This window comes from Bacillus sp. 03113 (assembly GCF_006546985.1).
Lineage (GTDB): Bacteria > Bacillota > Bacilli > Bacillales > Cytobacillaceae > VATK01.
The window spans coordinates 1-115,343 of the sequence record NZ_VATK01000007.1 but is presented as its reverse complement, the minus strand read 5'-3'; the positions used below and the strand labels follow the sequence as shown (position 1 = coordinate 115,343).

The 115,343-nt window shown below is 35.7% G+C and carries 116 protein-coding genes, 2 pseudogenes and 3 riboswitches (1 of these 121 running past the window's edge); of the genes and pseudogenes, 39 read left to right on the top strand and 79 right to left on the bottom strand.

The window, feature by feature from the left end; translation table 11 throughout:
- The 4 genes in view from FDO66_RS08200 to FDO66_RS08185 are tightly spaced (at most 35 nt apart) and all read right to left on the bottom strand, a layout consistent with a single transcriptional unit that may run on beyond the window.
- Positions 1 to 615: the 5' portion of a metal ABC transporter permease gene (locus FDO66_RS08200; RefSeq protein ID WP_141432159.1), read on the bottom strand. It extends 264 nt beyond the left edge of the window; the window shows 615 of its 879 coding nt (coding positions 1-615); its start codon is at positions 613 to 615; its stop codon lies beyond the left edge, outside the window.
- A complete protein-coding gene (locus FDO66_RS08195; protein ID WP_141432158.1) occupies positions 612 to 1,541 on the bottom strand; it encodes a metal ABC transporter permease in 930 nt (309 codons plus the stop codon). Before FDO66_RS08195 ends, FDO66_RS08200 begins: the two co-directional genes overlap by 4 nt.
- Positions 1,542 to 1,576: 35 nt before the next feature.
- Positions 1,577 to 2,305 (bottom strand): metal ABC transporter ATP-binding protein, encoded by a 729-nt coding sequence (locus tag FDO66_RS08190; protein WP_141432157.1) that lies wholly within the window; start codon positions 2,303 to 2,305, stop codon positions 1,577 to 1,579.
- A gap of 33 nt (positions 2,306 to 2,338) precedes the next feature.
- Entirely contained in the window at positions 2,339 to 3,220 is an 882-nt protein-coding gene (locus FDO66_RS08185) for a metal ABC transporter solute-binding protein, Zn/Mn family (protein ID WP_309475266.1), read from the bottom strand.
- 998 nt (positions 3,221 to 4,218) lie between these two features.
- Between FDO66_RS08185 and FDO66_RS08180 the strand changes: the two genes are divergently transcribed.
- Positions 4,219 to 5,520 (top strand): serine hydrolase domain-containing protein, encoded by a 1,302-nt coding sequence (locus tag FDO66_RS08180; protein WP_141432155.1) that lies wholly within the window; start codon positions 4,219 to 4,221, stop codon positions 5,518 to 5,520.
- A 237-nt stretch (positions 5,521 to 5,757) separates the two neighbouring features.
- A complete protein-coding gene (locus tag FDO66_RS08175) occupies positions 5,758 to 6,408 on the top strand; it encodes an SDR family oxidoreductase (protein WP_220095161.1) in 651 nt (216 codons plus the stop codon).
- A gap of 179 nt (positions 6,409 to 6,587) precedes the next feature.
- On the opposite strand, the gene hxlB is transcribed toward FDO66_RS08175, so the two are convergent.
- Positions 6,588 to 7,145: a 6-phospho-3-hexuloisomerase gene (hxlB, locus tag FDO66_RS08170; RefSeq protein ID WP_141432153.1), complete on the bottom strand. Its 558-nt coding sequence runs from the start codon at positions 7,143 to 7,145 to the stop codon at positions 6,588 to 6,590.
- Between the two features lie 14 nt (positions 7,146 to 7,159).
- Positions 7,160 to 7,801: a 3-hexulose-6-phosphate synthase gene (gene hxlA, locus FDO66_RS08165; protein ID WP_141432152.1), complete on the bottom strand. Its 642-nt coding sequence runs from the start codon at positions 7,799 to 7,801 to the stop codon at positions 7,160 to 7,162.
- A 250-nt stretch (positions 7,802 to 8,051) separates the two neighbouring features.
- Between hxlA and FDO66_RS20795 the strand changes: the two genes are divergently transcribed.
- Positions 8,052 to 8,240: a hypothetical protein gene (locus tag FDO66_RS20795; protein WP_181444492.1), complete on the top strand. Its 189-nt coding sequence runs from the start codon at positions 8,052 to 8,054 to the stop codon at positions 8,238 to 8,240.
- A gap of 19 nt (positions 8,241 to 8,259) precedes the next feature.
- Here the strand turns inward: FDO66_RS20795 and hxlR are convergent, their stop codons facing one another.
- From hxlR to solA, 9 genes are all read right to left on the bottom strand, one after another.
- Complete coding sequence (gene hxlR, locus FDO66_RS08160; protein ID WP_141432151.1) at positions 8,260 to 8,625, bottom strand: transcriptional activator HxlR; 366 nt, start codon at positions 8,623 to 8,625, stop codon at positions 8,260 to 8,262.
- 472 nt (positions 8,626 to 9,097) lie between these two features.
- Positions 9,098 to 9,985 (bottom strand): L-serine ammonia-lyase, iron-sulfur-dependent, subunit alpha, encoded by an 888-nt coding sequence (gene sdaAA, locus FDO66_RS08155; protein WP_141432150.1) that lies wholly within the window; start codon positions 9,983 to 9,985, stop codon positions 9,098 to 9,100.
- Complete coding sequence (locus tag FDO66_RS08150) at positions 9,985 to 10,503, bottom strand: serine dehydratase beta chain (RefSeq protein ID WP_141432149.1); 519 nt, start codon at positions 10,501 to 10,503, stop codon at positions 9,985 to 9,987. Before FDO66_RS08150 ends, sdaAA begins: the two co-directional genes overlap by 1 nt.
- Positions 10,504 to 10,581: 78 nt before the next feature.
- A riboswitch (glycine riboswitch) is annotated at positions 10,582 to 10,662 on the bottom strand.
- Positions 10,663 to 10,665: 3 nt separating this feature from the next.
- Positions 10,666 to 10,769, bottom strand: a riboswitch (glycine riboswitch).
- A gap of 310 nt (positions 10,770 to 11,079) precedes the next feature.
- Positions 11,080 to 11,970, bottom strand: a complete 891-nt coding sequence (locus FDO66_RS08145; RefSeq protein WP_141432148.1) for a glycine betaine ABC transporter substrate-binding protein — start codon at positions 11,968 to 11,970, stop codon at positions 11,080 to 11,082.
- 24 nt (positions 11,971 to 11,994) lie between these two features.
- Positions 11,995 to 12,858, bottom strand: a complete 864-nt coding sequence (locus tag FDO66_RS08140) for an ABC transporter permease (protein ID WP_141432147.1) — start codon at positions 12,856 to 12,858, stop codon at positions 11,995 to 11,997.
- Positions 12,855 to 14,108, bottom strand: a complete 1,254-nt coding sequence (locus FDO66_RS08135; RefSeq protein ID WP_141432146.1) for a quaternary amine ABC transporter ATP-binding protein — start codon at positions 14,106 to 14,108, stop codon at positions 12,855 to 12,857. Before FDO66_RS08135 ends, FDO66_RS08140 begins: the two co-directional genes overlap by 4 nt.
- Before the next feature lie 112 nt (positions 14,109 to 14,220).
- Positions 14,221 to 15,363, bottom strand: coding sequence for an aromatic ring-hydroxylating oxygenase subunit alpha (locus FDO66_RS08130; RefSeq protein ID WP_141432145.1), 1,143 nt, complete (start codon positions 15,361 to 15,363; stop codon positions 14,221 to 14,223).
- Between the two features lie 58 nt (positions 15,364 to 15,421).
- Positions 15,422 to 17,848, bottom strand: coding sequence for a GcvT family protein (locus FDO66_RS08125; RefSeq protein ID WP_141432144.1), 2,427 nt, complete (start codon positions 17,846 to 17,848; stop codon positions 15,422 to 15,424).
- 71 nt (positions 17,849 to 17,919) lie between these two features.
- Positions 17,920 to 19,077 carry an N-methyl-L-tryptophan oxidase gene (gene solA / locus FDO66_RS08120; protein ID WP_141432266.1) on the bottom strand — a complete coding sequence of 386 codons (1,158 nt, stop codon included), beginning with the start codon at positions 19,075 to 19,077 and terminating at the stop codon, positions 17,920 to 17,922.
- Positions 19,078 to 19,422: 345 nt separating this feature from the next.
- Between solA and FDO66_RS08115 the strand changes: the two genes are divergently transcribed.
- Positions 19,423 to 20,337 (top strand): LysR family transcriptional regulator, encoded by a 915-nt coding sequence (locus FDO66_RS08115; RefSeq protein ID WP_141432143.1) that lies wholly within the window; start codon positions 19,423 to 19,425, stop codon positions 20,335 to 20,337.
- Between the two features lie 15 nt (positions 20,338 to 20,352).
- On the opposite strand, the gene FDO66_RS08110 is transcribed toward FDO66_RS08115, so the two are convergent.
- On the bottom strand, positions 20,353 to 21,699 hold the full coding sequence (locus FDO66_RS08110) for an aminotransferase-like domain-containing protein (protein WP_141432142.1): 1,347 nt from the start codon (positions 21,697 to 21,699) through the stop codon (positions 20,353 to 20,355).
- 478 nt (positions 21,700 to 22,177) lie between these two features.
- Here FDO66_RS08110 and FDO66_RS08105 point away from each other — a divergent pair, with 478 nt between their 5' ends.
- From FDO66_RS08105 to FDO66_RS08095, 3 genes are all read left to right on the top strand, one after another.
- Positions 22,178 to 23,035: a DMT family transporter gene (locus tag FDO66_RS08105; protein ID WP_220095159.1), complete on the top strand. Its 858-nt coding sequence runs from the start codon at positions 22,178 to 22,180 to the stop codon at positions 23,033 to 23,035.
- A 233-nt stretch (positions 23,036 to 23,268) separates the two neighbouring features.
- Positions 23,269 to 23,844, top strand: a complete 576-nt coding sequence (locus FDO66_RS08100; RefSeq protein ID WP_141432140.1) for a TetR/AcrR family transcriptional regulator — start codon at positions 23,269 to 23,271, stop codon at positions 23,842 to 23,844.
- 99 nt (positions 23,845 to 23,943) lie between these two features.
- Complete coding sequence (locus FDO66_RS08095) at positions 23,944 to 24,591, top strand: peroxiredoxin-like family protein (protein ID WP_141432139.1); 648 nt, start codon at positions 23,944 to 23,946, stop codon at positions 24,589 to 24,591.
- Between the two features lie 80 nt (positions 24,592 to 24,671).
- Here FDO66_RS08095 and FDO66_RS08090 read toward each other — a convergent pair whose 3' ends face one another.
- From FDO66_RS08090 to FDO66_RS08080, 3 genes are all read right to left on the bottom strand, one after another.
- On the bottom strand, positions 24,672 to 24,878 hold the full coding sequence (locus FDO66_RS08090) for a TOBE domain-containing protein (RefSeq protein WP_141432138.1): 207 nt from the start codon (positions 24,876 to 24,878) through the stop codon (positions 24,672 to 24,674).
- Positions 24,879 to 25,686: 808 nt separating this feature from the next.
- Positions 25,687 to 25,893 carry a TOBE domain-containing protein gene (locus tag FDO66_RS08085; RefSeq protein WP_141432137.1) on the bottom strand — a complete coding sequence of 69 codons (207 nt, stop codon included), beginning with the start codon at positions 25,891 to 25,893 and terminating at the stop codon, positions 25,687 to 25,689.
- Between the two features lie 323 nt (positions 25,894 to 26,216).
- Positions 26,217 to 27,554 (bottom strand): MFS transporter, encoded by a 1,338-nt coding sequence (locus FDO66_RS08080; protein WP_141432265.1) that lies wholly within the window; start codon positions 27,552 to 27,554, stop codon positions 26,217 to 26,219.
- A gap of 368 nt (positions 27,555 to 27,922) precedes the next feature.
- Between FDO66_RS08080 and ric the strand changes: the two genes are divergently transcribed.
- Positions 27,923 to 28,633 (top strand): iron-sulfur cluster repair di-iron protein, encoded by a 711-nt coding sequence (ric, locus tag FDO66_RS08075; RefSeq protein ID WP_141432136.1) that lies wholly within the window; start codon positions 27,923 to 27,925, stop codon positions 28,631 to 28,633.
- Between the two features lie 320 nt (positions 28,634 to 28,953).
- Positions 28,954 to 29,886, top strand: coding sequence for a cation diffusion facilitator family transporter (locus tag FDO66_RS08070; protein ID WP_141432135.1), 933 nt, complete (start codon positions 28,954 to 28,956; stop codon positions 29,884 to 29,886).
- On the opposite strand, the gene FDO66_RS08065 is transcribed toward FDO66_RS08070, so the two are convergent.
- The 6 genes from FDO66_RS08065 to nikA all read right to left on the bottom strand — a co-directional run bounded on the left by FDO66_RS08065 (position 29,883) and on the right by nikA (position 35,387).
- Positions 29,883 to 30,203 carry an ArsR/SmtB family transcription factor gene (locus FDO66_RS08065; protein WP_395939758.1) on the bottom strand — a complete coding sequence of 107 codons (321 nt, stop codon included), beginning with the start codon at positions 30,201 to 30,203 and terminating at the stop codon, positions 29,883 to 29,885. The genes FDO66_RS08070 and FDO66_RS08065 overlap by 4 nt on opposite strands.
- Before the next feature lie 139 nt (positions 30,204 to 30,342).
- Positions 30,343 to 31,113, bottom strand: coding sequence for an ABC transporter ATP-binding protein (locus FDO66_RS08060; protein WP_141432133.1), 771 nt, complete (start codon positions 31,111 to 31,113; stop codon positions 30,343 to 30,345).
- 2 nt (positions 31,114 to 31,115) lie between these two features.
- Complete coding sequence (locus FDO66_RS08055; RefSeq protein ID WP_141432132.1) at positions 31,116 to 31,925, bottom strand: ABC transporter ATP-binding protein; 810 nt, start codon at positions 31,923 to 31,925, stop codon at positions 31,116 to 31,118.
- Complete coding sequence (gene opp1C, locus FDO66_RS08050; RefSeq protein WP_141432131.1) at positions 31,888 to 32,769, bottom strand: nickel/cobalt ABC transporter permease; 882 nt, start codon at positions 32,767 to 32,769, stop codon at positions 31,888 to 31,890. The genes FDO66_RS08055 and opp1C overlap by 38 nt, the downstream gene beginning before the upstream one ends.
- A 1-nt stretch (position 32,770) precedes the next feature.
- A complete protein-coding gene (gene opp1B / locus FDO66_RS08045; RefSeq protein WP_141432130.1) occupies positions 32,771 to 33,700 on the bottom strand; it encodes a nickel/cobalt ABC transporter permease in 930 nt (309 codons plus the stop codon).
- A 91-nt stretch (positions 33,701 to 33,791) separates the two neighbouring features.
- Positions 33,792 to 35,387, bottom strand: a complete 1,596-nt coding sequence (gene nikA / locus FDO66_RS08040) for a nickel ABC transporter substrate-binding protein (protein ID WP_141432129.1) — start codon at positions 35,385 to 35,387, stop codon at positions 33,792 to 33,794.
- Between the two features lie 212 nt (positions 35,388 to 35,599).
- On the opposite strand from nikA, the gene FDO66_RS08035 reads away from it, so the two are divergent.
- Positions 35,600 to 36,982, top strand: a complete 1,383-nt coding sequence (locus FDO66_RS08035; protein ID WP_141432128.1) for a PepSY-associated TM helix domain-containing protein — start codon at positions 35,600 to 35,602, stop codon at positions 36,980 to 36,982.
- 17 nt (positions 36,983 to 36,999) lie between these two features.
- Positions 37,000 to 37,467, top strand: a complete 468-nt coding sequence (locus FDO66_RS08030; protein ID WP_141432127.1) for a FixH family protein — start codon at positions 37,000 to 37,002, stop codon at positions 37,465 to 37,467.
- A gap of 49 nt (positions 37,468 to 37,516) precedes the next feature.
- Here the strand turns inward: FDO66_RS08030 and nrdG are convergent, their stop codons facing one another.
- Both nrdG and nrdD read right to left on the bottom strand, forming a co-directional pair.
- On the bottom strand, positions 37,517 to 38,020 hold the full coding sequence (gene nrdG, locus FDO66_RS08025) for an anaerobic ribonucleoside-triphosphate reductase activating protein (RefSeq protein ID WP_141432126.1): 504 nt from the start codon (positions 38,018 to 38,020) through the stop codon (positions 37,517 to 37,519).
- A 10-nt stretch (positions 38,021 to 38,030) separates the two neighbouring features.
- A pseudogene (gene nrdD / locus FDO66_RS08020) lies at positions 38,031 to 39,863 on the bottom strand (anaerobic ribonucleoside-triphosphate reductase); the annotation flags it as partial.
- Positions 39,864 to 40,168: 305 nt separating this feature from the next.
- Between nrdD and FDO66_RS08015 the strand changes: the two are divergent.
- The 8 genes from FDO66_RS08015 to map all read left to right on the top strand — a co-directional run bounded on the left by FDO66_RS08015 (position 40,169) and on the right by map (position 47,298).
- Positions 40,169 to 40,915, top strand: a complete 747-nt coding sequence (locus FDO66_RS08015) for a polysaccharide deacetylase family protein (protein WP_258535654.1) — start codon at positions 40,169 to 40,171, stop codon at positions 40,913 to 40,915.
- 32 nt (positions 40,916 to 40,947) lie between these two features.
- Positions 40,948 to 41,559, top strand: coding sequence for a DedA family protein (locus FDO66_RS08010; RefSeq protein ID WP_141432125.1), 612 nt, complete (start codon positions 40,948 to 40,950; stop codon positions 41,557 to 41,559).
- Positions 41,560 to 41,700: 141 nt separating this feature from the next.
- Positions 41,701 to 42,879, top strand: coding sequence for an MGDG synthase family glycosyltransferase (locus tag FDO66_RS08005; RefSeq protein WP_141432124.1), 1,179 nt, complete (start codon positions 41,701 to 41,703; stop codon positions 42,877 to 42,879).
- A gap of 457 nt (positions 42,880 to 43,336) precedes the next feature.
- Positions 43,337 to 43,885, top strand: coding sequence for an RNA polymerase sigma factor (locus FDO66_RS08000; RefSeq protein ID WP_141432123.1), 549 nt, complete (start codon positions 43,337 to 43,339; stop codon positions 43,883 to 43,885).
- The gene (locus FDO66_RS07995; RefSeq protein ID WP_181444491.1) at positions 43,878 to 44,390 is read left to right on the top strand and encodes an anti-sigma factor family protein; all 513 of its coding nucleotides are present in this window, start codon (positions 43,878 to 43,880) and stop codon (positions 44,388 to 44,390) included. The genes FDO66_RS08000 and FDO66_RS07995 overlap by 8 nt, the downstream gene beginning before the upstream one ends.
- A complete protein-coding gene (locus FDO66_RS07990; RefSeq protein WP_141432121.1) occupies positions 44,387 to 45,214 on the top strand; it encodes a hypothetical protein in 828 nt (275 codons plus the stop codon). Before FDO66_RS07995 ends, FDO66_RS07990 begins: the two co-directional genes overlap by 4 nt.
- A 157-nt stretch (positions 45,215 to 45,371) precedes the next feature.
- On the top strand, positions 45,372 to 46,286 hold the full coding sequence (locus FDO66_RS07985) for a DMT family transporter (protein WP_141432120.1): 915 nt from the start codon (positions 45,372 to 45,374) through the stop codon (positions 46,284 to 46,286).
- A gap of 268 nt (positions 46,287 to 46,554) precedes the next feature.
- Entirely contained in the window at positions 46,555 to 47,298 is a 744-nt protein-coding gene (gene map, locus FDO66_RS07980) for a type I methionyl aminopeptidase (RefSeq protein ID WP_141432119.1), read from the top strand.
- Between the two features lie 119 nt (positions 47,299 to 47,417).
- Here map and FDO66_RS07975 read toward each other — a convergent pair whose 3' ends face one another.
- From FDO66_RS07975 to FDO66_RS07950, 6 genes are all read right to left on the bottom strand, one after another.
- Complete coding sequence (locus tag FDO66_RS07975; protein ID WP_141432118.1) at positions 47,418 to 48,017, bottom strand: DUF3298 and DUF4163 domain-containing protein; 600 nt, start codon at positions 48,015 to 48,017, stop codon at positions 47,418 to 47,420.
- Between the two features lie 135 nt (positions 48,018 to 48,152).
- Complete coding sequence (locus FDO66_RS07970; RefSeq protein WP_141432117.1) at positions 48,153 to 48,956, bottom strand: DUF4097 family beta strand repeat-containing protein; 804 nt, start codon at positions 48,954 to 48,956, stop codon at positions 48,153 to 48,155.
- Positions 48,949 to 49,509: an HAAS signaling domain-containing protein gene (locus tag FDO66_RS07965; protein ID WP_141432116.1), complete on the bottom strand. Its 561-nt coding sequence runs from the start codon at positions 49,507 to 49,509 to the stop codon at positions 48,949 to 48,951. Before FDO66_RS07965 ends, FDO66_RS07970 begins: the two co-directional genes overlap by 8 nt.
- On the bottom strand, positions 49,502 to 49,825 hold the full coding sequence (locus FDO66_RS07960) for a PadR family transcriptional regulator (RefSeq protein ID WP_141432115.1): 324 nt from the start codon (positions 49,823 to 49,825) through the stop codon (positions 49,502 to 49,504). Before FDO66_RS07960 ends, FDO66_RS07965 begins: the two co-directional genes overlap by 8 nt.
- 217 nt (positions 49,826 to 50,042) lie before the next feature.
- The gene (locus FDO66_RS07955; RefSeq protein WP_141432114.1) at positions 50,043 to 50,663 is read right to left on the bottom strand and encodes a thioredoxin fold domain-containing protein; all 621 of its coding nucleotides are present in this window, start codon (positions 50,661 to 50,663) and stop codon (positions 50,043 to 50,045) included.
- 150 nt (positions 50,664 to 50,813) lie between these two features.
- Positions 50,814 to 51,800, bottom strand: coding sequence for an acyltransferase family protein (locus FDO66_RS07950; RefSeq protein WP_258535653.1), 987 nt, complete (start codon positions 51,798 to 51,800; stop codon positions 50,814 to 50,816).
- Positions 51,801 to 52,049: 249 nt separating this feature from the next.
- Between FDO66_RS07950 and FDO66_RS07945 the strand changes: the two genes are divergently transcribed.
- The gene (locus tag FDO66_RS07945; RefSeq protein ID WP_141432112.1) at positions 52,050 to 53,366 is read left to right on the top strand and encodes a hemolysin family protein; all 1,317 of its coding nucleotides are present in this window, start codon (positions 52,050 to 52,052) and stop codon (positions 53,364 to 53,366) included.
- 93 nt (positions 53,367 to 53,459) lie between these two features.
- Here the strand turns inward: FDO66_RS07945 and FDO66_RS07940 are convergent, their stop codons facing one another.
- The 4 genes from FDO66_RS07940 to psiE form a co-directional block, all read right to left on the bottom strand.
- Positions 53,460 to 53,690 carry a hypothetical protein gene (locus tag FDO66_RS07940; RefSeq protein WP_141432111.1) on the bottom strand — a complete coding sequence of 77 codons (231 nt, stop codon included), beginning with the start codon at positions 53,688 to 53,690 and terminating at the stop codon, positions 53,460 to 53,462.
- A 156-nt stretch (positions 53,691 to 53,846) separates the two neighbouring features.
- Entirely contained in the window at positions 53,847 to 55,790 is a 1,944-nt protein-coding gene (locus FDO66_RS07935; protein ID WP_141432110.1) for an ABC transporter ATP-binding protein/permease, read from the bottom strand.
- 230 nt (positions 55,791 to 56,020) lie between these two features.
- Positions 56,021 to 57,040, bottom strand: coding sequence for a LacI family DNA-binding transcriptional regulator (locus FDO66_RS07930; RefSeq protein ID WP_141432109.1), 1,020 nt, complete (start codon positions 57,038 to 57,040; stop codon positions 56,021 to 56,023).
- A gap of 386 nt (positions 57,041 to 57,426) precedes the next feature.
- Positions 57,427 to 57,852 carry a phosphate-starvation-inducible protein PsiE gene (gene psiE / locus FDO66_RS07925; protein WP_141432108.1) on the bottom strand — a complete coding sequence of 142 codons (426 nt, stop codon included), beginning with the start codon at positions 57,850 to 57,852 and terminating at the stop codon, positions 57,427 to 57,429.
- A 242-nt stretch (positions 57,853 to 58,094) separates the two neighbouring features.
- Here psiE and FDO66_RS07920 point away from each other — a divergent pair, with 242 nt between their 5' ends.
- Together FDO66_RS07920 and FDO66_RS07915 are read left to right on the top strand one after the other, a co-directional pair.
- Entirely contained in the window at positions 58,095 to 58,280 is a 186-nt protein-coding gene (locus FDO66_RS07920) for a small acid-soluble spore protein H (RefSeq protein ID WP_141432107.1), read from the top strand.
- An 81-nt stretch (positions 58,281 to 58,361) separates the two neighbouring features.
- Positions 58,362 to 58,464, top strand: a riboswitch (SAM riboswitch).
- Positions 58,465 to 58,532: 68 nt separating this feature from the next.
- A complete protein-coding gene (locus tag FDO66_RS07915; RefSeq protein WP_141432106.1) occupies positions 58,533 to 58,862 on the top strand; it encodes a hypothetical protein in 330 nt (109 codons plus the stop codon).
- Positions 58,863 to 58,925: 63 nt separating this feature from the next.
- Here the strand turns inward: FDO66_RS07915 and FDO66_RS07910 are convergent, their stop codons facing one another.
- Positions 58,926 to 59,672, bottom strand: a complete 747-nt coding sequence (locus FDO66_RS07910) for a MerR family transcriptional regulator (RefSeq protein ID WP_141432105.1) — start codon at positions 59,670 to 59,672, stop codon at positions 58,926 to 58,928.
- 327 nt (positions 59,673 to 59,999) lie between these two features.
- On the opposite strand from FDO66_RS07910, the gene FDO66_RS07905 reads away from it, so the two are divergent.
- From FDO66_RS07905 to FDO66_RS07885, 5 genes are all read left to right on the top strand, one after another.
- Positions 60,000 to 60,575 carry a TetR/AcrR family transcriptional regulator gene (locus tag FDO66_RS07905; protein WP_141432104.1) on the top strand — a complete coding sequence of 192 codons (576 nt, stop codon included), beginning with the start codon at positions 60,000 to 60,002 and terminating at the stop codon, positions 60,573 to 60,575.
- A gap of 73 nt (positions 60,576 to 60,648) precedes the next feature.
- Positions 60,649 to 61,038, top strand: coding sequence for an alpha/beta hydrolase (locus tag FDO66_RS21210; protein WP_258535652.1), 390 nt, complete (start codon positions 60,649 to 60,651; stop codon positions 61,036 to 61,038).
- A gap of 23 nt (positions 61,039 to 61,061) precedes the next feature.
- Positions 61,062 to 61,433 (top strand): hypothetical protein, encoded by a 372-nt coding sequence (locus tag FDO66_RS21205; protein ID WP_258535651.1) that lies wholly within the window; start codon positions 61,062 to 61,064, stop codon positions 61,431 to 61,433.
- Between the two features lie 610 nt (positions 61,434 to 62,043).
- On the top strand, positions 62,044 to 62,526 hold the full coding sequence (locus FDO66_RS07890; RefSeq protein WP_141432102.1) for a GNAT family N-acetyltransferase: 483 nt from the start codon (positions 62,044 to 62,046) through the stop codon (positions 62,524 to 62,526).
- Positions 62,527 to 62,658: 132 nt separating this feature from the next.
- Entirely contained in the window at positions 62,659 to 62,847 is a 189-nt protein-coding gene (locus FDO66_RS07885) for a DUF3995 domain-containing protein (protein ID WP_141432101.1), read from the top strand.
- A gap of 166 nt (positions 62,848 to 63,013) precedes the next feature.
- On the opposite strand, the gene FDO66_RS07880 is transcribed toward FDO66_RS07885, so the two are convergent.
- Positions 63,014 to 63,874: a LysR family transcriptional regulator gene (locus FDO66_RS07880; RefSeq protein WP_141432100.1), complete on the bottom strand. Its 861-nt coding sequence runs from the start codon at positions 63,872 to 63,874 to the stop codon at positions 63,014 to 63,016.
- A gap of 222 nt (positions 63,875 to 64,096) precedes the next feature.
- On the opposite strand from FDO66_RS07880, the gene FDO66_RS07875 reads away from it, so the two are divergent.
- Together FDO66_RS07875 and FDO66_RS07870 are read left to right on the top strand one after the other, a co-directional pair.
- Positions 64,097 to 65,212 carry a Gfo/Idh/MocA family protein gene (locus tag FDO66_RS07875; protein ID WP_141432099.1) on the top strand — a complete coding sequence of 372 codons (1,116 nt, stop codon included), beginning with the start codon at positions 64,097 to 64,099 and terminating at the stop codon, positions 65,210 to 65,212.
- A 47-nt stretch (positions 65,213 to 65,259) separates the two neighbouring features.
- Positions 65,260 to 66,390 carry a Gfo/Idh/MocA family protein gene (locus FDO66_RS07870; RefSeq protein WP_141432098.1) on the top strand — a complete coding sequence of 377 codons (1,131 nt, stop codon included), beginning with the start codon at positions 65,260 to 65,262 and terminating at the stop codon, positions 66,388 to 66,390.
- 222 nt (positions 66,391 to 66,612) lie between these two features.
- Here FDO66_RS07870 and FDO66_RS07865 read toward each other — a convergent pair whose 3' ends face one another.
- The 6 genes from FDO66_RS07865 to FDO66_RS07840 form a co-directional block, all read right to left on the bottom strand.
- Positions 66,613 to 67,008: a VOC family protein gene (locus tag FDO66_RS07865; protein WP_141432262.1), complete on the bottom strand. Its 396-nt coding sequence runs from the start codon at positions 67,006 to 67,008 to the stop codon at positions 66,613 to 66,615.
- Positions 67,009 to 67,148: 140 nt separating this feature from the next.
- Positions 67,149 to 68,603, bottom strand: a complete 1,455-nt coding sequence (locus tag FDO66_RS07860) for an MDR family MFS transporter (RefSeq protein ID WP_141432097.1) — start codon at positions 68,601 to 68,603, stop codon at positions 67,149 to 67,151.
- Between the two features lie 397 nt (positions 68,604 to 69,000).
- On the bottom strand, positions 69,001 to 69,324 hold the full coding sequence (locus FDO66_RS07855) for a DMT family transporter (protein ID WP_141432096.1): 324 nt from the start codon (positions 69,322 to 69,324) through the stop codon (positions 69,001 to 69,003).
- Between the two features lie 5 nt (positions 69,325 to 69,329).
- The gene (locus tag FDO66_RS07850; protein ID WP_141432095.1) at positions 69,330 to 69,725 is read right to left on the bottom strand and encodes a DUF5360 family protein; all 396 of its coding nucleotides are present in this window, start codon (positions 69,723 to 69,725) and stop codon (positions 69,330 to 69,332) included.
- A gap of 2 nt (positions 69,726 to 69,727) precedes the next feature.
- Positions 69,728 to 70,177, bottom strand: a complete 450-nt coding sequence (locus FDO66_RS07845; RefSeq protein WP_141432094.1) for a MarR family winged helix-turn-helix transcriptional regulator — start codon at positions 70,175 to 70,177, stop codon at positions 69,728 to 69,730.
- Between the two features lie 272 nt (positions 70,178 to 70,449).
- Positions 70,450 to 71,052 (bottom strand): DUF1349 domain-containing protein, encoded by a 603-nt coding sequence (locus FDO66_RS07840; RefSeq protein WP_141432093.1) that lies wholly within the window; start codon positions 71,050 to 71,052, stop codon positions 70,450 to 70,452.
- Positions 71,053 to 71,248: 196 nt separating this feature from the next.
- Between FDO66_RS07840 and FDO66_RS07835 the strand changes: the two genes are divergently transcribed.
- Positions 71,249 to 71,695, top strand: coding sequence for an aminoacyl-tRNA deacylase (locus tag FDO66_RS07835; RefSeq protein ID WP_141432092.1), 447 nt, complete (start codon positions 71,249 to 71,251; stop codon positions 71,693 to 71,695).
- Positions 71,696 to 71,801: 106 nt separating this feature from the next.
- Here the strand turns inward: FDO66_RS07835 and FDO66_RS07830 are convergent, their stop codons facing one another.
- Positions 71,802 to 73,328, bottom strand: coding sequence for a glycoside hydrolase family 32 protein (locus FDO66_RS07830; RefSeq protein WP_141432261.1), 1,527 nt, complete (start codon positions 73,326 to 73,328; stop codon positions 71,802 to 71,804).
- 319 nt (positions 73,329 to 73,647) lie between these two features.
- Positions 73,648 to 75,120, bottom strand: coding sequence for a glycoside hydrolase family 68 protein (locus FDO66_RS07825; protein WP_141432091.1), 1,473 nt, complete (start codon positions 75,118 to 75,120; stop codon positions 73,648 to 73,650).
- Positions 75,121 to 76,136: 1,016 nt separating this feature from the next.
- On the opposite strand from FDO66_RS07825, the gene FDO66_RS07820 reads away from it, so the two are divergent.
- Complete coding sequence (locus FDO66_RS07820) at positions 76,137 to 77,540, top strand: sigma-54 interaction domain-containing protein (protein WP_141432090.1); 1,404 nt, start codon at positions 76,137 to 76,139, stop codon at positions 77,538 to 77,540.
- 167 nt (positions 77,541 to 77,707) lie between these two features.
- Here the strand turns inward: FDO66_RS07820 and FDO66_RS07815 are convergent, their stop codons facing one another.
- From FDO66_RS07815 to FDO66_RS07790, 6 genes are all read right to left on the bottom strand, one after another.
- Positions 77,708 to 78,691, bottom strand: coding sequence for an aromatic ring-hydroxylating dioxygenase subunit alpha (locus FDO66_RS07815; protein ID WP_181444490.1), 984 nt, complete (start codon positions 78,689 to 78,691; stop codon positions 77,708 to 77,710).
- Positions 78,692 to 78,713: 22 nt separating this feature from the next.
- Positions 78,714 to 79,820, bottom strand: coding sequence for a BMP family ABC transporter substrate-binding protein (locus FDO66_RS07810; protein ID WP_141432089.1), 1,107 nt, complete (start codon positions 79,818 to 79,820; stop codon positions 78,714 to 78,716).
- Between the two features lie 195 nt (positions 79,821 to 80,015).
- Positions 80,016 to 80,945 carry an ABC transporter permease gene (locus FDO66_RS07805; RefSeq protein WP_141432088.1) on the bottom strand — a complete coding sequence of 310 codons (930 nt, stop codon included), beginning with the start codon at positions 80,943 to 80,945 and terminating at the stop codon, positions 80,016 to 80,018.
- A gap of 40 nt (positions 80,946 to 80,985) precedes the next feature.
- The gene (locus tag FDO66_RS07800; RefSeq protein ID WP_141432087.1) at positions 80,986 to 82,119 is read right to left on the bottom strand and encodes an ABC transporter permease; all 1,134 of its coding nucleotides are present in this window, start codon (positions 82,117 to 82,119) and stop codon (positions 80,986 to 80,988) included.
- Positions 82,116 to 83,648, bottom strand: coding sequence for an ABC transporter ATP-binding protein (locus FDO66_RS07795; RefSeq protein ID WP_309475265.1), 1,533 nt, complete (start codon positions 83,646 to 83,648; stop codon positions 82,116 to 82,118). Before FDO66_RS07795 ends, FDO66_RS07800 begins: the two co-directional genes overlap by 4 nt.
- Positions 83,649 to 84,138: 490 nt before the next feature.
- Positions 84,139 to 84,678, bottom strand: coding sequence for a dihydrofolate reductase family protein (locus tag FDO66_RS07790; protein WP_141432086.1), 540 nt, complete (start codon positions 84,676 to 84,678; stop codon positions 84,139 to 84,141).
- A 107-nt stretch (positions 84,679 to 84,785) separates the two neighbouring features.
- Here FDO66_RS07790 and FDO66_RS07785 point away from each other — a divergent pair, with 107 nt between their 5' ends.
- Both FDO66_RS07785 and FDO66_RS07780 read left to right on the top strand, forming a co-directional pair.
- The gene (locus FDO66_RS07785; RefSeq protein ID WP_141432085.1) at positions 84,786 to 85,274 is read left to right on the top strand and encodes a helix-turn-helix transcriptional regulator; all 489 of its coding nucleotides are present in this window, start codon (positions 84,786 to 84,788) and stop codon (positions 85,272 to 85,274) included.
- Positions 85,275 to 85,282: 8 nt separating this feature from the next.
- Positions 85,283 to 85,756 carry a WYL domain-containing protein gene (locus FDO66_RS07780; protein ID WP_181444489.1) on the top strand — a complete coding sequence of 158 codons (474 nt, stop codon included), beginning with the start codon at positions 85,283 to 85,285 and terminating at the stop codon, positions 85,754 to 85,756.
- A gap of 83 nt (positions 85,757 to 85,839) precedes the next feature.
- Here the strand turns inward: FDO66_RS07780 and FDO66_RS07775 are convergent, their stop codons facing one another.
- On the bottom strand, positions 85,840 to 86,454 hold the full coding sequence (locus tag FDO66_RS07775; RefSeq protein ID WP_141432083.1) for a LysE/ArgO family amino acid transporter: 615 nt from the start codon (positions 86,452 to 86,454) through the stop codon (positions 85,840 to 85,842).
- Between the two features lie 119 nt (positions 86,455 to 86,573).
- Here FDO66_RS07775 and pdxR point away from each other — a divergent pair, with 119 nt between their 5' ends.
- On the top strand, positions 86,574 to 88,028 hold the full coding sequence (pdxR, locus tag FDO66_RS07770; RefSeq protein ID WP_141432082.1) for a MocR-like pyridoxine biosynthesis transcription factor PdxR: 1,455 nt from the start codon (positions 86,574 to 86,576) through the stop codon (positions 88,026 to 88,028).
- Between the two features lie 54 nt (positions 88,029 to 88,082).
- Here the strand turns inward: pdxR and FDO66_RS07765 are convergent, their stop codons facing one another.
- The 8 genes from FDO66_RS07765 to FDO66_RS07730 all read right to left on the bottom strand — a co-directional run bounded on the left by FDO66_RS07765 (position 88,083) and on the right by FDO66_RS07730 (position 92,911).
- Positions 88,083 to 88,526, bottom strand: coding sequence for a DoxX family protein (locus FDO66_RS07765; RefSeq protein ID WP_141432081.1), 444 nt, complete (start codon positions 88,524 to 88,526; stop codon positions 88,083 to 88,085).
- 15 nt (positions 88,527 to 88,541) lie between these two features.
- Positions 88,542 to 89,006, bottom strand: coding sequence for a DUF2269 family protein (locus FDO66_RS07760; protein WP_141432080.1), 465 nt, complete (start codon positions 89,004 to 89,006; stop codon positions 88,542 to 88,544).
- A gap of 25 nt (positions 89,007 to 89,031) precedes the next feature.
- Positions 89,032 to 89,628, bottom strand: coding sequence for a TetR/AcrR family transcriptional regulator (locus FDO66_RS07755; RefSeq protein ID WP_141432079.1), 597 nt, complete (start codon positions 89,626 to 89,628; stop codon positions 89,032 to 89,034).
- Between the two features lie 188 nt (positions 89,629 to 89,816).
- Positions 89,817 to 90,359 carry a hypothetical protein gene (locus FDO66_RS07750; RefSeq protein ID WP_141432078.1) on the bottom strand — a complete coding sequence of 181 codons (543 nt, stop codon included), beginning with the start codon at positions 90,357 to 90,359 and terminating at the stop codon, positions 89,817 to 89,819.
- Between the two features lie 71 nt (positions 90,360 to 90,430).
- A complete protein-coding gene (locus tag FDO66_RS07745) occupies positions 90,431 to 90,988 on the bottom strand; it encodes a DUF4825 domain-containing protein (protein ID WP_141432077.1) in 558 nt (185 codons plus the stop codon).
- A complete protein-coding gene (locus tag FDO66_RS07740) occupies positions 90,981 to 91,658 on the bottom strand; it encodes a hypothetical protein (RefSeq protein WP_141432076.1) in 678 nt (225 codons plus the stop codon). Before FDO66_RS07740 ends, FDO66_RS07745 begins: the two co-directional genes overlap by 8 nt.
- Positions 91,655 to 92,008 (bottom strand): PadR family transcriptional regulator, encoded by a 354-nt coding sequence (locus FDO66_RS07735; protein ID WP_141432075.1) that lies wholly within the window; start codon positions 92,006 to 92,008, stop codon positions 91,655 to 91,657. The genes FDO66_RS07740 and FDO66_RS07735 overlap by 4 nt, the downstream gene beginning before the upstream one ends.
- A 294-nt stretch (positions 92,009 to 92,302) precedes the next feature.
- Positions 92,303 to 92,911 (bottom strand): nitroreductase family protein, encoded by a 609-nt coding sequence (locus FDO66_RS07730; RefSeq protein ID WP_141432074.1) that lies wholly within the window; start codon positions 92,909 to 92,911, stop codon positions 92,303 to 92,305.
- Positions 92,912 to 93,048: 137 nt separating this feature from the next.
- Here FDO66_RS07730 and FDO66_RS07725 point away from each other — a divergent pair.
- A pseudogene (locus FDO66_RS07725) lies at positions 93,049 to 93,412 on the top strand (winged helix-turn-helix transcriptional regulator).
- A gap of 62 nt (positions 93,413 to 93,474) precedes the next feature.
- Here the strand turns inward: FDO66_RS07725 and FDO66_RS07720 are convergent.
- The 5 genes from FDO66_RS07720 to FDO66_RS07700 form a co-directional block, all read right to left on the bottom strand.
- Positions 93,475 to 94,077 carry a TetR/AcrR family transcriptional regulator gene (locus tag FDO66_RS07720; RefSeq protein WP_141432073.1) on the bottom strand — a complete coding sequence of 201 codons (603 nt, stop codon included), beginning with the start codon at positions 94,075 to 94,077 and terminating at the stop codon, positions 93,475 to 93,477.
- A gap of 226 nt (positions 94,078 to 94,303) precedes the next feature.
- Positions 94,304 to 94,945, bottom strand: coding sequence for an NAD(P)-dependent oxidoreductase (locus FDO66_RS07715; protein ID WP_141432072.1), 642 nt, complete (start codon positions 94,943 to 94,945; stop codon positions 94,304 to 94,306).
- A 255-nt stretch (positions 94,946 to 95,200) separates the two neighbouring features.
- Positions 95,201 to 96,409 (bottom strand): macrolide family glycosyltransferase, encoded by a 1,209-nt coding sequence (locus FDO66_RS07710; RefSeq protein WP_141432071.1) that lies wholly within the window; start codon positions 96,407 to 96,409, stop codon positions 95,201 to 95,203.
- Positions 96,410 to 96,534: 125 nt separating this feature from the next.
- Positions 96,535 to 97,020, bottom strand: a complete 486-nt coding sequence (locus FDO66_RS07705; RefSeq protein WP_141432070.1) for a YbaK/EbsC family protein — start codon at positions 97,018 to 97,020, stop codon at positions 96,535 to 96,537.
- A 35-nt stretch (positions 97,021 to 97,055) separates the two neighbouring features.
- Positions 97,056 to 97,649 carry a molybdopterin-dependent oxidoreductase gene (locus tag FDO66_RS07700; protein WP_141432069.1) on the bottom strand — a complete coding sequence of 198 codons (594 nt, stop codon included), beginning with the start codon at positions 97,647 to 97,649 and terminating at the stop codon, positions 97,056 to 97,058.
- 224 nt (positions 97,650 to 97,873) lie between these two features.
- On the opposite strand from FDO66_RS07700, the gene FDO66_RS07695 reads away from it, so the two are divergent.
- Entirely contained in the window at positions 97,874 to 98,896 is a 1,023-nt protein-coding gene (locus FDO66_RS07695) for an LLM class flavin-dependent oxidoreductase (RefSeq protein ID WP_141432068.1), read from the top strand.
- 123 nt (positions 98,897 to 99,019) lie between these two features.
- On the opposite strand, the gene FDO66_RS07690 is transcribed toward FDO66_RS07695, so the two are convergent.
- The 5 genes from FDO66_RS07690 to FDO66_RS07670 all read right to left on the bottom strand — a co-directional run bounded on the left by FDO66_RS07690 (position 99,020) and on the right by FDO66_RS07670 (position 103,102).
- Positions 99,020 to 99,844: an aldo/keto reductase gene (locus tag FDO66_RS07690; RefSeq protein ID WP_141432067.1), complete on the bottom strand. Its 825-nt coding sequence runs from the start codon at positions 99,842 to 99,844 to the stop codon at positions 99,020 to 99,022.
- Between the two features lie 117 nt (positions 99,845 to 99,961).
- Positions 99,962 to 100,474 carry a type 1 glutamine amidotransferase domain-containing protein gene (locus FDO66_RS07685; protein ID WP_141432258.1) on the bottom strand — a complete coding sequence of 171 codons (513 nt, stop codon included), beginning with the start codon at positions 100,472 to 100,474 and terminating at the stop codon, positions 99,962 to 99,964.
- A 65-nt stretch (positions 100,475 to 100,539) separates the two neighbouring features.
- Positions 100,540 to 101,364: an IclR family transcriptional regulator gene (locus FDO66_RS07680; RefSeq protein WP_181444488.1), complete on the bottom strand. Its 825-nt coding sequence runs from the start codon at positions 101,362 to 101,364 to the stop codon at positions 100,540 to 100,542.
- A 63-nt stretch (positions 101,365 to 101,427) separates the two neighbouring features.
- Complete coding sequence (locus FDO66_RS07675; RefSeq protein ID WP_141432065.1) at positions 101,428 to 101,877, bottom strand: GNAT family N-acetyltransferase; 450 nt, start codon at positions 101,875 to 101,877, stop codon at positions 101,428 to 101,430.
- Between the two features lie 40 nt (positions 101,878 to 101,917).
- A complete protein-coding gene (locus FDO66_RS07670; protein ID WP_141432064.1) occupies positions 101,918 to 103,102 on the bottom strand; it encodes an MFS transporter in 1,185 nt (394 codons plus the stop codon).
- A gap of 113 nt (positions 103,103 to 103,215) precedes the next feature.
- On the opposite strand from FDO66_RS07670, the gene FDO66_RS07665 reads away from it, so the two are divergent.
- Positions 103,216 to 103,521, top strand: a complete 306-nt coding sequence (locus FDO66_RS07665; protein ID WP_141432063.1) for an ArsR/SmtB family transcription factor — start codon at positions 103,216 to 103,218, stop codon at positions 103,519 to 103,521.
- A gap of 207 nt (positions 103,522 to 103,728) precedes the next feature.
- Positions 103,729 to 103,887 (top strand): hypothetical protein, encoded by a 159-nt coding sequence (locus tag FDO66_RS20790; protein ID WP_181444487.1) that lies wholly within the window; start codon positions 103,729 to 103,731, stop codon positions 103,885 to 103,887.
- A gap of 46 nt (positions 103,888 to 103,933) precedes the next feature.
- Here FDO66_RS20790 and FDO66_RS07660 read toward each other — a convergent pair whose 3' ends face one another.
- The 3 genes from FDO66_RS07660 to FDO66_RS07650 all read right to left on the bottom strand — a co-directional run bounded on the left by FDO66_RS07660 (position 103,934) and on the right by FDO66_RS07650 (position 108,891).
- Positions 103,934 to 104,173 (bottom strand): hypothetical protein, encoded by a 240-nt coding sequence (locus tag FDO66_RS07660; protein ID WP_141432062.1) that lies wholly within the window; start codon positions 104,171 to 104,173, stop codon positions 103,934 to 103,936.
- Positions 104,174 to 104,195: 22 nt separating this feature from the next.
- Complete coding sequence (locus FDO66_RS07655) at positions 104,196 to 104,459, bottom strand: DUF5132 domain-containing protein (protein ID WP_141432061.1); 264 nt, start codon at positions 104,457 to 104,459, stop codon at positions 104,196 to 104,198.
- Between the two features lie 163 nt (positions 104,460 to 104,622).
- A complete protein-coding gene (locus FDO66_RS07650; protein ID WP_258535650.1) occupies positions 104,623 to 108,891 on the bottom strand; it encodes a cation-translocating P-type ATPase in 4,269 nt (1,422 codons plus the stop codon).
- A gap of 173 nt (positions 108,892 to 109,064) precedes the next feature.
- On the opposite strand from FDO66_RS07650, the gene FDO66_RS07645 reads away from it, so the two are divergent.
- The gene (locus FDO66_RS07645; protein ID WP_141432060.1) at positions 109,065 to 109,598 is read left to right on the top strand and encodes a hypothetical protein; all 534 of its coding nucleotides are present in this window, start codon (positions 109,065 to 109,067) and stop codon (positions 109,596 to 109,598) included.
- Between the two features lie 64 nt (positions 109,599 to 109,662).
- Here the strand turns inward: FDO66_RS07645 and FDO66_RS07640 are convergent, their stop codons facing one another.
- From FDO66_RS07640 to FDO66_RS07625, 4 genes are all read right to left on the bottom strand, one after another.
- The gene (locus FDO66_RS07640; protein WP_141432059.1) at positions 109,663 to 110,025 is read right to left on the bottom strand and encodes a hypothetical protein; all 363 of its coding nucleotides are present in this window, start codon (positions 110,023 to 110,025) and stop codon (positions 109,663 to 109,665) included.
- A 125-nt stretch (positions 110,026 to 110,150) separates the two neighbouring features.
- Complete coding sequence (locus tag FDO66_RS07635; protein ID WP_258535649.1) at positions 110,151 to 112,262, bottom strand: RNA degradosome polyphosphate kinase; 2,112 nt, start codon at positions 112,260 to 112,262, stop codon at positions 110,151 to 110,153.
- 481 nt (positions 112,263 to 112,743) lie between these two features.
- Positions 112,744 to 113,538 carry a GNAT family N-acetyltransferase gene (locus FDO66_RS07630; protein ID WP_141432058.1) on the bottom strand — a complete coding sequence of 265 codons (795 nt, stop codon included), beginning with the start codon at positions 113,536 to 113,538 and terminating at the stop codon, positions 112,744 to 112,746.
- A gap of 197 nt (positions 113,539 to 113,735) precedes the next feature.
- Positions 113,736 to 114,752, bottom strand: coding sequence for a zinc-binding alcohol dehydrogenase family protein (locus tag FDO66_RS07625; protein ID WP_141432255.1), 1,017 nt, complete (start codon positions 114,750 to 114,752; stop codon positions 113,736 to 113,738).
- Positions 114,753 to 115,343: the final 591 nt, after the last annotated feature.

Here is a 115,343-nt window from a genome sequence, read left to right as displayed (position 1 = left end):
AATAGCTCCGACACTTTCAAAAGAAGCTACAGTTGTTAGTGAAACAAGACCCATCAATAAATAATGAAAAAGCAGTACTGGTATTCCAACAGCCGCCGCCATGGCTGGATCAAAGGAACAGATTTTAAATTGCTTGTAAAATAAAGAAATCAAAACAAGACTTAATAAAAAGATAAAACCGACTCCCCAAACCGCTTTTGGCCCTAGATCTATTCCGGCAATCGTTAAAGTATTCCAAGGTGCGTAGGCAATTTCCCCATATAATACACAATCAAGATCTAAATCGACCTGTCGGGCAAACAGACTAACAAGTACGACTCCAACAGCAAACAATGCGGTAAACACGACACCAATGGCGGCATCAGATTGAACACCACTTTGATGGAACAATTGAATCAGCAAAACAGTAACCAAGCCTAGAATACCTGCTCCCATCATCATAAACAGGGAATCGCGTGATCCACTTACTAAAAAAGCAATCACAATCCCAGGAAGAACCGAGTGGCTAATCGCATCCCCGATCATTGACATCTTCCGGAGGACAAGGAAGCAGCCTACTAAACTGCACGAACAGGCAACAAGTACACCAATTAAGATAATCCAAAAATCATTCATATTGATTTTCCTTCCCTCATCTTCTTACCATAAGTTCCGTTGGTCCATTCTTTTTTAACAGACCATTTTAATAAAAGCTTTGATACCACTCCACGCTTTGGTGCAAAAAGGACTGAGAAAATGAATAAGCACGAAGCGGCAAGTACCGTAAGAGGACCTGTCGGTAAGTTATGGGCAATGGTGCTCACAAATGTTCCGCTGAATCCACTTAATACACCAAACAAACCAGAAATAATGATCATTACATGTAGTTTCTCTGTCCAATACCTAGCTGCCACAGCTGGAGTAATCAATAATGCAGCCATTAAAACAACTCCCACTGCTTGAATGCCGACTACCACAGCCGCAACAATCAGCAGCATCATAAATTGATCTAAGAGGACCACTGGTAATCCGATCCCTTTGGCGAATCCAGCATCGAAAGAAAGTAGCTTGAATTCTTTAAAAAACAACACACAAACCCCAACAAGAACTGCAGAAATGATTGCCATCGTATACACATCCGACTGGATCATAGAGGCAGCCTGACCGAATAAAAACTTGTCAAGACCACTCTGATTTCCAAGATCACTGTGTTGAATTTGAGTTAACAAGACAATCCCAACACCAAAAAATACCGACAAAATAATTCCCAACGCAGAATCCTGTTTGATTCTTGTATGCCTTGTGATAAAGCTAATTAAAAAAGTAGCAAGCACCCCTGCAAGCACTGCACCGATTAAAAAATAAAAAATCGACTTAGAACCCGTAACCATAAATGCTAAACAAACCCCAGGAAGCGCCGCATGAGACAGGGCATCTCCCATAAGTGACTGTTTCCGCAAGTAAGCGAAGCTGCCAATGACACCGCTGCTAAGCCCTAAAAGCATAGAGCCTAATAAAATCCATTGTGTATTCGGATCTTGAAACACTTGTAGCCAGTTCATCTTTTCACCTCAATTTATATGAAGGATTTTTCAACCTAAACATCAAACATCATTAGCTTCCCGCCATACGTCTTCTGTAAATGGTCTTTTGTAAACATTTGCTCGGTCTCTCCAATGCCAACTAATTCAACGTTTAATAAAATAAGACTATCAAAATATTCTTTGACCGTATTTAAATCATGATGGACAACCAATACCGTTTTTCCTTGTTTCTTTAACTTGGTTAGAAGTGTGATGATGGCTTTTTCTGTCGCTGCATCCACTCCAACAAATGGTTCATCCATAAAATAAAGATCTGCATCCTGTGCAAGGGCACGTGCTAAAAAGACCCGTTGCTGCTGACCGCCTGATAACTGACTAATTTGACGATCGGCAAAATCCTCCATACCAACCTGCCGCAAGCAATCCATGGCAATCTTTTTTTCTTTGCCTCCAGGTCTTTTCAACCATCCGAGATGTCCATAGCGTCCCATCGTGACAACATCCAAAGCATTGGTTGGAAAATCCCAGTCAACAGATTCACGCTGTGGAACATACCCAATAAGCTTACGTTGTTCTTTATAAGACTTTCCGAAAACTTCAACATCTCCGGTCACCTTTGGAATTAAGCCAAGGATCGCTTTAATAAGCGTTGATTTTCCTGCCCCATTCGGTCCGACAATCCCGATTAATTCCCCTTCCGGAATTTCAAACGATACATTTCGTAATACTGGCTTTTTTTGATAAGCAACAGTTAAATCCTTTACTTTTAACGGAGTTGACATTCTTTTTCCTCCCTCTTCTTATTCTCAAATTTCTTATTTTAAAGCACTTACAATCGTATCTACATTGTGACGAACCATACCTATATATGTTCCTTCCTCTGTCCCTTCTTTTCCCATCGCATCAGAAAATAATTCGCCGCCAATTTTCACTTCATGACCTTTTACTCTTGCTCCTTCTACAACCGCTTCAATGGCTTTTTTTGGTACACTTGATTCTACAAAGACCGCTTTAATTTTATTTTCGACTAAGTAATCGCGAATCTTGCTCACATCCTTGGAGCCATATTCAGATGCTGTACTTAATCCTTGTAAACCCATTACTTTTATTCCATATTCATCCCCAAAGTATCCAAACGCATCATGAGCCGTTACCAGTACACGCCCCTCCTCAGGAATCGTTGCAATTTGTTCTCTTACATAGGCATCTAGCTCTTCTAGCTTGGTGATATATTCAACTGCATTTTGCTTATAATCATCAGCATGGTCTGGATCCTGCTTTATGAGCTGATCCCGAATCGTTTTTGTGGCTGTGATCCAGTGTTTCACATTAAACCAAACGTGAGGATCATGCCCTTGCAAGCTAGCATCTGCTGATCTTAAATCCTCTTCCTTAATGTCTTTAGTAACAGCCACTACTGGTTTTTGCTTCTCCATTTTTTCAAAAATTTCTCCCATTTTCCCTTCTAAATGAAGGCCATTATAAAAAATAAGCTCTGCATCATCTAATTTTTTAATATCCCCTTGAGATGCTTTATAGAGATGCGGATCAACTCCTGATTTCATTAAGCCTGTTACTTCAACATGCTCTCCTCCAACATTCTTCACGACATCTGCAATCATGCCTATTGTCGTTGTAATCTTCAATTTCCCAGTTTCTTCATTTGATGTTTCTTTCCCGTTTGTACACCCCGACATTATGAATATTCCTAACATGCACACAAGCAAACCAGAGATAAAACGTTTGATATTGATATAAGACATGCCCTCATCTACTCCTTTTTTCTTCAACTAAATATTTTTACCTAAGGAAACTTTTTTCGCAAAAAAAATCGATGCTATTATCCTCTCAAAAAAATGAACATATATAAAGATATGTTGGATTGGACAACTTATTTTAACTATATATAAATATTTTTCCCAAGGGAAACTTTTTGATAATTATAAATCATATATTTATATCTTGCAATATGGTTTTTTTGGCGAAAAAGAACGATAAATGAAAATTGTACTACTTTTAAGCTTTGCTTTAAGGCGAGCGAAACAGCGATTCATACAATTGATTCAAAAATCGCTTTTATTAACATATATCTTACAAAGCCAATATAAGAAAGGGATAACATGAAGCCGGTAAATTAAATAGGAGCAGAAAAATGTTTGAACTCTTGTTTCTTATAACGATGGATAATAAGAAAAGCTCAAGCGCCTTGATCATCGACGTACAAACTGGAGGGGCTTCGACTGAGATAAAGGAAACACGATGAGCGTTAGCGAATCGATGTTGACTTATCGTAGGGAGAAGACCTGAAGTTTGATAGTCGATAGGCGCTGGAGCTAGACAGTAATCTAACTTCAGATATAAATTCTGGTGTATTAAAATAAAGTATTAAACATACTTCTAAATAGGGATTTGAATGGATACTTATACGATTACCATTTGTATTTGAAGATTAGAAACGGATAATATAAAGGAATAGCCATCGGATATGTTTTTTTGGTAAACATTCCAAATATAACAAAATATATGATTTATCAGGTTTATGATACAAATTATGTATGGAAAACTCCCTGTATTTCAAACGGATAAAGGTGCTTATATTATACTTTTCATTACCTTGAAACGCTTAGAAGATAGGGACTGAAATAAAACTATATAATAGCACTAATTAACTATAATAAAGAGGTGAATGCACAATATGAATTGGAGTTTATTCGAACAGTCTGTTCAAAAACGGATGGAAAAAGATCATATCCCCGGTATGGCAGTAGCTGTTAGCCAAAACGGTAAAGTGATTTACGAGAAGGGATTTGGTGTAGCCGATATCCTAACAAATGAGCCTGTGACTACGAATACAATATTTGGTACAGGATCTATCTCAAAGTCTTTTACAGCATTGGCAATTATGATGCTCGAAGAAGAAGGCAAACTATCGATCGATGATCCTGTAAAGAAGCATTTACCACTATTTCATCTAAAAGGGGTAAAGGACATCAATCAAATCAAAATCCACCATTTATTAACTCATACGACTGGACTAGGAATAATTGAAAGAAATGAACAGTTAAATAAGTTGTCAGAGCATGTAAATTATTTAGCTGAAGTAGAACATGAGATTTTCGGTCAACCGGGGGTATACTTGAGCTATGGCAATGATACCTTTTTATTATTAGGAGCCATTATTGAAGCAAAAACAGGAAAGTTATTCCGTCGTTTTATGACAGAACAGATATTAAATCCACTACAAATGTATAGGACATCCTATAGTCTTGAAGAAGTTCATAAGTCAGACCATGTTGCAACACCTTACAAGTATAGTCGTGAAAATGAAAGATATGAAAAGCTAAATTGGCCTGCTCTAGGTAATTATGAGGTAGGTGGCGGCATACGTACAACCGTCATTGATTTATTAAAATATGGTGAACTCTATATCAATCGAGGGATGGCAAATGGTAAGCAAATGGTATCTGCGAAGCAAATAGAAAAAATGTGGAAGCCTTATTTTGAAATGGCTAAAAATTCCCATTACGGATATGCATGGAAAGTAAATGATTACCATGGGATCACTCTCGTAGAACATAATGGTGTACAGCAGGGCGTATCATCGAATTTCGGTTTTATCCCAGAAAAGAACATTGCCGTCGCTGTTTTAACAAATGTATCAAATGTTGCTGCTGATGTTATTTGGCTTGAGGTCATCAATACTATGCTAAACATCCCTTTACATACACAACGATTTCTTCCTGTTCCATTCCCCATTAAAAATCCAAAAGCACTACTCGGAACGTATGTACCAAAAAAAGGGGGTCGTTTAGAAATAATAGCTAATAACGGTGAACTGCAAGGAAAAATAAACGGTGAAGTATATACTTTACAACTTGGTGAGAACGGTTCATATTTTTTCAATGATACGCTCATGCCAATCCGCTTTTATTTTGATCAAAATGGAAAAGCATGGGCTGTATTTGCCGGAATGAGAATGCTGAGAAAACAAGAATGAGTTTTCAAAAAAATGTCTGAGATTAAAAAATAATAGCTGACTCATGCGGTCTTTAAATGTTAATGCAGAAAGAACCGAGGAAAAGTATCAACAGTGCTTCTCCACGGGTCTTTTTCTTTTTATATTTGTCTTGCAATATGGTTTTTTTTAGCGAAAAATAGCGAGAAATGAATATTCTTTGAAACTAAAAGAATATCTTAAACGTTTATCTTATAGAGTGTTTTTCTAATTTTTTTACTGGGAGGAATTTTTTTCGTGCAATCTAATAGAATCGCAATTATTGGGGGTACAGGAAAAGTAGGACGTTACATTGCAAAAAAAGCGTTAGAAAGTGGGTTCCAAGTTAGGATGCTTGTTAGGAATCCTGATAAATTAACCTATAGTGATGACAGAATAGAACTGATTAAGGGGGATGCTCAAAACAAAACTTCCATTCGAACGCTGATTAAAGATTGTCATATTGTTATAAATACCTTAGGGCAGCCTTTGAAGGATTTCCCTATCTATAGCAGTGTAACTAGCAATATCCTTAATTTTATGGGTGAATTTGGTATTAGAAGATACATAGGAGTTACAGGAGCTTCTCTTAATGTAACAGGCGATAAAAAGAAACTGGTAAATAGAATAGGAGCAAAAATGTTTGAACTCTTATTTTCTGAGATGATAGCGGATAAAAAAAAGGAACTAACTATTCTTCAAAATAGTGATGTTGAATGGACTCTTGTACGATTGCCATTTGTAGTTGAAGGTCCAGAAACAGGTAGGATAAAGGAAAAGTTAACAGATATGCCAGGTGTAAAAATTTCAAATGAAAATATAGCAAAATTTATCATTAACCAGATTAATGATAAAAAATATTTAGAGAAAACTCCTTGTATTTCAAACTGACAAAAATATGAACTTAGGAAAATATAAGGACGTGTATCTTTTTAGTATGGAAACCCTTTTTTTAGAAGGGACATGCCAAAACCCCTTGGGAGCCAAGGGGTTTTAGCTAAAAATATTAAATGCTATAAACTTACTTTTAATAACTAAAGTAGTTACGATTCTCTTTAGGACTCTACATTTTATTCAAGATTAGCATGTCTAGTAAACATAGTATCTGAGTCCAAACCCTTTTTCTCCATAAATCTCAATATAACTGCATCTAAGAACAATAAGAGGCTTTGCTCAAATAAGGATCCCATTGGTTGGATCGTATGATATTCACTATCTTTTTCTGCTTTCGCCTTCGCGGGTAATTTAATCGCCACATCAGCTAGTTGTCCGATTTTTGATTCTGGAAAAATTGTGACAAGGGCAACTCCAGCACCTAAGCTTTTTGCTTTTTCAGCCATTGAAACTAAGCTTTTTGTTTCACCAGAGCCAGATCCAATGATGAGTAGGTCATCCGACTGAAGATTAGGAGTAACAGTTTCCCCCACTACATAAGCGTCTAAACCCATATGCATCATCCTCATCGCAAAGGATTTGACCATAAATCCGGATCTGCCGGCACCCGCTACAAATATCTTTTTTGATTGAAGAATTTTATCTACCAGCTTTTCAGCTTCTTCATTTGCCAATAAATCGGCAGTACGACTTAATTCATTGATAATTTCTGTAATATATTGAGTTGTTTGCATAATAGCAATTCCTCTTATGCAAAAGTCTCTTGTTTAATTAACTTATTCATTTCTGAAGCAACTGCTTTTTTATCCTCTTGACCAGTGATTCCGCCGCCAACAATAACAAGATCAGGTTGAGATTGAACAACATCTGGAAGAGTGGCTAACTTAATTCCTCCTGCAACTGCCGTTTTTGCATTTTTGACAACTCGTTTAATTGTTTGAAGCTGTTCAAAAGGAGTTTCTCCTTCTGCTTGCAGGTCATAGCCTGTGTGTACACAAATATAGTCTGCACCAAGCGCATCGACTTCTTTCGCACGCTGTTCTAGATCCTTAACATTAATCATATCCACAAGAATTTTCGTTCCTTGCTTTTTAGCTTCTTCTACTGCTCCCTTAATTGTAGAATCATCCGTTGCTCCTAGCACTGTAATAATATCTGCACCAGCTTCTGAAGCTTTCATGACTTCGTAAGCACCTGCATCCATTATTTTTAAATCCGCTAATACTTTTAAAGAAGGAAAAGCTTCTTTAATTTCCTTAACTGCTTTAAGACCTTCATTGATAACTACGGGCGTACCGATTTCAACAATATCAATATGTTCTGCTACCTCTTTTACTACTTCCTTTGCTTCTGGAATATTAACAAGATCTAACGCTAATTGAAGTTCCATAGTATTCCCCACTCCTTAAGTAATATGATTTTTCCTATAATCACATTTTAAATTGTATTTTTCGAAAAATGAAGTACGCACTTTCATTTCACATAGTCACCAAAAGGATACTGTAAAGAACCAAAAGCGCAAGCACCCTGTTCAGCCGCGACAGACATAAGACGCAATCCGCAGGAAATCCTGATTTCTGGAGGATTGTGGCTTATGATCCGAGCGGCTAGGTACTGGCCGATTAAGAACACCACATCCTGTGGCAACATCGGCACTAGTACGTTCTGTACTCGGAGCTGGACGTCGATATATCTCTATCGAAGCTATTCACAGCAAACAATTTTATAGTTTCCTAGTAAAAATCACGAAAAAAAAACCAAATGCAATCACTTTATTTCAAAGTTTAGCAAATGGTTTTCTAATGGAATTTCTATCGTTATTTTCCTAAAACATCTTAAAATGAAAAGCTACATTGTAGAATCATTCATAATGACCTGATCCTTCATAACCGTCTCCATGTAATTTTTACCCCATTCATACATAGACTCAAGAATTGGCAGCAGACTTTTTCCTTGTTCGGTCAAAGAGTACTCCACTTTGGGTGGAACAATGGGATATACTTCGCGATGAACGATATGATCCTGCTCAAGCTCACGTAATTGGTTCACAAGCATTTTTTGGGTAATTCCCGGCATAAGAGACCTTAATTCATTAAAACGCTTCGTTCCTTCTTTACCTAAATGCCACAAAATAAGCATTTTCCACTTCCCGCCAATAACAGCAAGTGTTAATTCTTTTTCGCAGTTATACGGCTTATTGCAAACATGTCCCAAATGTTTCCCCTCCATCTTTAGAAAAGCGTAAGCGCCTTGTCCAGCCGCGACAGACATAAGACGAAATCCGCAGGAAATCCTGATTTCTGGAGGATTGTGGCTTATGATCCGAGCGGCTAGGTTGCTGCTAGACACCAGTCTAACTTTACAAAGCTTATACTTTCTTAATCTAAAATAATAGTATACTTTTGGATACTATATCATAAAAAAGCTCATACTAATAGCAGTAGATGGAGATTCACACGGTAATAATAGGACAATCTCATTTCGTCCAGCTTCTGGAATACTTTTATTCTCAGAAACCCACTTTTTCACAGCTTCTGCTTCATTTTCATGTCATTAATCTCCGATTCTAGCTTTGATGTCAGTTAATAATATAGATATAACAACCCAAAACGAAAAGAAGCTAAGGCTTCTATAAATAAAACACTTTCTTTCTCTCATCATTTCTTCTATTTTTATAGTTTTACCTTCAGATTTCACAACTCTTACGAAATAATCGTTCCTTTACTTTTTTCCCTGTCTCGGTCATGGCTAGACCTCCAAGAGATGTTTCTCTAAGTGTTCTAGGCATTTCATTCCCAATCCTGTACATAGTCTCGATCACTTCATCACATGGAATACGGCTTTCCACCCCTGCAAGGGATAAATCAGCAGCAGAAAAGGCGATGGATGTTCCGATTACATTTCTCTTAATACAAGGAACTTCAACAAGCCCAGCCACTGGATCACAAACTAAGCCTAAAAGTGATTTCAAAGCGATCGCAGTTGCATTTACAGCTTGTTTTGGAGTACCTCCTTTTAACTCAACAATCGTCCCTGCAGCCATAGCTGTTGCAGAACCAACCTCTGCTTGGCATCCTCCTGCTGCTCCTGAAATAAAGGAGCGGTTAGCAATAACATACCCAAGGGCACTAGCCGTAAACAGCCCCATAACTAAATCGCTATAGCGAGTATCGTCATTTTTTTGAAGTGAAAACAGTACTCCAGGTAAAATGCCAGCTGCTCCCGCTGTCGGAGTTGCTACTATAACCCCCATTCGGGCATTACTTTCAGATGTCGCCAATGAAAAGGTCATCGCGTCACGTATATATTCACCTGAAAGTGCTTTCTCCTGATTAGCATAATGATTCATTTTAACAGCATCTCCGCCTGAAATGCCACTCGGTGCAGCTGATCCATCTATTAAACCGCTATCAACCGCTTCTTTCATTTTGATTAACCGCTCTTCCATCATATTGATGATCGTCTCTTTATCTTTTTCAGACCGCTCTATCTCCATCATAAGCATCATTTCACCAATCGTTTTTTGTTCATACGTGCAAATGTCAATCAATTCATTCATGGATCGGATTTCCATTAGATACCCTCCAATATGGCTTCTTTCACTATATATGAACGACTGTGTGCAACAAGCTTCGCATAATCATCATTTGCGCTTAAGCGAATATCAAGCTTTTCTTCATTCAATAAAAAGATTTTGGATAGACCGCCCCCTAGTGATACCCCACCAACTTTTACCATATATTCTCCCCGTGTTGCCTTAACTACTGTTGTATTCGGGTGTTCAAAATAGGAACATTGATCTTCGAGCTTAAGTTCATAATTCAGCCCATTTTGTTTCGTCAGCTCGATGGCATTTTTAATACGAGAATCATCCGTATTCATACCAAGCAGCCCTCCAAGCATAGCCTTGTCGGATCCATGACCTTGATACGTTTTTGATAAGGAACCGTAGAATGTAATTTCCGCCTCTTTCGGACATCCGCCTAACAACTCATGAACAAACTTTCCAATTAAAATAACACCTGCTGTATGGGAACTTGATGGTCCCACCATAATCGGCCCAATAATATCAAAACAGCTTTGAAATTCCATAGGATCCTCCTTTCTTATACAGTGATAGACTATTAAAAACGTATAAAAAAGACAGAGAAAGGCAGCCATTCTACCCTTCTCTGTCCTTTTACCTGAGAGTTTTCACTCTATTATTAATAGAGTATCCCCTTTGGTGGCATTACTCAGCTCTCTCCAGAGGTACGTCCTATTGCGGTTCATCTACCTGAGAGATTAGTCTCAATGGGTTTTTTTGAGACTTGCTCCTTCGGTGGCAATATTTCTTTACTCTCTCCCACAATCATCATCCGTCATTATAATTTTAGGGTGTTTTCGTATAGATTGTTGCTTTTAAACGCGCAGTCCGCATACACTTCGCTTTCCGTGGGCGAGCGTCAAGCCTCCTCGTCGCATACGCTCCTGCGGGGTCTCGCCTTTCTCGCATTCCCACAGGAGTCTACGTGTATGCAGGCTGCTCCGAAACGTTTTTCCCAATGTTTTTTTTGTCAAAAACAACAAACTTTGAGAAAACTGCCTAATTTTATAACAATACGAAAACTGCCTATCCATTTATTGGTTTGAATATTCTGACTTTAAATTTTGTAGCATTATATACCTCTACTTTAACCAAGCATCTTTCACACTTTCATTTTTAGAAAGCCAGCTTTCTACTCCCTTCGCTTCGTCCTTGCTTTTTGTAATTTCACCTTCTAATTGTGCTATTTGTTGTAAGTCCATCTTAAATAACTCCATCCATTTTGCAACTTCAGGAAACTTTGTTTCAAACTCTTTTGAACCAATCACTTGAAGTTTTTCTGCCCCACTTGGATTCATTGCGTTTTTTGGATCTTCTAAATATCGTAATTTATATTCCTCAAATGCCCAATGAGGTCGCCAAAGAGTAACAACAATTGGCTTTTTGCTTGATACTGCTTTTTCCAGCTCAGCCAGCATGGCAGGAGTGCTGCTCTCTACAAGTGTCATACTTTCTAATCCATAACCAGGAATTGCATTCTCTCTCGTAAGCCGCATTAAACCAGCACCAGGTTCAATGCCGATAATTTTTCCGCCTAATTCATCCTTATAATTTTTTAAATCTTCTATTGATTTAATATCCATATAGTCTGGAACAGCCAGCCCGCTATCTGCTTCTTCATACCAAGTGCCAAGTACATCTACTTTATCCTTGTACTTTTCCATATAAGTTGAGTGGGTTGTCGGCATCCATGTATCTAAAAATAAATCAATACTTCCTTTAGCAACACCTGAAAAAATAGGGGCAACATCTGCTTGAACTAATTTTACTTTATACCCTTTCTCCTCTAATAACGACTTCCATAAATATGAAACAGCGATATCTTCATCCCAAGCTAAGTATCCAATTGTAATCTCTTTCTTACTATTACTGTTATTTTCTTGATTACTTGAATTTGAAGATGATTTACTTCCACAAGCCGATAGACTAAGGATGACTGTGATTAAAATAAATTTATAGAAAAAACGCTTCATTTGCTCCCACCTTTTTCATTTTATTTAATGAGTTGAATTAGATGTATTATTTTTATAGGTACCAAGGATGGTCATTCGATCCAGAATAATGGCAATAATGACAACGGAAATCCCTCCTATAAATCCTAAACCAACATCAAGCATACTTATACTTCTTAATACCTCGGCTCCTAAACCACCTGCTCCTACCATTGATGCGATGACAACCATCGAAAGAGACAACATTATGACCTGATTTACACCTGACATAATCATTGGCAGCGCTAATGGCAGTTGGACTTTGATTAACTTTTGCCACTCGCTGGCTCCAAATGCTTCTGCAGCTTCTAAAGTGGTTTCAGGAACTTGTTGAAGTCCTAATAAAGTTAAACGAACGGCTGGCGGCATGGCAAAAACAAATGTTGCTAATAAAGCCGTTACATTTCCTAATCCAAAAATAAGAACGGCTGGTATTAAATAAACAAAAGCAGGCATCGTTTGCATAATATCAAGTATAGGTTGAACAATTGATCTCACTTTTTTAAAACGATAGGCTAGTACTCCTAAAGGAACACCAATAATCAGGGAGGTAATAGTTGAAGCAAGAACAAGGGCTAGCGTAAGCATGGATTCTTCCCATAAATTTAAACTAATAATTAAAAGCAGACCAAAGCACGTAAAGCACGCAACTTTCCAACTAGTTAACCTCCAGGCAAGCGCCACAATGACAACGACCATAATTAATGGAGGAGGAGCAGTCAGCAGCCATTCCAAACCGCCGATTACATTAGTCATAACTGAATTGATCGAGTCAAACATTCCAGAAAAATTTGTTGTGATAAAATCCACAAATGAGTTTGCCCACTTATCAAGAGGAAGAGAAGGAATTATCGAGTTGGTACTGCTCATTTTTCAGCCACCTCTTTTAACTCTATATTTTTTTTTTCCGTAATTTTTACTTTTTCAGTTAAACTTGCAATCAGAGAGCTAGTTGAAATTTCTCCTTTTAACCGGTTATGGTCATCAACAACCGCTACAGGAAGAGTTTCTTTAGCAAATAACGGAAGAATTTCTCGTAAAGGTTGATTAAGATGAACTTTATGCAATTGATTGCTTACTGCTTGGGACAAATCTTGCTTACGCATTTCTACTTGCTCCATCACTTGATGAAGGCTTAAGATCCCTTTTAAGCAATGATCTTCGCTTACAACAAAAATCGAAGAGAGCTGATTGATTTTCATTCTCCTTAAAATAACCTGCGGCAATTCTTTTTCAGAAGCAAATACTTGAACAGGCTTCATTGCGCTTTTTGCCAAGCGAATTTTGCTGTAGTCTACACCTTGGACTAGCTGCTCTACATATTCAGTAGCAGGCTGACTGAGAATATCTTCTGCCGTCCCTAGTTGTACAATCTCCCCATCCTTCATTACAGCTGCACGATGACCTAACGTTAAAGCCTCATCTAAATCATGGGTAACAAAGATGACGGTCTTTTGGATTTCATCTTGAATATCAAGAAATAATTTTTGCATATCTCGTCTAATTAATGGATCCAAAGCTGAAAAAGGTTCATCCATTAATAAAATTTCTTGATCCGATGCGAGAGCTCTTGCTAAACCAACTCTCTGCTTCATTCCTCCTGAGAGTTGAAAGATTCGTTTATGAGCCTGACCGTTCAATCCTACCATCTCAAGGGCATCTTTCCCCTTTTTTTCTCTTTCCTTTGCGGGTACTCCTTTTAATTCCAAGCCAAAGGTTATGTTATCAAGGACGGTTCGGTTTGGTAAAAGTCCAACATTTTGAAAGACCATCCCGATTTTATTTCTCCGAATTTGCTGAAGATTTTTTTTCGATAGATGAGCGATATCCTGATTCTCCAATAAGATTCTTCCTTCTGATGGTGTAACTAAACCATTTAAACACCTTAATAAAGTTGATTTCCCGCTCCCAGATAGCCCAATTAAGACAAACGTTTCGCCCTTTTTCACTTCAAAATTGGCATTATGAATGGCAACAGTTGTTTTTGTAGCCTGTTCAACTTCATATTTACTTTGTCCTTCACCCCTTAGCTTTAAAGCAAGCTCTTTTTGACGTCCAAATACTTTGGAAACATTGGCAACACGAATAATAGGCATGTTTAATTTTGAGGGCAGCTCCATATTATATCCTCCTTTATTTTCATAAGTTTAAATTATTTTCTAAAGGCAGATCATTTAACTTTGTCTATATTACATTTACCAAGCTGCAAAAAGTGGACGCCTAAAACATTCTCTATTCAGTGTCCACGTTCATCTGAATGGAGTTGAGAACATACTCATAGAACTTTGAAACATGTTGTTCGATTGGTACTAATATTCCGCCATTTTTATAGGCTTTTGATCCCATATTTTCCTGACACCATTGACACGCAGCAAAATCTTGTAAATTAACTCGATGAAATAACTCCACTGCATCCATAGGATTAAAATCTGGTTTTGCCATTTCTTCGGGATCGAATAGCCACTCACAAATGACTTTTGTTTTTTCTGCACTAATCGGTATACTACGATGAATAATGACATGATCAGGTGTTAAATTAATGAACACTAGCGGCAAAATCGTCATTCCATAATAAATTCGATCGTCTTCAGGAAGCAGTCCTTTTAATGGAGCGCGATTGCCTTTGCCGCTTAAAGAAAAAGCTTCATAGCTTTCATTAAATATTGCTCCTGTACCCACTCCATTTTGGGTTCCAATTCCTGATCGAAATTCTGGAAGAGTCTCTGTTAATTCTGGATGAATGGCCGAACAGTGATAGCATTCTTGAAAGTTTTCAATAATGATTTTCCAGTTTGCATCAACTTCATATTCTTCTCGATGAGCGACTCTTAAATCTCCAATGCTATATCTCGAAATGGTGTCAAGTTCACCGAATCGATCTATAATTTGTTGATCTAACGATTCTTCAATTGATTTTGGGTTTTCGGATAAGTTGATCCAAATCATTCCATGCCATGTTTGAAGGTGTACAGAGGCTAAGCCAAATTGTTCGTTTTTTACTAATTCCTCCCGACATTCACTGCTATTCGGCACACCCAATAACGTTCCATCAAGCCCGTAGCTCCAAGAATGATAAGGGCAGCGAATGATGCCTGTTTTTCCGCAAGGATCACTGCAAAGAGTCGCTCCACGATGGCGGCATACATTTAGGAAAGCTCGTAATATACTATCCTTTCCTCTGACAACAATAATATTTTCATTCTCAACTTTTGTTGTTATATATTGACCTGGCTCCGCTACGTCATATTCATAGCCAATAAAAGTCCAAGATTCAGAAAAAATATATTTTTTTTCTAATTCAAAAATAGCTGGATCTGTATATAATTCTCCTTTAAGAGTAGACTTCAATTTCCCTGGCTGATTTACGACAACCATCTTTATTCCTCCTAATCTATTAAGTGCGAAGCTAACAATAATAATGTGTTAATATAACTTAATGAGTAATAAAAACCGATTGAGATATGATCGTTGCTTTGTTGTGTTCTCCAAAATATTTAATAATAAATTTACTTCCTTCTTTTACTACATCAGGCGAAAGAAGGGCAAATACTACTCCTGTTTTTCTTTCATAGGAATACCCAAAGCTTGTAACAAATCCGACTGATCTCTCTTCATAAAACACAGGCTCATGTCCCATTATTACAATTGAAGGATCGTCTAACACTAATGTTGTTAACAATTGTTTTGGTCCATTTAATTTGCTATCAAGGAGGGCTTTTTTCCCAATAAAATCTTGTTTCTCAAGATCAACCATTTGTGTAAATCCTATTTCATATGGAGTCATTTCACTCCAAAAATCTTTTCCTGGTTTAGGTAAGAGTGATTCGATCCGAAGTCCATCTAAAGCACGTTCACCTGCTGCAATAAGCTGATAAGGCTTACCTTCTTTACATAAAATGTCCCATAGTCCTAAACCTTGATCAGCAGTTGCGAATAGTTCCCAGGTTTCTGAATCATTCAGAGAATTATAAATTGAAAGTACTGGTACATGTTCTATGAATAATTGCTTTGCTTGTCTAATTTCTAATACACCCTCTGAGTGCTTACTAAGAACCGATTGCATGAATTCTCTTGTCTTCGAACCCTTAATAAGAAGGCTGCACATTCCTGCTGTAAAGTCATTTATTACGATTTGATTTGCTCCCGAAGCATTTTTTTTGATCCAGCTTGCTTCAACAGCACCAGAACAAAGAACGATGATTGCTGACTCGCCTTTACGAATCACTGTTATCTCATCCTTTATTCCGGCTGATTCATTGAGCATAAACGTTTTCGTAAAAGTTCCAATTGGAATATCGATATTACTAGTCGTTAACTGTTGCATAAAACCTATAGTGCCTTCTCCGCTAATTTCTAAATATTTTCTTGATGCGGTGACATCAAAAAGCCCAGCAAATTTTTGGACATGAATTTGTTCTGCTTCAATAACCGGTGACCAAAATTGAGCAGCCCAGTTTTTCTTATAAATGATTTCTTTTTCATAGGTTGAAACAAGGGATTGATTTGCTTCATACCATTGGGGCTGCTCCCAACCAGCTTTTTCATCATACACGGCACCTAACACTTCTTGGCGAATATAAAATGGACTTACCCTAATGTTTCGACCTGTTTCATGCGGCATATAAGGATGATGAATATCGTATACTTTTACATAGTTTTCGATCGAGCGCGCTTTATAGAAAGAAGGACTTTGTGCGTAGTCGTCAAAACGATTAATATCACATAATTCTAGATCAAGCGTCGGGACACCATTGACTATCCATTCTGCCATTTCTTTTGCAACACCCGCAGAATGAGTCACCCATATCGCTTCTGCCACCCAAAATCCTTTTACTTTGTGAGATTCTCCAAGCAATGGCATCTCATCTGGAGTAAACGAAAAGATGCCATTAATTCCTTTTGTAATACTTGTTTCTTTTAAAGATGGCATTAGATTGATAGCGTCTTGCCAAGGCTTTTCAAAATCCTCAGGAGTGAATGCTTTTACAGAAGGCATTTCTTTTGACTCGCCATATTTCGTAATTTCATCTACTTCCACAGGCAGGGGACGATGTTGATAAGATCCTACCCCTAGACGATTAAACACTTGACGGTAATATAAGGCACTATCTTGATGACGAATGATCGGTGCGGTCACTTCTTCTGTTTCTCTAGCAAACTCCTTCAAGTCTTCCGTCCAAACAAATTGATGGGCCATCGGTTGCAGCGGAATCGTAACCCCAACCATTTCTCCAATACGCGGCCCCCAAAAACCTGCACAGCAGACGATTAAATCCGCTTCAAAATCTCCTGAACTTGTTACAACCTTTTTTACCTGACAATCTTGTACATCAATGTCAATTACTTCTGTTTCTCCATAAAACTTTACACCGTGTGATTTAGCAAAATCCATCATTTTTCCTACTGCATTTAATGGTTTGGCGATCCCATCAGACGGGACAAACAGGCCTCCATAAATAGTAGTTGGATCAATTAATGAACATTTTTCACTGCATTCTTCAGGTGTAAGAAGATACGCTTCCATTCCCCAAGATGCACCTACTCCAGCTTTTCGTTTTAAATCTTCTAAACGCTCTGGAGTATTGGCTACTTCAAGACTTCCTACTGTATAAAATGATTGAAGATCTTCCGTACTTAATTCTTTAAATGTGTTAGCCGTACTATTAGCTAATTTTGTCATTACTTTCGAAAAGCTTAATTGAAACACAAGTCCTGGCGCATGGGAGGTTGACCCACCAGTTTCTACAAGTGGCCCTTGTTCAATGACCGTTATATTTTGCTGCCCCATTTTACTTAAAAAGTAAGCAAGACTGCTGCCAACAATACCAGCTCCGATGATGACAATTCTTTTTGGCTGCATGACTTGAGAACACCTCTCTTCATTTGACTGTATTTTTAAAATTTTCCGATAACTATGTCAAAAAGTCTATACTAATTTTGAAGATTTTTTTGCAACACAGGCCGTTTTAATGAAAAAAGGGAAATATCATGCTCTGTTTGACCAACTTTTGCTAGTTGACTTAATATTTCTCCGATTACGCTTGCGAATTTAAACCCGTGCCCAGAAAAGCCTGCCGCGATAATGACGTGAGAGTATTCTGGATGTAAATCAACGATAAAATGTTCGTCCGGTGTTTTTGTATACATGCAAACGCGTCCTTGGTTTATTTTTCCTTCAGCTTGAGGCATATGCGTTTTTAAAAAGTTTCGAATATAGTCTTCGTCCTCTGGGTAAATTCCAAACTCGCGATTTATGGTATCAGGATCAATGTCTTGACCAAAATCATGGCGGCCGATTTTTAATCCTGCTCCATCAAAGCTAGGAAAACCATAGTAGATTCCTATTGGCATATCAACAAAAAATGCTGGGAAAACACTAGATTGATATAAGGCTTCATCCGATTCAAACCAACCAACCGTCTGGCGTTTTGGCTGAAGAGGCAAATCAAGCTTAAGACTTGAAAGAATTTTTTTGTTCCATGCTCCTCCACTAATGATTAGTTTATCTGCACTGTAAGAACCGCTTGCTGTGTGAATAGTAGAAGAGCTTTCATGAATGTCGATGTCTTCAACCTGTGTATTTGTTAATAAAGTTGCTCCACTCTCTATTGCTAGCTTTCGATAGGCACGAATACAATCTTCACTGAACAATACACCAGAGGCAGGCTCGAAACAGCCCAAATAATCTTCAGGAAGAGTGATTCCTGGCCAACGTTCCATAATTTCAGTTCCTTGAAGAATTTCAAGTTGTAATGAATATTCATTCGCGCTGGCAATGGCTTCATCTATAAATGCTGATCCTTTTGGACCAAATCCGAGTACGCCTGTTTGATGAAATACTTTTTGATTGGCTTCTTTTTCGAGCTCGTACCATAATGTTTGCGCTCTAATGGCAAGTGGAACGTATTCTCTTCCTTCACCATAGGCATGGCGGATAATCCGAGTATCTCCATGATGACTGCCATTTACATGCGGTGGATCAAAGGAATCTACTAGCAATGTGTTAATTCCTTGTTTAGCTAAATAATAGCCAGCGGCCATTCCCATAGAGCCAGCTCCAACAATAATTACGTCATAATGTTTTTCAATGGTCATACTCTTTACCCTTCCTTCGCAAGATGTTATTTTTTATTTTTTGATTTTAGAAGTTTAATTTGTCACCCTTCCTGATAATCTTTCTAAATTTTTTAAATAATTTGATTTTTTCTATTAACAACATCTTAAACTTGTAAACCCATGCTGTAAAATGATTAAAAATGATGCTTTTTATCACTATTAGTGATATGTTAAAACTAGAAAAAAGAACATATCTTGATACGTTTGTTCATGTAGGTATTGAGAAGCACTAGGAATCAATGTTGTCCTTTGAAAAATAGAGTTTAGCAGAATATATTTTCTGAAATATCAGAAAATATAAGTTAGGAGATGATCAAAATGGAGATAAAGGATATGCGGATTTTTCAAGCTGTTGCTTATCATGGGAGTGTTAGTAAAGCGGCCAAAGAATTAAACTATGTACAATCACATGTAACAGCTAGAATACATTTAATCGAAAATGAACTTCAAACACGATTGTTTCATCGATATAGCCGTGGCATGATTTTAAATTCAGATGGTAAAAAATTATTATCCTATACCCAAAACATTCTATCGATGGTAGACGAAATGGTAAAAGTCGTTCAAGATTCAGATAATCCTACTGGCTCGCTTGAGCTTGGAACGGTTGAAACGGTCATCAAACTTCCCATCGTATTATCTACCTTTCATAAAAAATACCCAAATGTTAATTTATCCCTTGTAACGGGTGTAACAGAACATCTTGTAAATGAAGTTCTTAACTTCAGATTAGATGGTGCATTTGTAACAGCTTTTGATCCACAGCCGCATATTATTCAATACGAAGTTTTTCAAGAAGACTTGGTTTTAATTACAAATAAAGAGAAAATAGCAGTTGAAGACTTAAAAAATGAGCCCCTTTTAGTATTTCATACAGGATGCAGCTATCGTGCAAAGCTAAAAAGCTGGCTGCAGGATGAAGGAATTACAACTCCAAAAATCATGGAATTCGGCACTTTGGAAACGATTTTAGGAGGAGTCGTATCAGGATTAGGCGTTAGCCTTGTACCTAAATCGGCTGTCAGTCATTTAGAAGCAGACGGACTAATTCGATGCCATCCAATTCCTGAAAAATACAGTAAAATATCAACCGTTTTTATTCAGCGTGCAGACACCTATATAACAAAATCAATGGAGAAATTTATCGAAACGATTCGTACTTTTCAAAAATTGAAAAGCACCGCAAATAATTCCAAGCCCTTGAACCTCATTTCGACTTATTCAATAAGTTAATATGGGTGGCATTTTTTACCACCCCGTTCTATTCAATTTTTCTATCTCCTCAAAAATCACTCGAATTCCTAATTTGATTTGTTCATTTGTTAACTTTGAAATACATAGTCTAAAAGCATTTTCATGACGATTATTGCTAATAAAATAATGGTTTGCTGGAGAAACATAGATATCTTTTTCCTCTAATCGTTTCATTAACCTATTTATATTAATGTCATTAGTAAGCTTTATCCAAGCAAAAAATCCTGTTTTCGGGATCGTTATTTCTATTCCTATCAAATTAAAACGTTTGACACATTCTTTTAAGCAATCCATTTTCTTTTGGTAGGCTAATTGCGTTTTCCTAATATGATTTTTATACATACCGCTATTAATAAAAATGTCTAAAGCACCTTGTGCTAATACTGAGGTATTTAAATCATCACATCTTTTGTGATTGGAAAATGCTTCCTTTAATGCTTCAGGCAATACAGCGGCACCTATTCTAATACCAGGCATAAATGCCTTTGAAAAGCTTTTTACGTATATCGTTCGTTGGTATACATCATAATAATGAACAGGCAAAACCTTTGTATTTGAATCGATGTCTACAAGATAATCATCTTCAACGATATAAACATCGTACTTTTCTGCCAATCTGATTATCTCTTTTTTTACTTTCTCAGAATAACTTGTCCCTAACGGATTGTGAAATCTTGGTATCGTATAAAAAAACTTGATGTCTTTTTTTCTGAAAATGCTTTCAAGTTCATCCAAATCAATGCCATGCTCATTCCGATCGATTCCGACTAGTTTAATCCCATTTTGTATGACCATTTCCTGCATTAATCCATATGTAGGCTGTTCAACTAAAATCGTCTTCTTATTATTTGTAAAAGGCATTTTTGTCAATATATTGAGTGCTTGCTGCGCACCTGAAGTGATAAAAATAGATTCTTCGGAAGTAAAAACTTGATGTTCACTAAAATGATTGACTAATACCTTTCTTAAAGATTCCAATCCCTGCGTATTTCCATATGTAAACAAAAGATCTTTATATAAATCTACTGCTCTGTTTATACAATGATTAAATTCTTTATAAGGCAGCAACTTTGATTCTGGCATGACTTCTGAAAAATCGATTTTATCATATGTCTCACTATTCAACTGGTGCTTTTCTACTAAATAAAACCCTCCCTTTGGAATGGAATAAATCTTGTGATTCAATTCAAGCTCTTGATAAGCGCGTATGACAGTCGATTTATTGCATTGATATTTTTCAGCTAAAGCGCGTATTGAAGGAAGTCGCTCTCCCTGTTTTAGCTTATTTAATGTGATAAGCTCTTCGATATCTTCAATAATCTGCTCATATTTCTTTTTCACTTTCTACACCCCTAGCCTAATGATCTATCCCTTCATTATAAGATTATCTATACCGGTACAGAAGCATTTTTTAAATATTGTACCGTATTATTTCCGCCTATATAATTTGATTAAAAAAGGGAAAGTCATGATTACATAATCTGTGAAAATGTCTTTTCATTAGGCTGTTTTCGTAAAGATTGTTGCTTTTAAACTCGCAGCCTGAATACACTTCACTTTCCGTGGGCGAGCGTCGAGCCTCCTCGAAGCATATGCTCCTGTGGGGTCTCGTCTTTCTCGTATTCCCACAGGAGTCTACGTGTATTCAGTCTACTGCTTACTTCTTCTCCAATTTTTTATGTGAAAAACAACAAATTTTGAGAAAACAGCCTTTCATTATAAAGATGGAGGGTATGTATCTACTTTTTTAATTAAGAAATACGATTGGACAAAGTCCTTAAAATCTTATGAACAGAAATGCTAGATAGGGAGTGTGGACATGACTCGAAAAAAAGCCATCCTATATATGGTTATTGCAGCTATTTTATGGAGTATTGGAGGCCTGTTTATTAAACTGGTAGACTGGAATCCCATGGCAATTGCCGGTGCCCGCAGCGGTATTGGCGCTATCGTGATGCTTTGTTACTTAAAGAAACCTGTCATCCATTATAAAGAAAAATCGACATTATTAGGTGCTTGTGCTTATGCAAGTCTTCTCGTTTTGTTTGTGTCAGCTAATAAATTAACGACTTCAGCCAATGCTATCCTTTTACAATTTACTGCCCCAATTTGGGTTGCCTTATTTTCGGGTTGGTTTTTAAAAGAAAAGGTTCCAAAATCAGATTGGGCGACTATTGTTGTGGTCATGGTGGGAATGATTCTTTTCTTTGTTGGGGATTTACAAACAGATCACACGATGGGTAATTTTATTGCGCTCTTAAGTGGTGTTGCGATGGCAAGCATGATCATTCTTATAAGGCTTCAGAAAAAGGGATCTGCAGTAGAGGTAACATTTTTAGGCAATATTATCACCTTTATCATTTGTTTACCTTTTTTCTTCTTATCTATGCCCGGTGCCAATAGTCTTTTCGCACTCCTAACATTAGGTATCTTTCAACTAGGTATTCCTTATATTTTTTATGCAAAAGCAATTCGACATGTATCAGTTATTGAAGCCATCCTAATTCCCATCATTGAGCCTTTGCTCAATCCCGTTTGGGTGTTTTTGGTTACAGGGGAAGCTCCTGGAGGCTATGCTTTTTTAGGAGGTATGCTTGTCATGCTAGCCATTATTACAAGAGGAATTTATCGAGCAAAGCAAGACATCTTTATCAAGAATAGGATTAAAGATTTTTAAATAGTTTTTAAATGGTATCGACTAAGGATAAGCCAATATCTAAAAGAAAGATAGTAGAGATTTACAGTTCGATTAAACCTAAAAATCGACAATTTAATATCTAAAAAGGAGCTCTGTTGGAAAAAAACATACAAACCATCACATTTTTATTTACAATTCAAGGTAATCCGTTGTTCATCCATTATTATTTCAATTATAATAGAACATAAATAAAAATGTGAAGGTGTACAGCAATGTCAAAGAAACAGGAAATTATTTTAGCAGCACAAGATATTATTCATTCGAAGGGCTACCAAGCTACATCAATTAGTGATATCCTCTCCGCTGCCAATATTGGAAAAGGACAATTTTATCATTACTTTTCTTCAAAGCATGACCTTGGATTGGCCGTTATTGATCACCTCATTCTAGAACGAGATATTCAATTAATTGAAAAAATTTTAAAATCATCAGAAGATCCCAAATTAAAGTTAAATAAAATGCTTGATTGGATCTTTGTCTGCCATGCGGAAAAAGAAAACAAGCCTGGTTGTCCCATCGGCAATTTAGCAATTGAAATGAGTGAGCATGACGAAAGCTTTCGAATAAGAATTCAACAATATTTCGAGCGTTGGACTGAAGCCATTGCAGAAAATTTGGAGGAATTGATTAAATTAAAGCAGCTTGATTCCTCTATGAACTCGAAAAAAAGAGCAGAAGCGATGGTTGCCATGATTGAAGGCGGAATTCTACTGATGAAGAATCAATTAAATACAGATGTATTAAAAAATATTCTGGATAGTGTTCGTAAACAATATCATCTTTCTTAAGAGAAACAACGACAATGTTCTTGTGAAACTCAAGATCATTTGTTATCCTTAAAATGTACCGACCGGTAGGTAAAAGTTAAATCAAAAGGAGGCTTCATCATGCCTAAGTTATTTGAAGAAATAAATCAGTATAAAGAAAGTTTCAAAATAAAAGCTCCTCTTGAAAAGCAAAGACTTATGGAAAAGGCAACAAAAGAATTGACTGATTCTAATATCGCCAAAGGGTTGAAGATCAATGAACAAGCACCTGACTTCACCCTAAAGGATGCTACTGGGGCTAATGTCTCTTTATATGAGGAATTAAAAAAAGGACCTGTTATTCTAACCTTTTATCGTGGAGCATGGTGCCCATACTGTAATCTTGAATTAAAAGCATATCAACGAATCCTTCATGATATTAAAGAAACAGGTGCTCAACTAATTGCAGTTAGTCCACAAACCCCTGACGCATCTCTTACGATGAAAGAAAAGAACGAGTTAGAGTTTTTTGTACTAAGTGATCCTAATGGACTCGTTGCTGAAAACTATCAATTATTATTTAAACTGCCTGATTATCTTATTGAAATTTATAAACAGTCTGGCCTCGATGTGCCAAGTCATAACGGGAATGATGCTTGGGAGCTTCCAGTACCAGCGACCTATCTTATAGATCAAAATGGAAAAATTCGATTTGCAAGTGTTGATCCTGATTATCGAAATAGAGTAGAACCTTCTGAATTAATCGAGTTATTAAGAGTGTTAGTCTAGGAGATAAATAACCAACAATAAAATAAACCCTTAGGAATATTTTGGTCTCCTAAGGGTTTATTTTTCTACATATAGATAGATTAAGCCATTAACATAACTGAAGAAGCTTTGATTAATGTTGTTACTTCTGAACCAACCGTAAGCTCTAATTCTTTTACAGCATCCATGGAAATCATCGAAGTAATTATCTTTCCATCTCCTAAGTCTACCGATACTTTTGCATTAACAGCACCTTCACTAATTCCAACAACTGTTCCTTGTAATTGGTTTCTTGCACTAATTTTCATTTGTTATACCTCCTAAATATTTTTTTATAAATAGCTTGTTTTAGCTTCTCTAAAATTGACATAATTTTCAGAAAAAAATAAACAAGATATCATCAGTCATTGGAATAACAATTCATGAAGAATTCACACAGCGTTATCCATCCACTCTTCAATGACAAGTATAGTTTATCCTAATTACTATTATAGAACATTCTACAAATTTTACAATATTATGACAAATTTTATATTATTAATTAATTTTGTTAATAACACCCCTTTTTTATAACATTATCCTTTTAAAACAAGATACCTAATCTCAATGCTTAAAGCATTAAGATTCTTTCGAGCAAATTGAACAGTACCTTCTTTTCCTGGTTAGATCTACTAATCAACCTTATTTTCAATTAAAATGATAAATCCACTCACTTTTTAGAAAATCATCTATGGCTAGATTGTTTAAAAACAAGATACTATATAAATTAGTTAACTAATCAGAAAACACATTTAATTTGTGATTTTTGTCACTGCGCCATTCACCATATTGTTTATCGACGTCTTGAAGATCTTGAAGCAGATGCGCTTCAATACATCGATTTAGAAAAGAACGTATTATTTGCAATAACTTGAATCATTGAACCTATTAAAAAGCTATTAAAGCAAGCCGTTTACCAACAAAAGAAAAACGTAAATACGGTGAACACTACATTTTGATCTTGACTTGAAAATAAATAAAAAGGCATCTGTATATCTATTATGTAGATTAAGTCACTGAACATAATGGGTATACAGATACACTCTTAATAAACAAATATTCTACTCAGGATCTAATTTAAGCCATTAACAATACGGATGAAGCTTTAATTAATGTTGTCACTTCTGATCCAACAGTAAGTTCTAATTCTTTCGCAGCTTCAAGGGACACGATAGAAGTAATAATTTTTCCATCTCCTAAATCTACATCAACCTTAGCATTGACTGCACCTTCATTAATTGCTACTACTTTTCCTGTTAATTGATTTCTTGCACTTATTTTCATAAGACAATACCTCCTAAATTATTATTTTTTTAAAATAACTTGTTCCTTTTGCCTTTAAATATAAATTGACATAATTTTCAGACAAAGAAAGAAACAAGATACTTTCACAACAAAAATACTTCAACTGTTCATTCGACATAAAACTCTATAAGATTACAAATATAGTTTACAATACATCTAATACTAGAATATTGTGTATTTTTTACAACATTGTGACATTTTCTCTTTTTTTGGGTACACCCCCCACTAAGTATGTCATCAGGTGGAGTAGAATTTCCACCTGATGAAACTAGAATTTACTCAGATAAGTTCATTACAACCATTTACCTTTCAGCATATTTCCCTTTTAGAACCACTCTGCCAAATTGAAAATAATAAAGCAATAATATACTCACATGCAAAACAGCTAAGACAAAATAAATATTACTGTAAACGAACGCAATTGGGTGCACATTAAATGGATTTAAATGAAAACCAGTGCCCATATCAACAACCTTACTATAAACACCTGCAGATATAGAGCCAGCAATAAAATTCATCATAGCGAAAATCCCCATTCCTACTCCGGTTTGTTCCTTCGATAACGTGCGTGAGATTGAATTCGACAGTGCAATTTGCATAAACGTTTGACCAATATTGCCAAAGATCAAAAAGACAGAAAAGAAAAGCGGATAAACCCCAACAAAGATAAATAATAAAGCAAAGCTTGTTAACAGCAGTGATGATGCTGTGTAGAAAAGAAATGAGTTTCCTTTTAGATCTGCTAACCTTCCTCCTGTTCGCCCAAGTATGGCAGAAGATATAGCTGCTGGAAACATCACAAAACCAATCACTTCTGAATCTAAATGATTAACATTGGAAAGTAAAAGTGGGCTTAGAAAAGGAATCGAGAAACCAATACCGCTGACAAGAAAAGCAATCGTTAATCCTAATGAATATCTTTTATTTCGGAACAGATGAGCTTGAACAAATGGTTGTTTCGCAGCATGAATACGTACAATAAATAAAACGAACAAAATAATGCTGCCTATTCCTATTATCCATACTCCTTCCGTGACAGCTAAAAGCAATAACGCTATTGTTCCAGCTAATAGACCCCCACCCATCCAATCGATTTTATTTTCTTTTCCTTGTTCATCATTCAAATATTTGCGGTAAAAAGGCAGTAGGATAAGTGTAAATAAAGGAAGACAAAAGAGCCATCGCCAATGAAAGGCACTGACAACTAACGCAGATATCACAGGCCCAAGTGCGCTGCCCAGCGCCAAGCCAGTTGCTGAAATTCCTAAGGCACGGCCTCGACTTTCAGGAGGGAAATAACGTACAGGAATAATCATAGCAGTTGCTGGAATGACGGATGCCCCCATTGCTTGTAAAATACGACCAAGAAGTACCATCCAATAAGCTTGAGCAGTTAGGCCGACCATAGACCCAAGTGCAAAAAAGAACAGTCCATAGGTTAACAAGTTTTTTAATTTAAACGTGTCAGCCAACTTTCCGTAAGTGACTGATCCTATGGCATAAACCAGCATATAGGCTGAGGATACCCAACTTACCTGTGCAAAGGAAAGCTGAAAATCCGAACGAATCTCAGGTAATACGATATTGAACATCGTTGCACTCATCACAGAGATGACAAGCGTAAAAAAAAGTATTCTCATTAATTTTATTCCAGTTTGTTTCTGAGCTTCGTCTACCACTACTCACTCTCCCCTTTCGCTATTGATACAAATCCATAGAATGCAAAATCTCTCTAATAAGTTTCAAGTGATTATTTTACAGCGATTATTTCCAATTTAAACCAAGTAATTCATATTGTTTTAATTTTATCATTAAGTCGAGTAGAACATTTCGGAATAATGATTGGTTTTTATCTAAAACTTTAGACTGAGTTGTGACGATTATTTAACAAATGAATAGATCAATGATATGAAAAAAGATTAATTTGTGATTTGAATCACAACATGGTCATTGACATATTGATAAGCTTTTTCTTGTAATAAAATATAACTTTTATGGAGGTATGGATATGGAGTATACATTTACTGAAAATTCCATTATCGGCGATATTGTAACGGAATTTCCGAAAGCAAGCGACCTTTTTAAATCATATAGAATCGATTTTTGTTGTGGAGGTAATAGACCGCTAATTGATGCGATCAATGAGAAACAATTAGCGGCGGAGGAAATTTTATCAAACTTAAATAGGCTTTATTATGAAACAAAATTAAAAAGTGAAGCTACAATTGATTGGAAAAATGCAACCTTTAGCGAGTTGATTGATCATATTGTGAACAAGCATCATCGTTATTTGAATGAAGAGCTGCCACAATTAAGTCCTTACCTAACTAAAATGTTACGTGTTCATGGAACCGATCAACCCCATATAGCCACCATTCATAGACTATTTCATGAATTAAAAACAGAGCTAGAGCAGCATATTATTAAAGAAGAAACGGAAGATTTCCCGCTTATTTTAGCCTATGAGCAAAACCCAACGGAAAATAATAGAGCAAAGCTGCAAAAGATAGTAGAAGAACTAGAGCATGAGCATAGCCATGCTGGTGACATTTTGAAAAAACTTAGAGACATTACGAAGGAATTTACTCCTCCAGAAGGCGCTTGTGGCACATACCGCCTTGTATACCAACGGCTAGAAGCACTTGAATCAGATATGTTCGAACACATCCATTTAGAAAATAACGTATTATTTCCACGTGCTCTTGCAAAAAATGAATAGTAAAGAAAATCTCCCAGAGACTTGGGAGATTTTTTTATGTATCGGTTTACGACCCCTTAAGCGAATGCGAAGGTGGGATCTTTCAATCAGATGGAGTAGATTCTCCACCTGATTCCCCGATGTTCAGCTTGCTGAAACGAGTTCATCTGGTTATATTCTAGCTCTGTTGATTTTTGACTTAACAACTCACTTTAACATAGCCAAAATAAATAAGGCACAAAAATGCAACAAAAAAGGACAAATTAATATTGAACAATGCCTTATAATATAACATAATATATATGAACACATATTCATATAAAAAGAAAGTAGGGATAAGCATGGGACATCACCATGGGCACCATCATCACGGACATGGGCATAGTCACTCACACACACATTCAGGAAATAAAAAAGCTCTATTTTTATCTTTTCTCCTTATTTCATCTTTTATGATTGTGGAAGTTGTCGGGGGAATTCTTACCAACAGTTTGGCTCTTCTCTCAGATGCCGGCCATATGCTGAGTGATGCCGTCGCGCTTGGCTTAAGCTTCTATGCGATAAAGCTAGGTGAAAGAAAAGCTTCTAATACAAAGACATATGGATATAAACGCTTTGAAATTATTGCTGCCGCATTGAATGGACTGGCACTTATTGTGATTTCTATTTACATTTTTGTAGAAGCTTATCAACGGTTTTTCAATCCCCCAGAGGTTCAAAGCTTAGGAATGCTTTCCATATCTGTTATTGGATTGATTATTAATATTCTTGCCGCCTTTATTTTAATGCGAGGCGATAAAGATGAAAATTTAAATGTTCGAAGCGCTTTTCTTCACGTGCTTGGAGACATGCTTGGTTCTGTTGGAGCGATAGCTGCCGCTTTTTTAATTCTTTTCTTCGGATGGGCTTGGGCTGATCCCATTGCTAGTATCATAGTAGCTGCTCTCATTCTAATTAGTGGTGTTCGGGTAACAAAAGAATCCTTTAATATTTTGATGGAGGGAACTCCCAGTGAAATCGACCTAATGAACGTGAAAGCTTCTCTATTAAACATCCCTCACGTTCAAGCTGTTCATGATCTGCATCTCTGGTCCATTACTTCTGGAATGCCATTATTCAGCTGCCATATTGTAGTAGCCGGTCATGGTTTACATGATTATGTTTTATCAGAAGCTCAAACCATTCTTCACGATAAATTTGGGGTAGAACATTCCACAATACAAGTGGAAAGTGAGAAAAATGGCTGCCCAAACCATCATGGATCCTGCAATTAATGATGATTAGCATGTTCGATCGTCTGCTGTAAAATACTCATCACATGGTCATCATCATAGGAATAAAAAAGAGTTGTTCCTTCTCTTCTGAACTTAACTAATCTTAAATTTTTTAAAAAACGAAGCTGATGAGAAACGGTAGATTGAAGCAACGATAGCTGCTCAGCGATTTCATTCACTGAATATTCTCTATTAAACAACAGATGCAAGATACGAATTCTTGTTGGATCAGCTAGAGCCTTAAAAGTTTGAGAAACGATAAATAAAGTATCTTCATCAAGTTCATTTATATGATTTTGCGGTTCTTTTCTTTCCAAAAAAATCAACCTCCTGAATCTAATTATAATCATATTAATGAAAAAGAAAAATCATGGGACTTGGACAACCCATGATTTTTTATGTTGTTCTCAATATTCAATATTGAACACCGAAAAAGCATCATATGAAATTACCTAACTATTTCCCCTTATTTATCTCAAAAGGAAGAACTGAACCAAGCAATCTTTGAGCATATTCATGCTTAGCATGGGAAAGTTCATGGCTTGCCAATTCCTCAACAACCTTTCCTTTATATAAAAACAAAATTCTGTCGCACAGATGGGCGACAGCTTGTAAGTCATGTGCGACAAAAAGATACGTCATGTTCATCTCATTTTTAAGACGATGAAGCAGCTCTAATATTTGAGACTGCACGGAAACGTCTAACGAACTTAGCGCTTCATCAAGCACAACAAACTTGGGATGGGTTGAGATCGCGCGAGCAATACATACACGTTGTAATTGTCCTCCACTCAACTCATGAGGGTATTTTTCTAACACTGAATGAGGTAGTCCTACTCGATCAAGAAGTATATTGATTCGTTCTTGAAGATTTTGGATATCTCCCATTGCAATCAGTGGCTCTTCCATAATACTTTTAATGTTGAAATGAGAATTTACTGATGAAGTATAATCTTGGAAAACTACGCTCATCTGACCTTGATTTTTCTTTATCCATTTAGAAATAGGTTCTCCCTCTATTTTTACAAAACCTTGATTCGCTTTTTCTAGTCCAAGGACGATGCGGCTAAGCGTACTCTTTCCACTGCCGCTTTCCCCAATTAAACCTACACATTCCCCTTCTTTTATAAAAAAGTCAATCCCGCTTAAAACGTCAACCTTTTCTCTATTAAAATATCCGCCTGCTTTATAATAGCTTTTAGATAGGCTCTCAACTTGTACGAACATGGTTATATCCTCCGCACGATAGATTGCTGGAATGGCTCTGCCAATCTTATTCGAGTATCGATTAAATACTTTGTAAAAGTGTGCTTCGGATTTGTAAATACCTCATTTGCCTTTCCGTATTCCACACATTCACCATCACGCATGACGAGCAAGTGATCCGCCAAATATTGAACGACTCCCAAATCGTGTGAAATAAATATAATGGCCGTGCCAATTAGCTCACGTAAACGCCGAAACTCTTCAACAACTTCACGTTGATTAATCGAATCAAGTGCTGTAGTCGGTTCATCTGCAATAATGATATCTGGCTTCATCATCATTGCAATGCCAATCATACACCGCTGAAGCATGCCTCCTGAAAGCTGATGCGGATATTTTTTCATGACCTGTTCAGGGTTATGAATGCACATTTTTTCAAGCGCATCGAGAGACATTTTGATAGCTTCATTTTTGCGAACTCCTAAATTTTCACGAACTGTTTCAATCATTTGTTTCCCAATTGGATAAAGAGGATTAAAGGCAGTCATGGCATCTTGTAAAATCATGCAGATCTTTTGCCCTCTAATGTTTCTTAGTATCTTATTTGACGCGTTCAGAAGATTCATTCCATCAAATACTACCTCACCTCTTACATGAAGCCACGGAGAAGTTAAACCTAAAATGGCTTTGGCTGTCATGGATTTGCCGCTGCCACTTTCACCTACAATACCTAAGCAAGTATTCGACTCTAGGGTAAAACTTAGATTCTGTAAAATCGCCTTCTCAGTACGTGTATCATTCACTGATAAGTTTTTTATTTCTAGTAAACACATTCAATTTTCTTCCTTTCTTTTGAAAGATTTTCGGATTTAGAGCCGATTGTAAGCTGTCACCTAGAAAATTGAATGAGGCCACAATAATGAGAATCGCAAAACCCGGTGCTAGCATCTGTGTTGGATGAGTAATCATGACGTTCTTTGCCTCGTTTAACATCATTCCCCACTCAGGTGTTGGTGCCTGTATACCTAATCCAAGAAAAGATAAGGCCGAAATATTTAAAATCACCCATCCTGTATCAAGCGTGGAAAAAACAGCCACTTCTCCTGAAACCCCAGGTAATACATGTTTTCTCATAATATGACTTGTTTTACACCCAGATACCTTTGCAAAACGAATATAATTTTTGTCCGTATATTGAATCACGACCGAACGTATCATGCGTGTGTACCATGCCCACTTCGCAATAATGTTAGCAATCACCACATTTAGCAAGCCAGGTCCTAAAACACCAACAATGGCAAGGATCATCACTTCAGCCGGAAAAGAAAGCATGATATCACAAATTCTCATGATAAATTCGTCTACCTTCCCACGGAAAAATCCAGCCATAACCCCTAGTAATGTTCCGATTGCGATTGTTATGAACGTCGTAATCATGGCATAAAAGATCGTGGTCCGTATACCAAAAAGCAACCTCGAAAGCACACAACGACCTAGTTGATCGGTTCCTAATGGATAGGTCTGGCTAATTCCAGAATACTTTTGAAGAACATTCATTTTTAATGGATCATGCGGTGCGATCATTGGTGCAAAAATTCCAGCGACAATAAATAGTAGAATAACAGCCATACAGAGCACAGCTATTTTATCAGCCATTAAACGACTCCAAAAAGTCATGCTATGCCTCCTTTCTCATACGAGGATCAAGAATCATACTTATGATATCAACCATTAAATTACAAATAACAAACATGATTCCCATTATTAAAATGTAGGCTTGAATAATTGGAAAATCCGAATTAAAGATAGCTGTAACACATAATCGCCCAATGCCTGGCCAAGCAAAGATATTCTCGACAATGACGGTTCCTGCAATCAGTTTTGGAATAGACATTCCTAGTGCCGTAATGGAGGTTTGTAAAGAATTTTTTAAAGTATGCCGTATAATCGTGCTTTCTTTTAACCCTCTAACTCGTGCATAAAAAATAAAGTTTTCATTTTTATTATTGATCATATTATTTCGAATAAGTCGAACGTAAGTCGAAATAAACCCAAATGATAGAGTGATAGCTGGCAGGATAATCGAGCTTGGTTTTTCCATCCCGCTTGTATCGAACCAATTCAATTTGACAGCAAAAAACCACATAAGCAATATTCCAATCCAAAAGCTTGGTACAGCGGAGCTTAAAAACACGATCGCTCTCATGATTTTATCAATGATGCTCCCCTCATATATGGCACATAGCACACCAATAGCGAGACTAAAAAAAAGAATGATCATAAGGGTAACTGCTGCAAGAGAGAATGTTGCTGGAAAAGCTAAAGCAATCTCATCAGCAACTGGTTGATGAGTCACAAAGCTTGTCCCAAAATCACCACGTAAACAATCTCCTAGCCAAGTGACATATCGTACTAAAAATGATTGTTCAAGACCCAGCTCCTTACGCATCGCCTCCACCATTTCTTCCGTTGGAGTAACTTGATTTACTCGCAGGGCAATTTCTGCTGGATCACTCGCTCTTAAATTAATGAGTACAAATGCTAAAAACGAAATACCAAAAATCATAGGAATGACAGCTATTACTCGTTTTAAAATATACTTTTCCAAGGTACTTCTCCTCTGTAATCATTTATAAAAATTCTGCTGCTATACAAAAGAATACCCCTAAGCAAGGGCTTAGGGTATAAACACTCAAAAATTAATTTTCAAAATACATTTTTTCAAAAGGGATCTCGTACTGAGAAACATTAAATCCAACCCCTTTAAGGTCTTTTATATGAACCGCTTTTGTAACTGAATAGGTTATAGGGATATAGACGGATTCTTCATGTATATAAGTAAAAATATCCTTGTACATTTCTTTGCGCTTTTCTTCACTCTGCTCAATCATCAGATCTGTAATCGTTTGATCAAGCCATTCTTTCTTCTCAAGACCTGCTTGGGCTTGATAATCTGCATGTGATGGTACACGCCAAGAAGAAACATACGTCTGTGGATCATAAGGCAATCCCCATGAAAGAGAGTACATCAAATCAAATTTACCTGTTTTTTGACGATCAAAATATGCTTGTTTTTCTTCACCAACAATTTTAAGACTGACGCCTACCGCTTTAAGATCATTTTGCATCGACTCACTAATCGGGCGCTCCTGCGCATTGTCTGAATTAAAGTAAATCGTCACTTCCATCTTTTTTCCATCTTTATATCGATAGCCGTCTTTCCCCATTTCCCATCCAGCTTCTGTTAACAATTGATTGGCCTTATCTTCATCATACTTTAGGCCTTTTAAACCAACATTGGCATATGGAACAGAAGGTGCCATTAGAGTATCAGCTACTTTTTCAGCACCGTTTAAAATTCCATCTGCAATCACTTGCTTATTAACCGCATATTGTAATGCCTCACGCACTTTTTCATCACTTGTAAATACTGACTGTGTATTGATCACGATTGCACGTGAACCAACGGGATGACTCACAACCGCACTATATTTCCCCTGTTCTGTTAATGCTTTAAAAGAATCGCTATCAATCATATCTCCATCAGAGCCAAATAGGAGATCAACCTCTCCTTTTTCCAATGCTAAAAGAATCGTCTGGTGATCCGGCATTACTTTCCATTTAATCGATTTGATTTTCGGCTTATCTCCCCAATAATCTTCATTTATAGTAAATTCTGTATATTGATCTTTTTTATGTTCAGCTAGTTTATATGGACCGGTTCCTGCATAACCATTCACACCGTTCGCAGTCGTTCCATCAATAAAACAGTTTGGAGAAATAAATCGGAATGGACGAGTAAGCCCAAGCTCTTGAAGCGTTGGATAATAAGGATTCTTCAAAATAAGCTGAAAGGTATGTTCATCCACGACCTTTGTCTCTTTTATTTCAGCAACTAAATTGAGCCAAGAATTCTTTTCTACATTATGAAGAACAGCATCTATATTTAACTTAACCGCTTCTGCATTGAAAGGAGCTCCATCCGTAAAACTGACGCCTTTTCTTAGGTGAAATGTGTACACTAAGCCATCAGGCGAGATATCCCAGCTTTCTGCTAAAGCTGGTTTCACTCCTTCACTCGTATTCTTTACTAGAGACTCAAAAACAATATTTTGTGCTGCCATCTCACCGCCGTAAAGATGCGGATTAATGTCGCGAATATCCTTTGTACTCGCGAAGATGAGTTGATCTGACACTTTTTGAGAAGCCTCTTCCTTTTTGCTCGCACAACCTGATAAAAATAGAACCGCACTATAGATTAAAATAAAAAAATAAATCCAATTTGTTTTTTTCATGTTTGTTTATTCCTTTTTCAGTATATTTTTTAAAATTTAATTACTTAAATCGAAATGATAACGATTTGAATTTTATCATATCAGATTATTGTTTTCAATCTTTTTTATAATAGATTGAAAGATAGAGTAACTGATCAATACAATATCCACCTCTAGCAGAGATCGTACATATATGTTACATTTACCTTTGCTTGAAAGGAGAAATGAACATCATGACTTCAAAACAAACTGATGCAATAGTAGATTCGGCAAAAATGAATTTTTCAAAGACTAAGCAATTATATAAAACTATTTGGCGTTGGCATTTTTATGCCGGTTTGATTTTTACACCTTTCCTGCTTATATTAGCCGTCACAGGTGGAATATATCTTTTTAAGCCTCAAATTGAACAATATATGTATCAGGATCTTTATCAAGTTGAAGCTCAAAACGAAACAATTTCACCCTCTAAACAGATTGAATCCGTTACGAGAAATTATCCTGATGCTGAAGTAGTCAAATATAGACCTAGTGTCAGCTCCACTCGATTCGCCGAAGTAAAGATTAATTTACAAGGTCGTTCATTTACGGTGTTTGTCAATCCTTATAATGGACAAATAATTGGTGAGCTAAATGATGCAGACCGTTTAATGAATAAAATTGAGGAGTTACACGGTGAATTAATGGCTGGAACAATAGGAGACAGGATCGTTGAATTAACGGCCTGTTGGACGATTGTCCTTATTGCTACGGGCCTTTATTTATGGTGGCCTAAAGGAAAAAGAAAGTTCTTGGGAGTTGTGATACCAAGATTTTCAAAGGATAAAAAAATACTTGTGAGGGATTTGCATGCAGTACCTGCGTTTTGGATCTCTGCTAGTATCATATTTTTAGTTTTAACAGGATTACCGTGGTCAGGCTTATGGGGGAAAACATTTCAACAAGTTACAACCAATGCTGGAGTTGGGTATCCTCCTTCGATTTGGGTTGGAGATGCCCCTAAATCGAATATACAAACGAAAGAAGTTGCAGATGTTCCATGGGCAGCAGAAAATTTACCAGTTCCAACATCAGAGATGCAGCCCTTTATAAAACTATCACTTGATGATGTAGTGAACATTGCAAAAGAGCAAATGGTTTATCCGGGATATACGATATTTATCCCTCAAACAGTGGATGGTGTGTATACATTATCGAATTTTCCTGATAGAGCCCAGAATGAAACAACGATGCATATTGATCAATATACTGGAGCTATTTTAGCTGATTATCGTTATGTTCACTATGAACTTGTAGGGAAGGTGATTGCTCTAGGGATTACAATCCATAAAGGATTACAGTTCGGATTGATTAATCAACTATTAGGCTTGTTGGTGTGCATTGGAATTGTTGGAGTTGTGATTAGCGGAGTAATCCTATGGTGGAAACGAAAGCCGAGCGGTGAGCTTGGAGCACCAAAAGTGCCGAATACGCAAACGATGAAGTTTATCGCACTGATCATATTATTATTCGGGATTATATTTCCATTGGTTGGAGTCTCACTCATAATCGTTTGGATCATCGATTTTCTTCTTATTCAAAGAACACCGAAGCTTAAGAAGTTTTTTAATGCATAATATGAGGTGCAAAAAACATGAATAAAGGGTACTTTTATTTTTCTATTTCTATGATTTTACTTTTATTATCCGCATGTACAGTGGATCCTAATGCATCTAATTTATATAAAAAAGAGAAACCACTTGAGGTTGAGTTTCTCTTACCTGAAGCGATTTCATTAAATCAACAGCATCTGTTAAAAGTTAAGGTGACACAAGAAGGTAAGCTAGTCGATGCTGCCACGAATATTCAATTTGACATTTGGCAAAAAGATCATGATGAAAATAGTGAAGTCATTCAAGCTCAGCATGACGGAAATGGAATTTATTATATTGAGAAAACGTTCGCCAAAGCTGGTATATACTATATAAAAGCAGATATTAAAGCTCATGATTCGCATGTTATGCCAACGAAACAAGTGATTGTCGGAACTATATCTGATGAAGAATTAAAATCCCTGCTGAAAAAAGATCAACCTCATTCTGCTCATCATAGTCATCACTAATGAAAAAGAGGTTAAGCTATTAAAGTTCAACCTCTTTTCAATTTTATGATTAAGCTAAATAAATGCTCACATGTTTTTCCTTTATAGACCTTTTCACATCTATCACTCGCTGGTTACTAGAACCTCGAAACTTCAAAGTTAAATCTCTTTTACTTAGCTCAAATTTCCCATCCACTAATACATCAATGTGTAGAAGCATTTCCTTCTTTAGTGGATCACGAAGGATTTCTTCAAATGTAAAGCCACTCCAGCACCAAATGTTCTTGTCCTTACATTCCTGTTCGATCCGAATGAGCAAATTTGTTAAGACTTCAGGATGCTCGAATGGCTCACCGCCGAGCAGTGACAACCCCGCTATTCGAATGGATGGATGATTTAAATCGGCAACGATCTTATCTTCCGTTTCTTTTGTATAACGTTCACCATATGTAAAATTCCATGCTACCGCATTCCAGCAACCCTCACAATAATGCTTACATCCGCTAACAAACAGCGAATGTCTCATTCCTATTCCATTTAATAAATCAAAACGTTTATAATCTGCATAGTACATGTGCAATTCCCTAGCTATGCTTCACTCGACTATTGATTTCCTGAAGCCGGCCTTTAATCGGCTTTCGCTGAATAACAGAGCCAAGATAGCCGCATAACCTGCGAATACACGAGGTTGTTTCTGGATGGTGATTGCCGCAGTTCGGACAAGTGAAACCTTGAGCTTTTGATTCAAATTCCCCTTCAAACCCACATTCATAGCAGCGATCAATCGGTGTATTTGTACCGAAATAACCGATGCGGTCATAGGCATAATCCCATACTACCTCAAGCCCTTCAGGATTATTGACTAAAGAAGGAAACTCACAATAATGAATAAAGCCGCCTGTTGTATAAGGGGCGTAGACCATTTCAAAATCGATTTTTTCAAACGGACTAATTTTTTTACGTGTGTCATAATGGAAGCTATTTGTATAATAGCCCTTATCCGTAATGTCTTTAACTTCTCCAAACCGTTCAACATCCATCCGGCAAAAACGATCCGTTAACGATTCTGACGGGGTTGAATAAACACTAAATCCATAGCCTGTCTCTTTACGCCAGCGAAGCGCGGTTTCCTTTAAGGCTTTCATGATATCTAGTGTAAAAGCCTTCGCCTCTTTATTCTCTTCCCATTCTCCTCCATAAAAAACCGTCGCCGTTTCATAAAGCCCAATATACCCTAATGAGATGGTTGCTCTTCCATTTTTAAATAGATCTCCTACTACCTCATCTGCTTCAAACCTTTTTCCAGTTGCTCCATATTGATATAGAATCGGTGCATTTTTCGCACTTGCACGATTCAGCGTTTCAATGCGGAACATTAGTGCTTCAAAGATAATATCCATTCTTTCATAAAAAAGAGACCAAAATGCTGTTTTATCCCCTTTCGATTCCATCGCGATTCGTGGAAGATTCAGCGTGCAAACACCTAAATTATTTCGTCCATCGGTTATGTATTCTCCATCCTCTTGATAGGAGGACAAAAAGGACCTGCATCCCATCGGACTTTTGAAATCGCCAGTAATTTCGACAATTTTGTCATAGCTTAAAATATCTGGATACATCCTTTTCGTTGAGCATTCTAGAGCAAGTTTTTTTATGTCATAGTTTGGATCATTTGGTTCAAGGTTTACCCCACGCTTTAATGTAAAAACAAGCTTAGGAAAAATCGCTGTTTTTTTATCCCGTCCGAGCCCGTCCAATCTCACCTTTAAAATAGCTCTTTGTATTTCTCTTGCAAACCAAGACTCTCCTAATCCAAAATTAAAGCTAAAGAAAGGTGTTTGCCCATTGCTAGAAAACAAGGTGTTGATCTCATATTCTAACGATTGCATCGCATCGTAAATTTCCTTTTTCGTCATTTTATAGGCATATGCTTCTTGCTTTTCTTCATCTTCAATCCATTCCTTCGCATAGTTGAGGTGCTTTTGAAAGCTTTTGATTGCATACGGCTCTAATATTTCATCCGCTTGATTAAACGAGGTTCCACCATAAATATTGGAGGAAACGTTCGCTACAATTTGTGCAACGAGTGCAGCAGCCGTTTTAATTGACTTTGGTTCTTCAATATCGGCATGCCCAATAGAAAAACCATTTTCAAACATCCCTTTAAAATCAATGAGCATGCAATTGTACATAGGAAAAAAAGGAGAGTAATCCAAATCATGAAAATGGATATCCCCATTTTCATGTGCATATGCCACTTTTTCCGGAAGCAAATAGCGTAAAGCATAATCCTTTGCAGTGATTCCCGCAAGTAAATCTCGCTGTGTATTAAACACATTGCCGTCTTTGTTTGCATTTTCGTGTGCTATATTTTCTTCAAGTGACATTAATGCCCCAATTTTTTCATCAAGTTTTGTGTATCCAGCTATTTTTGTCAACTGCCATCACCTTCACATCATTTTGTTCAGCAAACTCATTATAGCAACATATAGTATGCTCTGGTGATCACAAACACAATATATTGTGTCAATCTTATGAATTCGTAAAACCTTTCACTTTGTCTACTATTCTCTTTTTCATCTTATGATTAATGTGTAACACAGTATGGGAAAATTCAATATTTGATATATGACCTAATATAATAGTAGACTTATAGAAGTGAAATTTTTCGGGAGAGTTTCTACAACCGAAATGAAAACTTGAAAAGAAAGGAATATTACAAGTGATCATTTTGAAGTTAATTGGCTTTGTTATTTTATTTTTTCTTTTTTATTCTGTCATTCCAACCGTACTAATCCGTTCATTTGAAATAGGTATTACGAAAAGGTTGAAGGAAGAAAATACAATTGCTTTAACGTTTGATGATGGGCCTGAACCTCCATATACCATTGAAATACTAAATATTTTAAAAAAATATCAGGTAAAAGCTACTTTTTTTGTTGTTGGAGAAAAAGTAATAAGGAATCCTGAAATCATAAAACGAATGCACCTAGAAGGTCATACAATTGGGATTCACCATTTTAATCATGTTTCTAGCTGGTTCCTTTCACCATTTGGATTACAAAAGCAATTAGAGCAAACTAAAAAAGCGATATCTGAATGTATAAACGAAAACGTGATTTATTATCGTCCGCCATGGGGACACTTTAATCTATTTACGTTACTTATCAGTAGAAAATATCAAGTCGTGACATGGTCTGATATTTTAGGGGATTGGAAAACCTCTGTAAGTAAAAACTTACTTTTAGACAAATTGAGATTGACTAAAAAGGATGGTTCTATAATTGTCCTTCATGACAGTGGGGAAACTTTCGGAGCCGATCATGATGCTCCCAAATATATGATCAAAAATCTAGAAAAGTATATTCAAGAATGCCAACAAAAAGGTATCCAATTCGTTGCTTTACATGATTATGAAATTTATAAAAATGGTAGAAGAAATTTACCTAGCCATAACAAGGCAAAGTGATCTAAAAATCTTCCATAAAACAAGAGGTTATTATGAATATTGAAACAATCATGCACTACATTCATTTATACGGATATGCTATTATTTTTCTTTTTTTATTTTTGGGGATTGTCGGAATTCCTGCACCTGAGGAATCCCTTCTTTTTTTAGTAGGGGTTTTAATTGCTCATCATCATCTTCACTTTGGCTATACGCTGTTAAGTGCTTTTCTTGGCGCGTTTTGTGGGATGCTAATCGCTTATGGATGCGGAAAATTTATTGGCTACCCGTTTATAAAAAAATATGGCAGGTATGTTGGAATCACCGATCAACGCTGGCAAAAAGCGAAACAAAAATTTGAAAATAACATGCGAAAAACAATTATGTTCGGCTTTTATCTACCTGGAATTAGACAAATTAGTCCTTACTTTGCTGGAATTGCTAATGTTCCTTTCAGGTTATATTTTCTTTTGTCTTTCCTTGGAACCATTCTTTGGGTTGCCCCGTTTATTGCGATTGGTTATTATGCAGGAGATAAGTTTCATATAAATCCAATATATGTTCCTTATGTAGGAATCTTTTTATTCGTTCTTTTCGTCCTATATGTAGGGATAAAATGGATCATAGAAAAGCGTAAAAAACACACAGAAAAAGAAATATCTTAAGATTTCTTTTTGCGTTTTCTTGCAGAAGTTTCTAATACCTATTAAACTTGGTGTTTTATAGATATTGGATGAACTTTTTTGTCGAACCATAAGTCTTTTTTAAAGTATATAATGAATGTTCTCTCATAGGGAGGAAATATCTTGAAAAAAGTATTATTTTTACCATTATTACAAATGTCATCGGGACATCATCGAGTAGCTGATGCTTTAATAAATCAACTAAGCAAAGATGACGATCTGATAGTTAAAAAAATAGAGTTAATAAGTTATACAAATAACCTATTAGAAAAAATGGTGACTCGCTTTTATTTAAACTGGATCCGCTACGCGCCTAGCACATATGATTGGGTATATAAAACATTTTTCTATTCAAAGTCACCAAAAACAGCCCTATTAAAATGGTACAAGCCATTTTTTATGAAAAAATTAAAGCAGCTATTATTAGAGGAGCAGCCAGATCTGATTATTTGCACCCATGGCTTTCCATCCTTTTTATTAAATCAATTAAAGTTGAATGATCAAATCGATATCCCTGTTATCAATGTTTATACCGATTTTTTCATGAATGATATTTGGGGAAAAGAGTGCACAGATCTCCATTTTGTTCCAAGTCAAGATATCAAACAAGAATTACTGACTCGGTTTCATATTCCTGAAAGGAAAATAGCTGTAACTGGAATCCCTATTCATAGTGAATTCTATACTAAGTCAAAAAGAAGAAAAAGAAGCCTAAGAAAAAAAATCTTAGTGGCTGGCGGCAGCCAAGGATTAGGGAATATTTCCAGTTTAATTAATGAAGTGAAAGAATCGGCACAATTTGATTATCTAGTTCTTTGCGGTAATAATCAAAAGCTATATAAACAAATTCTTTCATGGGGCCTACCGCATATTCGTCCCATTCCTTATATAGAATCACGAAGTGACATGAATCATATATATGATGAGGTAGATGGAATCATTACGAAACCAGGGGGCGTCACGATTAGTGAAGTACTGCAAAAAAAGCTTCCTATCTTCATCCACTCTGCTCTTCCGGGTCAAGAGGAAGTAAATTTAAACTATTTAAAGAAACAAGGTTTAGTCATTGAACTAAAGCCAGATCAATTAATAGAAAGCCAGTTACTTTCTATTTTAATGAATCCAATACGAATGTCGAATTTATCTTCCCATATGGCGTCATATCAAAAGGGAATAGAAGTTAATGGTGCAGAAAGTATCGCATTAATCGAAACAGTCCTTAATAAAAAAACGTACAAAGGAAAGATCTATGCGCTCAATGATCGTCTTCGTGCTTCAACATCCTTTTCATATATGAAATAAATCCTCCAAGAGACTATCAGAGATGAAGTCTCTTTTTATCTTTTCCTTTAAAATAGATTTTTTGAAAATGAATGAACCATTTCTTATATAAAAAAGTCTTTTTGATCGTATCTTGCTAGAAAGACCTTCAAACAAAACTTTGTTTTTATTGATAGGTCATGGCTTTGCTTTCTGTTATAGGAAATATAAAATAGTTAGTTTTTGTTAGTTATGAACGTTATGCATCGACGTCCAGCTTCGATGTACAGGATGTACAAGTGCCGATGTTGCCACAGGACGTGGCGTCCTTAATCGGCCAGCGCCTATCGACTATCAAACTTCAGGCCTTCTCCCTACGATAAGTCAACATCGATTCGCTGTCGCTCATCGTGTATCCTTTATCTCAGTCGAAGTCCCTCCAGTTTGTACGTCGATGATCAAGGCGCATGCGCTTTTGGTTTTTAATAGGGAGTTGAAAATGTTGGAGCAGGAATTAACTCATTTAATACAAGAAGCAAGAGGTGGTAATCAAGAAGCTTTTACTGCTCTCGTTTCTAGATATAAAGGAACAATTTTTCGGCAGGCCTATGCCATGATCAATGATCGTTCAGAAGCAGAAGATATTGCACAAGAAGCTTTTGTGAAAGCATACTTATCCTTAGCTAAGCTTGAAAATGATTTTGCTTTTGTGTCTTGGTTAACTAGGATCGTGACCAACCTTTGTTATGACAAGCTGAAGAAATTAAATAAGGCGAATATCATTAGAATTGATATTGAAGAACAAGATTCACTTTTGAGTAAAGCAGCGTTAATAGACCAAATGGATTTAAGATTAGAAATCAAAGAAGCTATGCAGCAATTATCTGCTGATCATCGAATTGTGTTGGTTCTTCGTGATGTTCAGGGGTATTCATATGACGAAATTGCCGACATATTAAAAATCCCGATAGGGACTGTTAAATCTCGTATTCATAAAGCACGTATGATTTTAAAAAATGAACTTACAAGAGGTGACGGAAATGAATGAACATGTCAACCAGCTCCTGTCTGCTTTTATTGATGATGAACTAGAAAATGAGCAGCGTAAAAAAGTTGAAAATCATTTAGCGATTTGTCCATTTTGTCATTCTGAATATATGGAATTAGAAGCAATAAGAAAGGAATTATTCTCGTTTTACCAATCTATTGAAGTCCCGGATTATCATTTTGAAAAGGCTGTAAATGAAAAATTGAACAGATCGTCTTTCTCATATCAAAAAATAACTTGGCTTATGACATTCTTGGCCTCATTCCTTGTATTCATGCTCTATATGAAATTTGGAACTACCTTATATGCAGGTATAACTTTTACTTCTGCCTTTGTTGGTGTTTGCATCAGCTTTTTTCATGTACTCGTTTCGATTCTCGCAACCATTCCTTTTTTACTAGAAATTCTTATCATCACCCTCATCATTGTTGTTGGAATCACCTTATGGTCCGTTCAATATTTAATAAGAATAAAACATCCATTAAATAAGGAGAGGTACGAATGAAAGGCCGCATAATTTTGGCAGTTATTTGCCTGATTTTTATTTTTAGTTTTTTCATGATAAATCCTGCTTTTGCTTTAGAAAAGGAAAGTATTGTTCATAATAAACAGACCTTAATCCCAAAAAACGAAAAAGTGGACAACCTTATTGTTCTTGGTCACGATGCTACTATTAATGGTGAAGTGAAAATTTCTGTCATCGTTATCGATGGAGATCTTACAATTAATCAAACCGCAAATATCAAAGGATCCGTTCTTGTCATTGGAGGTAAGGTACATCAACAAGAAGGAGCAAAGGTTTCTGAACATATTATTGCAATTAATCTTAATAGTCAAACGGCAAACAGCTTTATCGTTGGGGGTATTTTACTATCAGCACTTTTTATCGTTCGACTGACCTTTAGTATTTTATTGACGATGATAACCGTTGTAGCAGGAGTTATGATGAGTAAAAAACGAATCAAGGAAACCGAAATCCTGTTTCTAAATTCAAAAAAATTATTAGCGATTGGATTTATGGTAAGTATTGCACTGGGAGCCATCAGCATCTTGCTAACCATTTTAATTATCGGGATTCCAGTTGTACTCCTAATTTTGATGGCCATCATCTTTTCTTTTGTACTCGGAATGGTCATTTTAAGTCGGAGAATTGGAGAGCAATTTGCCATTATGAAAGATAAACCTGACTGGCTTGTTCTCTTAGTCGGCTCTGTAACCCTTGTTTCACTCATAAATTTCCCATTAATAGGTGGAATTGTGCTATTGATCATCCTATGGCTATCACTAGGTTTCTCCGTTAATTATATTTTCAAAAAAGTACGTAGATAGGGATAGGAGCTAGACACCTATCAAATTTCAAAAAGCTTTCTCACTTAATTAATTTTATGGTATTTTATTACAAAAATAATTCAACTTACAAGTTTGTTAAAAAAACGCTAAAATAGTAGAGGCAGTACGGATGTAGTTTGAAAGGAGTTTTTTAAGTTTGAAGAATTATAAGGTACTTAGTTTTCTATTATTAGCTAATTTGTTTTGGGCAGGAAATTACGTATTTGGTAAATACGTTGTAGCTGAGATGCCTCCATTGCAATTGACATTTTCACGATGGCTTTTTGCCATTTTTCTTTTATTTCCAATCGCTCATGTTGTCGAGAAACCTAATTGGAAACAGGTTTGGAAGGAATGGAAAATTCTTTTAATCATGTCTTTGTTAGGTATTGTAGGATATAACTTTTTATTGTATGAAGCGTTGAAATACACGTCTTCCATGAATGCAGCACTCGTGAATTCCATTAACCCAGCTGTAATAGTTCTATTCGCTTCTTTGTTTTTAAAGGAAAGAATTTCGATCATGAATGGATTTGGGCTTATTATTTCTCTGTTTGGTGTTCTGCTCGTTCTAACGAAAGGACAGATTCAACAACTATTTTTAATTCACTATAATATCGGTGATCTCTTAATGCTAGCAGCGATCCTTGTTTGGACCTTTTATAGTATTTTAGGTAAAAAGATGAAGAAAATACCTCCGATTGCATCCACCGCAGTCTCAGCCCTGTTCAGTGTATTGATGCTACTCCCATTTATCCTTACTTTCGGTGTTCATCTTCCACCTAGCAGAGAATCCGCTCTAGGACTTTTGTATATTGCCATTTTTCCATCTGTTTTTTCATTTATTTTTTGGAATGCTTCTGTTCGTGAAATTGGACCGAGCCGTGCAGGAATCTTTCTTAATTTAATTACCGTCTTCACAGCTATTCTTAGTGTATTATTAGGAAATTCTATCACATTTACCCAGATTCTAGGTGGTATTCTTGTGTTCCTAGGTGTTTATTTTACTAGTCAAAAAAAGAACCCTGCAAAGCTTAAGCAATTAAGAAAAGGTATCTTAGGAAGTAAATAATTAAAAAACTGTTTATCATGAACTTATTATTTTATACACACATTACCCACAAGTAAACTGTGGGTAATGTGGATAAGTGAATAAGATCTCAAAAAAACTATCCACAACCTTCAATTTTATCCACATTCTTTGCTTTATTATCCACAATTACTACTATTAAAGAATGAATATACAATCATTTCTTTGAACAAACGAAATCTTCACTTATATCACTTCAATTCATTTTGTATAATAAGATATAGAAAATTAGATAAGAAGGATGATAACGATGATCGTAAAAACAGATGAGGATTTAATAGCACTTAAAGAGATCGGAAAAATCGTGGCAACGATACGAGATGAAATGATTACTAAAACAATTCCAGGGATCACGACAAAAGAGTTAGATAATTTTGCGGGAGAACTTTTTGAAAAATATGGAGCGATTTCTGGTCCAATTGGAGATTATAATTTTCCTGGATTTACATGTATCAGTGTTAATGAAGAAGTAGCTCATGGAATTCCAGGAAATCGTGTCATTCAAGAAGGTGATTTAGTCAATATTGATGTATCAGGATCTAAGAACGGATATTATGCAGATACAGGGTTATCCGTTGTGGTTGGAAGGGGAAATGAGGAACTAATTAAACTTTGTGAAACCGCAAAAAAAGCCTTTGAAGCAGGATTAAAAAAAGCGAAAGCTGGCTCAAAGCAAAACGGAATTGGCAAAGCAGTTCATCTAACCGCACGACAAAATGGTTTCACAGTAATTATGAATCTTACTGGACACGGAGTCGGTAAATCACTGCACGAATCACCTGAATATATTCTTAATTACTTTGATCCGACTGATAGCGATTTACTAAAAGAAGGAATGGTTATTGCATTTGAACCATTCATTTCAACTAAAGCCGAAGAGATTGTTGAAAAAGGAGACGGCTGGACATACATTACACCTGATAACAGCTTAGTTGCCCAAATCGAGCACACAATTGTCATTACAAAAAATGAGCCCATTATCTTAACAATGTAAGAACATTAGAGAGGTTTTCTAAAAAGGATTTAGAGACCTCTCTTTCACTTTTTAATACTATGCCGCTCCTTATACAAATAACAATCAATATCAACCCTTAGATTTCCTAAATGAATGAATCATCCAAACATTTTCTGCAGCGGACTTCCTTCTTTAATGATGTCTTGAATATCATAAATCGAAATTGGAAAGTATGGAAACCCATATGCATAAGCCGTTAGTTCATATAGCTGATAATAAAGAACGAGTGACTTATCTGCTATATAGTAGTCTTGATTTGGGTGAATGGATTTAAAAGGCTCGAATATAAAAATATCACGTTCCTTTATTTGTTGACCAACTATTTTAGAAAGCACCTCTACATAATGGCTATCCGGCTTAAATAAGTCTGCTAGCTTATATTTATCTCCTGATTCCACATTAAAGGTTAGACCAATGATATAAGTCATCCCATGTGCTCCACCTGAAAAAGAATAATGCTCAATCGTTAAACTCAAAACACCTCTTTCATTCGTTTTTAGTTCAAAAAAACCTGTTATTTCCGTTTGTGGATTTTCATAGTATCCTTGCTTTTGAATCAATTCCCTTACCGTTTTCATTATTTGTTGATTGATCTTTGTTTGTGCTGATTGGTTAGCAAGACCATAAACAACTGGAACATACACATCCAATCGAGGCTGCTTTATTCTTTGTACCGCTATTTGTGTAGGTAACTGCATTCCCCTATCCCATCCTCTTTTTTGATCTATCTTATAGCCTATTCATGGTCCTTGTTTTATTTTCACCAGTATTATTGAAAAAATAAAAAGAAGCCAATACTCTCATTCAAATTGGCTTCTCCTCCTTATTCATGATTATTTTGCAACAGTAATTCTTCCATTATTAGTAGATAGCTGGATCAAATTTTCTCCATTCCCAATAACCGCATTACCGCTATATTTATCCAAAATATTGATCCGACCATTATCTACATGAACATTAAAGGTTACGTTAGACGGTTCCTTTTCGGTTTCAACTTCAATACTTCCGTTATCGGTATCTAATTTCATTGGTCGATCTAGGTCTGTAGTTTTAATAGATATTTTCCCATTATTGGTTTTCCCATTAATTTTTCCACTAACCTGTTCAAGCGTCAATCTTCCATTATCTGATTCTACCTCAACATTATCAGAGAGAATATTTTTTAATTCAACATGACCATTATTTGTTTCAGCATTAAGATTTTTAATTTCTAAATCCTCTACTTCCACATGACCATTATCATTATCAATTTCCATTGCTTCGTATTGCTTTTCTGGTAAAGACACCTTCACTGTTAATGATTTTGTTAAAAAATCGAAGCTAAAAAGCTTAAAATGCTCTTCTTTAAGTTTAATTATAAGCTTATTTCCTTCTGCATTAGCCGTGAAGGCTTGTTTTGTGTTTTTTGAACCTTTCCCTGATAATTCTACTTTTGTAACGGGATCTTTTGTTGGTACAATTTCTACGCTAGCATTGTCTGAATCTACCTCGACAGCGGTGATATTATTTTGAGTAAATGTTTTTTCTTCTGAAACCAAAATACCCCTATCTGTAAATCGAAATGTTAGGAGACTTCCTGCTGCTCCTATTAATAATAGAATAAGTGCAATGATCGATAACTTTTTTAAATTAATCATTCTTTAAGCCACCCTTCACAAGTGCTGCATTAAATTTCAAGTAACGAACAAATCCGTTTACTACTGCTTTTGTTGCAAAGTACATCCCAATTGCGATAAATAATCCAATTCCACAAAACATAATTGACGCAAAAATGTCAAAGAATTCAAATGTTCCTGGATTAATGACTGCACTAATAAGAACAAGCAATGGCGAGGCTACCAACCCTACGCTAGCTGCCCATCCTCCAATAATAGCTCCAGCCAAAGCAATAAATGGTCCCAAGACAATCACTAAGTTGAAAAAACTTAAACCAATGACTGCCCAGATCGCTCGAAAAATATTTCCTGTTGTTGCAGTAGCTTCCACTTTTTCAAGATGGTACGAAGCCAATAATTCTTTCGCAATTTGATTCGGTGAACCAAGTGAATCTGCAATTTCTTTTTCAGTTTTTCCTTCTTCTAAACCGATCGTAAAATGCTCTTCATAATCCAGGAGAATATCCTGTCGTTCTTCAGCAGAAAGCCTGTTTAAAGACGAATTTAATTGTTTTAAAAATTGTTCTCTAGTCATTGCCTACACCTTCTTTTATTAATTGATTGACTCCACTAGAAAATTCATTCCATTCTGCAATAAGCTCGTGAAGATAGCCTCTTCCCTTTTCTGTTAATTTATAATATTTACGTGAAGGCCCCTCAGTAGATTCCTGTAAGTACGTTGTAAAGTATTCTTCTTTTGTAAGTCGTCTAAGAAGCGGATACACCGATCCTTCCGATATTTCAATTTGGTTCGAGATTTTCTGAACCAATTCATACCCGTAGCGATCCTTCTTATCCAAAAGCACCAGTACACATAGCTCTAAAACTCCTTTTTTAAATTGTACGTTCAATGGTGAATCACCCTATTCTTAGTATTATTTAGTACTGTTTATTGTTTAGTACTGTGAAATAAAAATACCTTATGGATATAATATATCACTTGGTATTGTTTATTGCAAGGTACTGATAATAAACTAAATGCCCTTTTATATTAAAAGACTCCTTAATTTGTCGCAACTTTTGATTTAAAAAAGTAATATGAATGTAAACAGAAAGAAGACACCGATATTAATCGGTGCCTTCTTCGTTAGTTAATTTAAGCATTTTTCTTGTTTCATCGACCCCAACACCGTATTCTTTAAACTTCCCATCTTTCACCAAGATCATCGTAGGTGTTCCTGTTACCTCTATTTCACTAGCTTTTTTTGGTGTTTTATTTCCATAAGGCGTGTTATGAACCGCTACAATCTCATCTTTTTTGTTCACTTCAAATGTCCAATATACACTAGGATTACTTTGTATGGCTTTCAGGTCAACACCTTCATAATAAGTTTCTTTTCCATCTACCATTTTTCCGATCACACGATCATACTTTTTATGATGTCCTTCCCAATCATACCAAGCCTCTTGATTATTAGCAGATTGCATATCCACAATATAGATTGGAATATCACTATTTTTATTAAAATCAACGACTTCTTTTTCTATCTCTTTGCAATACTTACAAGTTGCTTGCCAAAAATAAACTAAATATTCCTCATCGTTTTGTTCATACGTTTCCTTATAGTCAATCCTTTTTATATCATTAATTGTCGCATTTACATTCTTCGAAAAAAACCATATTCCGATAAAACAAATAACTATAACCATAATAATAGAGATGAACATTACGCCTGATTTTTTCTTCATATAATGCTCCTTTTAGAAAGTTTGATCAACTCCCTTAGAGTATAAGAAAAAAAACCGCCGAAATGTATCTATCCAAGAAAATGTCATGAAATGGACAAGAATAATGGAAATGAGATCTACTGTAATGACTTATTTGTATACTTTATTTCATCATATTTTTAATTCAATTAAAGGTAAGGTTAGTTTTTTTGTCATATAATTTCCTAGCAATAGACATAAAAATAATGAATATATGATTAATACTGTATAATTTTCTGCTAACTGCTGCAGTGTTCTTTCAGGAACAAATATCTCATTCAATTTGATTATAAAACCATGTAATAAATAAATATACAAGGTTCGTTGCCCTAGTACAGTTAATTTATATTCTTTCTTAGGTACTAAAGAAAAAAAGCAAAATAATACGATTGTTGTTAATACATATTGCCCGCATCGAATCAAGCCATCCGCTATTTCTTTTACACCCATATCAGCATACGATGTATCACCAAGCAGCCATGGGATAGCTTCTTTCGGAAATGAAACACTAAAAATTAAAACAGTTCCAAGAATCATGACCAGACTAAGGGCAATAGAAAATTTTACTCTTTTTAACCAGGTAATATGTGATGAATTTAACAAATATCCTAGTAAGAAATATGGAAAAAACACGAAGGTTCTTGAAAGACTTAAATAGCTCCCTACTTCATCTATATATCCTACCCCAATACCAAGTGCAATGGATAGGATTAAACCATACCATCTCCACCTTGCGAAGACGTATAAAAGAATATTCCAACAAAATAAACTTAACAAAAACCACAAAGTCCAATGAGGCATAAAAAGATCAAACGTTAACGTCTTCTCATGCCCACTCCAGTAGTAAAAAAAAGAGTAGATTCCTTGAAAGATAAAGTATGGCAATAATATTTTTTTAATCGTCTTCAAAAAATAGCTTTTTTGTTGAAATCCTTTAGAAAAATGTCCACAAATGAGAATAAAAGCAGGCATATGAAAAAGAAAAATAACAGAATATAGCGTAAATAGGATATTATCTCCTTCTTTAAAAGGACTGATAACGTGACCAAATACAACTAAAAAAATTAAAAATAATTTGGCATTATCAAAATATAGATTCCTGTTAGAAGTTGTTTTCAAAATAGTATTCCTCCTAAAAAGTTTAATTTTAAATAAACCTCCAAGGATGATCACACAGAAATTCATTTATGATGATTTTACAGGACCTTTATTTCAAAACGATTAACATACGTTTAATAAACATGTACAGATTTATTACTAATAGTTACAAAAAAGTATTTTCCCCAAATATATGCAAGAAAAGTCATTGACTTAAACGCACCATATGGTATATTATGTAATACTTTAACGAATTTGTGGGGGATCGAGTTGGACATTGTAAATCTGACGCTTTTAGCTTTATTGATTATGTTTACTTGTTTTTTTGTAGCCACAGAATTTGCGATGGTTCGAATTAGAACCTCTAGACTAGATCAACTTATTGCAGATGGAAACAAAAAAGCAATCGCTGCTAAAAAAGTCACGATTCATTTAGATGAATATTTATCAGCTACGCAATTAGGTATCACAGTAACTGCTTTAGGGATCGGATGGCTTGGCGAACCAACCGTTGCAAAGCTTTTAAAAAATGGATTCGACCAAATGGAGCTTCCCGCTTCTTTATCACATATTCTATCGTTAGTACTTGCTTTTACATTTATTACTTTTCTAAATGTAGTAGTTGGAGAGCTAGCGCCTAAATCGTTTGCCATTCAAAAAGCGGAAGCTGTTGCCTTAACGCTGTCTACTCCGCTCATTTGGTTTTATCGCTTAACCTTTCCACTCATTTGGATATTAAATAGCGCTGTACGTTTTGTTAACAGACTTTTGGGGTTAAAATCAACTTCTCAAGAATTCGCACACTCTGAGGAAGAGCTCCGTATCATTCTCTCTGAAAGCTACGAAAGCGGAGAAATTAACCAATCAGAATATAAGTATGTAAATAATATTTTTGAGTTTAATAGCAGGATTGCAAAAGAAATTATGGTACCTAGAACCGAGCTTGTTAGCATTCAATCAGATGCTTCGATACAAGAAATCATTGAAACAATCACACATGAAAAATATACCCGCTATCCTGTTGTGGATGGTGATAAAGATAACGTGGTTGGCGTCGTAAACATTAAAGAACTATTAACAGAATGTGTGCGTAATAAAGATCGTCTTAACCGTTTTTCGATCGAAAAATTTACAAAACCTGCGGTAAAAGTGATTGAAAATATCCCCATTCATGAGCTGCTTATAAAATTACAAAAAGAACGGTCGCATATCGCTATTTTGCTAGATGAATATGGAGGTACAGCTGGTTTAGTGACATTAGAAGATATCATCGAAGAAATTGTTGGTGAAATAAGAGATGAATTTGATATAAATGAAATTCCAGAAGTTCGAAAAATGGGAGAGAATCATTTTATTCTTAACGGAAAAGTATTACTCTCTGATGTCAATGATTTATTAGGAATTCATATAGATCATGAAGAAATCGATACGATAGGCGGATGGTTTTTAAGCCAGGACTATGATGTTAAATTAAATGATTACCTTGAGGAGCAAGGATATCTTTTTACCGTTAAAGAGCTTGATCATCATCACATTCTATACATGGATGTTAAAAAAGTCGCCCCATCGGCACCGATACGCTCCTAAATATGAAAAGAATAATGCAAAATGGCAGGAAGACTTTTTATTAGCTTCCTGCCATTTTACTTTAATAGATTTGAAGCAAAGGCAGATTGTGCCTTATTTGGCTAACCATTCATCCTCTTTTTTTGTTTGCTCAAGCTTCATCTTTTCAAGCTCTACCTTCATTTTTTCTGTTTCAATTAAGTAGTTTTCATTTCTCATTCTCTCTAACTCTAATTCTTTTTCAACTATTTTGAGCTTAATTTTTTCCTTACTCTTCAAATACCCTGTCAAAATAGCGATAATTGGAATTGAAAAAATAAGAATGACTGCAACTAAACCCGTCAAAGGATCTCCTCCTCGATTTCCAGTTTGTTCATATTTTCTATTATACTACGCTTTCTTTACTATTAATAAATCCTTCCTTGCTTATATGTTAAGGCAAAGAAGGATTTTACATAAAGAATACTGTGTAAAATTTAGTAGAGCTACTGTTTCGAAACTTTATTCATATCTTAACGCATCTACAGCATTTAATTTAGCTGCTCTTCTTGCTGGAATATATCCTGCAATCATACTGATAACGGTACTAAAAATGATGCAAAATGCTGCTAAGTAACCTGGTACGACAAAAGCTTTAAAGGCATTTTCTTTTAAGAAAGATTTTAAGATTTCATTTCCTGCAAGCCCAAGTAAATAACCGCCAATGACACCAAATAAGCCACCTAACACACCAATCACTGCTGCTTCGGATAAGAAAATTCTTTTAATATCCTTTCTTCGTGCACCAAGAGCTTTCATGGTTCCAATTTCTCTTGTTCTCTCTAGCACACTCACATACATGACAATGGCAATCATAATGGCAGATACAACGAGTGAGATACCTGCAAATGAACCAAGAGCTGCTTGAATCATAACAAAGTATGAATTAATTTGATCTAATTGTTCACTGCTTGTTTTCGCCTTTAACTTTTGTTCCTCTGCTGCTTTCTTCACTTCGTCCACTACTTGCGTATTCTTTGCAAGGGCATTTGCTTGCAGCATGCCTGTTTCACCTGTTGATTGTTGATATGTTTGTTCAGCAAAATCATAAGGAATATAGCAGATTGAAAGACCAAATGAACCGTTCTTTACAACTCCTAAAATAGGTAACTGTACATCTACCGTTTTAAACATTCTCTGTACACCATCTAATTGAGTGGATACGGTCATATTGATTTCCTCACCAATTAAATCTTGATATTTGGCATCCTTGCCAAATAAATTGTCTGCATCCTTTTCCGTAATGTAAATCCCTTTCTCTCCATCCTTTGGATATTTTCCTTCAATGATATTATCCTTTTCAAATGTGCCTCTTTCTTTATATGGATTTAAACCAGCAAGGATAAGATTGACAGGGGCTTTGTTCGGATCTGTTTGCTTTACACTCCCATAAAATGCATAAACACCTAACACATCTGCCACATTCGGATTGTCTTTAAGCTCTTCAATTTTTTCATCTGGGATAACCTGTGGATTTTTCTCATCTGTTTGAATCGTTACACTTCTTTGATCAGTTAACTTTTCTAATTCACTATTTACTTTGTTTTGGGCACCAATTCCAAGACCAACCATTAAAGCAATTCCACCGATTCCTATTGATGCGCCAAGCGCTGTTAGGAGAGTGCGCCATTTTTTCTGTTTTAAATTCTGTGATGCAAGCTTCACACTAGAGAAAAAGCTGAGCTTCCCGCCTTTTTTTGATACACTAACACTTGTATTCTCTGCAGCTGTACGCTTCACTTCATTTGAAAGTACTTCACCATCCTTTAAGCGGACGATACGATTCCCCCATTCAGCAAGCTCTAAGGAATGTGTAACCAAAATGACTAGCTTTCCTTTTTCAGCTAATCCTTTTAGAATTTCCATTATTTGAATGGCTGTTTGTGAATCAAGAGCACCAGTCGGCTCATCTGCAACAAGAATATCTGGATCATTGGCTAAAGCCCGAGCAATTGCAACACGCTGCTTTTGACCACCACTTAATCGATTTGGTTCATATTTTAATTTATCGCCAAGTCCAACCATTTCAAGCAGCTCTTTTGCTCGATTCTGCCGTTGCTGCTTTGATTGGCCATCTAAGGTCATCACAAGCTCTACATTCTCTTGCACGGATAAATGTGAAATAAGATTAAAGTTTTGAAAAATATATCCAATATTATTTTTGCGATATTGCGCCCATTCATTTTGATTAAATTTCGTTACATTTACATCATTAAAGAAGATTTCTCCCTCATTTACAACATCGAGTCCAGTAATGATATTTAAGAGAGTAGATTTCCCACATCCTGATTCACCTAACAGTGATACGAGCTCCCCTTTTTGAAATTCTAGGTTAATTCCTTTTAAGACTGGAACAGGTTCTTTATCAACAAAATAAGACTTTTGAATATTGATTAGTTTTAACATTTCTGCCTCCTTATTAGCTTTTTTAGTTAAAATGGAAATTGAAACTGTGCATATAATGCAGTATGTTGATTCAAAACATTCCCTACATCCACATGATGAAATTCATTTATTAATCGCCATTTTTCTACAAAGCTTCTCATAAAATAACCTTACAAAAAGAGATTGGAACTGTCAAAAGATAACAAAAAAGAATGCCTTTCCAAATAGAAAAATGCATTCTTTTATCATTATTAGTTAAGTTTAAGACAGCTCTCTCTCACGATTATTTCATGCGAGAGAACTCTAACTTCTTTTACATATTGATCTTTTTCTTGCATTTGCTGCAAAAGCATTTGAGCGGATTGAATCCCTAACTCAACGATTGGTTGTCGAACAGTGGTTAAACTAGGTCGATAAGCTTCGGCAATAGGAATATCATCAAAGCCCAGAATAGAAATATCCTCTGGAACTTTTAGACCCAATTCCTCCGCCGCTCGTATCGCTCCAATCGCTACCATATCACTGACACAACAAATAGCGGTTGGCTTATCCTTTTGCTTTAGCAATTCCTTACCTCTTTTATAACCAGATTGAATATCATACTCTCCTTCAAAAAACCATTTTTCCTGATAATCGATCCCATGATCTGCTAAAGCTTGCCGATATCCTTTATAACGCATATATCCTGAATCAAAATAACTTAAAGGTCCACTAAACATAGCAATTAGACGATGACCTGAATCAATTAAAAACTTTGTTCCATCATAAAATGCTTGAAAATCGTCAATATTAATACACGAAATATGATCATTTTCCTTATCAACATGGGCAGCATAGACTACTGGGATAGAATGCTTTTCAAAAAAATCAACTTGTCTCTGTTTTTTATTTGGAGATGACGTTAAAATAATCACTCCATCTATATACTTTTCTCTCAAGAGATTTAAATAATGTAATTCAGTATCTAGATTACCATTTGTATTACATAAAAGCGTTGTATAATTGGCTTTGAAGCACTCCTCTTCAACCCCGGATACAAAATTGGCAAAAAAGGAGTTTTTTATATCAGGAATAAGGACCCCAATTAATGAACTGGTTTTCATGATGAGACTGCGCGCTACAGGATTAGGATTAAATCCCATCTCCTCAATGGCCTCTAATACTCTTTCTTTTACTTTCAAACTTACAGGCTTGCTTCCATTTAAGACCCGGGACACAGTTGCTATCGATACATTGGCCCTTTTCGCTACATCTTTAATTGTAATATTCATTTATCTCATCCTAATAAATATTTATCATTCTTATTATAATATTAGGAAAACCTTTTCCTAACTAGTCATAATAATAGCGACAATTGTCATCCACTTCTCCATTAACATACCAATAGAGACTGTGAAATTCTATAATGGGAAAACTTGACTATTTATCACTTATCCTAATCTTTATTATACTGTGCTTTTGTTTTCAAACAACCTATTTGTAAGCTTTTTTAACAAATTATTCGATGGATTATTACTACTAATTTATCCTTTCTCCTCTATGATTTGATCATTTTATTTTTCATCGTTAGGCAAGGAGCAAAACCTTCATCAAAGAGGGTGAATTGCCATCCATATCGATGAAGTCTTTGCTTCCAAATAATCATCATGCATTAAGGTTAAAGCTTGCCCCTTCTTGCGGATGCAGAAGTAATAATATAATAACTGATCACTAGCACTAGAATAGCACATGTGTATAAGAGAGTTTGAGAGGCATTTTCATGGTATACAATGATGAGACGAACCATTGCCGTAATTCCTATGTACAGAAAATAGCGGAGCGGGAAATGGTAGTTCTCTTGAAAATATTTGACGATCATTGCGATGAACTCAAAGTATAAAAAGAAAATCAAAATTCTTTCTAGCAGCTCATAATGTGTTTCAATACCTTGATGAAAAAGAGAATATCGAATGAAATAAAAAATCTCCTTTCCAAGCAAAATGCATAACGTAATTGCAAGCAACACCAAGGCTGTATTTAAAATATACTGCAAAATGATGGAAAGCTTTATGTTCAGCCTACTTTTCTCATTTTGATGGTTCATCAATCCTCTCCCCCAGCCTAAAAATTTTTCTTCCATCTTAAATCTTCATAATAGCTTATACGATTATTTTAGCTACTGGTTTCATTTTTAGATAGTGGTAAAAAAGAAATGTACTATTTCATATATCTTTGTTGAACAAATACAAAGAACGAAATTACGAAGAATATTTTAGGAATTTAAGGTAGACATTATAAGGGGAAGCTTACTTCCTGCTATTCCATTCAAAAGGAGGATTTTTATTCATGAACAAACAAAGAGCAAAAGAAATCGCCTCTTCTCCCATTATGGCTAATGTCACATATAATGGTATTCCTATTTATATTCAAAATGTAGATGAAAAAAATGAAACAGCTCAAATTTATCCACTCAATCAACCAGATCAGGAGCAAGAGGTATCTTTGGAAAGCTTAATCGAGCAGACTCATTAATAAACAAAAACACTATTGTTGACAATTCATAGTAATCCAATTAGAATAATCTTAAATAATATAAATAATGAAAACAAAAATCTCTTATCCAGAGAGGTGGAGGGACTGGCCCGATGAAACCTCAGCAACCACATTTTTTTGTATGGTGCTAATTCCAGCAAAGCATAGCTTTGAACGATAAGAAGAGGCGCCTTTTTAATACAAAAACCCTCTTCTTTGGAAGAGGGTTTTTGTATTGGAAGGGGAATTTTCATGAGCAACATTCATGTAGAAGTAAATGACTATTTAGATTTATATCTTTATGCAGATCGTATTGGGGATACAACATGGAAGCTTGAAATCATAGAAAAGCTAAAAAATATCCAAAATAGTACAAAAAAAACTGAAAATAAATCTTTAGACAGCCGTAATCTTTGGGAACAGTATAAAAAGGTTAACGAACAAATCCTTTCCATTTACGATCAGTTACGAGCTCAAACATCTAATATCGAATTACACGAAAAAATTGGAAAGCTAAAGGAACAACGATTATTTCTAGGTCAACAAATACGTTCGATTAATCAACAACATGCGATTGAATAATTGGAAAAACACACAATAAAGCGCCTATCAAACTAGGCGCTTTCTTAATATCTACATTTATCTTCATTCCTTGTGTTGATCCGCATAAATCTCCATGGCATCACACATAAAATTTGCAAGCCCTTCCCCAAACTGATCGATGTTTTTTGTGAATCGTTCATCGTCGACATACATTTGCCCTAATCCTTTGAATGCTTCAAGGGAATAATTTCCGAATTGGTTTAATAATTGAAACCACTCTTCTATAGCCGCTTGTGCATTGCTCGATCCAGGATTTGTGTGACGAAGAGCTGCAAGATTTTTATAAACAATATTCATTTGATTCGCTAAGTCATTTTGTTCCTTTTTAGACATGCTTTCAATCTTCGCATTGGAAGTATCGACTGCCTGATCACCCCAGCGTTCGCGTGCTTCCTTTTCATATGGATTATAGCTAAAGTCAAATCCTTCAAATTTTTCCTTATTTGACATTTCAATCTCTCCTCTCGTATGTTGAATCGTTTTTTCAATAGTCGAAATCATTTGATCAAGCCGATTGCGTTTCTCCAACAGCATTTTCCGTTGTAAGATTAACGCCTCCTCTCGATTAAATGAAGAGCTAGTAATCATTTCTTGAATCTTTTTTAAAGGGAAGCCAAGCTCTTTAAAAAATAAAATTTGCTGTAAAGTTGATAGGTTTTCATCGGAATATAACCGATAACCGGCTTCGGTTGTCTCTTCAGGCGTTAATAACCCAATCTCGTCATAATGATGAAGTGTGCGCACACTTATCCCAACTAAATCAGCTACTTCTTTTACTCTCATGGTCATGTTTTTGATCTCCCTTCAACTATTACTATAAAGTATCACGCAACGTGAGGGTCAATAACCAATCCTTTATTTTAATTCGAAATTATTTGTTATTTTCTTAAAAAAAGAAGACCCTTTATATGTAGATACCATCATTAAGATTTTTTGAATACCCTTGAAAATGGCCTTCCAGTAATGATCATTGTTGGTCCACTTTTCATATCAAAAAATAAAGAAAATGCCTAATTAAGATTCTGCTTCTTAATTTAGGCATTTTTTAATTTACTGGAAAATTTTAATTGACATTCTACCTACTAGTAGATAAAATAATATCAAGAGGTGAACTACATGAATCGTTCAGAACAAATTATGAACATTACACATCAATTACTATTAGAAAGGGGGTACAGTGCATTTAGCTACGCTGATATCGCAAATGAGATCGGCATTCAAAAAGCTAGCATACATTATCATTTCCCGTCTAAAGCAAATTTAATACAAAATGTTGTGAGCCGATATCGAAGTCAAGTTGAAAATAATTTAGCTTTGCTTGACTCAATGACAGATGATCCATACGAAAAACTAAAACAGTACTTATCTTACTGGGACGAATGTTTACAAAGGAAAGCCACAGATATTTGTTTATGTGCACTCTTGTCATCTGAAATTCAAATTTTACCAGAAGAGGTTCAGAAAGAAATACAAGCACATTATCAGCAATTAACGAGCTGGTTTGCAAAAGTATTAAAGGATGCTGAAGCAATCAAACCGTTCCATTTACCTTATCAATCTATCGATGAATTCGCTATTTGTTTATTGGCAAGTGTTCACGGTGGAATGCTTGCTTCTCGAACATTTAATGACGGGATGTATTTTCATAAGATTAAGGATCAGCTCCTATATCAAATGAATGTCGCATCCTAATTAAAAAAAACAAAAATTTTTTTAAACACCATCTACCTACTAGTAGGTATAATCCAAAAGGAGAATGATTAATATGAAAAAACCAACTATACTATTTATCCATGGCGCATTTGTAACTCCAAAAAGCTGGGAACCAATGATGAAATATTTTGAAGAAAAGGGATTTCAAACACTTGCCCCTTCCTGGCCATATCATGAAAAATCAGCTGAAGATTTACGGAAGAATCCTTCAGATAAATTAGGTCAATTAAAGTTAGAGAATCTTGTGGATCACTATACGAAAATTATTAAGGCTTTACCTGAAAAACCTATTATTATTGGTCATTCGTTCGGTGGATTACTAACACAATTATTAATGGATCGTGATCTTGGATTAGCAGGAATCGCCATTGATTCAGCTGGTTCAAAAGGCATAGTAGCAGCAGCCTACCTACTACCTCTCTATCCGTGTCAGGAATCCTAGGAAAGCCATGGCGCAAAACGTTTATGATGTCATCTAAATTATTTAACTATGCCTTTGTTCATACACTTTCAGAAGCAGAACAAGACCGAGCCTATAAAGAACATGTCGTTCCAGAAACATCACAAATCTTCTTCCAAGCAGCGCTTGCTCCATTCGCTTCAAATAGCCCAGCTACTGTAAACTATCAGAATGGCAAACGCGGTCCTTTGTTAATGATCGCAGGTGAAGCAGATCGAATTGTCTCTGCTAGAATGGTTCGTAAAAATTTTAGCTTATACGATCAGAATTCAGGTGCGGTAACTGATTTTAAAGAATTTCCGAACCGTACACATTGGATTATTGCACAGGCCTGGCTGGGAGGAAGTAGCAAGTTATATGGAGGACTGGTTGGATAAACATATACCTCAAGAAAATAGAAGGTAAATTAAAATTGATTTTAGGAAGTATAAAAAATCCTGAGGTTTTGATTGATGATAAAAAGTTTATCAAATAGAATTTCTAGTATAAAAAAGATCTTATTAAAAAGAGCCTTCTTTTGAACTACATCAATCAAAAGCAAGGCTCCGCAATTTATAATTATTTGTCTAAACTATAGATAAATTTTTTATTTTCTCTATTTCTTCTCTAAAGGGAGTAAATCTACCAATAGTGAATGATTCGGTGCTTCTAAACCATGTTTTTTTACTGTTTGAACCATGGCTCCATTCATGCAATCCACTTCTTTTAGTCACCCTGTTTCCATATCAGCATGTGTTGCTTCATAACAATTAGATGGTCCTCGATAAATGACTAAGATGGCATTCCTTCTTTTCTATCGAATATTCAATAATTATAACTGTATTGGTTTTAAAAATGATGAGATTAAATTACCAACTGAATTTACTCTTGATAAATTAACATTTTAAATTTTAAATATTAACCACACCATTGAATAATTATTCAAAGTAATTTATATTTATTAAGTCAAGATGTTCTTAGTAACCTTTGAAAAGGAGCTATCTTATTATGTTTGATATCCAAAGATCTGAAGTATATGATTATTTAAAAATAACAAAGTTATTTCAAGAATTAATTAATGAAATTATAGAAAATACAGGTGGAGATCAAACTCTATTTAATCTTACTGATACAGCTGATTTATGTAAAAATCTTTTGGAATCGGGTCTTTATCATGTATTTAAAGCGGTTAAGAAAGAGAATAGCGAAATTATTGGATTTATTTCTATATGTGAAAGCAGATCACTTTACGCAGATGGTACTTTCGGAATCATACAAGAACTATATATTTGCAAAGAGTATCGATCTTTAGGGATTGGAAAAAAACTAATATTATCTGCAATAAATTTTGCAAAGGAAAAAGAATGGAAACGATTGGAGGTTTGCACTCCTCCTTTGCCAGAATTTGATCGAACATTAGGATTCTATGAAAAAGAAGGATTTGAAATTACCGGTGGTAGAAAAATGAAAAGACTTATTGAAGGGATGTAAGACATTATGTTTAAGCGAACCTCAAAAAAATGAGCTAACATATGGTTTAGTATATTTTTCTTACAATTATATATCTTAATAGAATCCTTGTTTAGCTACTTAACCATTAAAAAATATTAGGAGATGTGATAAATGGAGCTATTTATCATGATTTCTACTGTCGTCCTATTATGTTTAATCAGCTTGTTGCATTTTTACTGGGCTTTTGGAGGAACTTTTGGAATCCATGCTGTTCTCCCCTCAAAGGAGAGAGAGAATGACCCTGCATTTATTCCTGGAGTTTTTCCAACCATAGTTGTTGCAATTCTTCTATTACATTAGTTTCTAATCAAGCATTCAAAAAATAACCTTTTATAATATTTTAGTTGATAAAAACTTCATTAGGAGAAATCAAGGCTGTCTTATTTATTCGAAATTAAAACATTAGTAATTGTTCAACAGATGTTGGGCGCCCCTCTTACAAATATTTTCTCACAAATATTTTTCCTTAATAATCCAAATTTATTATTGAATGATTTAACTCGATAAATTGTTTTTCTATAGGTGTTAGCTCATGATTTAACCGTGTAATGAAGTATAAGTCAATGTATCGATATAAGGAAGGAATCTCTAAATATTGATTAATATGGTATCGATTTACGATACGTTTAGAGGCTAAAGAAATTCCCATCCCCATAGAAGCAAATTGGACAATCGTTTCTAGGTCACCTACTTCAATAATTTCACCATGTTGAATATTCAAATCCGTAAAAATATGACGTAAAATAGAAAGATATAAACAATTATCTGATAGTATAAGCAGATTTTTTCCATTTATATAATCTTCTAATCTTATGTTTTTATCTATACCAGCTCCCATTAATACCAGCTCCTCTACCCCCGCTTGTCTATATTTAATTTGGGGATTATTCATTGTTCCAATCGTGTAAGCAATATCAATATTTCCAAGAAGAATTTGCTTTTCAATCTCATCTGTAGGCCCCGTTTTTAAAGTAACTGATAAATCAGGGTAAGACTTTTTAAGCTTATTTAAAGCATTTGAAAATTGTGTTCCTCCGATGGATACCATCGTACCAATACGAAGCTTTTCATCATGTTTTTTCATCTTATTTTCTGTTTCTTCCCAAAGAAACAATATTTTTTTAAATTGCTGATATAACTTCTCACCATCTGTGGTTAACTCCACGCCTTTTGCATGTCTAAAAAACAGTTCTTGATTATAATAAGCTTCAATCTTTTTAATTTTGGCAGTCATATTAGATTGAAGATGATTTAGTTTAGCTGCAGCAGCTGATATACTTTTACATTCCGCAACTGAAACAAAAGCCTTCATATTTTCGATATCCATTTTTATTTCCCACCCATCAAAAAAAGTGATACCTGTATCATTAACTAACATTATTAATGATATCATGTTTTCATTATACTTAATTTAATCGGAATCGCTACCTATTAAGAAAAAATGATAATGTGATCGAGCAGGACTATTCATGTATTGTTTATATTTATTTAAGGTATTAACTATAAAAGTCATTTTTGGATGTTTATCTAATATAGGAGGTTTTAGAAAATGCAGGAAAATAAAATAGGAGTTGGCATTATCGGCGCCAGTATGGATGGTACTTGGGGAGGGCTAGCGCATCTTCCTGCGTTACAAGCATTATCTAATTTCAAGGTAGCTGCCATTAGTACGACTCGTAAAGAAAGTGCGTATGAAACAGCAAAACGGTTTGGAATCCCTAAAGCTTGTATCGATCCGTATGAGCTAGCATCGAATCCCCATGTAGATCTGGTTACGATTACTGTAAAAGTCCCTGAGCACGACAAGTTGGTTCGTACAGCTTTAGAAGCTGGGAAACACGTATATTGCGAATTTCCGCTTGGGCGGACTACAGAAGAAGCAACCAATTTACTTCAAATTGCAGAGGAAAAAGGATTACGTCATTTTGTTGGACTGCAAGCTCGTACAAACCCTGCTTTCAAATATGCAAAGGACCTAATTGCTAGTGGTTATGTCGGAGAGGTACTTGCTGTACATTGTAACTACTCACTTCCTCTCTTTTCAACACGCTCTAAAAAGATCAAACGCTCCCGCACGTATCTTCTGGATAAGGCAAATGGAGCGAATCAATTAACGATTACCGCTGGGCATCTTCTAGATGGTATCACTTATATGTTTGGGCCATTCTCAGAAATATCCGCTATCACAGAAACACAGATAAAACAAGTAAAAGTAGAAGAAACTGGAGAAATCATCCAAGCGACTTCACCAGATCATGTATTAGTGAATGGCATCTTAGCAAGCGGAGCGATCATGTCCACTCAAATTCGCAACACTCATATTGGGAATCTATCATTAGAAATTAATGGAACTGAAGGAGATTTGATACTACAATCAAAAGATAACTTTATGTTTCAAATAGACTCCTTTCTCGTAAAGGTAGCTCAAGGAAACAGTAAAGATTTCGATACATTACCCATTCCTCCTGAATATAATCAGTTACCCTCTATGTTAAAAGCTGGCCCTGCTTTTAATATTGCCCAGCTGTATTCACACATATTTAGAGATCTGAGGGAAAACACCTATCATTCTCCTGACTTTCATACAGCTATTAAGACTCACAAACTATTAGAAAAGATACAGAAAGCTGCTAAAACAGGAATTAAGCAAAAAATTAATATTTAGAATCGAATACAAAATCAATAATTCTTTTTTTTGGAGTGAAAAAAACGGTGAAAAACAAGGTGATCAATGTAGGGATAATAGGAGGCTCTTTGAATAATCAATGGGCCAGTCAAACGCATATTCCTGTACTTAAAGAACATCCTTTTTATAGGATCATGGCGATTGGAACATCAAACATGGCATCTGCAAAAGAAAGTGCAACGATGATCAATGCTCCTCTAACATTTACAGACCATCAGGCATTAGCAAAATCTAAAGAAATTGATTTAGTCGTCATTAGTGTAAAAGTGCCTTTTCATTATGAAGCTGCTTTTGCAGCTATTGAGCAAAAGAAACATCTTTATTGTGAATGGCCTCTTGGAATAAATACAACACAGGCAAAAGAAATGGCAGTTTTAGCCGACCAAGCTAATGTTCATCATGCCGTCGGTTTACAAGCGAGGCAATCTCCTGAAGTGATTTATTTAAAACAAGCGATAAAACAGGGGGAAATTGGAAAGGTATTATCCTGCACCATGCAAGTAGCTACCCAAGGAAAAGGAGGGATAACAGATCAAAAAAGCTCCTATCTTTTAAAAAAAGATAATGGAGCAAGTCTGCTTACCATTAATGGCGGGCATTCACTTGACATTCTTTGCTATATATTAAGTGATTTTAAAGAATTATCTGCTACAATGAATAAAAATTATACAGAAGTAATTATACAAGAAACAGGTAAAAAAACATCTAAAGACACAGCTGATCAAATATTAATACATGGAACACTCATCGATGGTACTTCTGCGTCCATCCATATTCAAGGTGGCGTTTATCCTTCATTCATTTTAGAGATTCGAGGAGAAAAGGGGGTTTTTCGCTTAGTACAAAATCATTCTTTCGGTCATGTGCAATTTGGCAATCTCAAAATTGAAAAAATCACCCATCCTAACTATTCGTCTTTAAGTAATCGAACGAATGATATTTATTTTGAAGAATTAAAACAATCTGCAGAAAAAGATAAAAGTCCAAAAGGATATGTAGAAAAAGCGTATAATCAATTTGCCCAAGACATTTTGGAAAATAAACGTCAAGTCCCTAATTTTCATGACGCTGTGAAATTACATAAATTATTAGATACAGTTCGAGAATCCGTAGAGACGGGTAAAAAAATAGTTTTAATAGATAAATATTCATATTGAAATGAAAATCGTCCAATCCATTATCCTGAACTATTACTTGAATAAAGGAGACAAGTATTTAGGTTTTAATTTCTGTTCGGCTTTATATATTTTTTTTAAACATTTCTTTTCACAATAAGCTTTTTCAGCTGCCTTGCCATATAAATCGCGAAAATGTAACGATTGAATATGAAATATTTCTTCTAGAAAATATAATAAAAGCACGGAAAATTTGTCCGTGCTTTAATAGGGGAGATTAAGCTGCCATGAAACACCAAACTTATCGACTAGCCAACCAAACTTTTTACTAAAGGAATAATCTTCTAGCGGCATTAGAGCTCCTCCGCCATCAAGCAGGTTTTGATAAATTCGGTCTATCTCCTCTTCCGAATCACACGTAATGAATAAAGAGAACGAGGGAGTAAACGAAAATTCATGCTTAACATTACTGTCAATACACATAAATTCTTGGCCCTTTAATGAAAAGGTAGCTTGCATAACACTCCCCTCTTCACCTGCTTCATTTGCACCATAACGAGTAATGCTCGTTATTTCTGATTCTTCAATTAAAGAAGTGTAATAATTCATGGCTTCTTCCGCATTTCCTTGGAACATTAAGAATGGTGTTACCTTTTTCATCATAAACCAACTCCTGATTTCCACTTTTTTTCAGTAAAATTAACTTCCACAATTTCTTTCAGAAATTCCCGGTCTCACTTAAATATTCAGCTGGGGCTTTTTAATAACACCAGAAAAAATACTCCTTATAGAAAAACAGATTAAGATTCTAAGGAAGTAATCCCGCTTTCATTTTTCTCAAATTCTGGAGCATTGGCTTTTTTAAAAAACAAAGCGATAAAGAAAGCAATTACACTTAATATAATTGCAAACCAATAGGCGTGGTGCACACCTTGAGTCATCGCATCATTCATGATTCTCTCAGTAATTGGACCTGTTTGTATATCTAAATAATGCTTACTGCTTTGAGTCAATATGCTAACAAAGATCGAAACGCCTAGTGCACCTGCAATCGGTTGTAATGTATTCGCAATAGCTGACCCATGGGCATATAAATTCTTCGGTAATTCATTTAATCCATTAGTGTGTGCCGGCATCATGATGGCTGAAATGGATAGCATTAAAACGATATACACAATAATGAAGAGCCATGTCGGGATCGAAGGATTGATTTTACTAAAGAATAACATCACACAAACCATCACAACCGTACCTGGGATGATTAGCTTTCTTGGTCCATATTTATCAAATAAAGTACCCATTAATGGTGACATGAGACCGTTTAGTAATGCACCCGGCAAAAGCAGTAGTCCAGCCATCTTTGCAGAATATCCAAGAGGCCCTTGTAAGTACATTGGCATCACAATTTCAGAAGCAAACAGTGCCATCATGACAATAACAAAAATGGTTACACCTTTCGCAAAGCTTTTGTATTTAAAAACGCGAACATCCAATAAAGGCTCATCTAACTTCAATTGACGCTGCACAAATAAAAATAGAGCAAGCAAACCGATAAAGATAATGGAAAGGATCGTGATCGATAAAAATCCTTCCTCATGCTCTCCCGCGCTGCTAAAACCATAAACAATTCCACCAATTCCGATGGTAGAAAGAAGTATCGAAATCATATCTACTTTAGGTTTTGTTACCTCACCAACGTTTTGCAAATATTTTAAAGCAAATAAAATGGAGAACAGGGCAAAAGGAATAACAAAAAGGAACAACCAGCGCCAACCAAACAAATCGACGATGACTCCTGATAATGTTGGACCAATGGCAGGTGCAAACATAATGACTAACCCAAAGGTACCCATCACCTTACCACGGACTTCTGGAGGATAAAGCAAAAGTAAAGCATTCATAATAACAGGCATTAACAAGCCCGTTCCAACAGCTTGTATCATTCGTCCTGTCACCAACATGGGAAAATTCACTGCACTAGCAGCAATGATTGTGCCAATTAAAAACACTATCATGATGCCAATAAACATTTGTCTTGTCGTAAACGACTGAATAAATAAGGCAGAAATAGGCATTAGCACACCCATTACAAGCATAAACCCAGTTGCCAGCCATTGGACAGTTGGTGCATCGACTTTAAACACGTTCATTAATTCTGTTAACGCAATATTGAGCAGTGTTTCGTTTAAAATCGCAAAAAATGCACCAATCATAAAAGTAGTGAATATTGCTTTCCTATTAATCGCAGCTTCCATGGATACCTCCAATTTTTCAAGATTCTTTATAATGAATTCTCATATTCACAATTAATTTGATTTATTCTAAGCATTTCAATCAATTTTACTTTCATCTGTTAGTAACCTACAATATCCATGGTTCTCCAAATGTTTTATCCCTCCTGAAAAAGAACTTATGTTCGTTTGTTAAATATATTTTACTCTTTTGAAGTGCATTTGACTATATATTTATTTTAATTTGGTATAAGTTATTTACCATCCTTGACTTTTTCGAAGATATCAATACTTTTATTACGAGAATTATTTAATTAAAACTTTACTGTTTGGTGTTTGCATTATTAAAATAATTGATAATCATCTCGTCTTAAAAGCATTTATAAAAAATATTTTCACCTCATTTAACAGCGATCGATTTTCAATGTGTTTCCCCAAACAGATTTAATCCGATTGCACCGATCACTATGAGACCGATAAAAATGACTTTCTGAATCGACAGTGCCTCTTTGAAAAAGATCACGCCAAATGTAACGATTATGACAATCCCCATACCTGACCAAATAGCATAAGCTACACCAATTTCTATCTTTTTAAGTGCAAGTGACAGCATACTTAAGCTAATCACGTAACAAATGAACATGATAACGGCATATGGAATATTGGATAATCCTTTTGATAATTTCATAAGCAATGTTCCACAAACTTCAAATAATATGGCTAAAGCTAAATAAAGCCAACTCAAATCAATCACCTCATACTTGTTGAGTTCTTAAAAAATTTCGGAAGAAAAAACAATGGATATATCAGTAAATAAAGATTAAATGCCCACCAAAGTGGATTAAAATCACCCCTAAAAAACCAGAACGCGATCGCTTGTAAACCGGAACAAAAGGTAAGTACAAGGGAAATTAAACTAAAATTTCTCCATTCATCCCTTTTCTTTCGATAAAAATAAAGTGAAGCGAGGCCAGTAATCGAAATTAGTAGATCGAGTGGTAAGAAAGACCAATTCCATGAAACAAGAATGGGATTATTATAATCTTTAAAAAGAAAACTTTTAGGTATAACATGAAATATAGTAATAAACCAATACAAAATAAATCCGATATCAGTCACATAAAAAAACCATTTCAATTTCCCCAAGTCTAATTCCCCTTTGGAAATGATTCCATTTGTAAGTGTTTTACCACTTCATCTAGAAGTTGATTAAGCTGCAGCAATTCATCTTTAGAAGTTGCTTCAATAATCAACTTTGACAATTTTTCATATGAATCAAGATCTCCCTGAATAATGTTTAGCCCTTTTTCGGTTACATTTAAGTAAAAAATTCTTTTGTCTTCGGTAGATTGTGTTTTTTCGATCAAATCATTTTTCAACAATCTTTTGACTAGAGCTGAAATGGCGGGCTTTGTTAACTGAAGTTCTTCTGCTAATTGTCCAAGTTTAGGCTTCTCCAGCTGGTAAATTACCGTTAAATAGTAATAATCATTCATATTAAAATGATCTACTTCCATTTCTGTTAAAGTATTATTAATTTGTTGAATCGATTTTTTCCATAAATAGTTAGCAATGATGGAAATATTCTCTTGAAGCATTTTGATCCTCCTATCTAATCCAACATTTTAATTAAATATATTTAATTAAATTTATTTAACTATTATACCATACGAATCTTTTATAGAAATTAATATTCGATTCAATATAATATTTTGAATGGTATTTACATTATAAACTAAGGTCTTTTGCATATAAAATGTAATAAAAGTATAGTAATTGCTAATGTGTATCTTTTCTCTAATATATAGAACTTGTATTAGGTTAAAAAAGTAGACACATTTTTACACCGTGTCTACTTTTGGGTCTGACATTATATTGGTAATTTATGTAGTTCCTCATCCGGTGAGGTTTTTACCCAGCTGCTAAAATGAACCGTGAAGTCTTTGCTTAGAGGTGAGCAGAAAAATGGTCCTGCATCTGTTTGAACATTTGTATTAAATGGACAGACTCTTATCGTTCTCCATGTTTCGTCTAATGATTTTGCTCTAATAATAAGTGAGTCGTTAAAGAAGGATATACGTATTGTTACTTCATCCTTCTCTTTCCATTCAGGAACAGGTGATAAAGACCAATCTGAGTTATGATTCGTTACAACAGCTCCTACATGGGGTACACCATCATTTATTTCAACGCCTGCTTTTACCCATTTGTGATTATTTTGCCAAACCATTATCCCAGCTTGATCGTAAAGCCCGTTAAACGTTTTGAGAGAAAAGGAGACTTCTATAGCATCCGACAAGTCCCATTCTTTTAATAACGAATGGCCATCTCTGTGTTGAAATCCATAATAAGTATTTTCCCAATAGTCACTGCCCTGTTTTCCTTTGGCTATTAATACTCCATTTTTTATACAAACGCTTTCTGGTTCTCTACTCCATTTCCCTTGCTCCCAATCTATTTTATCTTTATACAAAACAATCCCCCTCCATTCTTTTTCAACATGTCATGCTTTCTTCTCATTTGTTAATACTACCATTTGCAGTTTTGTTTCACTATTATTGCTTTCACTTTACTTTATAAAAAAGGCAATAATTTAACAAATCCATTGAAACTCACAAATAAAAAGAATATTTTGGTAAACTAAAACAAATAGTGGAGGTGTTTTTCTTATGGAAGAATTGCAGGAAATCTTAACGAAAAGCAAATATACATATGAAATCCTTCAACACAAAAAGCCCATCCTTTCAGCAGAGGATGGTTCGGAATATTTCGGGATTGAAATTGGTCAAACAGCTCCGTCGTTAATAGTTAAAACCGATATAGGATTCTTCTATTTAATTGTATCTGGAAATCGTGGCAAAATTAATTTCGAGAGAATAGCTGAAATATTAAATTGCAATAAAGTAAAGTTAGCCTCTCCGAAGGAAGTCAAGAAAATGACAGGATTCGAAGTAGGAAGTGTACCCATGATTGGTCTTGATTTACCTTGTATACTAGACAACCGACTTTTTCAATATGATTTTATATACGGAGGCACTGGTCTACCAACTATAACATTAAAAATAGAGCCCCAAGCTTTAATTGAATTAAATCAAGTGGTAGCAACATTCGATTAATATGCCCGTTTAGATTAGACGCTTTATGGTCTGAAGATACAAAAACAAAGTGCTAGGTCCTACTATTAGAGGAGCCTAGCACTTTGTTTTTATCGAATCTTCCTTTTTATTTATTTGGTTCATAAACTCTGTCAAAATGTTTGATCTTAACATTTTTAAAGATCGCTGTTCCACCTTCAGTAAAAAGGGTAATCCCTTTATCGTCTAATTCCGGGAATATTTGACTGGAATAAACAATCTTTCCGTCATCGACAAACACTTCAATGCTCGTTTTATCGACGAGGACCTTTAAGTGAATGTTCTTCTTATTGACATCAAATGGCGCCCTGTTTTCAACATATTTATTGCTTTGATCAGGCTGCCCAGTTAGTCCTCTATTCACATAAGAATATTGGCCATCTACTAAAACACCTACATCAACATGACGGTTTTTGTCTGCTGATTCTCGAAGCCTTACTCCTACATTCTTGAGCTCATTCCAAGATATATCGGTGTCAAGCTGGTACGCATCTCCTGTAACGTTAAGTGTTTTAGAGCCATTCACCTTGATTTGTTTAAAGGAATCCGTTGCACTCGTTAATTGATTCAATGCTCCAATAGGCTGTGAAGTCAAAGTATATGCACCGTTTCCTGCTTGCACTAATTTTATTTGACGAACAATTGAATCTAGTCCGTTAAAATCTTCTTTCAGCGTTGGCGTATTATGCGGATAATCCCAATTATTCATCCATGCCAATGCATAACGACGGTCGTACGGATCGCTGTCTTTTTCCTCTTCAAACGTGACAGCCCCATACCAGTCAAAGCCATAATCTAACCACTGGGGCTCATTGTGATCAGGGGAAAATGCTTTTCCATCGAAATTTCCAGTCCAATAGGCGTAGGTGTTTGGTTTCCCTATCGACTTCCCATTTGCGCTGGCACCAAGTACCCATTTAAATGTCCCATCATTCGCTCGCATTAGATAAAGATCTGGACATTCTACTATACCGATGTTTTCCGTAACAAAACTACTTGTATAATGCCAATCTTTTAAATTATGAGACTCATAAAAACCTATTTTCGTTCCTTCTGCCATCGTCATCACCCATTTACCGGCTAGGTGATCCCAGATGATTTTCGGATCTCTAAAATCCTTTGTACCTGGATTCGGCATAACGGGATGATCACTATAAGATTTAAACGTTTTTCCTTTGTCCGTACTGTACCATAAATATTGTTCCTGCTTCCCGCCATCAGCGGAGGGTTGTGTCACGATGGCCACAATAGCTCCTTTACCGAAGCCAGCCGTATTGTTTGTGTCAACAACAACGGATCCCGACCATGGATCACCATTTTTGTTTGTATATTTAGGAATGGCTACCCCTTCATCATTCCAGTGTACCAAATCCTTTGATGTAGCATGCCGCCATTCCGTCCCATTTCCATTCGGATAATCACGATTATAAAGATAATAGTAATGATACTTTCCATCAAAATATATCGGCTTCTGAGGGTCGTTTTTCCATTTGTCCGGTGTTGTAAAATGGTACGTGGATCGATAAGTTGGCTTCTGATGAGTCACTGTTTTTACTTTCTTATTATCTTTATGACCTGGCATTAATCCTATAACAATAAATATACCGAGAATCATTATAAAAATAGCTAACCAAATATATACTTTCTTATTAAATACTCTTTTTTCCAAGTAGATTCACCACTTTTTATTTTTGCCTTATCTTGTTGCGATTAGATAACCATAGTAGGGTTACCCTAAAGTACCTGGTATTCTCCCCAATTATCTAAAATATAGGAAAAAATAAATATGATATCAATCTAATAGAGGTGCCTGGTACTATGTTTTAGTTCACCCTTATAAAAAGAAAATGCCAATATAAGATCGGCATTTTCTTTTTATATATTCAGGTTGCTTATTCATTAACTCTATAAATAGAGTTAGAAATCTGTTGCTATTATTTTTTATCGTTATCTTCTACTGTTAATTGTCCTTGTTCAAGGATACTGTTTTTTACAACAGAAGTTTTAGAACCTGTAATGTTTAACAAGAAGCTTGGTGCAAAGGTAGACTTATGGTCTTCAAAGTAACCTCTATTTGTCATATAGCTTGTGATGACTACATTATTACCATCTTTTTGTGGAGTTGCAAAGTGCGCATAGTTCCAAGTAATATCTTTAGGATCAAGGTCTTGATGTAATACAAGTCCAGTACCATTTAAAGGTTTGTATGGTCCAGTTAAGGAATCTGCTACATAACCAAACATGTAAATATCTTTGTTCGTTAATCCATCAACGATCATTTTAGATCCTCTTGAACTAGTGAATAAATACCATTTCCCATTCATTTCAAATACGTTAGCACGTTCGATTTCATCTGTAACTGTATTCGATGCAATTAATGGTTTCATTACTTTTTTCAACGTATAATCATCATTTAATTCAACAATACCTAGGGCACCATTTGCTAAAGCTGCATCTTTCTTTTTAGGGCTTTGCAACAGTTTCGTTTTCTCATCTTGGAAGAATTTTTTATTTCCTCCATAGTAAGCATGATTATTGAAGGATTCTTCTCCTTGGTAACCAACTTCTGTTCCTGTATTCGCTTCAAAAACAAGATATTTTTTACCATTTTCTTCAACATAATGAGGATCTCTTAATGTATGATTATCAGAGAAGTCCCCTCCACCGAAAGCTTGGTCAACAGTTTGATAGTTTTTACCGTCTCCATCAAAGATCGATTTGAAATCTTCTACACCATCAATTTTCAGCGTATTAGCATCTGGTTGAGATACATTAATCTGAGCTGTTGTTAACGTTTGTTTACCAAAAGACCCTTCTTCCGGATTGAAAACGTGACGATTTGTATAAAATAAGCGAACTTTTCCATCAGATGTAAAGGTTGCGGAACCTGACCACTCCTCTGATTGTTTATTTAGAATAGGATCTTTTGGAACTAGTTTATCACTATCCTTAAATACTCTACCAGCATTTTTCCAGCTATCAATGGAATTGTCGCCTGCTTTTTTATAGAACAAGTAGATGAAAGTGTCATTTGGGTTCTTAGGGTCTCCTGCTAAACCAAAAACAATTTGGTAGCCCTTATAATTTGCCACTGTTCCGTCAGCATTTTGTAATGGCCAAGTATCCCACACATCTAAATCTATTAGGTTACCATCCTTATCATAACCTTTTGCCGCAGGAATATTTTTTATAGTTGATGCATCGAATTGAGGCACTTTAAATTGTTCACTTTTTTGTTGTTCAGGTAGTTTCAGCATGTCAGAACGTGTGATATGGGAAAAACCATAGCTGTTATTGTAGTCCATGCTGTCTTTTTCTTTCGCAAAAGTTAAAGATCCACCTCCTACTAGTAAGGCTGTAGCAAAGGTTACCGCTGTTGCTTGTTTGACAATCTTATTGATGTTCATACCTTTCTCCTTTTCCCAAAAAGTGTATCTAAAAAGATAGAAAACAATTCTATATCCTTTTTAGACCAAGAAACTGCCTCTGTGTTATTTATTTAGATAATTTGTTTAACTTAATGAATAAGATTCATCACCATGATTTGACTTGGCCGCCATTGACCAATATAAAGTGTCACTTAGTTACATTAACTTCTATTTATAATATGGAATACATATCTACTTCCAAATTGTTCAATGTACAATGTACAGCTTTATATATGAATCTATTCATTTTAACACCTTAGAAGTTAGACAAAAATTCTAAACAAAGTAACAAGATTTCGTTACAACACAAGGTTACTTACATATTGAAATCTCGTCAATTCGACCAAATGTAACAGCTTTCGACTCCTTTCCTTCTATGATCAAATATGACTAGGACGAAATGAATGAATTCTGTTACTTATATAACAATGATGTTAATTTTGTAAATTCACGAAATCTTAATTAATTTTTTAATTTATCTAGTTATTCACTGTTGAGAATGACCGATTTTATTGATTAATATGTAAATAAATTTATCCATTTTCTAGCAAATGGATATGACGATTCCTATTTAGAAATCTTTTCCAAACATATGTTCTTTAACGTTTAGAACGTTCATTTTCCATTGTCTCCTCTAAATTTTACATTTTATTATGGAAAAAATAGGAATAAGGTATTTTATCAAATAGTTTAGTATTATTTTTTTGGAATAAAAAGGAATTCATTTCATTCCTTTAGTATCTTATTATTTCTTGTAACAATACCGTTAAAAAGTACAGGAGAAAAGATCTAGATTGTAATATAGAGAAAATTAGTTCTTTCAGCATAATTAAATGGAGTGAGAGTGCCTTTTGTCACTCTTCTAATTTACTATATTTTGTAAAATTAATGATTTGAACATAATTTTTAATAAAATTTCAAACGAAAAGTAACACTTTTGGTAGAATTAAATGAATAATCAAAGCACATGGAATTTATCAAAGGAGAAAAAACTTATGCAAGACAAAACAAATAATCTGCATAATATATATAAAAAAATTATGGAAAATGTGAATGTTGGTATTCACGCTGTAGATAAGACAGGAAATACCATTATCTATAATGAAAAAATGATGCAGATTGAATCAATGAATGAACATGATGTTTTAAATAAAAATTTATTAGATGCCTATAAATTTACAGAGAATCAACAAAGTACGTTAGTCAAAGCATTACAGTATGGAACAGAAACTGTTAACGTTAAGCAAACGTATTTTAATAATAGAGGAAAAGAAATTACGACCATTAATAATACATTTCCTATTATCGAAGATGATTCCATTCTCGGTGCAGTTGAAATTGCACAAGACGTAACAAAATTAGAGCGATTGATTAGAGAAAACATGAAGCAAAAAGGCAATACACGCTTTACTTTTGATAGTATTATCGGCCATAGCCAGCCCATTAAAGAGGTAGTTGAAAATGCAAAACGAGCAACCCGTACTTCCTCTTACGTACTGATTGTTGGTGAAACTGGTACGGGTAAGGAGCTATTTGCACAAAGTATTCATAATGGCAGTACTCGATCATCAGCTCCGTTTATTTCACAAAACTGTGCTGCTTTGCCTGATAATTTAATTGAGAGCCTTTTATTCGGTACAAAACGGGGGGCATTTACTGGTGCAACTGATCGTCCAGGACTATTTGAACAAGCGGAAGGCGGTACGCTGTTATTAGATGAAATTAACTCGCTGAACCCAAATCTTCAAGCGAAACTACTTCGAGTTCTTCAGGAAAAAACAGTTAGGCGAATTGGTGATACTGTGGATAAACATGTCAATGTACGCGTTATAGCTAATATTAATGAAGATCCGATTGATGCAATTGCCAACAATCGGTTGCGAAAGGACTTATACTACCGTCTCGGTGTCGTAACATTGTTTATTCCTCCCTTGCGTGAACGAAAAGAAGATATCTTACCATTAACAAACTTTTTCATCCATAAGTATAATGAATTATTTCAAATGGATGTAAAAGCGGTTGACGCAGCTGTTATGTCCTCATTTTTAGAATACGAGTGGCCAGGCAACGTACGTGAGTTGGAACATGTTATTGAAGGTGCAATGAATATGGTTATGGATGAAGAAACGATTCACTATTCTCATTTACCATTTCATTATCGTAGTAAATTTCAATTGAAAGAACACATTTTGCCTGCTGCATCAGCAGAATCGTTCGTTTACGATACGAACTTTGATTCATCTCTTTCATTAAAAGAGCAATTATTGTTATTCGAAGCTACTTATATAAAAAAATTGTTAAAACAACACAACTATAATATTACGAATACAGCAAAAGTTCTTGGCATAACTCGTCAAAGTTTACAATATCGAATGAAGCGATTGGATATTTCCATATAAAATTTTCAATAAAAAAGGTAACTTAACAATAGATTCGCTCTGTTAAGTTACCTCTTTTCTATAATGAACTATTTCGCAATGTCATTTACATTCGATACTACCTCAGCTAGATACCCGTCGAACTTTTGAATATTTATTCTTTCTTACCTTATGAATAAAACTTCATTCTATGCTGTTCCAAATGTAACGCCGATTTTTTTCAGCATCCTTCGATAGGCAATACTCATACGGTCGCATTTTAGATGTAATTCAGCTTGTAAATCAAGTGGCAATAGCTCTGGTTTTTGATTTTCAACGATCACCCTGTCTTGTTCAAGTAACTTATCTTGAAAATCAATAAATACTTTATCTGGTTCATCCGGGGCATAGTTGCGCTCCATAATCATGAAAGCAGTGCTTTTATGCTCTGTTTCTGGCAAGACGATGAGAAACAGCTCAAAAAAATCATCGGAATTGTCGATTTTTTTCGTGAACCCCGCACAGAGTGGTTTATACACTTCATAGACATAATGGCTTACAACTCCATAGCCTCTACCGTCTGGATCAGGCTGATATACTTCTATTTTTTCGGATGTTAGTACACCTTCTGATTCATGAACCTGATAATTATTGATTTCTGGAAACTGACTATCTCCAAGCAACCCTTCATGTACATACATGAGATGAGACACATCCAAAAAATTCTCAATGACTCGTGGACCTGCCGCATTCACTTTGTAAGGACCCATATATACTTTAGTGTATTGAGGATTTTTCAGCTTGCCTGGTGCAATTTCTGGAAATTCCTGGATTGGTTCTCCCATACAAACCCAAACAAGTCCGTAAGCTTCTCTACAAGCATAAGCCTGTGCCCTTGCTTTCGGCGGGATCGTTTGCTCCTTCGGCATTGACGGAATCCGCGAACATTTTCCACAGTGATCATAAGTCCAACCATGATATGCACATACAAGTTCATTCTCTACAACCTTGCCAAGTGAAAGCGGTACACCACGATGTATGCATAGATCCTTAAAGGCGTGAATACCGTAGGTAGTACGAAACACTACCACTGGTTCACCGAGAACTTGTACGGACATGGGCTGACTGTTCAAATCAGATGACAGAAGTACAGGGTGCCATTGGTGTATAAGAACGGGGTCTTGTATAATCATGATGCTCATCCTTTCATTATCTTTACTCAGGGATAGTTCCGTTTACACCTTCTACAAACCAATTCATACTTAAAATGTCTTTGTCTTCCATCTTTTGTCCTTCTTGTACGATGACTTTACCAGATTGATCTTTAATAGGCCCGTGGAATACTTCGAAACTACCATCTATAATTTTTTTCTTTGCCTCTTCAACAGAAGTCTTCACTTCTTGAGGAACATTTTTACCGAATGGAGCGATATCTACCATCCCTTCATTCATGCCGCCATAATGGGATTGAGTTTTCCATGTTCCATCAACAACGCTTTGTACGACATCAACATAGTAAGGTCCCCAATTTAATACCGGGTTCGTTACATATGTTTCTGGTGCGAAACGATTCATATCCGAATCATTCCCCATTCCCCACACTCCGCGTTCTTGCGCCGCCTGAATACCAGCTGGTGAATCTTGATAGTTTGCTAATACATCTACTCCTTGATCTAAGAGAGTGACAGCAGCTTGTCTTTCTGTTGCTGGATCAAACCATGTATTACTCCAAATGACCGATACCTCAATATCAGGGTTTACACTTTTGGCTCCTAATGTGAAAGCATTAATCGTGTAAATAACCTCTGGAATTGGAAAGGCACCGACATAACCAATTTTATTGTTTTTTGTCAACTTTCCAGCGGCAATCCCTGCTAAGTAACCTGATTGATATCCTCTTCCTTGATAAGTTCCCATGTTAGGAAGTGTTTTATATCCAGTTGCATGCATAAAGACTACGTCGGGATATTTTTGCGCAACATTATAAGTTGGGTCCATATATCCGAAGCTAGTTGTAAAAATAATATCATTTTTTTGAGCGAGCTCTTCTATTACACGTTCAGCATCAGGTCCCTCCGGTACATTTTCTACAACCGTTGATTTGATTCCAAATTTATCATCAACCATTTTTCTGCCTTTATCATGTTCAAAGGTCCAGCCACCATCACCAGGAACCCCTATGTAAACAAATGCAACTTTAGGCTTTTCACCTTTCGTTTTTGCTGGTTTATCGGTAGATTCTTTCGGTGAATTTGAAGCTTGGGAACAAGCGGTCATCACACTCATTAACAAAATAATAATCAGCATAAGCCATTTTTTCATTTCATTAAACCCCTCTCCTATTAACCTGTTATTTTACTAATTTAGAACTTTACTTGATTGTTCGGTTGTCGGCTTATTACCAGACCGTTTTGTATTTATAACTTCCTCCTTTTCTAAAGGTTGCTGGTACGGTTCAAGTCTCTTTGAAGCAGGGCTGGAATTGAACCTATTGTATGAAATGTATGAACATAAAGGTTAAAACCTTTGTTCTCGAAAGTAAGGAATACCCAATGATTTTGGTTCAATTGACGATCTATTTCGATTTCTCCACCCAATAAACATCAAAACTAAAATCGTTGAAAAATAAGGAATCATTTTCAAGAAATAGGATGGTATACCTAAATCTTGCAGTTGAATCCGAAAGCCTAAGGCATCTAGACCGCCAAAAAAATAGGCACACGCGACCGCGTAAAGAGGGTTCCAGCGTGCAAAAATAATCAAGGAAACAGCAATCCATCCTCTGCCTGCAGTCATTCCTTCAATCCAATTCGGCGAATAAACCATAATCAAGTAAAATCCAGCAAGTCCCATTAGCATAGCTCCACCGATGACATGAATATAACGATATCCGCTAACAGATATCCCCATAACATCTGATGTGGATGGACTATCTCCAACTGATTTCAGATGAAGCCCCCACGACGTCTTATACATGTATAGATAAAGTAGAATGGCAAGGCCAATACTCATCCAAACGAAAATATCAAGATTAGAAAAGATTCTCCCGATAAAAGGAACCGCATCAAGCCATTCCATCCGTAATTTCGGTACAGAAACCGGCAACGCAACCCCTGCAACAGGCTTTCCAATATAAGCGCTAAGTCCCGTACCGAATAATGTAATGGCGAGACCGCTGACGATCTGATTCGTTCTTAACGTAATACATAAAAATGCATGGATTAGGCCAAGCAGACCACTTGCTGCTAAGGAAATGATCATCGCCAAAATTAAACTCTCTGTTTTTACAAAAACGATGCAGGAAATAACCGCACCAACGAGCATAATGCCTTCTGTTCCTAAATTGATGACCCCCGATTTTTCATTTAAAATCCCGCCTAAAATAGCAAACAGCAAAGGTGTTCCTGAAGAAATGGCTGCAATAATCAATAAAATGTAAAAGTCCATCCCTGCTCTCTCTCCTCCCAGCTTGTCTTACTCATGGAAACTATTCGTTTAATTGCTTGTTCCATTTCCATCGATATTTGCTGACCATTTCACCGCCGATTAAGCAAAACAGAATCGCTCCTTGCAGCATGAACGACATTGAAGATGGCAACCCAATCGTTTGGACACTGAATCCTCCGACAATCAAACCGCCCACAAAAACAGACGTAAAAATCATCGCCCATGGGTTCAACTTAGCAAGCCACGCCACAATAATCGCTGTATAGCCATAGCCTGGAGATATGCCATACATTAATCGATGGGCGACTCCTGAAACTTCACTCATGCCTGCAAGACCAGCTAATCCACCGCTAATCATCATCACAATGAGAATATGGAAGTTGATTTTTATACCCGCGTATTTAGCTGCACTTGGATTTGCACCTAACAAGCGCATTTCATAACCCCATCGAGTTTTACTCATAAAAAAGGCAAAAAGAATAACAGCAAGCAACGCAAAGATTAGACCAAAATGAAGCCTTGTCCCATTAAAGCTTCTTAACATTTGTGTGTCATTGAAAATAGGCGTTCCTGGAAAATTAAATCCAGCAGGATCGCGCCACGGACCAAATACGAAATAATCAAGAAGCAAAAGCGCAATATAATTCAACATAAGCGATGTGATTAATTCATTAACCTGAAAATAGGCACGGGGGATTGCCGTTAATAATCCCCAGATAGCTCCTGCAGCTATCCCTGCCAAGATCATCAACGGAATATAAAGTGATCCTGGCAAATTAGGAAAATAGATCGTAATGGAAGTAGCGGCAATGGCTCCTAATATGAACTGACCTTCTGCCCCAATATTCCAAATTGAAATTCGATAGGCGATGGCAACCCCTAATCCGCAAAGCAGCAACGGAACTGCTTTTACCAACGTCTCACTTATGCCAAATCTTGAACCAAAAGCTCCATTTAGCATTTTCAAATAAACTGTAATCGGATTAATTCCGTTTAGCACAATGAAAATTGCACAAATAATCAACGCAACGACTACAGAAACGATCGGAACCCACCAGCTTCCCGTTTTTTTATGAGGATCATATTCCAATCTGAAAGGAAGCAGACGACTTAAAAAAGAGCTTTTCGATGTATTTACAGTAGCTTGTTGTTCTAAAACAGGTTTTTGATTCATATGACGTTTCTTCCCTCTCGATTTAATCCAGCCATTAACTGTCCAATCTGCTCTTTATCAGCCTGCTCCCGTGATAGTACCCCGTTTATTTGTCCATTGTATAAAACTAGAATTTTATCAGACAATTGCATAACTTCATCTAAATCCTCGGAAATAATTAGTACACCGCTTCCAGAATTCCGCAAGTCAATGAGAAGCCGATGAACCGCTTCGGTTGCGCCAACATCCAATCCTTGTGTAGGATGAACCGCAACCATTAAAATCGGGTCTTGGTCAATTTCTCTCGCGAACAAAAGCTTCTGCTGATTTCCGCCTGATAGTTGCCGAACAGGACTCGTTAAATCTGGGGTGCGTACATCGAACTTTTTTATGAGCTCAGCTGCCCATTCTTCATTACTTTGTTTTTTCATCAGCCCAAACATGGAACGCTTTTTTGTACGATAAGTTTTGAACAACAGATTATCAACAATTCCTAAACTGCCTGCTAGTCCGCTTTTCATACGGTTCTCCGGTATGTGAGATATTCCCTTATCGATTAGCATCTTAACTGAAGATGAATGAATCTTCTCTTTGTTATAGACGATGCTCCCACTTTTCCAAGAGCGAAGTCCGGTTAATACTTCCGCAAGCTCTTTTTGACCATTACCTGCAACCCCAGCAACACCGACAATCTCACCTTCACTAATCGTTAAATCAATCCCATTTAAGGCAGGAAACCCTTGCTCTGCATTAACAACTAATCCTTCAACTTGTAAAATCGGTTTTCCTAATCGATTATCACGAGCAGGAATCGTCGTCTTCAGTTCACGCCCCACCATCAATTGTGCCAACTGTTGGACATTGGTTTCCTCTTTGTTTGTTAATGCGATCATCGTTCCTTTTCTCATCACCGAGATTCGATCCGCTACAGCCATTACTTCTTTCAATTTATGGGTTGTAATAATCATTGTTTTCCCGTTTCGCTTTAATTCTTGCATAGTCAGGAATAATTGCTCGGCTTCACCTGGAGTTAACACTGAAGTTGGTTCATCAAGAATAATAATGTCTGCTCCGCGATAAAGGGTTTTAACAATCTCTATTCGTTGGTGTTCGCCAACAGAAAGTTGCCAAATCGGTACATTTAACGGAAACGAAAGTCCGTATTTTATGCAAATTTCTTCGATTTCTACTTTCTTTTTATTCTTCCAAGAAGAACCGCGCCATACGCTGCCTTTTTCCCCAAGAATAATATTTTCAATTGCGGTTAATGTTTCGACAAGTCGAAAATTTTGATGAACCATACCAATTCCTAATGCCATTGCATCTTTTGGAGAGCGTATGAGTGATTCTTGACCATTAATGGCAATGTCTCCGCTATCTTGTCTGTATATTCCAGAAAGTATGCTCATAATCGTACTTTTACCGGCTCCGTTCTCACCCAGCAGAGCGTGTATTTCACCTGTCTTAACAGAAAAATCAACATGATTACTTGCCAGAACTTCTCCAAATCTTTTGACAATATTGGTCATTTTCACTGCATATTGAGACAATATATTCCCTCCTTTATCTTATTCCTAGTCTATTACTCTATAATCATTCAACGTTATGTATATTATTTCTATTTATCATAGTAAAAAAAACCTACTTTAAGGCTTAACTTGTATTTTGTACCATTAATTATGTACCACAACTTCATTTCAATCTATCTATATGTAACATTATCTGACAAAGAAAATGTTTGAAAATTGAATTACTTTAATATTTCTGTCATTTATCATCGAGATAAAAGAAAATGTATCTTACTTCCCTTCAGAGAGAAAATTAATTAGGATCCAGTTTTTTAAAAAAATGATCAAAAACTGGATCCTTGTTCTAGTTACCTATTTATTTATTGGGCTATGTTAATTAACTCTGTTGATTTTTGAATCATTTAGCACGATATTCTTTAACAAAGCCATTTTTAAAGACCATGTTAAATTGCAATCAAACATTTAGTTTATTCATTCTTTTACTAATTCCCATTAGGCGGTAATAGTATAGTCACCTCTCTTCCTTTATCACCCTATAATGTAATTCAACAAACTGACCAAATTGCTGAACACTTATTAATTGTAGAAAATGTTCTTCTAAACCCTCTTTGAATAATGGTATTCCTTTACCCAGGATGACCGGAGCAATCGTTACAATGATTTCATCAATTAGCCCCGTCTTTAAAAACGATGTAATTAATTCGCCCCCACCTACTAACCAAATATTCTTTCCTTCATTTTTCAAAAGCTCTTGTACAAAGAATTCTATATTTTCATTTATAAATGTGACATCATTATTTTTGCTTTCCTCTGTTTTTGAAAAAACGTAGCAAGCTTTATCCGAATAAGGAAAAGGAATATCGAAATTTAGAAGTTCTAAATACGTTTTATGACCCATTAAAACAGTATCTACCGTATGATAAAAATCAGAATACCCATTATCACCTTCTCCCTCAATATTATAAAGCCAGTTCACTTCTCCATTTTCTCTTGCAATAAATCCATCTAATGAAGGCGCAATAAAGACAACCACCTTACGTGAATGAGACATATATTCTACACTCCTTTTCTATCGATTTTGTGTCAATCGCTCGATGTATTTATAATAAAATACAAACATGACAGTTTTAGTCATGTTTAAGAAAGGAGGTCAAAAAAATGGCAAAAGCAAATCGATTAATGGATATATGGCTATATATCACTGAAAAACGACGTTTCCAAGCTCAAGAGATTGCAGATGAATTTCAATTATCCGTCCGTACAGTAAATCGATATATGAATGATCTAGCTGATTTGGGGATTCCTATCATGTCGGTTCAAGGAAGAGGGGGAGGATTTGAATTGCTTAATAATGGCCTGCTTCCACCGATATCATTCACCGAGGAAGAAACCCTTTCTATTTTTTTCGCTTATCATGCATTAAGGAACTATCATCAATTACCATTTGAAGCTGAATATTCTTCTGTAACAAGAAAATTATATAATCTTCTTGCTAAAAATAAAAAAATGCAGGTAGATAAATTTAGTGAACATTTAGCTTTCCGGATTCCTAAACGGCAACTAAAGACCCCTTATCTACGCCCTTTAATGAACGCATCCTTAAATAAAAATGAGATAAAAATCGCATACCATCCAAGTCTGGTTTAACAAATAAGTTGATCATCCCAATTGGCATTTATACATCCAATGGTTTATGGTATTGCCCAGCTTTTGATCAACAAAAAAAGCGAATGGTCCTTCTCCGTGTTGATCGGATTGAAACCCTTTTTGAAACAAATATTCAATCTAAAATAGAATCACTGCCTAATCTAGACGAATGGTTTAACGATAATTCAAAACAAACAACGAAAAATCCTGTACAACTTTATGTTAAGCTTACGAGAGAAGGTGCCAGACAATGCAAAAGCAATCCATGGCTAGAAAAAACCATTACAGAAAATGAAGATGGGAGCGGTTATATTCAAACGTGGATGGAAAAATCAGAGCAGACACATATTGCTTCCTATTTCTTTTCACTAAAAAATGAGGCCTTCATTATAGAGCCTGCATCCCTTGCTCAAGAAGTGGTTGAAATGGCTCAACAGCTAATAAATCACTACCAAAATCAAGACCCTTCCTCACCATCTTAAAGGTACTTGAAGAAGGGATACTTTCATCATATTGAATAGGTGTTGCGACTTTTTTAATGAAGGTTTGCTATATGGTTTTCTCTTTAATCTAAAAATAAATGATATCCTAAGTAAAAGGCCATCCCCCATATTATAATAGAAGAAACTTGGTTCATTTTTCTCAGTAGTTGTCCACTTTTATCAATTTGGCCAATCTTTCTTCCAGTAATCGCTAAAGCAGAAAACCAAAACCAAGAGACACCTATGCATGATCCTGTAAAAATCCATTTCTCATATCCCGTATAAACCAATGAACTTGTTCCAATCACTCCAATAGTGTCCATAATAGCGTGCGGGTTAAGTAATGATACAGAGGCAGCAAATGTTACTTGCCGTCTTGCAGAAAATTGGTTTGCCTGCTTTTGATTGCTTGATTCAGGTGTACTTTTCCACATGAGCCAACCCATATAAGCTAAGAAAAAGAACCCTATCAAAAATAGCAAATTCCTTAACCATTCAAAACTAAAAACGATGATAGATACACCAGCCACAGCCAAATAAATTAAAACGGTATCACAAATTCCTGCTGTAATAACTGCAGGTAAAGCATTGGTAAGTTTTTTTTGTGTTGCGCCTTGATTAAATATAAATACATTCTGTACACCTAATGGAAAGATTAAGCCAAATGCCAGTATCATTCCATGAAGTAATGGTTCCATACTTATTCCCCCTATTCTTATTTAGAATAACGAAGGATACTCAATCTGTCTCCAACCAATTGGATGGAATTTAATCCAACCATTTTGTTAAAATGATTAAAAAGAATGGAGTACGTCAAATGTCTGAGATAGATTGGAAGCCCGAAAAAACTTCATCAATTCCTTTATATCGGCAAATCTCTAATTATATAAAATTAAAAATCTTGAACGGTGAATGGACGGTCGGCACTAAATTACCTCCACAAAGAATTTTAGCAAAACGATTTCAAGTAAACCGAAGTACAATTGTAACGGCAATTGAGGAATTAATAGCTGATGGTTTAATCGAATCAAAAATTGGAAGTGGGACTAGGGTTGTCAATAATACGTGGAGCCTAATGTCTTCAGCTCCACCACCTGATTGGATTAGTTATGTGCAATCTGGGATTCATGAACCCAATACATCAATCATCCAAGAAATTAATAAAGCAGAAGCAGATCCAAGTATTATTAGACTTGGAACGGGCGAGCTTTCACCAGATTTGTTGCCAAATAAGCAGATGGAAAAAGTATTGCAGCAAAATGAGAAGAAGACCTTTTCGCTAGGATATGTTGAACCTAAAGGAAGTCCATCTTTACGAAAAACGGTGAGTGAATATTTACAAACGAAAGGAATTGATGCATCACCTGCATCTATTTTAATAGTTTCAGGGGGACTTCAAGCATTGCAATTGATTTCAATTGGATTATTAAAAAGAGGTTCAACCATCCTACATGAAACGCCTTCATACTTAAATTCAGTTCACGTGTTTCAATCTGCTGGAATGCATTTATTTGGCATTTCTCTCGATGACCAAGGCATTATATGCCATTCAATCGGGCGCTTAAAACGACAACATAACGGGGCTTTGCTCTATACCATCCCCTCTTTTCACAATCCAACTGGGGTTTTAATGTCTGAAAACAGACGAAATCAATTATTAGAGGTTTGTAAAAAAGAAGCTCTTCCCATTATTGAGGATGATGTTTACGGAGATCTATGGTTTGATAACCTTCCTCCAAAATCTTTGAAAGCCAATGATAAACAGGGAAATGTTTTGTACATAGGAAGCATATCCAAAACATTAAGCCCAGGTTTACGAATTGGGTGGATTGTTGGACCTGAACCTGTTATTGACCGTTTATCCGATATAAAAATGCAAACGGATTATGGATCAAGCTCCTTATCGCAATATGCAGTTGAAAAATGGCTTAAAAGCGGAATGTATGAGGACTATTTAAAACAAATCAGAGTACAATTAAGATTTAGAAGGGATTTTACCATCCAAATTCTAAATAAATATTTTTCAGAGATAGCGACTTGGAGTACACCTAAGGGAGGATTTTATATTTGGCTTCGTTTGTCATTAGGGATTTCCATTCAAAAACTATTCAACGCAGCCCTCCAGGAAGGCATTTTACTAAATCCGGGAAGTGTCTACGATAAAAATGATCAGCAGCACCTTCGCTTGTCCTATTCCTATGCTTCATTAGAAGAACTAGAAAAAGGGTTGATATGTCTATCAGAACTTATTAAAAGGCTTGCCTATAAATGAATCTTAAGTATCCCCCACTTCATGGTACCTAAGTGGGGAAAGTTCAATTGTCTTTCAACCAGCAAATCCCGCTAAGATAATAGCTGTCAAAAAAATGATTTGCAAGATGGTACGTAGCACAATCGGTGTTGCGGGCTTTCCGGCAATCTCAATTCCCTCTTTTGCTGCACGAATATTCGCTGGAAACATAGCAAGAAGCATAAGTGATAGACCAATGGATGCAGGCTGAGATGTAGCAGGAAGAATAATTCCAATAGCACCGATTAATTCAAGCCACCCAGTCAATGTCACCATCAACTCTGGTTTTGGAAACGATGGTGGAACCATCTTGATTAAATCAGGGCGCCTTTTCCCCCAATGGGCAGATGCTGTTACTAGAAACATACAGGATACAGCAAACCGTAAGTCTATGACCCAGTGATCAAAATAGGACCATCCAAAAATCCCTAATACACGAAACAATAAGAACGAGCTAACAAGCACAATAAATGGAGCCATTCAATGGTCTCTCCTTCACGAATAAGGTTTGTAAATCATCATGTATAAAACAAAAACTGGCAACAAGGTTGCAACTGTTCCAAAAATCGCCCAATATAGACTGGCCTTTTTGTAGGCTTTGGGAAGAACACCCGTTTCAATTGCTTTAGCGCTGTGGCGAATCATACTCCGCTGAAGAGGAATAAGTAAAGCTCCCCAGATTAAACCACTTAAAATGAACAACGTTTGGGAAACCGTGATCCAGTTGAAACCAGACATGGGAAAACCAGCTTTAACGGCCATTAGATTTCCTGTTACAATAATGAGAACTAGCCCAGGAATGGTAAAGAAGTAATCAGCTAACATAACATTTTTTGCAGAGCTATGAATTACAGCTAAATCCCCCTTTAAATCCGCTCTTACTTTCCAAAAAGCAGCCGTAATAATATTGCCCAAAAAAAGAACAACACCCAGAAGATGCAGAATCAAGTAAACCTTCACTTCTTATTCCTACCTTTCCATTGAATCATTTTTTAGGTTTTAGCATGTCGACAATAAGACTGGCAAAATCAGAAATTCCAAATGCAAATGGATCTGAATTGATTGCTGTCCTCAAACGGAATCCATAAGATACTAATACGAATAGTTCGGCTGTTTTGTCGGCATTTACATCTTTGGAAATGACATCACTCTCTTGCCCAGCTGCAATCCATTGCTTAGACATTCGAACCGCTTGGTCATAAAACCGCTGAACCACTTCACTTACCGCTGGTTGATCACTCTTTCCTAGAAGATAAACTAAAATTCGATTGGTAACATTATTAGAATCTGTTAACATAGACAAACTATTGGTTATTTCCTGCATTGGAGCTTCAAACTGCTTTCCCTTTTTCTGAATAGCATCGAAAAATCGGCTATTTGTCTCCTCAAGACTTGCCTCAAGAACAAGTGCAAATAATTCGTCTTTCCCTTTTACATAATGAAAGATGGCTCCTTTTGAAAGCCCAGAATGTTGCATGATGTCATTCAACGTCGTTTGGCTGCATCCTTTCTCCCTAATGAGCATTTCGGTCGTATCCAACAATAATTTTTTAGTCTGCTGTCGTTTTAGTTCACGTTTCATATTTGCTCCTTTTGTTAAAATGTATTAACTTAATCTTATTATACAAACCGACCATCGGTTTGTAAATGTTTTATTTCTTATCAATATTCAAGTTAAAGTTTTATCAAAACTAATTTTTAAATTATAAATATAAAAAAACGGGAAAAGCGTTTCTCCCCGTTTATAGAACAATATTTTTGTTGCGACAACTAGTCTTCTATTTTTACAAACTCTTTCTGACTGTTACGTATGTGTTCACTTATAATCTTTATAGTTAATGGGGCAGCTTTGTCAAAATTAATATGCAAGGGGCTAATAGATGCAAAAAGCTCCTGATTTCGGTCAAGGTCTTCACGCGTAACAGAAAATCCTTCTAGACTACTCGGGTGATTATGTCTTTCAAGGACCTCATCAATCTCTTCTAAAAGTAGAAGCATGCCTTTATCTCCAAAATACTGTAATCCTGATATAATTGCTAACCAAGTTTTAGGCTGCGCTCTAAAATAAGTACTCCACCAATAGAACTCAGCTAAAGAATGGCTTACATGAGTATAATACACCTGAAATGCAAACAGTGCTTGTTGCCCTTTAGTCAACTGTTTATAAAACTGTTCTTTAACCATGGAAGTGTTTTCTTCCTTTTGCTCTACCATCCTATTTTTATAAACGAGGATCAACGGGTTAAAACAAGCATTGAAGAGAGCTTCGTGAGTTAATGCATCAAACTCCTGCCTTTTCATTGTTAATATCATTGCATAATCACTCCTTGTTATGATTATACAATAATGGGATTAGATTGGAATGATAAAGGATTCTAACACTACTATTTGTTTAATATTGATTTTAAACATTTCTCTGTATAACCTTCATCTTTTAATGGATTACGAACTTGTTGATCCCAGACCTCATTACTTTTAATCAATTGATCAAAATCTTTATATAAATTTTCAACATTTTCCCTTTTGACAGTAAAAGATTCATCAAGAAAGGAATATTCGATTTTTTCTAAATTTCCAATCAATGCAAAAGCGGCAGTTGAATTATAAATGGTGGACTGATTAACCAGCCTGATGCCAATTTCTGAGATCGGACGATGGTAGTTAACTTTTATCGTGAAGGTATCTGAATGTAGTTCAAAGTCTTTTTCGATCTCGTTCGTTGGTAAATGATTAAATAAATTGATCATGTTAGATGCATTGCCCATATAAGGGTGTTTAAATGGAATAATATTCTCTAAATTATGCGTTTGTGGTCTTCTTTGATCGATTACATATTGCTCTGCAGTAGCATTCTGCTTCGGGATGATGATAAATTGAACAACAATAGACGCCACCAATCCTGCAGCAAGTAATGATACAATCAGTTTTCCTTGCTTATTCATGAAATTCCCTCGCTTCGTATTGTGGTAACAGCTTTATGCAAGCGTTCAAAATTAATGGGATCACAATTGAGATTAATGGCAAAGCATACTTTGCTATCAATATCCCAAACTGATAAGGGCCATCAATGTAAACTGTTCTAGAAAACCATATGTTGCTGCTGAAAAAAACAGCTGATAAATAAACCCAGTAAATCATGATATATAACACCCACAGTAGCCAGACAATTTTGTTTGTTCTCACTATGGAAATAACATTCAAGTGCTTTATTTTCTTTGAACTCTCTTTCATTTTATTTATTAAGAACAGATAAACAATTCCTAGTATTATACAAATGAAAAACAATCCGTAGCTAATAACGATACCAACTCTAAAGATGGAAAATGGGATCGTCACAATCCAAGCAATAAGAATATAAATATAGGCAATTTGAAAAATATTAAATTGAAACTGACCGATGAATACTGGAATATTGCCATCAATCAAGTCATCTATTTTCGTAATGCTATTTTTGGCTTTAGCAATTGCATCTTTCTTATTCAATCCATTTCCTATTAAATGTGATACCTTCGCCTCCAAATTTCCTACAATCTCTTCCTTCAGCTCTATGGTACCACTGTAATTCTTATAGTTTCTAAACAAATGATCAACATATTCCCTTAGCTCGTTCATTTACCTTCCTCCCCCTTAACAATCAGCTGATCAATTAGTTCCTTTGCTAACACCCATGCATCAACTGCTTCTTCATAAGTCTTTTCTCCACTGAGGGTAATTTTATAATACTTTCTCCTTCCACCTTGACTTTCATTACCCCAATAAGCCGAAATCAACTTTTGTTTTTCAAGCCTTTTTAAGCTTGTATAAAGGGAAGGTTCTTTCAGTTCAAATCTCCCATTACTTCTCTCAAATATTGATTTAATAATTTCGTATCCATAGCTATCACCATTAATTAACAATCGAAGAATCATCGTATCAATGTGACCTCGGATAAGGTCACTACTAATCGGAATCTCTTTTTCCATATATAACCTCCTATATTGATATACATCGTAACACATATTACTATGTGTGTCGATGTAATTAACAAAAAGAATATTGCTGACTCCTAGTGAATTGTATTTAAGGAGAGGAATGTTCCACAATCAGGCGCTCTTCTAAATTGAAAAAAAAGCATTATTATAGAATAATACTAAGTTATTAAACGATTTTAGTGTTGTTTATTTAGAGAAATATGAGTAAAGGATAAAGAAAATTAAAATGACTATTTTTTATGTAAAATTAAAACGGGAAGATTTTTTCTCCCCGTTTTTTGTGTTTTATTCAAATACTTTAACTCGATCTTCAAGAGGTTTAAATTCCTTTTCTCTAGCCGGAGCAATTGGTTTACCAAATGGCATTTGAGCAATCAATTTCCAGCTGTTTGGAATATCCCATTCATCTTTGACTTCCTCGTCAATAAGTGGATTATAGTGCTGCAATGAAACACCCAAACCTTCTAGTTCTAATGATGTCCAAATGACATATTGCAGCATACCATTTGATTGCTGAGACCAAATCGGGAAATTATCCGCATATGAAGCAAATTGTGTTTGAAGGGATTTTACAACATCCGTATCTTCAAAAAACAAAACAGTACCATAACCGCTGCCAAAAGCATTCATTCTTTCTTCAGTTGGCCCAAATTGATCAGCAGGGACTATTTTTCTTAAGGATTCAGTTGTAATGTTCCATAATTTTGTATGGTTTTCTCCAAATAGAACGACCACTCTAGCACTTTGAGAATTAAATGCGGAAGGGGTATGCTTTACAGAATGATTTATCACTTCTTTAATCCGTTCGACTGAAACAACAGGCTCATTACTAATCCCATATATAGAGCGTCTAGCTTCTACAACTGAATAAAAATCTTTAGTCGTACTAATCATATTAATTCCTCCTTGTATTGATCCTAATTAAATTGTTTTATACATTTTAATTTTAATCCGAGTAGTTATAAATAGTAAGTAGGCACATATATGTGCTATAGTATTGAAAAGTATACTGCAAAAGGAGTGATACTAGATTGGAAAAAAATCCAAAGCAATGTAAAGTTGTAGTGACATTAGATGTGTTCGTAGGAAAATGGAAGCCTATGATTCTGCTAAATTTAATGCATGGTGGGACAAAAAGATTTAATGAGCTTAAAAGATTAAATACCCGATATTACCCAAAGAATGCTTACATTGCAGCTTCGCGAATTAGAGGAGCAAGACATTATTAAGCGAGTTGTTTATCCGCAAATACCACCAAAAGTAGAGTACTCCATTTCAGAATATGGAAAAAGCTTAGAGCCGTTATTGGAATCCATGCATCAATGGGGATTAGCTCATAATGAACATATGAAAAAGAAGAATGAAACACAGTGTATAGATGAAAAGCTAAATTAAAGGAGGATGCCAATTATGATCGCTATCCTCCTAGTGCTAGTTCAACTATCGATGAGAAAACTCTATTCTTTTGAGACCTTAAAGCCTCCTCTTATCAGCTCCCATACCTTATCAAATTCTTTACTCATGCTTCCTCTTTTCCATTCATTTGCATGAAAAGGATGATGAAATTTTGTCGTAGCGTAAAAAATAGAACGAGCTAAATCACGATGGTTTACTTTTCTTATGATATTTGTTTGTATCCCTTGTTCGATTATGAAACTTAACATTTCAATGATGCCATTGACATGGTTATCAACGAGCTCAATAGATGTAGCTGTCACTTCTGCGTACATTTCAAACATCTCTACATCATTTGCGGCATGGTTTTGCTTAAGAGAAATCAACTTAAGAATAAACGTTTTCATTAATTGATCCGGATCTGTCTTATCCGCATTAATGAGTTGTTTCAATGGAGTAATAATTTCCTCCTCCAGCCACCTTTCCGTTACTGCTTCTTTTAATGCTGTTTTAGTTGGAAAATGTCTATAAATTGTACCGTGACTTATATTTAATTCTTTCGCTACATCTGTTACGGACGTTTTTTTTGGTCCATAGCGCCGCAACGTTTTTTCAGCTGCGTCTAAAATGTCTTTCTTACTTAAAACGGTATTCTTATTTTCCATAATCGTTAATACATAACACTCCTTTCATAATAGGTTCATTTTAAAATTTACAAATTTTTCCATATGATTTCTTAATAGTCCTTTGATAAAAGATTAACACACAAAGAAACAAGTGACAAATTTTACTTTTTGTTATTTGTTATTTTCCATCAAAAAAAGAAATGCAAAAACTACTTTTGTTAGAAGTTTAAGCATTTCTTAATCTAGTGGTAGCAGTATTGTGATTTTATTCCTTTTCAGAAACAAGAGTGAATCGTTCGTTTATATGTCTTGGATGTTCTATTTCATCTAAAACGGCAATGGCAAAGTCCGCGTAGCTAAGATAGCTATCGCCTTTAGAATTGAAGAGAAGATGATCTTTTCCTGTTTGGTAAGAGCCCGTTCTTGGCCCTTCTGGATCAAAAAGGGCTGAAGGGCTTATAAATGACCATTGAATTTCTTTTGACTGTTTTAAATCCTCTAAATTCTTCCCTTGATTTGTTGCCGTTGCAAGAAACTGCGCTGGAAAATTAGGAGTTTCAAAAATTCGTATTGTTTTCGCTTCGTCAACGTATAAGCTTCCTGCTCCACCAACAACAATGATTCTTGTGTGTGGTGTTTCTTTCAGCGCATTAATTAATACTTTTCCTGCTTCCACATGAAGATGTTCTTGTCCCAATGGCGCCCCAAAAGCATTGACCACTACATCAAATTTTTTTAAATCATCTGAAGTCAAATCAAGTACATCTTTTACTAACACACCAACATTTTGTTCCGTAATCTTAGACGCATCTCTTACGATTGCGGTCACTTCATTCCCTCTTTCAATCGCTTCTTTCATAATCAGATTTCCCGCTTTCCCACTTGCACCAATGATTCCAATTTTCATTTTATTTCCTCCTTATTATTACCATTATAGAGATGTAAATATGTAACTTTAACAATTACAAAAAATAAAGTTAAATCCACTATAATTCAAAAATTCACGCTATATTTCTACTTATTTTACCGAAAAAGTTAAATTATATACCATAACTTTATGTAACTATTATAGTTACAAATAAATATAAAGTCAACTAACTAATATAAAAATATTAGTTAGTTAAAAAAGTAAACTATTGGTATGGCATAAAGGGTGGGAGCCTCAACACTTCTTGCTTTCCTTATGAATAGTTTTCATTTTTAAATAAGAATCAATTTCTTGGAGTGCTAGCTTTACCCCTCCACAATCATGGAAACTATCATTAATTTTTTTGATTCCTTCTTTATATTCATTGTTTAATAGAACTTCATTTACTGCATCTTTCAGAGACTGGGTGTGAATATTATCTTTTGATAATCTGTAACCAGCGCTGAGCTCTATTAGTCGCTGAGCAACCATTGGCTGATCTTTGTCGTGAGGTAATACAACTAGGGGTACATTATAGTGGATGCCTTCATTGACACTATTCATTCCGCCATGCGTAATAAAAACGTCTGATTCACTTAGCACTTCTAATTGAGGGACATAGGAAGAAATAATAAAGTTATCGGGTGCTTTTTTAATTTTACTGAAATCAGCCCTTTCACCAGCAGCTATGACAACCTTACCTTGAAAATCTGAAAAAGCATCAATGCATGTATTAAAAAACTCTTCTACTTGATCTAGAATCGTTCCCATTGAAATATAAAGAACTTTTTTATCTTTTAATTCGTCAAGAGGAAAGTGATTCGTTCCCTTTCTCTTCGGAAAGCTTGGACCGATAAAAATATAGATTTTATCGAAAAGTTCGTTGTTTGGCTGAAAATACCTGCTTGTATATACGATCGTTAATTCCCCGTCATTATTCATGAATTGAAGCATGTTCTCTGGTGAAACACCGAATCTTTTTTGGATTTGATCCAATAATTTTTCAGCGTTTTGATCTGGATGAATTGGAGTTTCGGAGTCAGGATGAAATGGATGTTTTTTAAAAAATTCGTTTGGAACTAAAAATGATGGAGATGAAGATATACCTGGTACATTTAAGTAGTCTCTTACTAATTTACCCGCTCCAAATTTATCATAAAAAACAAAATCAAACTGAATGCTTTCTGATAATTGTTTCGTGATTTCAAGTGTGTCTAACGAAGTTTGAATATGAATGTTCAAAAATGCATTCATCCCTGAAGGAGTAGCAGCGTTAATGGAGGCTTTATGAAGTAAATCTGGATGAAGATGAACCTTCGCTCCAACACCTTCAAGTCTTTCCTTAAATTTTTCAGTTGTAATATAGTGTACGTTGTCTCCCCGTTCTGTAAATGCTTTTACTATGCCGAGAGTAGGATTCACATGCCCTTCTGCTGGAAAATTAATCATTAATATATTCGACATTACAGATCACTCCTCCAAGTTTTTTTCGATCTATATTTGTATTACGAACTAAAATGAATACCACACTATTTGTACTTCAATTTTATAGCATATATTTGTATATATTCAGTTAAAATTCTCAATTTTTAAATATTCTCATCCCATCCTTTACAAACATCCACCCATTTTTTTGCAGCACCATATTTGTATAGTTCGTCACAAGAAAGTCCAATTGCTGTGTTTCTGCTGCCGCAGGCAGGGAATACAATGTCAAAGCGCTGTAGTGATACATCCATAAAAACAGGTAAATCATGTTTCAACCCAAACGGACAAACACCTCCGACTGCATGCCCTGTTTGTCCTAACGTTTCCTCAGGAGTCAGCATTCGAGCCTTCATTCCAAATGTATGGCGAAACTTTTGGTTATCAATTTTTGTATCTCCAGCAGCTACGATCAGTATAGCGTCTTCTTGTTCACCCCCTCTGAAGGCAATGGTTTTTGCAATTTTTTCTGGTTGAACATGGAGAGCTGCAGCCGCTAATTCAACAGTAGCACTAGACAATTCAAGTTCAATAATATCCTTATCTCGGTTCCATTGTTGCAAATAAGCTTTGACATTTTCTAGAGACACCTTAATCACTCACTCTACTTTAATTTTAAAACACTTCAGCGATATCGTTCCTCTTTATACGGATTTGCCGTCATTGAGTAGCCGAATCCTTCCCAAAATCCAGCTTCGTCTTCTTTCATAAATTGAATGCCAGAAGCCCATTTGGATCCTTTCCATAAATAAAACGAAGAGGGTGGAATAAAACGTAACGGGTATCCATGTTTTGGGGAAATATATTGCCAATCTTCTTGATTTGGGTCCTTCCATTTATACACAAACAGTGCATCGTCTCCAAACAGTGCATCCAATGGCAAATTAGCTGAATATCCAAACCGATCTCCATTGTAGTAGCCGTATATTTTTATATAATGAACATTGTTATTAAGGTCTACTAAGTTAACTAACTCGCGGAGTGCAATCCCTTCAAAGGAGGTTCCAAATTTAGACCACGTCGTAACACAATGCATATCAATGGTTGATACCGTTTTTGGCAGCTTCATAACATCTGAATAGGATAAACTAACTTCTTCTTTAACCTCGCCAAAAAGCCTAAAATTCCACATGTCTTCATTAAATTTATAAACATCACCTTCGTGCAAAATAGGCCATTTGTCTGTTTCAAATTGTCCTGGTGGCAGCTGGTTCGCCATTTCGCTTCAACCTTTCTTATATTTTTTTGATAATAATTAAATCATATCTACTTGCTTTCTAAGATGCAAACCTATTGATCAAACGCTTCCTTCCATCAAGTCAATATATTTTAAACTATGATCTTAAATTGATAGAATGTAGATGTGTTTTAATGGAAATTTGCTAAATAAACGCCAGAATAATGACCCTAATACATGTATTGTGAAAGAAAGAAGATGAGATCATGTCAGAAAATAATCGATCAAAACGTTTAAGTGATATACCATTTTCAATCCTTGACCTTTCTCCAATTATCGAAGGAGGCAGCCCTTCTCAGTCTCTACAAAATACACTTGATCTTGCTCAGCATGCTGAAAGATGGGGTTATAATCGGTATTGGCTGGCAGAGCATCATAACATGCCTTTCATCGCTAGTTCAGCTACCTCTGTCGTTATCGCGCACGTAGCAGGAGGAACATCAAAAATCCGTGTAGGCTCAGGCGGAATTATGCTCCCAAACCATGCACCTCTTGTTATTGCAGAACAGTTTGGAACTCTCGAATCTCTTTTTCCTGGGCGAATTGATCTTGGCCTTGGTCGTGCACCCGGAACAGATCAGCTTACAGCACACGCTTTAAGACGCGACCGCAGAAGCAGCGGCGATGATTTTCCAGAGCAGTTAGCTGAGCTCCGTGCTTATTTCGATCCATCTATGGCATCTAGCGGAATGCCTATTCGAGCATTTCCAGGTGAGGGGTTAGCAATTCCAATTTGGTTACTAGGATCGAGTGGGTTTAGTGCACAGCTTGCGGGGCAGTTAGGTCTCCCTTTTGCTTTCGCCAGTCATTTTTCACCCGAGTACACGTTGCCAGCTTTAGAATTGTACCGTCGTAACTTCAAGCCTTCAAACGCACTTAGCAAACCATATGCTATGGTTGGTGTAAACGTTGCTGCCGCTGATACTGATGAAGAAGCCGAACTCTTACAGACTTCATTGCATCAACAATTTATAAACCTTATTAGAAATAACTTAACACCGCTTCGGCCGCCTATTGAGAACCTAGAAGAGCAAATGAGCGAATATGAAAAGCAATTACTTAAGCAGCGAATAGGTTCATCGATTGCAGGAAGTCCAAAAACGGTTAAGGAAAAGCTGCAGGCATTTTTAGATAAAACACAAGCAGACGAAATGATTGTGAATGGCCAAATATATGATCACAATGCACGTCTTCGTTCGTTTGAAATCGTAGCTGAAATTACGAAGTAGGATTTAAAAAACATGTTGCGGGGCAGTTTGTTTTAGTTTAGGAATAACCCGTTAACAACTAACTTTAAATTTATTATACAAAAAAGAAGCGATGATATGGTCGCTTCTTTTTTCTTCTTTCTATTATCTTACATTCATTTCGCTTGGTTTTGGACCTTTGCGGCGGTTACGATTTAGTTTATTAATCTCTTCCATTTCATCTGCCGTTAACTCAAAATCAAATACATTAAAATTCTCTTCGATACGTGCTGGTGTAACAGATTTAGGGATAACTATAGAGTTACTTTGCAAGTGCCAGCGCAGCACAACCTGTGCTGGTGTTTTACCGTGTGCTTTAGCAATGGTTTGAATGACTTCATCTTGCAGCACTTCTCCACCTTGATCTAATGGACTCCAAGCTTCCACAAAAATGTCATGTTTAGCACAGAAATCTTTTAATGCATCTTGAGAAAGGTATGGATGACATTCAACTTGATTTAAAACAGGCTTGACATCGCATTCTTTAAAGAGACGTTCTAAATGCTCAATCTCAAAGTTACATACCCCAATCGCTTTGACTCTACCTTCATGATATAGCTTTTCTAAAGCTTTGTACGTGTCAACATATTCATCATATTGAGGAGTAGGCCAGTGAATTAAATATAAATCAACATAATCAAGACCCAATCTTTCTAAGCTTTCATCAAAAGCACGCAGCGTATTTTCATAGCCTTGATCGCTATTCCAAACTTTTGTCGTAATAAATAGCTGTTCACGAGGAACAGAAGATTGTTGAATCGCTTTTCCAACTCCTCTTTCGTTCTGATAAATCATCGCTGTATCGATAGAAGTGTATCCTACTTCAATTGCTTTAGAAACAGCAGTGGTCGCTTTGCCATCTTCAACTTGCCATACCCCAAATCCAAGCTGAGGCATTTTTAATCCGTTATTTAGCGTAACAATATTCATACATCATTTCTCCTTTGACTTCGAGATAAGATTTTAAACAAACTTTATTTTCATATGTCGATACTGTTACTTCCAAGTTAAAATAACTTTCTAATTTGCTTAATCAATTTTTTCCTTCTATTTAGATAATAGCTTTAATGATTCACGATTAAATGCAGGAATATCATCAGGAGTACGACTTGTTACAATGTTGCTGCTTACAACTACTTCTTCATCCTTGTAGTTTGCACCGGCATTTTTCAAATCGTTACGAATAGAGCGATATCCAGTTATATCGATGCCTTGAAGAAGGTCAGTGTCTATTAACACCTGCGGGCCATGACAAATAGCAAAAACAGGCTTGCTTTCTTGTACAAATGCTTTAGCAAATTCTCCAAAACGATCATCCGCACGTAATAGGTCCGGTGAAAACCCTCCAGGAATAAGAAGCGCATCGTAATCGGCAGGAGTTACGTCACCAATCGCTTTATCAATCATTATTTTTTCACCATGCTTACCTGTAATCTCCTTGCCTGCTTCTTTTTCAATTGTTACAACCTCATGCCCAGCTGCTTCAAATGCTTTGGCAGGCTCTGTAAATTCTACATCCTCAAATAAATCGGTTATGACAGTAGCAATTTTTTTACTCATCATCTATTTCCTCCCAAACTTATTTAGGGATAAACAAAGGCTTTCACCTTCGTCTCCTTTTCTCCTTAAAGTGTTGCTGAAATTGCTCTTGCGCATGCTTTTACCAAATCTATATGAATTGCATCCTTGTCTTTACTCATTCGAACCGAGGGTCCAGATATTGCTATCGCAGCAATTACTTGATCTCCTTTATATATTGGTGCCCCTACACATCTAACGCCAATCTCAGCTTCTTCATTATCTAAGGAATAACCGTTCTTTTTAATACAGTCTAATTCCTTACGAAATAAATCTGCAGATGTAATAGTATGCTCCGTCTTTTGATCTAAAGATAATTCGTCAATGATACGTATTTGCTCTTCTATGTCTTGAAAAGCCAAAATACACTTCCCGATGGCATCAGTATGAAGAGCTAATCGATCCCCAATTTCATGATGTGTTCGTGTAGCGTATTTTCCTTGTACAGCCTGTGTGATCATAATTTCTGCCCCTTGGAGCATCCCAATATAAGAAGTCTCCCCCGTTTTATTACTTAATTCATCCATGAACGAAACAGATCTCCACATCAAGTCATAATGCTTTTGCTGATTTCGTTGGAGAAGCCTTGAAATAAGCACATCAGAAACCTCATATCGATTTTCCTTGTTTTTTACAATGAAATGATTTTGTTCTAACGTACTTACTAAACGATAAACAGTGCTTTGATTTAGCTGTAGCTTCTGAATGATCTCTTTAGTCGATAAGCTCGAATGCTCTACAAGTAAATGAAAAATATCTAAGCCTTTTTTCAATGTTCCTACGTCATTTCGGTTCTGCATAACTCTCGCCTTATTTTTTAGTGAATTTTCTAATTCCATCATTAGAATAGCAAGATAAACATTTATTTTCAAATAAAGAGAATTAAAAAACACATTTTATCCATAATGGATAAAATGTGTTCAAATAAGTTCAATCTAATTTTTTTCAAAAAAGGTGATGAAAATCCCAGGAGCTACTTCAACGTCTTTACATTCATGAAAACCAAGACTACTATATAATTTCTTTGCAGGTGTATTCTTTTTCCCTGTGCTAACAACGATTTTTTTATTGACCGAAACTTTGTCGAGGATGTTCTGAACAAGCTCTTTGCCTATCCCCTTACGAAAATGAAGAGGATGAACAACTAGACGACATATATCTAATTGATTATCTGATTCTGTATAAGATATAAATCCAACTAAATCTTGATTTAACACATAGCCTATAAAAGTTTCTCGACATTCCATTATCGTTTCTATCGTATCCTTTAAAGCCGGAATTCCATCAAAACCGATAAGGGCTGCTTCTACTTTATAAGCTGGAATTTGGATCGATAATATTTCATTAGCAACCCTTTTCTTATTCACATTTAATTGAGATATCATGAATATTTACTCTCCTTAAAAAATCGACTCCAATATAAACTTAAGCGGTGGCATTTTTAGAATCACTTTTTTGTCGGGAAGGCAAAACACCACATTTTATAAATAATAGTAAGGCAAAAATAAAGCTAAGTACGGTAAATAAGATAACAGAAAAAAAGCCGTTCATATTTGCGTAAAGAATTCCAGCTGCAGAGGATCCGATGGTTGCTCCGAAATACATAGATGAGTTCGCAAGAGAGGAGATTGTTCCCCGAGCTGTAGAAGAAAGTGTTTGTAATAAAGTCATCATGAGTGGAAATAGCATTCCTAAAATGAAAAAAATCAAAAAATATATACCTGCAATAGATACTACGTTAGGTAAAAATGGAAGAAATACAAAAAGGATCACGAGTAAAATCATTCCAAAAACAAATGAGGTTTTAAGTCCTAATTTTTGAACAAATCGACTACTAAAAAAGCTGCTTAACGTATTCCCAAGACCAAGAAACAAAATAACAGATCCAATACTTGCAACACTAAGCGAAAATTGATCAGATAGCCATGTTCCAATAAATGAAAAAGCGGCAAAGTTTCCTAATTGAAAAATAAAATAAGCAAGGAAAGCTATTTTTGATTTTGATTCACTTAATAATGTATGATAGCGTTCAAAAATAGAAGGAGCTTTGTCCTTTGAAATAATGACTGGTATTGACGGAAGTAAGGCTACAATGAGAATAACCATGATGAAAGAGCAGATTCCAATCACAACAAACGGAGTTTTCCATCCAAAAGTCGCGAGATAACTTCCAATAGGCACTCCGAGCATTTGAGAAACAGCAAGACCTGCGGTAGCGATTCCCATTGTTTTTAATATTTTATTTGGCGGTACTAATTGTGGAATAGAAGCCCATACTTGTGGGGAAGTAAATGCAGCACTCACCCCTGCTAAAAACCGAAAGAGAAGCATGGTCCAGAAGCCCGTTGCAAAACCACATAGCAAGGTAAACACACCAAAACTTATCATTCCTGCAATCATGACTTTTTTTCGATTCCATCCATCCGAAAGAGGACCTGCAATCAATGCAAATACAGCATATCCTAAAGCGTAAGCAGAAACAATCCAGCCTGAACTTTCAATAGAAATATCGAAAGCATTTCGAAGTGTTGGCAAAAGTGGTGAAACAATGAACGTATCGGTTCCTATGATGAACATCATAAAGAAAAATACACTTATTATTTTTTTCAAAGCCAATTTCTCTCCCTTTTTCTATAGTTCGAATATAATCGAATTAAAGAAATTATAGATCGAAATGTGATATAATGCAACCATAATTTATCATTTTTTGGTAGGTGAACATTTTGAGAACTCTTTATCATCCAAACCGTAATGAAATCAATCTATCAACCGTACTCTATGCCTTGAGTGATCAAATAAGACTTAATATCATTAACATTTTAGATAAAAATGGTGAACAATCGTGCAGCTCACTAGACATATCCGCCCCAAAATCAACCCTCTCTCATCACTTTAAGGTGCTTAGAGAATCAGGGATTATTAACACAAGATTAGAAGGGACCCAACGGTTTATATCTCTGAGATATGAGGATTTGAATGAGAGATTTCCTGGATTACTAACGGCTATTTTGCAGGGGCTGGAATCGTAAAAATAAGAAAAGGCAATCATTTAGGCTGCCTTTTTCTTATTCAACTATAGACTTTTTTACAAACATTTTTCTATTTTCTAATTTTTCCCTAATAGGGGTTGCTGTAGCTAATAGAGTATAACAGAAAAAAGGAAAATAGTTCCGTTTATTTTAATCATCATTTCTACAGAAAATATGAACAAAAACAATTGAAGGAAGTGATGAAAAATGTTTGAAAATACCCCGAATGAAGTTAACCAGATTGAGCAAAAAGCGAAAGAAAAAGATGACAGTAACAAAAAAGCAAAAAATATAGTAGATGATGCCATTTCACATATGAGTACACAACGACACTATAACAGAGCTAAATCACAAAATAAACGTTAATAGAGCAGGCGACCTTTTGTTTTGGGTCGCCTCTAAACCTAATTACTTAAAATTTTTTCAACCTTGAAAATGAGATTAAATTAAGCAGATTAATTTTATTTTGTTTTCCTACTGTTCTTACTCGTCCAAAAAATGTTCCGAGGAACTCTTCCCAAAGTGAACCCATTGCATTTTTTGAGGCTGGATCTGTACGAAGCGATTGAATCGTCGAATGTAATGCTTCATCTAGGTGTGATAAGGCCTGTCTTAAATGAGTAATCACCTCGTTTTCCTGCTGATTTTGCATGTTACTCTACTCCTCTACTTTTTTATAAACGACTTTGATTTTCGACCTCATATCCTTCACCATCGATAAAAATATCTTTATCGAGGCTTTTTCTCATTCTTTCAAACTTTACTTCAGCTGCAATATCTTCCAGTCCTTCTTTTGTCACGACAATGAAATACTTCATTTGCCTCGACATATCCCGGACAATTGGACGCAAAGTCTTTTTAACGACAGGCAATAATGCTGTAGTTGCAAGTGCCAATGCCGATCCTACAACAATACGCTGTATATTTCTTTCAAGCACAAATTTGACCCCTTTCGTGACATTATTAAATTTTCTCTCGAAACGAGAATTAAGGAAGCAAAGGTAGGGAGTAAAGCAGACGAAGGCGCTTTATCCTGTTGCATCGTCTGCCTCAGTACTTCTGCACTTCTTACCCCCATTGAAAAAAGTATCATTTTATCCTTTAAGCTACTCTCAGTTGAACGTTACGATTTACAGGTGATACAGACTTTATCCATAAATTTGATAAAGGTTTTGCAAGCCGAGTCGAAGCAGTTGCTACTAAAAGAATTGGACCCCAGTTCCAAAGAGGCAGAGAAACGGTTTTAAAGATTCCTGCTAATGGCGGGATATAGATCACGCTTAATAGTGCTAGCCATGATATTCCAAGTGCTCCTACCAAGAAACGGTCTCTCGTCCAATCTTTCATTGATTCCTCTGAATCTGCTTGCCTCCATGAGAACGTTTGAATCAATTGTCCCGCTACTAACGTTGCGAAAGCAGCTGTTTGAGCTGTAGCTAATGACATACCGGAGCTTAGACTCCAAATGAAGAGACCTAAAGCACCTAATCCTAGAACGAACCCGCGAGTAATCACCTGTTTGTATAAAGTGCTATCGACGATTTCCTGGCGTTTTGTTTCTTTTGTTTTGTTGCCAGGATTTACAGCAAGAATCATTGCCGGAAGAGCGTCAGTCAGCATATTCATAAGTAAAATTTGAACAGGTACAATCGGGAGTGGCAGACCTGCCATTACAGCCATGGAAGTGACAAGAATTTCTGCTAGATTTCCACTTAACAAGCACCCAATTGCTTTCCGAATATTCCCTATAATCGTTCTGCCTTCTTTTACTCCATCAACAATATTGCCAAAATGATCTTCTTTTAATACCATATCTGCTGTTTCTTTTGTCACTTGTGTTCCTGTTTGTCCCATGGCGATGCCGATATCTGCCTTTTTTATCGCTGGTGAATCATTTACTCCATCACCAGTCATGGCCACGATATGCCCTTTTTGTTGAAGAGTGGTTACAATCCGAAGCTTATGCTCGGGAGTTACTCTTGCAAAAATGGCAATATCATCAATAAACGATTTCAATTGTTGGTCAGAAAGCTGATCAAGCTCTTGTCCCGTTACCACCTTCATTTTATCATCGTAAATTCCAATTTGCTTTGCGATAGAAAGAGCCGTAAGCGGGTGATCTCCTGTGATCATAACTGGCCTTATTCCTAATTTGACCGCTTCACGAATACTTTTTTCGACTTCAGGTTTTGGCGGATCCATCATCCCTGCTATTCCTACATAGATAAGATCATTCTCAATATCCTGTAAACAGCCTGGTTGCTTATTTATTTTCCTGTATGCAAAACCTAAGACACGCAATGCTTGATGGGCAAAAGCATCATTTTGTTTCATAATTTGAGTGCGCACCTTTTCAGTTAACGAATAGATCTTTCCGTTTTTCTGATAGTGTGAGCAAGTATTCAATATTTTTTCTACAGAACCTTTTGACATGACAAAGCATTCTTCTTCTTTGTTTACTTCATGACAAACGACACTCATTCTTCCACTGCTTGAGTCAAATGGAATTTCTTCTGTCCGCTTCCAGTGCTGATGTTTTTCTGCAAACATCCCACGTTTAGCTGCCAAAGAAAGAAGAGCGCCTTCAGTTGGATCACCTTTTACTTTCCATTTGGAATCTTCCTCAAATAGCTCTGAGTTATTGCATAGCAGCCCAATTCTTAACAGCAGATTTAAATCTTCTAAGGATGCTTCAGACTGATCATTTCCTGTAATGGTTCCTTTCGTATCATACCCATCACCTGTTACTTCATATTCATGATCAACCATTGCAATTCCTTTAACCGTCATTTCGTTCTTCGTCAAGGTACCTGTTTTATCAGAACAAATCACCGTCGTTCTTCCCAATGTTTCAAGAGCGGACAGCTTACGAACTAATGCCTTTTTCTTCGCCATGCGGAAAACGCCTGCTGTAAGAGCAAATGTAATCGTGATTGGAAGCCCTTCTGGAATAGCAGATGCTGTTAATGCAACAGAGGTTGTGACCATTTCTGTTAACGGCATACCTCTTAATAAACCTGTCAAAAAGACAATCCCGCCAACGATAAGAGCACCTTTCATAAATTTTTTACTAATCGATGTAACCTGCTTTTGAAGGGGAGTTGTATGATCTTCATCTTCTGATAAAAGAGCTAATAAGTGCCCCATTTCCGTATTCTTACCTGTTTCCACAACGATTGCTTTACATTTCCCCTTTGTAACGTGTGTGCCCATATAAAGCATATTCGAACGATCCGTGATCGGAACGTCCTCGTTTAACTCCGTTTCCTTCTTTTCAACAGGAACAGACTCTCCAGTTAATGTTGATTCATTCACTTCTAAGCTCCATGATTGAATCACACGAAGATCGGCAGGGACTCGGTCACCTGCTTCTAATTCGACCATATCCCCCGGAACTAAATCAAAAGCGGCAAGTTCTTTTATCGAACCATCTCTTATAACTCGACAGTTAGGTGGAACAAATTGACTCATTGTTTCTACTGCACGATCTGCTTTTCTTTCTTGGAATGTACCGATTCCTGCATTAATCAGAAGAATGGTTCCCATAATTAAACCGTCAAACAAATGCCCTGTCAAAGCACTTAAAAGGGCAGTAGCTCCAAGAACTTGAGTCGTAAATTCTTTAAATTGACCTATATATGTTTTAAACCAATGTGGGCGTACTTTTGAAACAAGCTGATTCTGCCCATATACACGGGCAGCCTCCGTTACTTGCTCAGATTTAAGCCCATTATTTGTGTCAATATGAAAATAATGTAATATTTCATTCTTTTTCTTTGAATGCCAAGGAATTTTATTCGAAACTAAACCATTTTCCTTATACATACTTTGATTGGAACGAAATTTTCTTTCTGACCATTTATTTGCTCTTGACATAAATGTCAATGATAATGCGTCTCCAATAAGATTAATCAGAGGTGCACTTATGAGAAGTGGCATAGCAATGATGCTACCGACCAAGTTCCATGCTTTTGTGATACGGAAATTTTGCTTGACTAAGTTTTTTACATCATTACTAGTTTCCATCGTTTTTGCAATACTGGATATTTGCTTGAACGTACAGTATGGGTAAAAGGAAATGACATTATTATTTTCTACTTCCTCATCCTTAATAACCATGAGTACATCTTCACGGCGTTTTATGCTTAATTTTTGGTGGGAAATCAGTTGAACCTGATATTCTTTTAAATTTTGATTTATTTTATTTAAATCCACTTTATTTTGATTGTTTATAAATGCCACTTTTCCTCCCTTTAATAGAGAGAAAAGAGGAACACATTCTTTACGAAGGGTTCCATCGGTAGAAAGTAAGGACGCATCCTCAAAGACGACCGTATTGGTTTTGGATAATTGATAAAGAGAACCGTTATGAGGGATGGTTTCTTTGTTCTTCCTTGCCATATGGTCTGCCTGTTTCCACGTATATTCTGTAGAAACAATGATTGGGCGCGGATTGGCAGCAAGCAATACAGCTAAAGAAATAACCGGATTACGCGTAACAGCAAGCGCTGCAGCAGCTCCGATAAATCCAATCTTTCCTGCTGAACGGCTATACGATTCCATTTCCTCTGAAACAAATTCCTGATCCATTACATCTCTTTTTATTGACTTTCTACTTTTCCAATTCAAGTATTGGATCAAGCTTAAACCTGCTAGGACAACTAAGTTTTCACGAACAATCGCTAATGTTAAAGCACTAGCGGATAACAAAAAATCCAGATTGAATTTTCTTTCTTTCCAAAACTTTTGAAGCCTTCTTTTAATAAAAGGGTAACCTGTACCAATAGATAAAGCTGCAGCTATATAAAATGGAACAGGATGTCTTGCCAGCATAGATCTTCCAAAAAATAATTGTTTAATTCCTAAAATTCCGAGTCCTGCGACGGATAAGGCAAGCGGCAATGGAACTTTATCATCTGCAGGTGCACGAGCCCGTTGATCAGGCATTCTATCAAAGAAAAAGCTGACACCATTTTGCATGGAAGAGCCTTTTCTGCCATTGCCGATAGGATAATCAGCCGTTGCTGCGACTTCTTTCAAAGTCTCTACTGGAACATTAGAAGGATCGTATATATGTGATTCTAGATTTTCCTCTTTTTGAATCTCATAATATTGATGAAATAAAATCTCTTCGAATTCGGAAATACACATACATAATTGACTCGCATTAAGTACATTTTCGTCAAAATGTATAAGAATTTTCCCTGTAATAATGCTCGTTTCTAAATGTTGTATTCCTTCAATGGAGGAAAAAGCTTGTTTGAAGCAAAGGGCAACCTTTGGATCATCTTTTAAACCATAAAGCTCTGTTCTTAATCTTCCTCTAATAACATGAAAAGATCTTTTCTTATAATTTAATTCCATAGCCATTTCGCACCCCCCATTCTTTAGAGATTCTATCCTTATCCTTTTAGATATACTCAACTATTTTGAGCTTTTTTAGTCGAACTATACATTTTCTTTACAAAAAAATTAAGAAACATTTAGGATATTTTGTGGCTGTTTTGGAAAAGATTAAATGAAGAATATGAGGAGGTTTGTAAATGTTCAAGCGTTTATTTTCTTTTAACAATCCGCTGGGTATTGCCCTTAGTGCAGCTGCTATAATATTAACCTTGTCACCAAATGCAAGAAGAGCGACAAGAAAAATGGTCGTGAAGGGGGCTGCTGCATTACTTTCGGTTGGCGATCAAGTGAAAGAACTATCTAGCACGGCAAGAAAAGAAATCGGAACCATTGCCGAAGAAGCCAAAGTTGAAAAAGAACAAATGAATCTGCCAGATTTTTCAGAAATGATTAAAAATGCCGGAGAAACAACAAAATCAAAAATGAGTCATGTATTTGATGATATGAAGTTTACAATGGAAAAGCCTGCATCGAGCTTTTCTCACTCCATGGAAGCTGGAGAAGAATTAATCGATCATACGATTGATCATACTCCTAAAGCACCTGTATCAAAAAACGCCAGAAATAAATCTATCCCCAAAAAGAAAAGTACTCGTACACAAAACAACGTACAAAATGTTTTGAGTGATAAATCATTTAATTCTCTAATGGGAAAACCACCGCTTCAATAAAAAAAGAGGGTATACCCTCTTTTTTTATTGAAGCATTTTTTTGGAATCAATTTTTGGGTAGATCTTAAGTAGCCTCTTCATTAAAAAGTCTTGTCTGTTCACGATTAAGTAAGCGATTGTTATTCAAAAGTTGATTATCAAAAAGAATATGACCGGCTTGATAGCCTGCAATATTCCCAACCCGATTTCCAATCATACTTCCAATAATAGAGCCTATAATTGTACCTGCACCTGGCAAAACAGCTGATCCAAGTACCGCTCCGTACTCAAGCCCTGCCATAAGCCCTAAACTGCCAGTTAGATTTTGGGATGTTTGAATGGAATATTCTTTCACTCCCATTTCACCAGAAGCCATAGCTTGAGTGTCTTTTAATTGTGCCATTCCACCTGAAATGACCCCTGCCCAAAGCGAAACTCCTTTAAACATGCTGACCCCTCCTTTCTTTTTTTAATGTACCCAATTCATCTTTAAACCATAATAGAATATTTATCATTTCAGCGATCCATGTGAAAATGAGAAATTTTGGACATAAATAAGGAGTGAATGCACCATTATTCTTCTTTATCGAAAGCTTGGTAAGCCAGTTCGAAAAAAACCGTTTGACTGTCAATTTCTTTCTGGTCTGAACGATTTTTTACATAAGAATAACATCCGTACTCATCTTGTTCACGAGCTTTCACATTATCAGAAAGAAGAGTAGATAGTATTTGTTTAATTCGATCCTTTTTTTCTTTTTGAATAACAGGAAAAGCAATTTCAACTCGTTTTTCCATATTTCTTGTCATTAAATCAGCTGATGAGAGAAAGGTCTTTTCTTTTCCATTGTGATGAAAATAATATATTCTGCTATGTTCTAGAAAACGGCCAACGATACTGCGCACTTGAATATTTTCACTTACCCCTTTAATTCCAGGACGGAGGCAGCATACACCACGAACGATAAGGTCAATCTTAACTCCAGCTTGTGAAGCTTCATAGAACTTCATAATTAATTTCTTTTCTGTGAATGAATTCATCTTGGCGATAATTCTGCCATTTTTATATTTTTCATGGAATTTAATTTCTTTATCAATTAACCGAATGAAATCATCACGAATATCCATGGGTGACATCAAAAAATGGTGAAAATTTGGTTTTTCCATAAACCCGCTTAAATAATTATAAAAATTAGTTGCATCTATTCCAAATTCAGAATTTGATGTAATCAACCCTAAATCTGTATAAATTTTTGCGGTTTCTTCATTATAATTTCCAGTTCCTAAATGAACAAAACGTTGGATATTTCCATTAATCTTGCGTACAACGAGCGTAATTTTACTATGTGTTTTTAAGAAGGTTTTCCCGTATATGACATGACAACCTGATTTTTCAAGCTCTTTTGCCCAATGTACATTATGTTCCTCATCGAACCTTGCTTTTAATTCAACAAGTACAAGTACCTGTTTCCCGTTTTCAGCTGCCTTTTTTAAAAGATCAATAATAGGGGAATCGTCACTTACTCTATAAAGGGTTTGTTTGATTGCCAAAACATTTGGATCCGAAGCAGCACATCTAATAAAATCAATGATTGATTCAAATGATTCATAAGGATGGTGCAGAAGTATATCCTCTTGTGCAGCTATATCAAATATGCTTTGTTTCCTTCTATCCATGTTAAGATCTTTAGAAGGCTGCGGAATGAACGTTTCAAAAGTTAGATGTTCCTTCAACGGAGAAACATGCTGATAAAATCGAAATAGAAATGTTAAATCAAGAGGACCCGATAAAAAATAAACATCTTTCTCATGAATTTCCAGCTCGCTTAATAAATAAGTTAATATTTCTTCATCCATGAAATTTTTTGATATTTCCAGCCGGACGGTCTCTCCCCATTTTCTCATTTTTAACTCTTCTTCTATTTCTTTTAATAGGTCTCTTGCATCCTCCTCATCTATTTCTAAATCAGCATTCCTCGTTATGCGAAATTGTGTCACGGACTTAACATGAAACCCGCGAAACAACTTATGTACAAAGTAGCTTATGACATTCTCAATTAATATAAATTGTTTGTTCATATTTTCATTTTTATTAGGAATTTCAATGAATCGTTCCAGTCCTCTTGGCACTTGTACGATAGCCAATTTATTATTGATCGTTCCTTTTTCCGCTTTACTTGATAAGACGACTGCAAGATTAATGCTTTTGTTAGCCAATAACGGAAAAGGTCGATAAGCATCTACAGCCATTGGAGTTAATACCGGCAAAATAAATTGTTCAAAATACTCATCAAGATCAAGCAATGCTTCATGTGAGAGATCACTTATAGAAAGGAAAGTAACCTCTTCTTTTTCTAACATAGTTAAAAGCCGTTTAAATGTATTGTACTGTGTATTAACCAATTCATGAGAGAATTTTGTAATTTGTGTTAATTGTTCCTTTGGAGTCAATCCTGCTTTATTTTCTGGCTTCGTAAATCTTGCTTTGATCTGATCTTTAAGACCAGCAACACGGACCATATAAAATTCGTCCAGATTTGAACTAAAAATAGCCAGGAATTTAAGCCTTTCCAATAAAGGATTTCGTTCATCTATTGCTTCTTCTAGGACTCGTTTATTAAAAGCTAACCAGCTAAGTTCGCGGTTATTATAATAATTCGGATCATTTATATCAATCTTCTCTGGCAATCTTCATTTCACACCTTTTAAGGACGGGATTTATGACAATTAGCTTACTGTTTTTTATCTTTCAAAATAAATTTGGATTATTTTAATTAAATCCATTTAAATGAATTTCTAATCCTGCACAAACGATAATATCTCCACCTAGTTCTCTTCCAAAAATAACCTCGCACTTTCAAACCCCCCTTGGATTCACACCATGAATTTGGATTGAATCTGCATATTTTTTCTACTATTTTGTACAAAATTTAGGATGCTATTCATCTTCTTTTTCATTACTTTATTAGCAACAGTATAAAAAGATACACTTTTTTTGGAATTAGGCTAGTCTTGCAAGACAGAGTGCTGTCCGATTAGTCTTAATTAGCGCTAGTACATACTGGACGTGGAATTAGGTACTCAGCTGCTTTAGAAATTACCAATATAAAAATCCCACTTCTAAATATAAAGAGGTGGGATTTTTCAGAGTTATATTCGTTGTACTCAACTATTTTTTATACGTATACATCATCCAATAACCAATATCTTCAAAACCGATTCGTTTATAAATTGCTCCAGCTTCGGGGTTATCGTAAAATAAGCAAAGTTCTTTATTTTCATCTAGAAGTTTGCCGCAAAGCTTGACCATACACTGAGTAGCATATCCTTTTTTCTTATATTTTTCTAACGTAGCTACTGCAACGACCATGGCCGAAAAGGAGTTTTCCGCTGCGGTCGAAGCTGTTGATACCATTTTTTCATCTTCCTTGATAAAAAAAGATCGTGAAACTCCCTCTTGTAACTCCCGGCGTTTTCTCTCTTCATTTATCGTTGAATCAAATTCAGGAATTGCCTTAATTAATTCTACAAGTTCTTTTGCATCTTTTGGGAGCGCTTGTTGGACGTTTGAGACATCCATATTTATGATGTTGGGATTTAATTTTTTGCACTTGGCATAAAAGGTTTGTCTTTTTCGTTTAAGAGGCTGCTTTAAGTACAGTTCAATTTTTTCTGTAATGTCTTTTATTCCCGACATCATCAAAAAAGAAGGATCACTAGATATAATGTCAGCGAATCCTTCAGCATCAAATTCACCTATCGCAAACGGTATGTAATTTTCTTCATATTTTAATAAAACAGCTATTAATGTACCGTCTTCATTAAACTCTCCCCATATCTTTTGAAATGATTGCTCATATCCATATGCTTCAATGTCCCCAATGATAAATAAATTCTCTGCTGGCTGCTTTTTTAACAGTTGGAAACAAGCTTCATGATCGCTTTTGCTTAATCGTCTGATCATTTTATTTTCTTCTCCTCACAGTTGGAATTTTTTTACTCTAATGAATATGCTTATATTCTACTGCAAAGGAATTGTTGCAGGAAGGACTTTTTAGTGGAAAAGCGGGGTGATTTAGTAAGTAAATTTGTTAAATATGTTAAGAGCCTGTTTGGGTTGATAAAACAGGCTCTATTATTAAGGGTGGTTCACGTAAATTGTTAATATTCTAAAACAATCTTACCAATCATTTTTCCTTCTTCAACCATAGCATGAGCTTTACGCAGGTTGGCAGCGTTGATCGGAGAAAGCTTTTCTTTTAATGTTGTACGAATTTTTCCGTCATCAATTAGCTGGCTTAATTGTGTTAAAAGTTCATGCTGTTTTACCATATCTGGTGTTTGATACATTGAACGAGTGAACATAAACTCCCATACAAATGTAACACTTTTGCTTTTTAAAACATTAAGGTCAAGCGGTTCGCTATTCTCAACAATCGAGCAAATTTTACCTTGTGGTGTAATGACCTCAGCCATATTTAACCAATGCTGATCTGTGTCGTTGAGACAGAAAATATAATCCACTTCATCAAAACCATATTCTTTAATTTGAGAGAGGAACGGTTGATGGTGATTAATAATATAATCTGCTCCAAGCTCTTTTACCCATTTTTTACTTTCTTCCCGAGATGCAGTAGCAATGATCGTAAGACCAGCTAACTTAGCTAATTGAATGGCAATAGAGCCAACTCCTCCTGCACCTCCGATAATAAGAATTTTTTTGTTTTCATTTTCTATTTTATGATTGAAATCAATTGCTAATCGATCAAACAGACCTTCCCAAGCTGTAATAGCTGTTAATGGCAACGCGGCTGCTTCTGCAAAATTGAATGATTGTGGTTTTTTCGCTACAATTCTTTCGTCCACTATTTGATATTCACTATATGTACCAGGTCTTGTGATACTTCCTGCATAAAAAACCTCATCTCCTGGTTTAAATAAAGTGCAATTTGGACCTACCTCTTCTACCACTCCACTAGCATCCCACCCAAGGATCTTCGGCGTTTCTTCTTTTTTATCTTTTGGTGCCCTTACTTTCGTATCAACTGGATTAATTGAAATAGCTTTAACTTTAACTAAAATATCCTTTCCTTCAGCTTTAGGCTTAGGGATAGTCACATCCATAAGACTTTCAGGCTCACTAATGGGAAGGTATTTGTACAATCCCACTGCATTCATCTCTGCCATACGATAACTCTCCTTTTGTATAAAAATGTTTTTCAATATTTTGCCTACAGTTAAAATATACGAGATTATATTCACAAATAGTAAGTACGCACATGATTGTGGTATAGTATCAATATTTATACTATTGTGTTCTATAAACATATGGATGAGCAATTATTTTTAACATATTAAGTTTAAAAGGCAAAACAAGAAACTGAGATATATACTCCTTGAATTCCAGTTTTTTTATTTATGATTTCATCAATTAGCCCTGGTTAATCCATCTACGCTTATGAAAAATCTTGTACATAAATGAACGATTTCCTACAATGGCAAAGCCATCCTTTGCAATCATTATCCCAAACTGGTAGGGTCCATTAATGTATACTGGTCTAGATAACCATATGTTGCTGCTGAATAATATAATCAAATATTGGAATATAACGATATAAAATCAAAACCACCAGTGTGAACTGGTGGTTTGCTCTGCGGCTGAAAGCCTCTTTTACCGGCCTTGGCCTAAAAGGCCCGCTGATAGGGTTTCCCGCCTGCACCACATTCACTCACTAATTCTAAAGAATTTCTTTATTTCTTCCGATTTTT

Excerpts from the sequence above, each read along its gene's own strand:
- hxlA (WP_141432152.1), bottom strand. The coding sequence starts at position 7,801 with ATGGAACTTCAATTAGCGTTAGATCTTGTTAATATTCCAGAAGCAAAG.
- FDO66_RS07750 (WP_141432078.1), bottom strand. The coding sequence starts at position 90,359 with ATGATATTAACAATGAAAAGGCAGGAGTTTGATGCATTAACTCACGAA.
- FDO66_RS07865 (WP_141432262.1), bottom strand. The coding sequence starts at position 67,008 with ATGAAAAAGGTAACACCATTCTTAATGTTCCAAGGAAATGCGGAAGAA.
- FDO66_RS07730 (WP_141432074.1), bottom strand. The coding sequence starts at position 92,911 with ATGATTAGTACGACTAAAGATTTTTATTCAGTTGTAGAAGCTAGACGC.
- FDO66_RS07740 (WP_141432076.1), bottom strand. The coding sequence starts at position 91,658 with ATGAACGAGCTAAGGGAATATGTTGATCATTTGTTTAGAAACTATAAG.
- FDO66_RS07835 (WP_141432092.1), top strand. The coding sequence starts at position 71,249 with ATGGAAGAATTGCAGGAAATCTTAACGAAAAGCAAATATACATATGAA.
- hxlB (WP_141432153.1), bottom strand. The coding sequence starts at position 7,145 with ATGCAAACAACTCAATATATTACAGAAATTATCAATGAATTAAGTCGT.
- sdaAA (WP_141432150.1), bottom strand. The coding sequence starts at position 9,985 with ATGGAAATCCGATCCATGAATGAATTGATTGACATTTGCACGTATGAA.
- FDO66_RS07660 (WP_141432062.1), bottom strand. The coding sequence starts at position 104,173 with ATGCAAAATCAGCAGGAAAACGAGGTGATTACTCATTTAAGACAGGCC.
- FDO66_RS07695 (WP_141432068.1), top strand. The coding sequence starts at position 97,874 with ATGTCAGAAAATAATCGATCAAAACGTTTAAGTGATATACCATTTTCA.
- FDO66_RS08085 (WP_141432137.1), bottom strand. The coding sequence starts at position 25,893 with ATGAAAATAAGTGCAAGAAATCAATTAACAGGAAAAGTAGTAGCAATT.
- FDO66_RS07820 (WP_141432090.1), top strand. The coding sequence starts at position 76,137 with ATGCAAGACAAAACAAATAATCTGCATAATATATATAAAAAAATTATG.
- FDO66_RS07675 (WP_141432065.1), bottom strand. The coding sequence starts at position 101,877 with ATGATATCTCAATTAAATGTGAATAAGAAAAGGGTTGCTAATGAAATA.
- FDO66_RS08190 (WP_141432157.1), bottom strand. The coding sequence starts at position 2,305 with ATGTCAACTCCGTTAAAAGTAAAGGATTTAACTGTTGCTTATCAAAAA.
- FDO66_RS08035 (WP_141432128.1), top strand. The coding sequence starts at position 35,600 with ATGACTTCAAAACAAACTGATGCAATAGTAGATTCGGCAAAAATGAAT.
- FDO66_RS07825 (WP_141432091.1), bottom strand. The coding sequence starts at position 75,120 with ATGAACATCAATAAGATTGTCAAACAAGCAACAGCGGTAACCTTTGCT.
- FDO66_RS07970 (WP_141432117.1), bottom strand. The coding sequence starts at position 48,956 with ATGATTAATTTAAAAAAGTTATCGATCATTGCACTTATTCTATTATTA.
- FDO66_RS07785 (WP_141432085.1), top strand. The coding sequence starts at position 84,786 with ATGGCAAAAGCAAATCGATTAATGGATATATGGCTATATATCACTGAA.
- FDO66_RS07800 (WP_141432087.1), bottom strand. The coding sequence starts at position 82,119 with ATGAATCAAAAACCTGTTTTAGAACAACAAGCTACTGTAAATACATCG.
- FDO66_RS07685 (WP_141432258.1), bottom strand. The coding sequence starts at position 100,474 with ATGAGTAAAAAAATTGCTACTGTCATAACCGATTTATTTGAGGATGTA.
- FDO66_RS07690 (WP_141432067.1), bottom strand. The coding sequence starts at position 99,844 with ATGAATATTGTTACGCTAAATAACGGATTAAAAATGCCTCAGCTTGGA.
- FDO66_RS07995 (WP_181444491.1), top strand. The coding sequence starts at position 43,878 with ATGAATGAACATGTCAACCAGCTCCTGTCTGCTTTTATTGATGATGAA.
- FDO66_RS07755 (WP_141432079.1), bottom strand. The coding sequence starts at position 89,628 with ATGAAACGTGAACTAAAACGACAGCAGACTAAAAAATTATTGTTGGAT.
- FDO66_RS07810 (WP_141432089.1), bottom strand. The coding sequence starts at position 79,820 with ATGAAAAAATGGCTTATGCTGATTATTATTTTGTTAATGAGTGTGATG.
- FDO66_RS07645 (WP_141432060.1), top strand. The coding sequence starts at position 109,065 with ATGTTCAAGCGTTTATTTTCTTTTAACAATCCGCTGGGTATTGCCCTT.
- FDO66_RS08060 (WP_141432133.1), bottom strand. The coding sequence starts at position 31,113 with ATGTTCGTACAAGTTGAGAGCCTATCTAAAAGCTATTATAAAGCAGGC.
- psiE (WP_141432108.1), bottom strand. The coding sequence starts at position 57,852 with ATGAACCATCAAAATGAGAAAAGTAGGCTGAACATAAAGCTTTCCATC.
- FDO66_RS07975 (WP_141432118.1), bottom strand. The coding sequence starts at position 48,017 with ATGCAGTTACCTACACAAATAGCGGTACAAAGAATAAAGCAGCCTCGA.
- FDO66_RS07715 (WP_141432072.1), bottom strand. The coding sequence starts at position 94,945 with ATGAAAATTGGAATCATTGGTGCAAGTGGGAAAGCGGGAAATCTGATT.
- FDO66_RS21205 (WP_258535651.1), top strand. The coding sequence starts at position 61,062 with ATGATGTCATCTAAATTATTTAACTATGCCTTTGTTCATACACTTTCA.
- FDO66_RS08185 (WP_309475266.1), bottom strand. The coding sequence starts at position 3,220 with ATGTCGGGGTGTACAAACGGGAAAGAAACATCAAATGAAGAAACTGGG.
- pdxR (WP_141432082.1), top strand. The coding sequence starts at position 86,574 with ATGTCTGAGATAGATTGGAAGCCCGAAAAAACTTCATCAATTCCTTTA.
- nrdG (WP_141432126.1), bottom strand. The coding sequence starts at position 38,020 with ATGTACTATGCAGATTATAAACGTTTTGATTTATTAAATGGAATAGGA.
- FDO66_RS07700 (WP_141432069.1), bottom strand. The coding sequence starts at position 97,649 with ATGGCGAACCAGCTGCCACCAGGACAATTTGAAACAGACAAATGGCCT.
- FDO66_RS08105 (WP_220095159.1), top strand. The coding sequence starts at position 22,178 with ATGACTCGAAAAAAAGCCATCCTATATATGGTTATTGCAGCTATTTTA.
- nikA (WP_141432129.1), bottom strand. The coding sequence starts at position 35,387 with ATGAAAAAAACAAATTGGATTTATTTTTTTATTTTAATCTATAGTGCG.
- FDO66_RS08135 (WP_141432146.1), bottom strand. The coding sequence starts at position 14,108 with ATGGAGCTGCCCTCAAAATTAAACATGCCTATTATTCGTGTTGCCAAT.
- FDO66_RS08090 (WP_141432138.1), bottom strand. The coding sequence starts at position 24,878 with ATGAAAATTAGTGCAAGAAACCAATTACAAGGAACAGTTGTTGGAATT.
- FDO66_RS07965 (WP_141432116.1), bottom strand. The coding sequence starts at position 49,509 with ATGACTAGAGAACAATTTTTAAAACAATTAAATTCGTCTTTAAACAGG.
- FDO66_RS07650 (WP_258535650.1), bottom strand. The coding sequence starts at position 108,891 with ATGGCTATGGAATTAAATTATAAGAAAAGATCTTTTCATGTTATTAGA.
- FDO66_RS07860 (WP_141432097.1), bottom strand. The coding sequence starts at position 68,603 with ATGGAAGCTGCGATTAATAGGAAAGCAATATTCACTACTTTTATGATT.
- FDO66_RS08130 (WP_141432145.1), bottom strand. The coding sequence starts at position 15,363 with ATGGTTGTCGTAAATCAGCCAGGGAAATTGAAGTCTACTCTTAAAGGA.
- FDO66_RS07915 (WP_141432106.1), top strand. The coding sequence starts at position 58,533 with ATGAGCAACATTCATGTAGAAGTAAATGACTATTTAGATTTATATCTT.
- FDO66_RS07735 (WP_141432075.1), bottom strand. The coding sequence starts at position 92,008 with ATGGAAAAAGAGATTCCGATTAGTAGTGACCTTATCCGAGGTCACATT.
- ric (WP_141432136.1), top strand. The coding sequence starts at position 27,923 with ATGGAGTATACATTTACTGAAAATTCCATTATCGGCGATATTGTAACG.
- FDO66_RS08150 (WP_141432149.1), bottom strand. The coding sequence starts at position 10,503 with ATGGAATTTCAAAGCTGTTTTGATATTATTGGGCCGATTATGGTGGGA.
- FDO66_RS07710 (WP_141432071.1), bottom strand. The coding sequence starts at position 96,409 with ATGTCGAATATATTAATGATTAATTTTCCAGCAGAAGGGCATGTGAAT.
- FDO66_RS08010 (WP_141432125.1), top strand. The coding sequence starts at position 40,948 with ATGAATATTGAAACAATCATGCACTACATTCATTTATACGGATATGCT.
- FDO66_RS07805 (WP_141432088.1), bottom strand. The coding sequence starts at position 80,945 with ATGGACTTTTACATTTTATTGATTATTGCAGCCATTTCTTCAGGAACA.
- FDO66_RS07880 (WP_141432100.1), bottom strand. The coding sequence starts at position 63,874 with ATGGATATCGAAAATATGAAGGCTTTTGTTTCAGTTGCGGAATGTAAA.
- FDO66_RS07830 (WP_141432261.1), bottom strand. The coding sequence starts at position 73,328 with ATGATTCTCGGTATATTTATTGTTATAGGATTAATGCCAGGTCATAAA.
- FDO66_RS07930 (WP_141432109.1), bottom strand. The coding sequence starts at position 57,040 with ATGAATATTACAATTAAAGATGTAGCGAAAAGGGCCAATGTATCGATA.
- FDO66_RS08115 (WP_141432143.1), top strand. The coding sequence starts at position 19,423 with ATGGAGATAAAGGATATGCGGATTTTTCAAGCTGTTGCTTATCATGGG.
- FDO66_RS07920 (WP_141432107.1), top strand. The coding sequence starts at position 58,095 with ATGAACAAACAAAGAGCAAAAGAAATCGCCTCTTCTCCCATTATGGCT.
- FDO66_RS21210 (WP_258535652.1), top strand. The coding sequence starts at position 60,649 with ATGAAAAAACCAACTATACTATTTATCCATGGCGCATTTGTAACTCCA.
- FDO66_RS08180 (WP_141432155.1), top strand. The coding sequence starts at position 4,219 with ATGAATTGGAGTTTATTCGAACAGTCTGTTCAAAAACGGATGGAAAAA.
- FDO66_RS08070 (WP_141432135.1), top strand. The coding sequence starts at position 28,954 with ATGGGACATCACCATGGGCACCATCATCACGGACATGGGCATAGTCAC.
- FDO66_RS08080 (WP_141432265.1), bottom strand. The coding sequence starts at position 27,554 with ATGAGAATACTTTTTTTTACGCTTGTCATCTCTGTGATGAGTGCAACG.
- FDO66_RS07905 (WP_141432104.1), top strand. The coding sequence starts at position 60,000 with ATGAATCGTTCAGAACAAATTATGAACATTACACATCAATTACTATTA.
- FDO66_RS07885 (WP_141432101.1), top strand. The coding sequence starts at position 62,659 with ATGGAGCTATTTATCATGATTTCTACTGTCGTCCTATTATGTTTAATC.
- FDO66_RS08000 (WP_141432123.1), top strand. The coding sequence starts at position 43,337 with ATGTTGGAGCAGGAATTAACTCATTTAATACAAGAAGCAAGAGGTGGT.
- FDO66_RS07815 (WP_181444490.1), bottom strand. The coding sequence starts at position 78,691 with ATGATTATACAAGACCCCGTTCTTATACACCAATGGCACCCTGTACTT.
- FDO66_RS07625 (WP_141432255.1), bottom strand. The coding sequence starts at position 114,752 with ATGAATGCAGTGGGATTGTACAAATACCTTCCCATTAGTGAGCCTGAA.
- FDO66_RS07765 (WP_141432081.1), bottom strand. The coding sequence starts at position 88,526 with ATGGCTCCATTTATTGTGCTTGTTAGCTCGTTCTTATTGTTTCGTGTA.
- FDO66_RS07630 (WP_141432058.1), bottom strand. The coding sequence starts at position 113,538 with ATGATCAGACGATTAAGCAAAAGCGATCATGAAGCTTGTTTCCAACTG.
- FDO66_RS07955 (WP_141432114.1), bottom strand. The coding sequence starts at position 50,663 with ATGAAGAAAAAATCAGGCGTAATGTTCATCTCTATTATTATGGTTATA.
- FDO66_RS07845 (WP_141432094.1), bottom strand. The coding sequence starts at position 70,177 with ATGCTTCAAGAGAATATTTCCATCATTGCTAACTATTTATGGAAAAAA.
- FDO66_RS07990 (WP_141432121.1), top strand. The coding sequence starts at position 44,387 with ATGAAAGGCCGCATAATTTTGGCAGTTATTTGCCTGATTTTTATTTTT.
- FDO66_RS07935 (WP_141432110.1), bottom strand. The coding sequence starts at position 55,790 with ATGTTAAAACTAATCAATATTCAAAAGTCTTATTTTGTTGATAAAGAA.
- FDO66_RS08055 (WP_141432132.1), bottom strand. The coding sequence starts at position 31,925 with ATGTGTTTACTAGAAATAAAAAACTTATCAGTGAATGATACACGTACT.
- FDO66_RS07875 (WP_141432099.1), top strand. The coding sequence starts at position 64,097 with ATGCAGGAAAATAAAATAGGAGTTGGCATTATCGGCGCCAGTATGGAT.
- opp1C (WP_141432131.1), bottom strand. The coding sequence starts at position 32,769 with ATGACTTTTTGGAGTCGTTTAATGGCTGATAAAATAGCTGTGCTCTGT.
- FDO66_RS07720 (WP_141432073.1), bottom strand. The coding sequence starts at position 94,077 with ATGGAAAATAAGAATACCGTTTTAAGTAAGAAAGACATTTTAGACGCA.
- FDO66_RS08145 (WP_141432148.1), bottom strand. The coding sequence starts at position 11,970 with ATGAAGCGTTTTTTCTATAAATTTATTTTAATCACAGTCATCCTTAGT.
- FDO66_RS20790 (WP_181444487.1), top strand. The coding sequence starts at position 103,729 with ATGTTTGAAAATACCCCGAATGAAGTTAACCAGATTGAGCAAAAAGCG.
- FDO66_RS08030 (WP_141432127.1), top strand. The coding sequence starts at position 37,000 with ATGAATAAAGGGTACTTTTATTTTTCTATTTCTATGATTTTACTTTTA.
- FDO66_RS07775 (WP_141432083.1), bottom strand. The coding sequence starts at position 86,454 with ATGGAACCATTACTTCATGGAATGATACTGGCATTTGGCTTAATCTTT.
- FDO66_RS08095 (WP_141432139.1), top strand. The coding sequence starts at position 23,944 with ATGCCTAAGTTATTTGAAGAAATAAATCAGTATAAAGAAAGTTTCAAA.
- FDO66_RS07890 (WP_141432102.1), top strand. The coding sequence starts at position 62,044 with ATGTTTGATATCCAAAGATCTGAAGTATATGATTATTTAAAAATAACA.
- FDO66_RS07640 (WP_141432059.1), bottom strand. The coding sequence starts at position 110,025 with ATGTTTAAAGGAGTTTCGCTTTGGGCAGGGGTCATTTCAGGTGGAATG.
- FDO66_RS07790 (WP_141432086.1), bottom strand. The coding sequence starts at position 84,678 with ATGTCTCATTCACGTAAGGTGGTTGTCTTTATTGCGCCTTCATTAGAT.
- FDO66_RS07745 (WP_141432077.1), bottom strand. The coding sequence starts at position 90,988 with ATGAATAAGCAAGGAAAACTGATTGTATCATTACTTGCTGCAGGATTG.
- FDO66_RS07910 (WP_141432105.1), bottom strand. The coding sequence starts at position 59,672 with ATGACCATGAGAGTAAAAGAAGTAGCTGATTTAGTTGGGATAAGTGTG.
- FDO66_RS08125 (WP_141432144.1), bottom strand. The coding sequence starts at position 17,848 with ATGCAGCCAAAAAGAATTGTCATCATCGGAGCTGGTATTGTTGGCAGC.
- FDO66_RS08140 (WP_141432147.1), bottom strand. The coding sequence starts at position 12,858 with ATGAGCAGTACCAACTCGATAATTCCTTCTCTTCCTCTTGATAAGTGG.
- map (WP_141432119.1), top strand. The coding sequence starts at position 46,555 with ATGATCGTAAAAACAGATGAGGATTTAATAGCACTTAAAGAGATCGGA.
- FDO66_RS08195 (WP_141432158.1), bottom strand. The coding sequence starts at position 1,541 with ATGAACTGGCTACAAGTGTTTCAAGATCCGAATACACAATGGATTTTA.
- FDO66_RS08100 (WP_141432140.1), top strand. The coding sequence starts at position 23,269 with ATGTCAAAGAAACAGGAAATTATTTTAGCAGCACAAGATATTATTCAT.